At 60.5% G+C, this 115343-nt stretch carries 98 protein-coding genes, 1 tRNA gene and 1 pseudogene (2 of these 100 cut by a window edge); 55 read left to right on the plus strand and 45 right to left on the minus strand.

Annotated elements, in window-relative coordinates:
- The 5 genes from AB4O16_RS13830 to AB4O16_RS13850 form a co-directional block, all read left to right on the plus strand.
- On the plus strand, positions 1 to 1382 hold the 3' portion of the coding sequence (locus AB4O16_RS13830) for an EAL domain-containing protein (RefSeq protein WP_460157922.1). Its footprint begins 2365 nt before the window's first position; 1382 of the gene's 3747 nt are visible here — the last part of the coding sequence; the start codon falls outside the window, past its left edge; its stop codon occupies positions 1380 to 1382.
- A 15-nt stretch (positions 1383 to 1397) separates the two neighbouring features.
- Positions 1398 to 1474, plus strand: a tRNA-Ile gene (locus AB4O16_RS13835).
- A gap of 397 nt (positions 1475 to 1871) precedes the next feature.
- Positions 1872 to 2186, plus strand: a complete 315-nt coding sequence (locus tag AB4O16_RS13840; RefSeq protein ID WP_160388412.1) for a DUF3077 domain-containing protein — start codon at positions 1872 to 1874, stop codon at positions 2184 to 2186.
- A 68-nt stretch (positions 2187 to 2254) separates the two neighbouring features.
- Positions 2255 to 2857: a nucleotidyltransferase domain-containing protein gene (locus AB4O16_RS13845; protein WP_160388413.1), complete on the plus strand. Its 603-nt coding sequence runs from the start codon at positions 2255 to 2257 to the stop codon at positions 2855 to 2857.
- On the plus strand, positions 2847 to 3275 hold the full coding sequence (locus AB4O16_RS13850) for a hypothetical protein (RefSeq protein ID WP_460157923.1): 429 nt from the start codon (positions 2847 to 2849) through the stop codon (positions 3273 to 3275). The genes AB4O16_RS13845 and AB4O16_RS13850 overlap by 11 nt, the downstream gene beginning before the upstream one ends.
- 15 nt (positions 3276 to 3290) lie before the next feature.
- On the opposite strand, the gene AB4O16_RS13855 is transcribed toward AB4O16_RS13850, so the two are convergent.
- Both AB4O16_RS13855 and AB4O16_RS13860 read right to left on the minus strand, forming a co-directional pair.
- The gene (locus tag AB4O16_RS13855) at positions 3291 to 3971 is read right to left on the minus strand and encodes a zinc metalloprotease (RefSeq protein WP_460157924.1); all 681 of its coding nucleotides are present in this window, start codon (positions 3969 to 3971) and stop codon (positions 3291 to 3293) included.
- A 112-nt stretch (positions 3972 to 4083) separates the two neighbouring features.
- The gene (locus AB4O16_RS13860) at positions 4084 to 6438 is read right to left on the minus strand and encodes a glucose/quinate/shikimate family membrane-bound PQQ-dependent dehydrogenase (protein ID WP_160388416.1); all 2355 of its coding nucleotides are present in this window, start codon (positions 6436 to 6438) and stop codon (positions 4084 to 4086) included.
- Between the two features lie 186 nt (positions 6439 to 6624).
- Between AB4O16_RS13860 and AB4O16_RS13865 the strand changes: the two genes are divergently transcribed.
- From AB4O16_RS13865 to AB4O16_RS13910, 10 genes are all read left to right on the plus strand, one after another.
- Positions 6625 to 7086, plus strand: a complete 462-nt coding sequence (locus AB4O16_RS13865) for an Lrp/AsnC family transcriptional regulator (RefSeq protein ID WP_160388417.1) — start codon at positions 6625 to 6627, stop codon at positions 7084 to 7086.
- Positions 7087 to 7308: 222 nt separating this feature from the next.
- Positions 7309 to 8991, plus strand: a complete 1683-nt coding sequence (locus tag AB4O16_RS13870) for a flavin monoamine oxidase family protein (RefSeq protein ID WP_160388418.1) — start codon at positions 7309 to 7311, stop codon at positions 8989 to 8991.
- Positions 8992 to 9003: 12 nt separating this feature from the next.
- Positions 9004 to 9798 carry a carbon-nitrogen hydrolase family protein gene (locus tag AB4O16_RS13875; RefSeq protein WP_160388419.1) on the plus strand — a complete coding sequence of 265 codons (795 nt, stop codon included), beginning with the start codon at positions 9004 to 9006 and terminating at the stop codon, positions 9796 to 9798.
- A 48-nt stretch (positions 9799 to 9846) separates the two neighbouring features.
- Entirely contained in the window at positions 9847 to 12276 is a 2430-nt protein-coding gene (gene pqqF, locus AB4O16_RS13880; protein ID WP_160388420.1) for a pyrroloquinoline quinone biosynthesis protein PqqF, read from the plus strand.
- 159 nt (positions 12277 to 12435) lie between these two features.
- The gene (gene pqqA / locus AB4O16_RS13885; RefSeq protein ID WP_003444522.1) at positions 12436 to 12510 is read left to right on the plus strand and encodes a pyrroloquinoline quinone precursor peptide PqqA; all 75 of its coding nucleotides are present in this window, start codon (positions 12436 to 12438) and stop codon (positions 12508 to 12510) included.
- Between the two features lie 81 nt (positions 12511 to 12591).
- On the plus strand, positions 12592 to 13503 hold the full coding sequence (gene pqqB / locus AB4O16_RS13890; protein ID WP_160388421.1) for a pyrroloquinoline quinone biosynthesis protein PqqB: 912 nt from the start codon (positions 12592 to 12594) through the stop codon (positions 13501 to 13503).
- A 127-nt stretch (positions 13504 to 13630) separates the two neighbouring features.
- On the plus strand, positions 13631 to 14383 hold the full coding sequence (gene pqqC / locus AB4O16_RS13895) for a pyrroloquinoline-quinone synthase PqqC (RefSeq protein ID WP_160388422.1): 753 nt from the start codon (positions 13631 to 13633) through the stop codon (positions 14381 to 14383).
- Entirely contained in the window at positions 14380 to 14655 is a 276-nt protein-coding gene (pqqD, locus tag AB4O16_RS13900) for a pyrroloquinoline quinone biosynthesis peptide chaperone PqqD (protein WP_020796019.1), read from the plus strand. Before pqqC ends, pqqD begins: the two co-directional genes overlap by 4 nt.
- 7 nt (positions 14656 to 14662) lie before the next feature.
- On the plus strand, positions 14663 to 15799 hold the full coding sequence (gene pqqE / locus AB4O16_RS13905; protein ID WP_460158060.1) for a pyrroloquinoline quinone biosynthesis protein PqqE: 1137 nt from the start codon (positions 14663 to 14665) through the stop codon (positions 15797 to 15799).
- Positions 15765 to 17591: a S9 family peptidase gene (locus AB4O16_RS13910; protein ID WP_460157925.1), complete on the plus strand. Its 1827-nt coding sequence runs from the start codon at positions 15765 to 15767 to the stop codon at positions 17589 to 17591. The genes pqqE and AB4O16_RS13910 overlap by 35 nt, the downstream gene beginning before the upstream one ends.
- Positions 17592 to 17721: 130 nt before the next feature.
- Here the strand turns inward: AB4O16_RS13910 and AB4O16_RS13915 are convergent, their stop codons facing one another.
- Both AB4O16_RS13915 and AB4O16_RS13920 read right to left on the minus strand, forming a co-directional pair.
- Complete coding sequence (locus AB4O16_RS13915; protein ID WP_003228885.1) at positions 17722 to 17880, minus strand: YqaE/Pmp3 family membrane protein; 159 nt, start codon at positions 17878 to 17880, stop codon at positions 17722 to 17724.
- Between the two features lie 180 nt (positions 17881 to 18060).
- A complete protein-coding gene (locus tag AB4O16_RS13920) occupies positions 18061 to 19332 on the minus strand; it encodes an aspartate aminotransferase family protein (RefSeq protein ID WP_460157926.1) in 1272 nt (423 codons plus the stop codon).
- A gap of 169 nt (positions 19333 to 19501) precedes the next feature.
- On the opposite strand from AB4O16_RS13920, the gene AB4O16_RS13925 reads away from it, so the two are divergent.
- The gene (locus AB4O16_RS13925; protein ID WP_460157927.1) at positions 19502 to 20431 is read left to right on the plus strand and encodes a LysR family transcriptional regulator; all 930 of its coding nucleotides are present in this window, start codon (positions 19502 to 19504) and stop codon (positions 20429 to 20431) included.
- Between the two features lie 227 nt (positions 20432 to 20658).
- On the opposite strand, the gene AB4O16_RS13930 is transcribed toward AB4O16_RS13925, so the two are convergent.
- From AB4O16_RS13930 to AB4O16_RS13945, 4 genes are all read right to left on the minus strand, one after another.
- On the minus strand, positions 20659 to 22437 hold the full coding sequence (locus tag AB4O16_RS13930; protein ID WP_460157928.1) for an acyl-CoA dehydrogenase C-terminal domain-containing protein: 1779 nt from the start codon (positions 22435 to 22437) through the stop codon (positions 20659 to 20661).
- A gap of 242 nt (positions 22438 to 22679) precedes the next feature.
- Positions 22680 to 24476 carry an acyl-CoA dehydrogenase C-terminal domain-containing protein gene (locus tag AB4O16_RS13935; RefSeq protein WP_460157929.1) on the minus strand — a complete coding sequence of 599 codons (1797 nt, stop codon included), beginning with the start codon at positions 24474 to 24476 and terminating at the stop codon, positions 22680 to 22682.
- Between the two features lie 85 nt (positions 24477 to 24561).
- Positions 24562 to 25854 (minus strand): GGDEF domain-containing protein, encoded by a 1293-nt coding sequence (locus AB4O16_RS13940; RefSeq protein WP_160388429.1) that lies wholly within the window; start codon positions 25852 to 25854, stop codon positions 24562 to 24564.
- Positions 25855 to 26005: 151 nt separating this feature from the next.
- A complete protein-coding gene (locus AB4O16_RS13945; protein ID WP_460158061.1) occupies positions 26006 to 28147 on the minus strand; it encodes a cytochrome-c peroxidase in 2142 nt (713 codons plus the stop codon).
- A gap of 1146 nt (positions 28148 to 29293) precedes the next feature.
- On the opposite strand from AB4O16_RS13945, the gene AB4O16_RS13950 reads away from it, so the two are divergent.
- Positions 29294 to 31081, plus strand: coding sequence for a hypothetical protein (locus AB4O16_RS13950; RefSeq protein ID WP_460157930.1), 1788 nt, complete (start codon positions 29294 to 29296; stop codon positions 31079 to 31081).
- 78 nt (positions 31082 to 31159) lie between these two features.
- Here the strand turns inward: AB4O16_RS13950 and AB4O16_RS13955 are convergent, their stop codons facing one another.
- The 7 genes from AB4O16_RS13955 to bioB all read right to left on the minus strand — a co-directional run bounded on the left by AB4O16_RS13955 (position 31160) and on the right by bioB (position 38205).
- A complete protein-coding gene (locus tag AB4O16_RS13955; protein WP_160388431.1) occupies positions 31160 to 32965 on the minus strand; it encodes a phenylacyl-CoA dehydrogenase in 1806 nt (601 codons plus the stop codon).
- Between the two features lie 275 nt (positions 32966 to 33240).
- Positions 33241 to 33537 carry a pyrroloquinoline quinone biosynthesis protein PqqE gene (locus tag AB4O16_RS13960; protein WP_160388432.1) on the minus strand — a complete coding sequence of 99 codons (297 nt, stop codon included), beginning with the start codon at positions 33535 to 33537 and terminating at the stop codon, positions 33241 to 33243.
- A 107-nt stretch (positions 33538 to 33644) separates the two neighbouring features.
- The gene (gene bioD / locus AB4O16_RS13965; RefSeq protein ID WP_160388433.1) at positions 33645 to 34325 is read right to left on the minus strand and encodes a dethiobiotin synthase; all 681 of its coding nucleotides are present in this window, start codon (positions 34323 to 34325) and stop codon (positions 33645 to 33647) included.
- Positions 34322 to 35134 (minus strand): malonyl-ACP O-methyltransferase BioC, encoded by an 813-nt coding sequence (gene bioC, locus AB4O16_RS13970; RefSeq protein WP_460157931.1) that lies wholly within the window; start codon positions 35132 to 35134, stop codon positions 34322 to 34324. The genes bioD and bioC overlap by 4 nt, the downstream gene beginning before the upstream one ends.
- Positions 35127 to 35858, minus strand: a complete 732-nt coding sequence (locus tag AB4O16_RS13975) for an alpha/beta fold hydrolase (protein ID WP_160388435.1) — start codon at positions 35856 to 35858, stop codon at positions 35127 to 35129. The genes bioC and AB4O16_RS13975 overlap by 8 nt, the downstream gene beginning before the upstream one ends.
- Positions 35851 to 37029, minus strand: a complete 1179-nt coding sequence (bioF, locus tag AB4O16_RS13980) for an 8-amino-7-oxononanoate synthase (protein WP_460157932.1) — start codon at positions 37027 to 37029, stop codon at positions 35851 to 35853. Before bioF ends, AB4O16_RS13975 begins: the two co-directional genes overlap by 8 nt.
- Positions 37030 to 37149: 120 nt before the next feature.
- Positions 37150 to 38205 (minus strand): biotin synthase BioB, encoded by a 1056-nt coding sequence (gene bioB, locus AB4O16_RS13985; protein ID WP_160388437.1) that lies wholly within the window; start codon positions 38203 to 38205, stop codon positions 37150 to 37152.
- Between the two features lie 93 nt (positions 38206 to 38298).
- Here bioB and AB4O16_RS13990 point away from each other — a divergent pair, with 93 nt between their 5' ends.
- The 5 genes from AB4O16_RS13990 (at position 38299) to rarD (ending at position 44107) form a co-directional block, all read left to right on the plus strand.
- Positions 38299 to 39039, plus strand: a complete 741-nt coding sequence (locus AB4O16_RS13990; protein ID WP_460157933.1) for a double zinc ribbon domain-containing protein — start codon at positions 38299 to 38301, stop codon at positions 39037 to 39039.
- Positions 39040 to 39102: 63 nt separating this feature from the next.
- A complete protein-coding gene (locus AB4O16_RS13995; RefSeq protein ID WP_460157934.1) occupies positions 39103 to 39867 on the plus strand; it encodes a TOBE domain-containing protein in 765 nt (254 codons plus the stop codon).
- 65 nt (positions 39868 to 39932) lie between these two features.
- Positions 39933 to 41834: a PhoX family protein gene (locus tag AB4O16_RS14000; protein ID WP_460157935.1), complete on the plus strand. Its 1902-nt coding sequence runs from the start codon at positions 39933 to 39935 to the stop codon at positions 41832 to 41834.
- 196 nt (positions 41835 to 42030) lie between these two features.
- On the plus strand, positions 42031 to 43005 hold the full coding sequence (locus AB4O16_RS14005; RefSeq protein WP_460157936.1) for a serine/threonine protein kinase: 975 nt from the start codon (positions 42031 to 42033) through the stop codon (positions 43003 to 43005).
- Between the two features lie 214 nt (positions 43006 to 43219).
- Positions 43220 to 44107 (plus strand): EamA family transporter RarD, encoded by an 888-nt coding sequence (gene rarD, locus AB4O16_RS14010; RefSeq protein WP_160388442.1) that lies wholly within the window; start codon positions 43220 to 43222, stop codon positions 44105 to 44107.
- Between the two features lie 215 nt (positions 44108 to 44322).
- Here the strand turns inward: rarD and AB4O16_RS14015 are convergent, their stop codons facing one another.
- Positions 44323 to 44841 carry a glycine cleavage system transcriptional repressor gene (locus AB4O16_RS14015; RefSeq protein WP_110661080.1) on the minus strand — a complete coding sequence of 173 codons (519 nt, stop codon included), beginning with the start codon at positions 44839 to 44841 and terminating at the stop codon, positions 44323 to 44325.
- Positions 44842 to 45387: 546 nt separating this feature from the next.
- Between AB4O16_RS14015 and AB4O16_RS14020 the strand changes: the two genes are divergently transcribed.
- Positions 45388 to 47565: a malate synthase G gene (locus AB4O16_RS14020; protein WP_460157937.1), complete on the plus strand. Its 2178-nt coding sequence runs from the start codon at positions 45388 to 45390 to the stop codon at positions 47563 to 47565.
- 74 nt (positions 47566 to 47639) lie between these two features.
- Here the strand turns inward: AB4O16_RS14020 and AB4O16_RS14025 are convergent, their stop codons facing one another.
- On the minus strand, positions 47640 to 48608 hold the full coding sequence (locus AB4O16_RS14025) for an EamA family transporter (protein WP_460157938.1): 969 nt from the start codon (positions 48606 to 48608) through the stop codon (positions 47640 to 47642).
- Positions 48609 to 48916: 308 nt separating this feature from the next.
- Positions 48917 to 49375, minus strand: coding sequence for a response regulator (locus AB4O16_RS14030; protein WP_460157939.1), 459 nt, complete (start codon positions 49373 to 49375; stop codon positions 48917 to 48919).
- A 253-nt stretch (positions 49376 to 49628) separates the two neighbouring features.
- Between AB4O16_RS14030 and AB4O16_RS14035 the strand changes: the two genes are divergently transcribed.
- From AB4O16_RS14035 to AB4O16_RS14075, 9 genes are all read left to right on the plus strand, one after another.
- Complete coding sequence (locus AB4O16_RS14035; protein WP_460157940.1) at positions 49629 to 51569, plus strand: putative nucleotidyltransferase substrate binding domain-containing protein; 1941 nt, start codon at positions 49629 to 49631, stop codon at positions 51567 to 51569.
- The gene (locus AB4O16_RS14040) at positions 51566 to 52273 is read left to right on the plus strand and encodes a 3'-5' exonuclease (protein WP_160388446.1); all 708 of its coding nucleotides are present in this window, start codon (positions 51566 to 51568) and stop codon (positions 52271 to 52273) included. The genes AB4O16_RS14035 and AB4O16_RS14040 overlap by 4 nt, the downstream gene beginning before the upstream one ends.
- Positions 52274 to 52501: 228 nt before the next feature.
- Positions 52502 to 53020, plus strand: a complete 519-nt coding sequence (locus AB4O16_RS14045; protein WP_160388447.1) for an RNA polymerase sigma factor — start codon at positions 52502 to 52504, stop codon at positions 53018 to 53020.
- On the plus strand, positions 53017 to 53991 hold the full coding sequence (locus AB4O16_RS14050; protein ID WP_460157941.1) for a FecR domain-containing protein: 975 nt from the start codon (positions 53017 to 53019) through the stop codon (positions 53989 to 53991). The genes AB4O16_RS14045 and AB4O16_RS14050 overlap by 4 nt, the downstream gene beginning before the upstream one ends.
- 258 nt (positions 53992 to 54249) lie before the next feature.
- Positions 54250 to 56685, plus strand: a complete 2436-nt coding sequence (locus tag AB4O16_RS14055; protein WP_160388449.1) for a TonB-dependent siderophore receptor — start codon at positions 54250 to 54252, stop codon at positions 56683 to 56685.
- Positions 56686 to 56757: 72 nt separating this feature from the next.
- Positions 56758 to 57888 carry a PepSY-associated TM helix domain-containing protein gene (locus AB4O16_RS14060; RefSeq protein WP_460157942.1) on the plus strand — a complete coding sequence of 377 codons (1131 nt, stop codon included), beginning with the start codon at positions 56758 to 56760 and terminating at the stop codon, positions 57886 to 57888.
- Complete coding sequence (locus tag AB4O16_RS14065; RefSeq protein WP_460157943.1) at positions 57885 to 58064, plus strand: hypothetical protein; 180 nt, start codon at positions 57885 to 57887, stop codon at positions 58062 to 58064. The genes AB4O16_RS14060 and AB4O16_RS14065 overlap by 4 nt, the downstream gene beginning before the upstream one ends.
- Positions 58065 to 58351: 287 nt before the next feature.
- On the plus strand, positions 58352 to 59650 hold the full coding sequence (locus tag AB4O16_RS14070) for an MFS transporter (RefSeq protein WP_160388452.1): 1299 nt from the start codon (positions 58352 to 58354) through the stop codon (positions 59648 to 59650).
- 183 nt (positions 59651 to 59833) lie between these two features.
- Positions 59834 to 60463 carry a glutathione S-transferase family protein gene (locus tag AB4O16_RS14075; RefSeq protein WP_460157944.1) on the plus strand — a complete coding sequence of 210 codons (630 nt, stop codon included), beginning with the start codon at positions 59834 to 59836 and terminating at the stop codon, positions 60461 to 60463.
- Positions 60464 to 60661: 198 nt separating this feature from the next.
- Here the strand turns inward: AB4O16_RS14075 and creD are convergent, their stop codons facing one another.
- The 4 genes from creD to rloA2 all read right to left on the minus strand — a co-directional run bounded on the left by creD (position 60662) and on the right by rloA2 (position 64898).
- Entirely contained in the window at positions 60662 to 62032 is a 1371-nt protein-coding gene (gene creD, locus AB4O16_RS14080) for a cell envelope integrity protein CreD (protein ID WP_460157945.1), read from the minus strand.
- Positions 62033 to 62236: 204 nt separating this feature from the next.
- A complete protein-coding gene (gene creC / locus AB4O16_RS14085; RefSeq protein WP_460157946.1) occupies positions 62237 to 63655 on the minus strand; it encodes a two-component system sensor histidine kinase CreC in 1419 nt (472 codons plus the stop codon).
- A complete protein-coding gene (gene creB / locus AB4O16_RS14090) occupies positions 63655 to 64335 on the minus strand; it encodes a two-component system response regulator CreB (RefSeq protein WP_460157947.1) in 681 nt (226 codons plus the stop codon). Before creB ends, creC begins: the two co-directional genes overlap by 1 nt.
- Before the next feature lie 59 nt (positions 64336 to 64394).
- Positions 64395 to 64898, minus strand: coding sequence for a retropepsin-like aspartic peptidase RloA2 (gene rloA2, locus AB4O16_RS14095; RefSeq protein ID WP_160388457.1), 504 nt, complete (start codon positions 64896 to 64898; stop codon positions 64395 to 64397).
- A gap of 164 nt (positions 64899 to 65062) precedes the next feature.
- Here rloA2 and AB4O16_RS14100 point away from each other — a divergent pair, with 164 nt between their 5' ends.
- Positions 65063 to 65950 (plus strand): acyltransferase, encoded by an 888-nt coding sequence (locus AB4O16_RS14100; protein ID WP_460157948.1) that lies wholly within the window; start codon positions 65063 to 65065, stop codon positions 65948 to 65950.
- A gap of 1 nt (position 65951) precedes the next feature.
- Here the strand turns inward: AB4O16_RS14100 and AB4O16_RS14105 are convergent, their stop codons facing one another.
- On the minus strand, positions 65952 to 66506 hold the full coding sequence (locus AB4O16_RS14105; protein ID WP_460157949.1) for a DUF2780 domain-containing protein: 555 nt from the start codon (positions 66504 to 66506) through the stop codon (positions 65952 to 65954).
- A 286-nt stretch (positions 66507 to 66792) separates the two neighbouring features.
- Here AB4O16_RS14105 and AB4O16_RS14110 point away from each other — a divergent pair, with 286 nt between their 5' ends.
- From AB4O16_RS14110 to AB4O16_RS14120, 3 genes are read left to right on the plus strand one after another with little or no spacing between them, the layout of a single operon-like run.
- Positions 66793 to 67386 (plus strand): fasciclin domain-containing protein, encoded by a 594-nt coding sequence (locus AB4O16_RS14110; RefSeq protein ID WP_160388460.1) that lies wholly within the window; start codon positions 66793 to 66795, stop codon positions 67384 to 67386.
- A 54-nt stretch (positions 67387 to 67440) separates the two neighbouring features.
- Positions 67441 to 68067: an RNA polymerase sigma factor gene (locus tag AB4O16_RS14115; RefSeq protein ID WP_160388461.1), complete on the plus strand. Its 627-nt coding sequence runs from the start codon at positions 67441 to 67443 to the stop codon at positions 68065 to 68067.
- The gene (locus AB4O16_RS14120) at positions 68064 to 68738 is read left to right on the plus strand and encodes an anti-sigma factor (RefSeq protein ID WP_160388462.1); all 675 of its coding nucleotides are present in this window, start codon (positions 68064 to 68066) and stop codon (positions 68736 to 68738) included. The genes AB4O16_RS14115 and AB4O16_RS14120 overlap by 4 nt, the downstream gene beginning before the upstream one ends.
- A 121-nt stretch (positions 68739 to 68859) precedes the next feature.
- Here AB4O16_RS14120 and fdhA read toward each other — a convergent pair whose 3' ends face one another.
- The 8 genes from fdhA to AB4O16_RS14160 all read right to left on the minus strand — a co-directional run bounded on the left by fdhA (position 68860) and on the right by AB4O16_RS14160 (position 78949).
- The gene (gene fdhA / locus AB4O16_RS14125; RefSeq protein ID WP_103396677.1) at positions 68860 to 70059 is read right to left on the minus strand and encodes a formaldehyde dehydrogenase, glutathione-independent; all 1200 of its coding nucleotides are present in this window, start codon (positions 70057 to 70059) and stop codon (positions 68860 to 68862) included.
- A gap of 192 nt (positions 70060 to 70251) precedes the next feature.
- Positions 70252 to 71109, minus strand: coding sequence for a formyltetrahydrofolate deformylase (gene purU, locus AB4O16_RS14130; protein WP_160388463.1), 858 nt, complete (start codon positions 71107 to 71109; stop codon positions 70252 to 70254).
- A 159-nt stretch (positions 71110 to 71268) separates the two neighbouring features.
- Positions 71269 to 71901, minus strand: coding sequence for a sarcosine oxidase subunit gamma (locus AB4O16_RS14135; protein ID WP_460157950.1), 633 nt, complete (start codon positions 71899 to 71901; stop codon positions 71269 to 71271).
- Positions 71902 to 72051: 150 nt separating this feature from the next.
- Complete coding sequence (locus AB4O16_RS14140; protein ID WP_460157951.1) at positions 72052 to 75069, minus strand: sarcosine oxidase subunit alpha; 3018 nt, start codon at positions 75067 to 75069, stop codon at positions 72052 to 72054.
- Positions 75066 to 75395, minus strand: coding sequence for a sarcosine oxidase subunit delta (locus AB4O16_RS14145; protein WP_046039383.1), 330 nt, complete (start codon positions 75393 to 75395; stop codon positions 75066 to 75068). The genes AB4O16_RS14140 and AB4O16_RS14145 overlap by 4 nt, the downstream gene beginning before the upstream one ends.
- A gap of 14 nt (positions 75396 to 75409) precedes the next feature.
- Entirely contained in the window at positions 75410 to 76660 is a 1251-nt protein-coding gene (locus tag AB4O16_RS14150) for a sarcosine oxidase subunit beta (RefSeq protein WP_038981138.1), read from the minus strand.
- 23 nt (positions 76661 to 76683) lie between these two features.
- The gene (glyA, locus tag AB4O16_RS14155) at positions 76684 to 77937 is read right to left on the minus strand and encodes a serine hydroxymethyltransferase (RefSeq protein ID WP_150719124.1); all 1254 of its coding nucleotides are present in this window, start codon (positions 77935 to 77937) and stop codon (positions 76684 to 76686) included.
- Positions 77938 to 78220: 283 nt separating this feature from the next.
- A complete protein-coding gene (locus AB4O16_RS14160) occupies positions 78221 to 78949 on the minus strand; it encodes a TraX family protein (RefSeq protein WP_460158062.1) in 729 nt (242 codons plus the stop codon).
- Between the two features lie 131 nt (positions 78950 to 79080).
- Between AB4O16_RS14160 and AB4O16_RS14165 the strand changes: the two genes are divergently transcribed.
- Entirely contained in the window at positions 79081 to 80121 is a 1041-nt protein-coding gene (locus AB4O16_RS14165; RefSeq protein WP_460157952.1) for a threonine aldolase family protein, read from the plus strand.
- Between the two features lie 43 nt (positions 80122 to 80164).
- Here AB4O16_RS14165 and AB4O16_RS14170 read toward each other — a convergent pair whose 3' ends face one another.
- Positions 80165 to 81112 (minus strand): IS110 family RNA-guided transposase, encoded by a 948-nt coding sequence (locus tag AB4O16_RS14170; protein ID WP_460155370.1) that lies wholly within the window; start codon positions 81110 to 81112, stop codon positions 80165 to 80167.
- Positions 81113 to 81493: 381 nt separating this feature from the next.
- Here AB4O16_RS14170 and AB4O16_RS14175 point away from each other — a divergent pair, with 381 nt between their 5' ends.
- Entirely contained in the window at positions 81494 to 82318 is an 825-nt protein-coding gene (locus AB4O16_RS14175) for an SDR family oxidoreductase (RefSeq protein WP_460157953.1), read from the plus strand.
- Positions 82319 to 82447: 129 nt separating this feature from the next.
- On the opposite strand, the gene gbcB is transcribed toward AB4O16_RS14175, so the two are convergent.
- Positions 82448 to 83548 (minus strand): glycine-betaine demethylase subunit GbcB, encoded by a 1101-nt coding sequence (gbcB, locus tag AB4O16_RS14180; RefSeq protein WP_160388469.1) that lies wholly within the window; start codon positions 83546 to 83548, stop codon positions 82448 to 82450.
- 282 nt (positions 83549 to 83830) lie between these two features.
- Here gbcB and gbcA point away from each other — a divergent pair, with 282 nt between their 5' ends.
- A complete protein-coding gene (gene gbcA, locus AB4O16_RS14185) occupies positions 83831 to 85126 on the plus strand; it encodes a glycine-betaine demethylase subunit GbcA (RefSeq protein ID WP_110662073.1) in 1296 nt (431 codons plus the stop codon).
- Positions 85127 to 85254: 128 nt separating this feature from the next.
- Positions 85255 to 85584, plus strand: a complete 330-nt coding sequence (locus AB4O16_RS14190) for a hypothetical protein (protein WP_460157954.1) — start codon at positions 85255 to 85257, stop codon at positions 85582 to 85584.
- A gap of 300 nt (positions 85585 to 85884) precedes the next feature.
- On the opposite strand, the gene AB4O16_RS14195 is transcribed toward AB4O16_RS14190, so the two are convergent.
- The 8 genes from AB4O16_RS14195 to AB4O16_RS14230 form a co-directional block, all read right to left on the minus strand.
- A complete protein-coding gene (locus tag AB4O16_RS14195) occupies positions 85885 to 87105 on the minus strand; it encodes a retroviral-like aspartic protease family protein (RefSeq protein WP_460157955.1) in 1221 nt (406 codons plus the stop codon).
- A gap of 169 nt (positions 87106 to 87274) precedes the next feature.
- Positions 87275 to 87511 (minus strand): hypothetical protein, encoded by a 237-nt coding sequence (locus tag AB4O16_RS14200; RefSeq protein ID WP_160388472.1) that lies wholly within the window; start codon positions 87509 to 87511, stop codon positions 87275 to 87277.
- Between the two features lie 159 nt (positions 87512 to 87670).
- Positions 87671 to 88441: an electron transfer flavoprotein subunit beta gene (gene etfB / locus AB4O16_RS14205; RefSeq protein ID WP_150719116.1), complete on the minus strand. Its 771-nt coding sequence runs from the start codon at positions 88439 to 88441 to the stop codon at positions 87671 to 87673.
- Between the two features lie 15 nt (positions 88442 to 88456).
- On the minus strand, positions 88457 to 89677 hold the full coding sequence (gene etfA, locus AB4O16_RS14210) for an electron transfer flavoprotein subunit alpha (protein ID WP_160388473.1): 1221 nt from the start codon (positions 89675 to 89677) through the stop codon (positions 88457 to 88459).
- Positions 89677 to 91626 carry a dimethylglycine demethylation protein DgcB gene (gene dgcB / locus AB4O16_RS14215; protein WP_460157956.1) on the minus strand — a complete coding sequence of 650 codons (1950 nt, stop codon included), beginning with the start codon at positions 91624 to 91626 and terminating at the stop codon, positions 89677 to 89679. The genes etfA and dgcB overlap by 1 nt, the downstream gene beginning before the upstream one ends.
- A 161-nt stretch (positions 91627 to 91787) precedes the next feature.
- Positions 91788 to 93848 carry a dimethylglycine demethylation protein DgcA gene (dgcA, locus tag AB4O16_RS14220; RefSeq protein WP_150705234.1) on the minus strand — a complete coding sequence of 687 codons (2061 nt, stop codon included), beginning with the start codon at positions 93846 to 93848 and terminating at the stop codon, positions 91788 to 91790.
- A 15-nt stretch (positions 93849 to 93863) separates the two neighbouring features.
- The gene (locus AB4O16_RS14225) at positions 93864 to 94394 is read right to left on the minus strand and encodes a DUF5943 domain-containing protein (protein ID WP_007975505.1); all 531 of its coding nucleotides are present in this window, start codon (positions 94392 to 94394) and stop codon (positions 93864 to 93866) included.
- Between the two features lie 213 nt (positions 94395 to 94607).
- Positions 94608 to 95585 carry a dipeptidase gene (locus tag AB4O16_RS14230; RefSeq protein ID WP_160388475.1) on the minus strand — a complete coding sequence of 326 codons (978 nt, stop codon included), beginning with the start codon at positions 95583 to 95585 and terminating at the stop codon, positions 94608 to 94610.
- Positions 95586 to 95809: 224 nt separating this feature from the next.
- Here AB4O16_RS14230 and AB4O16_RS14235 point away from each other — a divergent pair, with 224 nt between their 5' ends.
- From AB4O16_RS14235 to AB4O16_RS14255, 5 genes are all read left to right on the plus strand, one after another.
- Positions 95810 to 96211 (plus strand): lysozyme inhibitor LprI family protein, encoded by a 402-nt coding sequence (locus AB4O16_RS14235; protein WP_160388476.1) that lies wholly within the window; start codon positions 95810 to 95812, stop codon positions 96209 to 96211.
- Between the two features lie 212 nt (positions 96212 to 96423).
- Positions 96424 to 96678 (plus strand): type II toxin-antitoxin system RelE family toxin, encoded by a 255-nt coding sequence (locus AB4O16_RS14240; protein ID WP_150717626.1) that lies wholly within the window; start codon positions 96424 to 96426, stop codon positions 96676 to 96678.
- Entirely contained in the window at positions 96662 to 96985 is a 324-nt protein-coding gene (locus AB4O16_RS14245; protein ID WP_007975501.1) for a helix-turn-helix domain-containing protein, read from the plus strand. Before AB4O16_RS14240 ends, AB4O16_RS14245 begins: the two co-directional genes overlap by 17 nt.
- A gap of 32 nt (positions 96986 to 97017) precedes the next feature.
- A complete protein-coding gene (locus AB4O16_RS14250) occupies positions 97018 to 97434 on the plus strand; it encodes a DUF3010 family protein (RefSeq protein ID WP_160388477.1) in 417 nt (138 codons plus the stop codon).
- A 160-nt stretch (positions 97435 to 97594) separates the two neighbouring features.
- The gene (locus AB4O16_RS14255; RefSeq protein WP_460157957.1) at positions 97595 to 100339 is read left to right on the plus strand and encodes an RHS repeat domain-containing protein; all 2745 of its coding nucleotides are present in this window, start codon (positions 97595 to 97597) and stop codon (positions 100337 to 100339) included.
- Here the strand turns inward: AB4O16_RS14255 and AB4O16_RS14260 are convergent.
- Entirely contained in the window at positions 100336 to 101331 is a 996-nt protein-coding gene (locus AB4O16_RS14260; protein WP_460157958.1) for a GlxA family transcriptional regulator, read from the minus strand. The two genes, AB4O16_RS14255 and AB4O16_RS14260, sit on opposite strands and share 4 nt — an antisense overlap.
- A gap of 209 nt (positions 101332 to 101540) precedes the next feature.
- Here AB4O16_RS14260 and AB4O16_RS14265 point away from each other — a divergent pair, with 209 nt between their 5' ends.
- The 7 genes and pseudogenes from AB4O16_RS14265 (at position 101541) to aac(6') (ending at position 107531) form a co-directional block, all read left to right on the plus strand.
- On the plus strand, positions 101541 to 102485 hold the full coding sequence (locus AB4O16_RS14265; RefSeq protein WP_460157959.1) for a choline ABC transporter substrate-binding protein: 945 nt from the start codon (positions 101541 to 101543) through the stop codon (positions 102483 to 102485).
- A gap of 96 nt (positions 102486 to 102581) precedes the next feature.
- Positions 102582 to 103469, plus strand: a complete 888-nt coding sequence (locus tag AB4O16_RS14270) for a beta-keto acid cleavage family enzyme (protein WP_160388481.1) — start codon at positions 102582 to 102584, stop codon at positions 103467 to 103469.
- A 138-nt stretch (positions 103470 to 103607) separates the two neighbouring features.
- The gene (locus AB4O16_RS14275) at positions 103608 to 104573 is read left to right on the plus strand and encodes an L-carnitine dehydrogenase (protein WP_460157960.1); all 966 of its coding nucleotides are present in this window, start codon (positions 103608 to 103610) and stop codon (positions 104571 to 104573) included.
- Between the two features lie 131 nt (positions 104574 to 104704).
- Positions 104705 to 105181, plus strand: a complete 477-nt coding sequence (locus AB4O16_RS14280; RefSeq protein WP_460157961.1) for a thioesterase family protein — start codon at positions 104705 to 104707, stop codon at positions 105179 to 105181.
- A gap of 13 nt (positions 105182 to 105194) precedes the next feature.
- Positions 105195 to 106357, plus strand: a pseudogene (locus AB4O16_RS14285) (gamma-butyrobetaine dioxygenase).
- 408 nt (positions 106358 to 106765) lie between these two features.
- Positions 106766 to 107029, plus strand: a complete 264-nt coding sequence (locus AB4O16_RS14290; RefSeq protein WP_160388484.1) for a hypothetical protein — start codon at positions 106766 to 106768, stop codon at positions 107027 to 107029.
- A 55-nt stretch (positions 107030 to 107084) separates the two neighbouring features.
- Positions 107085 to 107531 (plus strand): aminoglycoside 6'-N-acetyltransferase, encoded by a 447-nt coding sequence (gene aac(6'), locus AB4O16_RS14295; RefSeq protein ID WP_160388485.1) that lies wholly within the window; start codon positions 107085 to 107087, stop codon positions 107529 to 107531.
- Here aac(6') and gbdR read toward each other — a convergent pair whose 3' ends face one another.
- Positions 107532 to 108635: a choline metabolism transcriptional regulator GbdR gene (gbdR, locus tag AB4O16_RS14300; protein ID WP_007975492.1), complete on the minus strand. Its 1104-nt coding sequence runs from the start codon at positions 108633 to 108635 to the stop codon at positions 107532 to 107534.
- A 537-nt stretch (positions 108636 to 109172) separates the two neighbouring features.
- Entirely contained in the window at positions 109173 to 110549 is a 1377-nt protein-coding gene (locus tag AB4O16_RS14305; RefSeq protein WP_460157962.1) for an L-serine ammonia-lyase, read from the minus strand.
- Positions 110550 to 110984: 435 nt separating this feature from the next.
- Here AB4O16_RS14305 and AB4O16_RS14310 point away from each other — a divergent pair, with 435 nt between their 5' ends.
- The 3 genes from AB4O16_RS14310 to choV all read left to right on the plus strand — a co-directional run bounded on the left by AB4O16_RS14310 (position 110985) and on the right by choV (position 114016).
- The gene (locus AB4O16_RS14310; protein WP_160388487.1) at positions 110985 to 111929 is read left to right on the plus strand and encodes a choline ABC transporter substrate-binding protein; all 945 of its coding nucleotides are present in this window, start codon (positions 110985 to 110987) and stop codon (positions 111927 to 111929) included.
- A gap of 66 nt (positions 111930 to 111995) precedes the next feature.
- Positions 111996 to 112841, plus strand: coding sequence for a choline ABC transporter permease subunit (gene choW, locus AB4O16_RS14315; RefSeq protein ID WP_160388488.1), 846 nt, complete (start codon positions 111996 to 111998; stop codon positions 112839 to 112841).
- The gene (gene choV, locus AB4O16_RS14320) at positions 112838 to 114016 is read left to right on the plus strand and encodes a choline ABC transporter ATP-binding protein (RefSeq protein WP_460157963.1); all 1179 of its coding nucleotides are present in this window, start codon (positions 112838 to 112840) and stop codon (positions 114014 to 114016) included. Before choW ends, choV begins: the two co-directional genes overlap by 4 nt.
- A gap of 237 nt (positions 114017 to 114253) precedes the next feature.
- On the opposite strand, the gene AB4O16_RS14325 is transcribed toward choV, so the two are convergent.
- A protein-coding gene (locus AB4O16_RS14325) for a BCCT family transporter (protein ID WP_224791561.1) crosses the window boundary here: on the minus strand, positions 114254 to 115343 show its 3' portion. It continues 851 nt past the right edge of the window; the window shows 1090 of its 1941 coding nt (coding positions 852-1941); its start codon lies beyond the right edge, outside the window — the gene reads right to left on this strand; the stop codon is at positions 114254 to 114256.

The raw sequence follows: 115343 nt of genomic DNA on the forward strand, positions 1-115343 counted from the left end.
CGGTGTTCGCCGACATTTCCAGCCTCAAGCACGCCCAGGCCAAACTCGATTACCAGGCGCACCACGACCCGCTGACCGGCCTGCCGAACCGCACGCTGTTCGAAAGCCGCTTGCTCACTGCGCTCAACAACCAGCAGGAGAACGGCGGCCAGGGCGCGGTGCTGTTCCTCGACCTGGACCGCTTCAAGCACATCAACGACAGCCTCGGCCATCCGGTCGGCGACCTGCTGCTCAAGGGCATTGCCGTACGCCTCAAGGAGCAGTTGCGTGACATCGACACCGTGGCGCGCCTGGGGGGTGACGAATTCATCATCCTGCTTCCTGGCCTGCAACAGTCCAGCGATGCCGACAACATCGCCACCAAGTTGCTCAACTGCTTCGCCGCGCCGTTCCAGGCCGGTGAGCACGAGTTCTTCATCAGCGCCAGCATCGGCACCAGCCTCTATCCCAAGGATGGCTGCGACGTTGCCACACTGATCAAGAACGCCGACGCCGCGATGTACCGCTCCAAGGCCAAGGGCCGCAACCGTGTTGAAAGCTACACCCGCGACCTCACTGCCCAGGCCAGCGAACGCGTGGCACTGGAACACGAACTGCGTCGCGCCATCGAGCGCAACGAATTGCACCTGTGCTACCAGCCGAAAATCAGCCTCGAAGACTACCGCCTGGTCGGCGCCGAGGCCCTGATCCGCTGGCATCATCCGACCTTTGGCGATGTGCCGCGGGAACACTTCATCCCGCTGGCTGAAGAAAACGGCATGATCCTGCAAATCGGCGACTGGGTCCTGGAAACCGCCTGCCGGCAGATGGCCGAATGGCACCGGCTGTACGAAAGCCCCGGCCCGCTGTCGGTCAACCTGGCCGGCGCCCAATTGCGCCAACCCAACCTGCTGAGCCGTATCGAACAGTTGCTCAAGGACAACGGCCTCAACCCCGGCTTCCTGCAACTGGAAATCACCGAAAACTTCATCATGAGCCAGGCCGAAGAAGCGCTGGCGGTGCTGCATCAACTCAAAAAGCTGGGCGTGCAACTGGCCATCGATGACTTCGGCACCGGTTACTCGTCACTGAGCTACCTCAAGCGCCTGCCGCTGGACATCCTCAAGATCGACCAGTCCTTCGTTCGCGGCCTGCCGGACGATCCCCACGATGCGGCGATCGTACGCGCCATCATCGCCCTCGGCCGCAGCATGCAATTCACCGTGATTGCCGAAGGCGTCGAGACCCAGGCACAGCAACAATTCCTGGCCTATGAGGGCTGCGAGCAAATCCAGGGGTACATCGTCAGCCTGCCCCTGCCCGCCGAAGAATTTGCCGCGACGTTTCTTCGTACAACGGTAATGGCTTTTTCGGATAGCACAGCCGCGAAACCGTCGCTATAATCCGCGACCTACTGAGGGCCTATAGCTCAGTTGGTTAGAGCAGAGGACTCATAATCCTTTGGTCCACGGTTCAAGTCCGTGTGGGCCCACCAAACAAGAAAGCCGCGTTTTTACGCGGCTTTTTCGTGTCTGACGTTTAGTTTTGTTTACTTAAGGTCTCGCTTTATCGGATGACGCCTTAGGACCTTGTAGGCAAACTCCGAATCTTGCTTTTGGGCACTTTGCCGCCTTGTTGCACTTTTCTTTGACGGAGTAGTCTCCGGACGTCGCTGACCTTTCAGCGGTCGGGCTTGGAAACCCGTTGAACTCTAGCCGCAACAGCGCCCTCATCATGATTGCTTGTATTTTGTGATCCTGAGTTATGACGGCTGTGCGTGGGACGCCTTCGGGCGTGCCGGTTCCTAGGTTCCCGGTTTTCCAACCTGCGTACGGCCGTCACCCATTCGCTTGGAAACGAATTTGGCGGCTCCTAGAACCCAGGAGCAATGCATGACTAAAGCAAATTCACCCTCAGACCTAAAAACTATCGGCTTCACCCCTTTCCTCTATCTCTCAGATCAACCGCTATTCCACGTCTGCCGCGATATCCCCATCGCCGACGCCCTGGCGCAAGCCTCAGACCTGCTGTACCTCGCCAAGTCCCTGACCGCGGACGCCGCTTTCACCCAAGACTCCGACCGCCACGCCTGGGCGGCGCATTACCTGACGACGATGAGCAAAGCAGTGATCGATGATGTGGTAAAGGTATTGAAGCGGCGACCTGCTCAAACAAGAAAGGAAGCAAGCCCATCGAAAACTACATAATCACGGCAGAGTTGAAAATTCCCAAAAAGGGACCTATCGTTCCCTTTTTGGGACTTATAGAGTCAGCCATGCCTGCCATCCCGCTCAGCGATGCCCTATTTACCGCCACTCAGCAAAAAGTGCTGGGCATGCTGTATGGCAAACCGGATCAGAGCTTCTATGCCAATGAAATATCCCGCTGGGCGCAAGTCGGCAAGGGCAGCCTGATGCGTGAGCTGGAACGTCTGCATGGCGCAGGCATTCTCACCATGAGTCGGCGGGGTAATCAGACGCACTACCAAGCCAACCCTGAGTGCCCCATCTATGCAGAACTGCTTGGGATAGTGCGCAAGACCTTTGGTATTGCAGAGCAGTTGCGTACAGCCTTGTCTCCGCTGTCTGATCAGTTGGTATGGGCATTTATTTACGGCTCCATTGCCAAGGGAAACGAGCATGCAGGCAGTGACATTGACCTGATGTTGATTGGCGAAAATCTCAGTTACAGCAATTTGATGGAACGGGTACTGCCCGTTGAGGAACAGCTTGGCCGCACCATTAACCCAACGCTCTACACCCTGGCCGACTGGCAAGCCAAGAAGGCGGGCGGCAACAGCTTTGTAGTGCGGGTTGAGCAACAAGAAAAAATTGATTTGATTGGCCGCAATCCAGCAGAGGTAGCCGATGGGCAGTAACGAAAATCTGGAAAACCTGGTGCGTAGCGGCGGCCTCAAAGCTGAACCGCCTGATCGCAAGGAATGTGAGGGGCTGCTGAAATCAGCCTCGGACCGTTTGAAGGATGCTCACAGTTCGGCCCTGTCCTTCGCCAGTCGCTTCGACCTCGCCTACAACGCCGCCCATGCTCTGGCTCTGACTGCCATGCGTTTACAGGGGTTTCGCTCCGACCGTCGCTATCTGGTATTTCAGTGCCTGGTACATACCCTCGGCCTGAACAAAGTCCATGTACGCCTATTCGCGCTCTGTCACGAGCGCCGCAATCTGGCTGAGTACGAAGGTTACATGGATGTAGACGAAACCCTATTGGCTGAACTGTTAGCGGCGACTGATGCACTGTTGACACTGGTGCAAGACGCTATGCTCGCGAGCAAATAACGCTTCGACCCTTCGTTACTTCCAGTGCTGAACGACATCACTGCAACGGTCAGTCCAAACACTTAACGAGGGGATCGCCTGCACCGCCCGCAACCGTTCCAGAATCTGCCCCGTCAACACAACCTCATACGTATCCGCAGCCCGCCCCCATTGCTCCACAAGAACCATGCCGTCCACCAGCGCCATAGCCAATTCGGCAATCGTCCCGGCCTGATCTTCGATGATTGTTTGAGTCCGACCCCACACCCGATCAGTCATCGCTTTAAGCTCCGCCGAAATGCGCTCGCTCGACGCTGGATCGGTATCCGGGCAGGCAATATTTCGCAGCAGATGCTGAAGCTCCCTGAGCTTTGCGTAATCCTGCTCCGCTCCCTGCTCGCCTTTGAGGATGGCGGTGGCTTTGCGCTTGTCGACGCGTTTGGCGGCTGAGGGTTTTGACGGCAGGGTTTGTGCCATTGCGCCAGCCAGGAGCACCATCATTCGGGCTTCCAGGTGTTCCTTCATGGCTTCCATCGACGAAAGGGGTCGCACCAAGGTAATGGAGGCCCCTCCGTGGTGCCGCAAATCCTTGGTCACTGTCAGGGTCACGCCGCCCGTTTCAAACCCCAAGGCGCGGGCCACCACGTAGTGCCCCATTTCGTGATGGGCGATCTGCAATGCACGGTCCCGTACAACAGCAGGTAGCTTTGTTGTCATACCCTTCACCTCGCACCCTCGACTGCCTCAATCCTAGCCGATTTCCACCCCCTCTCTTTCGCCCAACAAAAAGCCGCGCAATGGCGCGGCTTTTTGACCCAGACTTCAGCCCTTATTTGGGCAAAGCGTAAGCAATCACATAATCCCCACGATCCGTCGACTGACGCGCACCGCCCACCGTCAGCAGGATGTACTGCTTGCCGGTTTTCGGCGACACGTAGGTCATCGGCCCGGACTGGCTGCCTACCGGTAAACGCGATTTCCAGATTTCGTTGCCGTTACCGGTGTCGAAGGCGCGCAGGTAGAAGTCCTGGGTGCCGGCGAAGAACAGCAGGCCGGACTGGGTGGCCAGCGATGCGCCGAGGGTCGGCATGCCGATCGGGATCGGCAGGTGCATGCGGATGCCCATCGGGCCGGTGTCTTGTACGGTGCCGACCGGGACTTGCCACATCAGTTTGTGGGTCTTGAGGTCGATGGCCGACATGGTGCCGAACGGTGGTTTCTGGCACGGGATGCCGACCGCCGAGAGGAAGCGTTCGCGCATGGCGCCGAACGGTGTGCCTTCCTGCGGCACCACGCCCATTTCGATACCGCTGGCCCCGGCTTTGATCTTGTCGCGCGGGATCATGTAGTTGGCGAGGCCCAGGCGCATGTCGTTGACGAACATGTAGTTAGTGTTCGGATCAACCGAGACGCTGCCCCAGTTCATGCCGCCCAACGAGCCCGGGAATTGCAGGGCGCGGTCCATGCCCGGCGGGGTGTAGACGCCTTCGTGGCGCATGCCTTTGAACTGGATGCGGCACATCAACTGGTCGAACGGTGTGGCGCCCCACATGTCGGACTCGGTCAGGGTCTTGTTGCCGATTGACGGCATGTCCACCGAGAACGGCTGGGTTGGCGAGTAGTGTTCGCCAGGCACATGACCCTGCGGCACCGGGCGCTCTTCGACGCGAGCAATCGGCACGCCGGTTTCGCGGTTGAGCAGGAAGATCTCGCCCTGTTTGGTCACTTGCGCGAGCGCGGGCTGGGTGCCGCCCTTGTCGTCCGGCACGTCGTACAGCAGCGGTTGCGCCGGCAGGTCGAAGTCCCAGAGGTCGTTGTGGGTGGTCTGGAAATGCCAGCGCACTTGGCCGCTTTTCACGTCGATGGCAACGACGGACGAGTTCCACTTGTTGTCCATCTCGGTGCGCTGACCGCCGAAGAAGTCCGGCGTGGCGTTACCGGTCGGCAGGTAGACCAGACCGAGCTTGGCGTCGTAGGACATGGCCGACCACACGTTCGGCGTACCACGCGTATAAGTCTCACCAGCCGGTGGGCGTTTGGTGGTGTTCGGATTGCCCGGATCCCACGCCCACACCAGCTCACCGCTGCGCACGTCGTAGGCACGCACCACGCCCGGCGGTTCGCCGGTGGAGTAGTTATCGGCCACGCGACCGCCGACGATCACCACGTCCCCTGCGACCAATGGAGTCGAGGTTTGCTGGTAGTAACCGGGCTTCACTTCGCCCATGTCGGTGGTCAGGTCGACGGTGCCCTTGTTGCCGAATTCTTCACACGGCTTACCGGTGTCGGCATTGATGGCGATCAGGCGCGCATCGCCGGTCGGCAGAAACAGACGTTTCGTACAGGCGCCTGGCTGATTGTCCGAAGACGCCGGGGTTTCGGAATAACCCAGGCCACGGCAGCGCTGCCAGTTGGGCGCGGTGCCCTGCGGGTCGAACTTCCAGCGCTGGGCGCCGGTGTCGGCATCCAGGGCGAAGACTTTGCCGTAGGCGGTGCAGGTGTAGACCGTGTCACCGATCTGCAGCGGGGTGTTCTGGTCCTCGGCACCGGCACCGGTGCTTTGCGGGATGTCGCCGGTGCGGAAGGTCCAGGCCACCTGCAACTTGTCGATGTTGCCCTTGTTGATCTGGTCCAGCGCGGCAAAGCGGTTGCCGGCGGTGGTGTTGCCCCAGTGCGCCCAGTCTTTCTGCTCGGTACCCGGCGTGACCGGCGTTACCGCAGGTTCAACGGTGGCCTTGACCACGTGGGTCGGCACGAACATGTAGGCCATCGTCGCTACGACGCCTACACCCAGAATGCCAGCTAGGCCGTAAGCGCCTCGTCCGCCGGTCGCGCCCGAAGCACGGACCAGGGTCGGATAGACCAGCGCGACCACCAGACCGATCACGGCGAAGGTCAGCACCCGCGAGACCAGCGGCCAGTATTCGAGGCCGGCGTCCCATACCGCCCAGATCGCCGTGAGGACCAACGCCACACCATACAGCCAGGCGCCGAGCGGCTTGCGCCGGGCAATCATCAAGCCGGACGCCAGCATCGCCAGGCCCATCAGCAGGAAATACCAACTGCCGCCCAGTGCGATCAAGTAACCACCGCCACCGGCCAGGCCGAGCCCGATCAGTGCAATCAGCACACCCAGCCCCGCCAGCACCCATTTGCTGCCGGCGGCAGCCCCAGAATTGTTCATATCGGAAAATTTCCCCATTTGTGACAAGGGCGGAATAATGTACTAACCAGTTACTTATGGCAATTTGTCGCAGGCAGAAATGTCACGAACGGTACTGAGGCTAGATCAAATATCCGCCACGAGCGCGGCGCCGGATGTGCCTGTAACATGCTTGGCCATTGATCAGTACCGTTGGAGACAGCCCCTTTGCCTGACATTCGCCCACCCGTTCTCGACGAAATCGACCGCCAGTTGATTGCCGCCCTGCAGATCAACGCCCGCGAGAGCGTGGCCATGCTGGCCCGGCAACTGGGCATCGCCCGCACCACCGTCACCTCGCGCCTGGCGCGACTGGAAAAGGCCAGGGTGATCACCGGTTACGGCGTGCGTCTCGGGCAGCGGGTGGTGGATGGCGGGTTGCAGGCGTATGTGGGGATCACCGTGCAACCGCGCTCTGGCAAAGAGGTCTTGCGACGGTTAAGCGCGATGGCGCAGGTGCAGCAGTTGTGTGCGGTGAGTGGTGAATTTGATTATGTAGCGTGGTTGCGCACCGACTCGCCGGAGCAGCTGGATCAGTTGCTGGATCAGATCGGCAGTGTGGATGGGGTGGAGAAGACCACTACCTCGATCATCTTGAGTAGCAAGATTGATCGGGGGCAGCCGGTTTGACATTCCAGTTCAGGTTTCATGGGTGTCTGAGCTGACGCCTTCGCGAGCAGGCTCGCTCCCACAGGGGACAGTGTGCATTACCAGATCGTCATATTGACCAATAAAATGGCAAAACGACGACACTTTGCGTCTTATTAACGTGTTCTGTGCTCTCTAGAATGGCTGGCATCTTTTCCTATACTCAGATGCGCATTCCGCGTCGGGTCGCCAGCAAGGTCAGCCATGAACAAGAACAATCGCCATCCTGCAGACGGTAAGAAACCAGTCACCATTTTCGGCCCGGACTTTCCTTTCGCCTTCGACGACTGGATCGAACACCCGGCCGGCCTGGGCAGCATTCCCGAGCACAATCACGGTGCCGAAGTGGCGATTGTCGGCGGCGGCATTGCTGGCCTGGTGGCAGCGTATGAGCTGATGAAACTGGGCCTGAAACCGGTCGTCTACGAAGCCTCGAAAATGGGTGGCCGCCTGCGTTCCCAGGCGTTCAATGGCGCCGAAGGCATCGTTGCCGAACTGGGCGGAATGCGTTTTCCGGTGTCGTCCACCGCGTTCTATCACTACGTCGACAAGCTCGGCCTGGAAACCAAACCCTTCCCCAACCCGCTGACGCCCGCGTCGGGCAGCACGGTGATCGACCTCGAAGGCCAGACCCATTACGCACAGAAGTTGTCGGATCTTCCTGCACTGTTCCAGGAAGTGGCTGACGCCTGGGCCGATGCCCTGGAAGCCGGTTCGCAGTTCTCCGACATCCAGCAAGCCATTCGCGACCGCGACGTGCCACGTCTGAAAGAGCTGTGGAACACCCTGGTTCCGTTGTGGGACGACCGCACCTTCTACGATTTCGTCGCCACCTCCAAGGCCTTCGCCAAGCTCTCGTTCCATCACCGCGAAGTGTTCGGCCAGGTCGGTTTCGGCACCGGCGGCTGGGACTCGGACTTCCCCAACTCGATGCTGGAAATCTTCCGCGTGGTCATGACCAACTGCGACGATCACCAGCACCTGGTGGTCGGCGGCGTGGAGCAGGTGCCACAAGGCATCTGGCGCCATGTGCCGGAGCGTTGCGCGCATTGGCCGGCGGGCACCAGCCTCAGCTCCTTGCACAACGGCGCACCGCGCACCGGTGTGAAGAAAATTTCCCACGCACCGGACGGCCGTTTCGCCGTTACCGACAACTGGGGCGACACCCGCGAATACGCTGCCGTATTGACCACCTGCCAGAGCTGGCTGCTGACCACCCAGATCGAATGCGACGAAACCCTGTTCTCGCAAAAGATGTGGATGGCCCTGGACCGCACCCGCTACATGCAGTCGTCGAAAACCTTCGTGATGGTCGATCGCCCGTTCTGGAAAGACAAAGACCCGGAAACCGGTCGCGACCTGATGAGCATGACCCTCACCGATCGCCTGACACGTGGCACTTACCTGTTCGACAACGGCGACGACAAACCAGGAGTGATTTGCCTGTCGTACTCGTGGATGAGCGACGCGCTGAAAATGCTCCCGCAACCGGTGGAAAAACGCGTGAAACTGGCATTGGATGCGTTGAAGAAGATCTACCCGAAAGTCGATATCGCCGCGCGCATCATCGGTGACCCGATCACCGTTTCGTGGGAGGCCGACCCGCATTTCCTCGGCGCGTTCAAAGGCGCCCTGCCCGGCCACTACCGCTACAACCAGCGCATGTACGCACACTTCATGCAGGACGACATGCCGGCCGAACAGCGCGGGATCTTCATCGCCGGTGACGACGTTTCGTGGACGCCGGCCTGGGTCGAAGGCGCGGTGCAGACCTCGCTCAACGCGGTGTGGGGCATCATGAAACACTTCGGCGGTGCAACTCACGCCGAGAATCCGGGTCCAGGAGATGTATTCAACGAGATCGGTCCGATCGCCCTGCCCGAGTAAGAGGAATCCGAAATGCGCGTAGCCCTTTACCAATGTCCACCGTTGCCCCTGGATGTCGCTGGCAACCTGCATCGCTTGCAGCAGCTTGCACTGGAGGCAAAAGGCGCCGATCTGCTGGTGCTGCCGGAGATGTTCCTGACCGGCTACAACATCGGCGTCGATGCCGTCAGCGTGTTGGCGGAGGTGTACAACGGTGAGTCGGCGCAGCAGATTGCGCGCATAGCCAAGGCGACCGGGATCGCCATTTTGTATGGCTATCCCGAGCGCACCGAGGACGGGCAGATCTACAACGCCGTGCAGTTGATCGACGCCAATGGCGAGCGCCTTTGCAACTACCGCAAGACTCACTTGTTCGGCGATCTGGATCACTCGATGTTCAGCGCAGGTCCCGACGATTTCCCTATCGTTGAGCTCAACGGCTGGAAGCTCGGTTTCCTGATCTGCTACGACCTGGAATTTCCGGAAAACGCCCGACGCCTGGCCCTGGCCGGCGCAGAGCTGATTCTGGTGCCGACCGCCAACATGATTCCCTACGACTTTATCGCCGACGTCACCGTCCGCGCCCGCGCCTTCGAAAACCAGTGCTATGTGGCCTACGCCAACTATTGCGGGCAAGAAGGCGACATCCACTACTGCGGCCAAAGCAGCATCGCCGCGCCGGATGGCAACCGTATCGCCCAGGCGGGTCTGGATGAAGCCCTGATCGTCGGTGAGCTGGATCGACAGTTGATGCTCGACTCCCGCGCCGCCAATCGCTACTTCCTCGATCGCCGCCCCGAGCTTTACGGCGACCTGAACAAGCGCTGATCCACCGTTATCCGCTAGCATTGGCACTTCACTGTTCTGGAAGTGCCCATGCCCGCGCTGAATCACCCTCGCCCCCACACTGAAACCCTGGCCAATGGCTTGCGGGTGACGTTGCGTCATGCCCCGAATCTGAAGCGCTGCGCAGCCGCGTTGCGGGTCGCTGCGGGCAGCCATGATGTGCCGCTGGCATGGCCTGGGCTGGCGCACTTCCTTGAGCACCTGCTGTTTCTGGGAACCGAGCGTTTTCCCACGGGGCAAGGGTTGATGGCCTACGTGCAGAGTCATGGCGGTCAGGTCAACGCCCGCACTAGCGAACGCACCACGGATTACTTTTTCGAGCTGCCGCCCCAGGCATTTGCCGGTGGGCTGCAGCGTCTGTCAGACATGCTCGCCCATCCGCGTATGAATCCCGACGATCAACAGCGGGAACGGGAAGTGTTGCACGCTGAATTTATCGCGTGGTCGCAGGATCCGGCAGCGCAACAACAGCAGGCATTGTTCGATGGGCTTTGCGAAGCTCATCCGCTGCGAGGTTTCCATGCCGGCAATCGGGACAGCCTGCCGGTGCCGCAAGCCGAATTTCAGCAGGCATTGCAGGATTTTCATCAGCGGTTCTACCAGACGGGGCAGATGACCTTGAGCCTGGCCGGTCCGCAAAGTGTCGATGATTTGAGAGTGATGGCCGAGGCATTTGGCCAAGCCCTTGCCCAGGGTGAAACAGCCCCACAACAATCCCCCGCGCCGCTGATGACGACCTCGGACTCAAGTTTTCAACAGGCTGGCGAACGACGACTGGATCTGCTGTTTGCCCTCGAGGCCCTGCCCGAATCCTGCGCCGAAGCACTGCTGTTCCTGTGTCATTGGCTGAACTCCGAGAAGCCGGGCGGTTTGCTGGCGGATTTGCGTGAGCGTGGATTGGCGGAAACACTCAAGGCCGAGTCGCTGTATCAATTCGTCGGGCAAGCCTTGCTGCACGTCGAGTTCACCTTGCCCGCCCACTCTGCGGCAACCGGGATTCGCGAACGCCTGATGGATTGGCTGGGTTTCTTCGCCCGGCAAGACTGGAGCCGATTGCGCGAAGAATACGCCGCCCTGCTCCAGCGCCAGCAGCAAGTCGGCAGTGCCTTGCAACTGGCCCGACAGGACAGTGAGCAACGCGAAGTCGGGTTATCCGGGCAAGGCGTTACAGCCCTCGAGCAAGTGCTCAAACAAATCGGCGCTGTGGATAACTTCAGCGGCCCATGGCAGTTGCCCACACCCAACCCGTTCCTGCGCGCCGAAGCAGCAGCGCCCAATGCGGGATTGATTCGCGGCCAGACCAGCGCCCACCGCGGCCTGCGCACCTTTGCCCAGGATCGCTCGCGCAGCCGCCGCGAACGCTCGCCGATGCAATTCAGCCAGGCATGGCCGGACAACAGCCCAGAAGGCGCGATTTATCTGCGCTGGCGCCTGGACTCGACTCCCGGGAGCAGCCTCCAGTCAAAACTGGAAAAAACCCTGCAACCGCTGCGCGAAGACGCGCGTCAGGCCGGTGTGGATTTTTCCTTCAGCGCTTCGGGCAACGAATGGCTGCTGAAACTGAACGGGCTACAGGAGCCGATGCCCGGCGTCCTCGAGCAGGCGCTGAAAGAACTGACAAATCCTGATGCCGCTGTCGCACAAGCCGAATCGACCAGCGTTGCGTTGATACCGATTCGACAACTGCTCAAGGCATTGCCCGATCACTGTCTCGGGCACACCACGAACTCCAATAACCTGCAGCAACTCTGGTCGAGTGCACGGTGGGACGGGCTGGCCATCGGGTTGTCGGCACAGACTCAAGCGGCCATGGGACTGGCCTTGAGCCGCATCCCCGGCACGCCGGACAGTCAGTTGTCCCCGCCTCGCGCGATCCCGTCACAACGGCTGTGGAACACTGTCGATAGCGGCTCCAGTGAGCACGCGCTGCTGCTGTTTTGCCCTGCAGCCAGCGCAGATATCGCCGACGAAGCCGCGTCGCGTTTGCTGGCACACCTCTGTCAGACGCCCTTCTACCAGCGCCTGCGGGTGGAGCTGCAACTGGGCTATGCCGTGTTCAGCGCCCTGCGCCAGATTCATGGGCAAACCGGGTTGCTGTTCGGCGTGCAATCGCCGAACGTGGCCCCGGTGGAACTGTTGCAACACATCGAGCAATTCCTCAGCGATCTGCCGGCACTGATCAATGCCATCGACGACAACTCTTTGATCGCCCAGCGCCTGACCTTGGCCGAGCAGTTTTCCCACGCTGCATTGCCCACCGCCCAAGCGGCGGAATTGCTCTGGCAGGGCAAGCTGGCCGGCCGTTCGTCGGATTACCTGACGCAATTACCCGAGGCAATCCTGCTGATCGAACGCGCCGAACTGCTGGCCGCCGCACAGCGATTGAAACAGGCCGAGGGCGGCTGGCGCTGCCTGGCCAACAGCCCTGCACCGGGCGCACCATGGCAAGCGGCAAAATGATCATTACCGGGTTTGTAAGGAGCTTTCTCAAAGTTTCACGGGCAATCTCTTTGAAATTTTGAGTAACATAGCAACCTAACTATCTGGAACATCTCTGACTTTAGGTGGACTATACCTATAGATAGCGCTGTCCCACCCTTACCTGAAGGAGTTCGATTTATGGCCTGGACCAAACCTGCTTACACCGACCTGCGTATCGGCTTTGAAGTCACCATGTACTTCGCCAGCCGCTAATCTCTGCCTTGGCAGATGTGCAGCACAACGCCTCGGTTATCCGAGGCGTTTTATTTTCAGCGTTGAAATGATGGAGCACCCATGTTTGTCCAGATTCTAGGTTCCGCTGCCGGCGGCGGTTTTCCCCAGTGGAACTGCAACTGCGTGAACTGCGCAGGCTTTCGCGACGGCAGCCTGCGGGCCACGGCGCGGACGCAATCGTCCATCGCAATTTCCGATGACGGCGTGAACTGGGTGCTGTGCAACACCTCCCCGGACATCCGCGCCCAACTCCAGAGCTTCGCCCCGATGCAACCGGGCCGTGCCCTGCGCGACACCGGGATCGGCGCAATCATCCTGATGGACAGCCAGATCGACCACACCACCGGCCTGCTCATGCTGCGTGAAGGGTGCCCGCATCAAGTCTGGTGCACCGACATGGTCCACGAAGACCTGAGCAGCGGCTTCCCTCTGTTCAACATGCTGACCCACTGGAACGGCGGGCTGAACTGGAACCGCATCGAGCTCGATCAAAGCTTCACCATCCCCGCCTGCCCGAACCTGCGCTTCACCCCGCTGCCTTTGCGCAGCGCCGCGCCGCCGTACTCGCCGCACCGTTTCGACCCGCACCCGGGCGACAACATCGGCCTGATCGTCGAAGACCTCAATACCGGCGGCAAGCTGTTCTATGCGCCGGGGCTGGGCAAGGTGGATGCAGCGCTCCTGGAAATCATGGCCGGCAGCGATTGCCTGCTGGTCGACGGCACGCTGTGGGACGACGATGAAATGCAACGCCGTGGCGTCGGCACCCGCACCGGTCGGGAGATGGGCCACCTGGCGCAGAACGGCCCCGGCGGCATGCTCGAAGTACTCGAACAGTTGCCCGAGCAGCGCAAGGTGCTTATCCACATCAACAACACCAACCCGATTCTCGATGAGGATTCGCCGCAGCGGGCGGAGCTGGATCGGCGCCAGGTTGAAGTGGCGTATGACGGCATGAGTATTGTGCTGTAGCTGAGGGCCCTATCGCTGGCAAGCCAGCTCCCACAGTTGAACGCATTCCCTTGTGGGAGCGAGCTTGCTCGCGATGGCGTCCGAACAAGCACCAAAGCATCCACCGGATGTACACCGGAGAACCGCAATGACCGACACCCCGATGTCCCCCGCCGAATTCGAAGCGGCCCTGCGCGCCAAGGGCGCCTATTACCACATCCATCACCCCTACCATGTGGCGATGTACGAAGGCCGGGCCAGCCGCGAACAGATCCAGGGCTGGGTCGCCAACCGCTTTTATTATCAAGTGAACATCCCGCTCAAAGACGCGGCGATCCTCGCTAACTGCCCTGACCGCGAGATCCGCCGCGAGTGGATTCAACGCCTGCTCGATCATGACGGCGCACCCGGTGAAGACGGCGGCATCGAAGCCTGGCTGCGTCTGGGCCAGGCCGTGGGCCTCGACCCGGACCAACTGCGTTCCCAGGAATTGGTCCTGCCCGGTGTGCGCTTCGCCGTGGACGCGTACGTCAACTTCGCCCGTCGCGCCAGCTGGCAGGAAGCCGCCAGCAGCTCGCTGACCGAACTGTTCGCCCCGCAAATCCATCAGTCGCGCCTGGACAGCTGGCCCCAGCATTACCCATGGATCGACCCTGCCGGCTACGAGTATTTCCGCACCCGCCTGGGCCAGGCACGGCGCGATGTCGAGCACGGTCTGGCAATCACGTTGCAGCACTACACCACCCGCGACGGCCAGGAGCGCATGCTGGAAATTCTCCAGTTCAAACTGGACATTCTTTGGAGCATGCTCGATGCCATGAGCATGGCCTACGAACTGAAACGCCCGCCGTATCACAGCGTGACCGGGGAACGGGTCTGGCACAAAGGAATCACCTTATGAGTTTCGATCGCAGCAAGACCCCGACCTGGCGTCCTGGCTACCGTTTCCAGTACGAGCCGGCGCAAAAAGGCCATGTGCTGCTGTACCCGGAGGGCATGATCAAGCTCAACGAAAGCGCCGCCCTGATCGGCGGCTTGATTGACGGTGAACGGAATGTCGCGGCGATCATCAATGAGCTCGACCAGCAGTTCCCCGGCGTGCCCGAGCTCGGTGACGACATCGAGCAATTCATGGAGGTTGCCCGTGCGCAGCACTGGATCGAACTTGCCTGATTCATCGGTGCAAGTACCGCCCAAACCGGAAATCGGCCTGCCGCTGTGGCTGCTCGCCGAGCTGACCTATCGTTGCCCGCTGCAATGCCCGTACTGCTCCAATCCGCTGGATTTCGCCGAACAAGGCAAAGAGCTGAGCACCGAACAATGGCTCAAGGTGTTCCGCGAGGCGCGGGAAATGGGCGCCGCGCAACTGGGCTTTTCCGGTGGCGAACCGCTGGTGCGCCAGGACCTCGCCGAGTTGATTGCCGAGGCCCGCAAGCTGGGTTTCTACACCAACCTGATCACCTCCGGCATCGGCCTCACCGAGCAGAAAATCAGCGACTTCAAGAAGGCCGGTCTCGATCACATCCAGATCAGTTTCCAGGCCAGCGACGAGCAGGTGAACAATCTGCTGGCCGGATCGAAAAAGGCCTTTGCGCAGAAACTGGAAATGGCCCGGGCGGTGAAAGCCCACGGTTATCCGATGGTGCTGAATTTCGTGACCCACCGGCACAACATCGACCAGATCGACCGCATCATCGAGCTGTGTATCGCCCTGGAGGCGGACTTCGTCGAACTCGCCACGTGCCAGTTCTACGGCTGGGCGCAACTCAATCGCGTCGGGCTTTTGCCGACCAAAGAGCAACTGGTGCGCGCCGAACGCATCACCAACGAATACCGCGCCAAACTGGAAGCCGAAGGGCATCCGTGCAAGCTGATTTTCGTCACCCCGGATTATTACGAAGAACGTCCGAAAGCCTGCATGAATGGCTGGGGCAGTATTTTTCTGACGGTCACGCCAGACGGAACCGCCCTGCCCTGTCACGGTGCCCGACAGTTGCCGGTGCAGTTTCCCAACGTGCGTGACCACAGCATGCAGCACATCTGGTACGACTCGTTCGGCTTCAACCGCTTTCGCGGTTATGACTGGATGCCCGAGCCGTGCCGCTCCTGCGACGAGAAAGAAAAAGACTTCGGCGGCTGCCGCTGCCAGGCGTTCATGCTCACGGGTGACGCCAGCAACGCCGACCCGGTGTGCAGCAAATCGCCACAACACGGCGTGATCCTCAAGGCTCGCGAAGAAGCCGAACACGCGACCCAGACCATCGACCAACTGGCCTTTCGCAATGAACGAAACTCACGCCTCATCGCCAAAAGCTGAACCTTTCAGCGCGGCCAAAGCCGTGGCCGCCGGGATCGACTTTGCCGAACTGCAGGTCGGTCGCCATGGCCTGTTCTGGAACGAGTACCGACCCGAAGACGCCGCGTGCCGGATCTGGCGCTGGCATGAAGGCGCAGCGAAATGCCTGACGCCACCGGGCTTCAGCGTGCGCAGTCGGGTGTACGAATATGGCGGCGGAGCGTTTTGCCTGACGGACGACGGTATCGTTTTCGTCAGCGAGGCCGATCAGCAACTGTATCGGCAATCACTGCAAGGCGAAGCGCCGGAAAAGCTGACATCCGGTGCGTGCCGTTATGGCGATCTACAGTTCGCCAATGGGCAGGTACTGGCGGTCGAGGAACATCACAATCAACACCGGCTGGTGGCAATCGACCTGATCGATGGCGCACGTCACCTGCTGGCCGAAGGGGCTGATTTCTATGCCGCGCCGACGCTGAGCCCTGACGCCCGGCGCCTGGCCTGGATCGAATGGAGTCGTCCGGATCAACCGTGGACGGCGACCCGCTTGATGGTTGCCGAACGCCTGGCCAATGGCGGGTTTGCCGAAGCTCGCTGCGTGGCGGGTGACAGCGTTCAAGAGTCTGTGCAACAACCACGGTTTGATGCCGGCGGTCGCCTGTATTGCCTGACGGACCGCGCCGGTTACTGGCAGCCATGGAAGGAATCCGCAGATGGCCTGAGTCCATTGCCAAGTGCCGCCGCCGACCATGGCCCCGCGCCCTGGCAACTCGGCGGCAGCACCTGGTTACCGCTGGGCGATGACAGTTACCTGGCCAGCTGGACCGAAGGCGGGTTCGGCCAGTTGGGCATACGCGGCGACTCCAGCGCTGACTTCACCGGCGACTACAGCCGCTTCCGCCACCTCGCGGTGGATGAGCGGTTCATCTATTGCATCGCGGCGTCGCCTGTCAGCTCAACTGCCGTCATCGCCATCGAGCGCCAGAGCCGGCACGTGCAAGTGCTGGCCGGCGGCATCGCACCGCTTGCTGCCGAACAGATCAGCCGCCCGCAAACCTTGCGCTACCCCAGTGGCTCAGGCGAAGCACATGGTTTCTTCTACCCGGCGATGACCGGCGCGGCGAAACCGCCACTGGTGGTGTTCATCCATGGCGGACCGACGTCGGCGTGCTACCCGATGCTCGATCCGCGCATCCAGTACTGGGCACAGCGGGGCTTTGCCGTGGCTGACCTCAACTATCGCGGCAGCAGCGGTTATGGCCGGGCCTATCGTCAGGCGCTGCATTTGAGCTGGGGTGATGTGGATGTCGAAGACGCTTGCGCGGTGGTCAGCCATCTCGCCGGGCGTGGCTTGATCGATGGCACTAAAGCGTTCATCCGCGGCGGCAGCGCCGGCGGCTATACCACTCTTTGCGCCCTGGCCTTCCACAACGTATTCCGCGCCGGCGCCAGTCTGTACGGGGTCAGCGACCCGGTGGCGCTGGGGCGCGCGACCCACAAATTCGAAAGCGACTATCTGGACTGGCTGATTGGCGATCCGCTGCTTGATGCCGAACGCTATGCGGCCCGCACGCCGCTGCTGCATGCCGGCAACATCCGCGTGCCGATGATCTTCTTCCAGGGAGAACTGGATGCCGTGGTCGTCCCGCAACAGACCCGCGACATGGTTTCTGCGCTGCAGGACAACGGCATACTCGTCGAAGCGCACTACTACGCGGACGAACGCCATGGCTTTCGCAAGGCCGGCAATCAGGCCCATGCACTGGAGCAGGAGTGGTTGTTTTATCGGAGGGTGATGGATTCAGTGGACTGAAGACAGCGCTCATTGCCGAAATGATGGCGCCCCCATCGCGGGCAAGCCCGCTCCCACAGGGTTGTGCACGCCACAAAACCTGTGGGAGCGGGCTTGCCCGCGAAAGCAATTTATCTAGCGCCACAAAAACTCAGCGCTTGGCGATGATGTACACCGCATGCACGATCCCCGGAATGTAACCGCACAACGTCAGCAGAATATTCAGCCAGAACGCGCCGCCGAATCCGACTTGCAGGAACACGCCCAGTGGCGGCAGCAGGATGGCGATGATGATGCGAATAAAGTCCATGGGGGCAGCTCCTGATTGGGGTGGGCTCGTTCAAGCCCTACAGCTAATCGACCCGCGCCGTTTGTCAGGGTTCAGTCCCTCTTCTGCCGAACCAAAAAAACGCCCCACGCCAAAATTGTCGGGCGTGGGGCGTGCGTATGACCGCGAGACGGTTCTGGAAACTGTGTGAGGCGCGTCGGATCAGACGGCAATCCCTTTGCGGCACTGCAATTGCGCGGTGCGTACTCGGGAGAAGGCGCGCGCCAGGCGCAGGAGCATTTCATCGATGTTGGCGTTGCTGACATTCAACGCCGGGGTAAAGCGCAGGCAGTCGGGTTGCGGGGCATTGAGCAGCAAGCCTTCGTACAACGCCGCCTTGACTACCGCGTCAGCGCAATCGTCCGACAGCGTCAGCCCCCAGAGCAGCCCTTGACCGCGCAACTCGCCGTGACCGTAACGATGGGCCAGGCGTCCAAGGCCTTCGCGCAGGTGCTGACCGGTTTCGGCGACGTGCTTGAGCAAAGCCTTGTCCTGCACCGCGCCGAGCACCGCAAGCCCAGCTGCGGTCATCAGCGCATTGCCGTGATGCGTACCTGTCACCTCGCCAATGTCGAAACAGCAGGCCTTGCCGCGCGCCAGCAGTGCGGCCAATGGCACGCCGCCGCCCAGGCCTTTGCCGAGCACGACGATGTCCGCCGTTACGCCGCAGGACTGTTCTGCGAGCAAGCTGCCGCAACGGCCGATGCCGGTTTGCACTTCGTCGAAGATCAACAGAATGCCGAGTTCACGGCACAGGCGTTCAACGCCCTTGAGATAGTGCGCAGTGGCCGGGATCACGCCCGCTTCACTCTGGATCGGTTCGAGCATGATCGCGACGGTCTGTTCATCCACGGCCGCATGCAATGCCGGCAAGTCATTGAACGGGACATGGCTGAAGCCGGGCAGTTGCGGCTCGAACCGGTTGGTCAACGTCGAACTGTCCGACGCCGAAATCGTCGCCAGGCTACGGCCATGGCAACCCTTGTTGGCCACAATGATTCGCGAAGCACCACCGCGATGCTGCTGACCCCATTTGCGCGCCAGTTTGATCGCTGCCTCACAGGCTTCGCTGCCGGTATTGAGCAGGCTGGCCTGATCACTGCCGGTGCTGATGCACAGTTGTTCGGCGAGGCCGAGCATGCCGCGGTTTTGCAGGCCGAAACCCGGATTGATCAGCGATTGAGCCTGGGCCGCGATTGCATTGACCACTACCGAAGGACTGTGACCGAGGCTGTTGGCCCCGCCACCCTGGGAAAAATCCAGGTAGGCGCGGTCATCGCTGTCCCATAACCACGAACCCTGGCCACGCACAAACACCTGTTTCGGCCGCTCGACACTGGGCATCAAGTACTCGCTGGACGGGGATGGGAGGAAAGCCTCCAGCACCAGATCATCAAGACTGGGAGGACTGCGACGCAGACTGAACAGATTCATCTGGAAAAACCTCTTTTGAGGTTTTTTGCCTTACCTATGTAAATACCATCGAAGCAAAGGGTATTCATCGCGCTCTGTGGCCCTGTAAGCCCTGTGAATGCGGTTAGACTAAGCTCGGACGGGGCATTCAGCCATTTCGATTTCCCAGCATTTTCGATAAGCAATACTTATGGATTTCAAGCAACTGCGTTATTTCGTCGCGGTCTATGAAGAAGGCCACGTGGGCCGGGCCGCCGAGCGCCTGTCGATCTCCCAGCCGGCGCTGTCCCAGCAGATCCGCCAACTCGAACAAAATCTCGACGTGAGCCTGTTCGAGCGCAGCAGCAAACGCCTGCTGCCGACCCTCGCGGCCCATACGCTGTACAACCACGCGCTGCCTTTGCTCGATGGCCTGCAACGGGCACGGGAAGCGCTCGGCAACTTCAAGGGGCAAGCGCTACGCACCCTGGCCATCGGTGTCTTGCAGACCGTGCATACCAGCCTCGTTCCGCAGATGCTCGAGCGGGTGCGCAAGGCGCAGCCGCACCTTGTAGTGCAGATCTATGAGCTGACCGGCCTGGAAATCGAGCGACGACTGCTCAACGGCTCACTGGACATCGGCATCAGCTACCTGCCGCCGCGCCAACCTGGCTTGCATGGCGTGATGCTGTACGAAGATGAACTGACCCTGGTCATCCCGGCGGAGCACCCGCTGCGTGAATTCAAGAAAGTCTCCATGAGTCAGGCCGCCGAGCTGCCGATGTTGCTGCTGGGTGAGGAATTTCAGATACGGCAGATCTGGCAGGCCCAACTGGCAAGCCTCGGGCGCCGCCCACAGGTGCAGGCCGAACTGAACAACATGGCCGGCATCCTCGACAGCCTGCCGCACACGCGCCTGGCGACGGTATTGCCCGGACGTTCGCAAAAGACCCATGGCAACCACGAACTGTTGTGGAAACCCCTGAGCGAACCACGAGTGCCGCTGAAAGTCGGTTTGGTCTGTCGGGATGTGCAACGCCAGCAGGCCTCGCTGGCCTTGCTGCGGACATTGCTGGAAGAGGTGATAAATGGCCCGGGGCAGCGCATGAGCAGCGCGCAGGCTCTGGACGGGTTGAGCTAGAAACTTTTCTTCGGGCAAAAGAAAACCCCGCCGAAGCGGGGCTTTGCAGACTGTTTCCCTGACATCCATTTCACTCCGCCATCCTGGCAGAATCCTACGTGTCCCTGTTGTTGCTTTGCGCTTCCTGCGCTACGTCCATGTGAAGTAGATTAGCTGTGGATCCAATTTGCTTCTATGGGAGAACAGCAGCACGTTATGTAAGAGAATGCTTACAAAGCATTACTTCATCAAAATTGTCCTGCATCCAGCAGGAACAACGACTCGCTACCGGCCTTCACCGATGCGCTCAACGAGTGAATCCGCGGCAGCAGACGGGCGAAATAGAAGCGCGCCGTGCCCAGTTTGCTCGCGTAGAAATCGTCTTGCGCTTCCTTGCCGAAAGCCGCCTTGGCCATCAGGGCCCACATGTAGGCGTAAGCCACATAGCCGAAGACCTGCAGATACTCGACCGACGCCGCGCCGATTTCGTTCGGATTGGTCTTGACCCGATCCAGCAACCACGCGGTCAGCTCATCGAGAGTGGTCACTGCGTCGTTCAGCGGTTTGGTGAATTCGCCGAGGTCCGCGCTGGCGGTTGCCGTGAAGTGGCGAATCTCGTCGGCGAACAGGTTGTAGAACGCCCCGCCGCTGCCGACGATCTTGCGCCCGACCAGGTCCAGCGCCTGAATGCCGTTGGTGCCTTCGTAGATCTGGGTGATGCGCACGTCACGCACCAGTTGCTCCTGGCCCCATTCACGGATGTAACCGTGGCCGCCGAAGACCTGTTGGCCGTGTACGGTGGTTTCCAGGCCGAGGTCGGTCAGGAACGCCTTGGCCACCGGGGTCAGCAATGCCACCAGGTCTTCCGCACGCTTGCGGGTGACGGCGTCTTCGCTGAACTTGGCGGTGTCCAGTTGCATCGCCACGTAGGTGGAGAACGCACGGCCACCTTCGTTCGAGGCTTTCATGGTCAGCAGCATGCGACGCACGTCCGGGTGGACGATGATCGGGTCAGCCACTTTGTCCTTGTTCTGCGCGCCGGTGGGCGAACGGCTTTGCAGACGGTCACGGGCGTATTCCACGGCGTTCTGGTACGAGCGCTCGCCCGTGGCCAGGCCCTGGATACCGACGCCCAGTCGCTCGTAGTTCATCATGGTGAACATCGCCGCCAGGCCTTTGTTCGGCTCGCCGACCAGGTAACCCACGGCTTCGTCGAAGTTCATCACGCAGGTCGCGGACGCCTGGATGCCCATCTTGTGTTCGATCGAGCCGCAGTTGGCCGGGTTGCGCGCGCCCAGGCTGCCATCGGCATTGACCATGAACTTCGGCACCAGGAACAGCGAAATGCCTTTCGGACCCGCCGGTGCATCCGGCAGCTTGGCCAGCACCAGGTGGATGATGTTTTCGGTGAGGTCGTGTTCGCCACCGGTGATGAAGATCTTGGTGCCGCTGACCTTGTAGGATCCGTCGGCCTGAGGCTCGGCCTTGGTGCGAATGATGCCCAGGTCCGTACCGGCGTGTGGCTCGGTCAGGCACATGGAACCGGCCCAGATGCCGGCATACATGTTCGGCAGGTACGCGGCTTTCAGCTCTTCGCTGGCGTGGGCATTGATCGACAGGCAGGCGCCGGCGGTCAGCATCGGATACAGACCGAACGACAGGCTGGCAGAGTTGACCATTTCTTCGACCTGGGCCGAAACGGCTTTGGGCATGCCCATGCCGCCGTAGGCCGGATCGCCACCGACACCGACCCAGCCGCCTTCAGCGTAGGTCTGATAGGCCTGTGGGAAACCTGCCGGCGTGGTGACGGCACCGTCCGCCCAATGGCAACCTTCTTCGTCGGCGGCACGGCTCAGCGGTGCGATGCTTTTGCTGGTGACTTTACCGGCTTCTTCCAGGATGGCTTCGACCGTTTCTGCGTCGACGGTTTCAGCCAGTGCAGGCAGTTCGGCCCAGAGTTTGGCGACCTCGAAAACTTCATTGAGGACGAAGCGCATATCGCGCAGGGGCGCTTTGTAGTCAGCCATGGCAAACCTCGCAAGATCTATACAGGTGATTCACAGGAAGAGTGTTTTCGTTGGGTCGGAGTGTACCTCAACAACTTTTGCGACACATAGGGTCAGCTCATGACCGTTTTGTTATTTTTAGTCATTTGAATGTGTAGGAGCGAGCTTGCTCGCGAAAAACCCAAAGACGCCACGGGCATCTGGATTTACGCGTTTTCGTTGACGACCATCGCGAGCAGAGTTCGCTCCTACAGAGGGCGATGTCAGAGCGCAAACATCTGCGCCGGCAACTGCATCAGGCAATCGCTGCCCGCTTCGATGGCTGCCCGATGAGCGGCAGTGCGAGGCAACAGACGCTTGAAGTAAAACTCGCTGGTCGCCAGTTTGGCCCTGCAGAAGTCGCCATCGCCGCTGCCCGCATCGAGCTGCGCCTGTGCCACCAGCGCCATGCGCAACCACAGGTACCCGAGAACGATGTAACCGCTGTACATCAGGTAATCCACCGAGGCGGCACCCACCTCGTCCGGGTTTTTCATCGCCGCCATACCAATCTTGGTGGTCAACTCACCCCACTGTTGATTCAGTTGATTGAGCTGCGCCACATACCCGGCCAGTTGCGGATGTTCGGCGTTCGCCGCGCAGAACTTGTGGACGATTTTGGTAAACCCGCGCAGCAGCTTGCCCTGGCTGCCGAGTACCTTGCGCCCCAGCAAGTCCAGCGCCTGGATGCCGTTGGTGCCCTCATAGATCGGTGCGATCCGGCAGTCGCGCACCAGTTGCTCCATGCCCCATTCGCGAATGAACCCATGGCCGCCAAACACCTGCATGCCGTGGTTGGTCACCTCCAGCCCGGTGTCGGTCATGAAGGCTTTGCAAATCGGTGTGAGAAACGCCAGCAAGTCTTCGGCATCCTGACGCGCCGTTTCATCCGGGCTCGAGTGTGCAACGTCGAGTAACTGCGCGGTGAAGTAGGTCAGCGCGCGGTTGCCTTCGTTGAAGGCTTTCATGGTCAGCAACATCCGTCGCACATCAGGGTGCACGATGATCGGGTCGGCGGCTTTTTCCGGCGCTTTCGGGCCGGTCAGCGAACGCATCTGCAAACGGTCGTTGGCGTATTTGATCGCGCCCTGGAAGCTCGCCTCGCCCAGACACAAACCTTGCATGCCGGTGCCCAGCCGCGCGTGGTTCATCATGGTGAACATGCAGTTCAGGCCCTTGTTCGGCTCACCGATCAAAAAGCCCTTGGCCTCGTCGAAGTTCAGCACGCAGGTGGCCGAAGCCTTGATGCCCATCTTGTGTTCGATCGAACCGCAGGACACGCCATTGCGCTCGCCCGCTTCGCCCGCCGCATCGGGCAGGTACTTGGGCACGATGAACAGCGAAATGCCCTTGGTCCCGGCTGGTGCGTCCGGCAATTTGGCCAGCACCAGGTGAATGATGTTGGCGCTCATGTCGTGCTCGCCGGCGGAGATGAAGATCTTGCTGCCGGAAATCGCATAGCTGCCATCGGCCGCAGGCACGGCGCGGGTCTTGATGATGCCCAGGTCGGTGCCGCAATGGGCTTCGGTCAGGCACATGGTGCCCGTCCATTGGCCAGCGGTGAGCTTCTTCAAATAGGTCCGCTTTTGCTCCTCGGTGCCATGGGCGTGGATCGCCGACATCGCACCGTGGGTCAGGCCGGGGTACATGCCCCATGAGGTGTTGCTGGAACCGACCATCTCGCTGATGACCAGACCAAGAGAGATCGGCAAGCCTTGACCGCCGTAAGCCGGATCCGCCGCCAGGCCATGCCAGCCGCCCTCGACATACTGGGCGAAGGCCTGCTTGAAGCCCGCCGGCGTGGTGACCACGCCATTGTCGAAATGGCAGCCTTCTTCATCGCCACTGCGGTTGAGCGGCGACAGCACGTTTTCGCAGAACTTCGCCCCTTCCTCGAGGATCGCGTTGACCATGTCCGGGCTGGCATCGGTGGCCCCCAGCGCGGCGTAGTTGCTGTGAAAGTCGAAGACGTGGTCGATCAGAAAGCGCATGTCGCGCAAGGGAGCTTTGTATTCGGGCATGGTCATTCTCCGTCGGCAGATTTCTCCAACCTACTGCTGCCGACCACGCCTCACAATCACTTTGCGCTCGCTGAATGCGCCATCATCACTCAACCGTAGCGGCGTCCATGCGCACCGCGCCACGGCGGTTCTGCCCGAACGCCATCACGCAGTTGCGCCCCGCGCCCTTGGCGCTGTAGAGCGCCTGGTCAGCGGACTTGAGCACCTCTTCCGGGGTGCGTTGGTCGATCCGTTCGGCCACGCCGATACTGACTGTCACCGACACGCTCGACGCCCCGGAACCGGCACGCCGCTGGCGCCCCTGGCTGTCGTCCTGCGGGCGGTTTTCCTGATTGCGCAGCTGAATGTTGTACGTGGCGATGGACTCGCGGATGACCTCCAGGTGCGGCATGCATTCCTCGAGGGTCTTGCCTGCAAACACCAGGGCGAATTCCTCGCCGCCATAGCGATACGCCTTACCGCCCCCGCCGATTTTCGACAGTTTGCTGGCCACCAGCCGCAGCACCTGGTCGCCGACGTCGTGGCCATGGGTGTCGTTGAATTTCTTGAAGTGGTCGACGTCGCTCATCGCCAACACATAGTTGCGCCCCAACCGTTGCATGCGTTCATTCAGCGCACGACGCCCCGGCAGCCCGGTCAGTTCGTCACGGAAGGCCATTTGATAGGCTTCGTGGGCAACGGCGGCGGCGATCATCAGCATCACCTGGCTGCACATGATGTTCAGCGTGAACGGCAGGATGAAGGTTTTCGGCAACATCCAGAACAACCCGAGCAGCCCCACCAGTTGCGCGGCATGCAGCGGTCGCGGGTTGCGCCAGTACTGCCAGGCCAGCAGCAAGAACGCGGCGATGAACACCGGATAGGACAACTGGATCAGGCTCATCCAGGCGCCATGCAAAGCGGGCCAGCGGATCTCCGACAACCAGATCAGCAGCGCATGTGGATAACTTTGCTCAAGCCCCAGCGCCACGCTGCCGACTGCCAGCAATACGGCGAAACGCGCCACCATGTCCTGGAACAGATGGGTGCGCTCCTGCCAGGCCGCGAACACACCAAACAACAAGGGCAGCAGCAGGCAACACAGGTGAAAGACCACGGCGGCATCGTCACGCACCTTGCCGTTGTCGCGGTAATAGTCGGTCTGGGTGTCGAGCAGGAAGTAGCCGATGTACACCGTGACCATCAGAAACAGTTCGCGCTGGCGTCGGTACACCGCGCAATAGGCGCCACCGAGCAGCAACACCAGGGTCGGCAGCACGTTGAACAGCGAGGTGAAAAAGACGTTCAGATCCTTGATGTATGCAGCCGCAAGCCCCGCCAGCAACAGCAGTAAAGACGGCAGGAAATGACTGAAACGCACAGCGGAAGAACGCAACAAGGGTAAAGCTCCGACCCGTCAGACCAATAGATGGCAATGTGCCCACTACTGTAACGGCAGAAACCTCGATTTGCTGAGTGAAATACTGAGGTATTTGAAAAAGGGCGCCACTGGCGGCCATCAGTCGCCAGTGGCGCAAGGGGAAAACCTCTTACAGATCGTTGTTGAACGGTTGCAGCGGACCCTCCAGACGTGTGCGACCTTCCGCACCGACCGGTCTGAGCTGGATGTCGGCGTCCTGTGCCTGCCGGGTAGTGATCTTCGGACTGGCCGGTTTTTGCCCGACCGAGTTTTCATCACCCTTTTCGCCCTGTGGCAGTACCAGCGAAGGATGATCAAACGGCGCCCGCTCCCACGCCACTCGCGGATCGGTGAGCCCGACCTCCATGAACTTGACCAGCGCATCCACCTCATCCGGGGTCAGGTTCAGCCGGGTCATGTCCGGATCAAGATTGGAGCCGTTGTGCTGATTGACCGCAGGGTGCTCGAAGCCACTGGTATTGCTGGCATCTTCGCCACGCCGGTCGCCGCCGCGGTTGTAGAACTCCATCACCTGCTGCAGCGTTGCGCGACTACCGTTGTGGAAGTACGGCCCGGTCAACGCGATGTTGCGCAAGGTCGGCGTCTTGAAGGCGCCATCGACCGAGTCGCGGAAACCGACTTTGGGCTTGAGCGTCGCATCACAAGGTATGGCCGGACTCAAGGGCGCTTCGAAGGTGCACACATCAACTTCCAGCGGGTCAGGGATCTGGCCGCCCTGGAGCAAGGTGTTGTACTCGCGAGTGAAAGACAGCGGATTGCCCCAGGCATCCGTCCCGCCGAGTGCCAGGTCTTCCGAGGTCGGACGCACCCCTGTGTTGTAGAAGCCGTTGTCATAGAGCGTGGTCAGGTTGTCGGCCATGACCATCCGCTCGATACGCTCACGCGGGTGGAAGAGCAAGCGGCTTCCGGCGTTGGTCAACTCCGCGCCACCGTGGCAACTGACGCATTTGCCTTTGCCCAGGAACAGCTTCATGCCCTGGACCTGCTGCTCATTCATTGCGGTGTGATCACCCTGTAAGTAGGCATCCAGCGGCGCCTGGTCCGAGATCAGCGTGGACTCATACAACTGAATCGCCAACCCGAAGAACAGCGGGAAGTTCGCCTCCATCTGGGTGTATGGCGCGCCGCCCAGCGAGACCTGCTGCGTGGCATTCCACAGGCGCGGCTGGAACGCGTTTTTGATCAGTTCACGGTAAGTCGGCCGACGGGCACCGGAAACCGGCCCGAGTACCGAATCGCTGGACGAGATCCGTTGCTGCTTGAGCATCAAGGTGTCGAGCATGCGTCGGCCGATATCAGCGAAGGTACGCCCGCCGCAGGACATTTCCACCGGGCTGCCGGGAGGCCCTACCGCTTGCGAGGCGGCGGAGGCATCCTTGAGCGCCAGCCTGACCTTGGTCGCCACGCCACCGCGATCGCCGGTCACGAAAATCCCGGCGTCAGGGTCGCGATTGCCGAACGGTGAGAAACCGTTGAAGACGTTATTGGCCCGGCCATCCCAGAAGTTGCGCACGTTGAACGCGGCGTTGATCACCGTGGGTGCGTTGCGCCCGGTGCTGCGGCGAACGTTGATGCCGCCCACCTGGAAGATGCCGTCCGGTTGCTGGACGCACTTGTCGAAACGCGCCTGATGGGGCTTGACGAAGTTGGCGTCGAACACGCCTTGCGAACCGATCACATCGTCAGTCGAGAAGAGAATCGCCGAATTGCGATCCAGCGGATTGGCCAGCACATGGGTCGGGAAGTCGCTTTTCTTCAGCAGATAGTTCGGACCACCCTTGCCACCGGATTTGGTGGTGTAGGTCGGTACATCGCCCGGAATGTCGGAGGCGGTGAACGGTTTGTTGAAGATTGAGGAGACGTTCGCGTTGGTGTTCGCCTGGCCCGGGTTGATCTGGTTGGTGGTGCGGTGATCGACACCCGCGTGGAAGTGGCAGGACGCACAAGCGGTAGAGCCGTCACTGCCGATCTCCATGTCCCAGAACAGTGCCTTGCCCAGCAGCACTGCCGCCGGGCGATTGAGCACGTAGTCGGTCATCAGGTCGACTTTGCGCCCGCCTTCGGTTCCAGAAGGGTCGGGCGGCAGCAGCCCACGCAGCGATTGCAGAGTGGGCACGTCCGGTACGGGCGGATCGACCGCGACCGGGTCAGCAGCCTTGGCACTCACGACCGGTAGACCGATGGCCAATAGAGCGCCCGCCATCGCACAGGCAAAACGGGTAATTCGAAAGAGGCTCAAGTACTTGACCATCATGACACTCTCGATTCAGTAGGGAGTCGCCAGAATCCGTAATTATCCTGTTGGAAGATGAACTCATCGCCGAAACTTTGCTGCTTGCACGAATAGTTACCCCTACTCGAAATCGCTCGGGCAAGGCGAAGCTTGGCTGAAAAAGTACTCTCTTGGCTCAGGCTTGATTAAGACATTGCTCTGTCGCACCGACGGGTGCACTTAACTACACTCTAGCTGTAACAAAACATTTCAACAGAAAAAAACAATAATTTTTTATCCAGGCCTGCACAATAAAAACTGTGTTTGCAAAAACACCTGACAACACAAAAAAACTAAGACTAAAGACTGACCTCACATTTGGTTAACTTTCCCCCAATACTGGGTAACGCCCCCAGAGCCTTGCATAAAACGGCTCACACAAGAATCTTAAGCCAATGTTTTCAAAGCTAAATATATGTTCAGATTAATGCTTGAGAATTTGGCAGAGCAATTGCTTACTCATACTTCGCCGGGGCTAACGGCACTTACAATAATCGCCTGCAAGCCCAGACAATCAATAGGAGCCAACCATCACAAAACACAACTATTCCGCGCGTGCGCAAGTTGCACAGCGCGAGCTATGGGTTTTATTTAATATCAACACAAAACCACACGACCCATACTTCGATAAATTTTCTTGCGATTCCTTTTCGCCCAGAGTAGATATAGACAACATTTCTCATTCAGCACTTAGGACAGAACGCACCGCGCAAGTATCTAAACTTCACTTCGCACACTCCCTAACTTGGGCATGTATCCCCCCCTATGTTGGTGGATATTAATCCCGCAGTGTTGAGCGCAGTTCCATCCTTGGCCGCGCAGTCCGCATTCCAAGTGCATTGGCGGCTACTTGTATCAAATTGCTTCATAGCAGGCACGACAACTGCTTTGTACACCTCAGGCTCAAGGAATGTCTCTCGCGATTGCGCCCGTAACCGGCCGACGCAACGCAGGTTGAAAGCATCCAGAGGGAAAGTGTCGGGCCATACGCAGGCACTTGTCCGGTGGATCGAGCCCCAATTCGACACCCACGGCTTTGCGCTTTTCTTGCGCAGGATTCAGCGCATCAGCAGAGCTGCGAGTCGACTGGCCGGCCACTGGTCCTGCAATATTCTGGAGAGATCCATGAACCTATCCTTGTACGAAAAAACGCCCGCCATACCGCTGCTCCACAAACGATCCAACAGCATCTTCGGTCGTCATGCCCTGCTCGCCACTGCCGTTGCCGTCGCACTGGCCATTGGTGGTGGCGCAGATGCATTTGCCAAAAACGGAGCTGGCGGTGGTGGTGGCGGTGGTGGCGGCGGCGGGACTGCCAAGCCCCCAGCAGGGGCGACCTCGCCGTTCACGACACCCACACTGCCCGATCCGGTTTTTACAGACCCGACTGCGATTCATGGGTTCGACGTTACAGGCTTTATCCAGAACATGACGCTCGATCCCACCAATGTGAATTGCCCTGGCACCACTGACCCTGGCCGATATGGAGGTACCGTCCAACTGAACGGCGTAACGATTACCGTCCCTTGCAATACGGTCCTGCAAATGCCAGCCAATACCCTGACCTGGGCCGAGTTCGTCAGGGGCGGTACGCTGGCGCTCAACAAGGGACCGACTTCCTATCCGTCGTTCGAGATCCACGTGGTAGGTAACTCTGTGTCCAACAAACAAATAGCCGGGCTGATTTTTGTCTCCCAGCAAGCCGCGAATGCTGGTAGTGGGATCATTACCCGCATCGACTACACCAACGGCAACATCGAAGTTGACAGCGGTAATCCTCTGCTGCCCACGATCCTACAGATCAACGACCCGAATGGACGTTTTGGCCGCGCTCAAAGCCCCGACCCACGTTTCTCCGTCGATGATGCAAACCCGACTATCCACGCCGCAACCGGGTACCCGATGTGCGTGCCGCGCACGATTTCCGGGGACGATGCACTCTGCCCACAAAAAAACCGGCCAAAAGCGGTAACTCCGACCACGACCAACAACTGCCGCAACTTCGCCCAGGCGGGCGTAACGCCTCCGGCCAGCGGAGACCTTTCTCCTCCGGTGACGGGACAGACCTATTGCAGCCAATACGTCATGAAGAGACTCAGCGATGCTTCGCGTACGGCGACGGACCCCGACCCGTCTCAACAGGCCCCCTTCGAAGTCGGCGACTTCATCAGTTGGGCCGGCACCTTGTTCAAGTCCGCGACAACGGGGGCCCCGGACTTCATCTCTGCGCACACGATTGAGGCCAACGTGGGGATCTACACTCAGCCCGGTTCCCAACCGAGCTATCTATCTATCGGGGAATTTGGTGTCGGTACTGCCGACCCAGCGGTAACAGCAATCGGCGGTGGCGCCCAGGAAACCCAGGACCGGATTTTCCTTGAAGCTTCAACCACCGACATCAAGACCCCGGTCGACATTTATCTGATCGATGTCAACCCAACGACTGGCGCACAAACCAACCGCTGGGTTACACCCTATGAGATGACGGGTGAGTGCAATCCTGCGCTGGCCCTTGCGACCAGTTGCCTGGGCGCCACGGGTGGCATTACCACACAGAACACGGGCCCTCAGCCACAACGCGCCAGAGTTCGGGCGACCAAGGCACCCGCCGGGCTCTTGAGCCAGCCAACGCGTACCCTGCGGGTCGTTGCACGCTCAATGTGCGTTCCACAGCAAACGCTCTCGCAAGCGGGCGTGGACAGCTGCATCCAGAACGCTAGCAGGCTGACCGTAGCCAACGGGCTGGTCGCTGGGCAGTATGTGGCGCCGGTGTTTGAGTTCATCTTTCCGGAAGGCGTCAAGCCTGGTGATCCTGTTGTCCCGAACGACTTCTGGCATCTACCATTCATACGTAACGGAGAAGGCGCCAATACACCCGGAGGTGTCGGTCCTCTGGCTCCAACGCCATGGTGATCCGGGTCTGGTGACTGAGCAAAAAAAACCGCCGCTTCCGAAAAGGAGCGGCGGTTTTTTGAAGTACTTCGTTAAGGCTTAGTAGCCCAGGTCGAAGTTCTCTTCTTTCATGTCCATCAGGTTGTTGGCGCCCGACAGCATGGTTACAACGTGAGTGCGGGTACGCGGCAGGATGCGCTGGAAGTAGAAGCGCGCAGTTTGCAGCTTGGCGGTGTAGAACGCCTCTTCGGAAGTGCCGGCAGCCAGTTTCTCGGCAGCCAGGCGCGCCATGTCAGCCCAGAAGTAGGCCAGGCAGGCGTAACCGGAGTACATCAGGTAGTCCACGGAGGCCGCGCCGACTTCTTCGCGATCTTTCATGGCGGCCATACCGACCTTCATGGTCAGCTCGCCCCATTCCTTGTTCAGTGCAGCCAGCGGAGCGACGAACTCTTGAACCGCTTCGTTGCCTTCGTTGGTCTGGCAGAACTTGTGGACGATCTTGGTGAAGCCTTTCAGGGCCTCGCCTTGGGTCATCAATACTTTACGGCCCAGCAGGTCGAGTGCCTGGATACCGGTGGTGCCTTCGTACAGCATCGAAATGCGGCTGTCGCGAACGTTCTGCTCCATGCCCCACTCGGCGATGAAGCCGTGGCCGCCATAGATCTGCACGCCGTGGTTGGCCGATTCGAAACCGACTTCGGTCATGAAGGCTTTGGCGATAGGAGTCATGAAGGCCAGCAGTGCGTCGGCTTTTTTCTTCTCTTCTTCGTCGACGCCGTATTTGACGATGTCGACCTGTTTGGCGGTGAAGTAAACCATTGCACGGTTGCCTTCGGCGAATGCCTTCATGGTCAACAGCATGCGGCGTACGTCAGGGTGCACGATGATCGGGTCAGCGGCTTTGTCCGGCGCTTTCGGGCCAGTCAGCGAGCGCATTTGCAGACGGTCGCGAGCGTATTTCAGGCCGCCCTGGAAACCCACTTCAGCGTGGGCCAGGCCTTGCAGCGCGGTACCCAGGCGTGCGGTGTTCATGAAGGTGAACATGCAGTTCAGGCCTTTGTTCGCCGGGCCGATCAGGAAACCGGTAGCGCCGTCGAAGTTCATCACGCAGGTGGCGTTGCCGTGGATGCCCATCTTGTGTTCCAGGGAACCGCAAGACACGGCGTTACGCGCGCCCACCGAACCATCGGCGTTCGGCATGAACTTCGGCACGATGAACAGGGAGATGCCTTTGGTGCCGGCCGGTGCATCCGGCAGGCGGGCCAGGACGATGTGGACGATGTTGTCGGCCATGTCGTGTTCACCGGCCGAGATGAAGATCTTGGTGCCGGAGACTTTGTAGGAACCGTCGGCCTGAGGTTCGGCCTTGGTGCGCAGCATGCCCAGGTCGGTGCCGCAGTGCGGTTCGGTCAGGCACATGGTGCCGGTCCATTCGCCAGTCACCAGCTTGGTCAGGTAAGTGTGCTGCTGATCAGGGGTGCCGTGCTCGGAGATGGTGTTCATCGCACCGTGCGACAGGCCCGGGTACATGCCCCACGACCAGTTGGACTCGCCGACCATTTCGCTGATCGCCAGACCCAGGGACTCCGGCAGGCCTTGGCCGCCGTGCTCTACGTCGTGAGCCAGGCTTGGCCAGCCGCCTTCGACGAATTGCTTGTAGGCCTCTTTGAAGCCAGTCGGGGTCTTAACGCCGGACTCGCTCCAGGTGCAACCTTCGAGGTCGCCCACACGGTTCAGCGGAGCCAATACCTGCTCACAAAACTTGGCGCCTTCCTCGAGAATGGCGTCAACCATGTCCGGGGTTGCGTCGGCGCAAGCCGGAAGGCTCTGATAGTGCGCTTCGTAGCCGAGCAGTTCGTCACGAACGAAGCGAATATCACGCAAGGGGGCCTTGTAGTCAGGCATAGCGATAAACCTCTGCTGATGTAACCGGGAATGAACGACCGCATGGATTTGTTGTTGCGATCAAACAGTTGTTTGAAACATACGTTTACGCCGAAATCTTGTCAAGCGTCGATCTTTTGCCGTTCGTCCCCACCTGTCCAGGTATCAGGCACGTGACCACGCAGTCGTTTTTTCAACGCATCCGGCCATGCAAAAAAGATTAGTTGAGGAAGAAGGGCTTACGCAGAAAAACGCCGCGAACAAGCGCGGCGTTTGAGAGGTGGTCCAGCGAGCAATCAGGCGTAGGTATCGATCAGGGTTCCGAGCACTTCGTCGGCTGCCTTGGCGACTTTCACGCCCAGCTCCGCCTGAATCTTGCCTTGGGACATCTCGACCACGCTACTGGCCAGGTCCGATTGCTGGCTACGGTCGACCGAACGCAAACGATCGACCTGCGCCTCGGAGGACTGGCTGGTGACCGAACGCTCGATGGTGGTGTTGGCGATCTGCCCGGCGGCTTGATCGATACGGTTCTGCCCAGTCTGAAGGGTGCTCAGACCGGCATAAAAAGCGGTGTTTCCTGAGATTTCCATGGGAGAACTCGTCCTTTCAAAGGATCAACGATGCCCATTGAAGCAGAGTGATCGGCAAAACACCCGACAAAAACACTAATGGCACAGTGCCCTGTCATAGGCAAAGCCTAGTCGAGCAGATCCAGCTGGAGATGTTCGGCCACGGCTTCAGCCGTGACTGATTTGAGTTTCGGCACACGCCCCAGGCATGGAGCCGGCAGGCGCTCGGCGAGCGTCGCGAGGTTTTCTTCAAGCCGCGAGGTTTTCGGGTCGATGATGTTTGCCACCCACCCGGCCAATTGCAGGCCGTCCCGCGCAATCGCTTCGGCCGTCAACAACGCATGGCTGATGCAACCCAGGCGCACGCCGACCACCAGTATGACCGGCAGCTTCAAGGCGATTGCCAGGTCGGACAGATTGTCCTGATCCGCCAAGGGTACGCGCCAGCCGCCGGCGCCTTCGATCAGCGTGAAATCCGCCTGCAGCCCCAGAATCTGCCGCATCGGCGCCAGCAACGACTGCACCGTCAGCGCCACGCCCGCCTCTCGCGCCGCCAGGTGCGGGGCGATGGCCGGCTCGAACGCCACCGGGTTGACCTGTGCATAGGTCAGCGGCAGCGAACACTGCGCCAGCAAGGCCAGCGCATCGGCGTTGCGCAGGCCTTTGGGCGTCACATCGCAACCGGAAGCGACCGGTTTGCCCGCCGCTGTGCTCAACCCCGCCGAACGCGCCGCATGCAGCAGCCCGGCGGCGACTGTGGTTTTACCGACATCCGTATCCGTGCCGGTGATGAAATAGGCTGCGCTCATAAGGGTTTCTCCAAAACGGCGTACACCACTTGATAAGTCGCCGGCAGCCCCCGGGCCTGACGAAACTGCTCATAAGCCTCGATCAACCCCATGATCCGCGCGCGGCCGGTCAAGCCGCCCGGCCGACCGGGGTTGAGGTTGTGCGCGCCCAGCGCCTTGAGCTCATGGGTCAGGCTGCGCACGTCCGGGTAATGCAGCACATGCGCAACGTTTTGCAGGCTGACCGTCCTCAAGCCGCTGGCCGCACACAACTGCTGATAAACACCAAACTCCCGGAAGCGATTGACGTGCACCATGCCATCGACTTCGCGCCAGCTGTCGCGCAATTCAAACAAGGTCCCTACACACAGACTAGCAAACGCGAAAACGCCACCCGGTTTCAGCACTCGAAAGGCTTCACTGAGCACCGCTTCGAAGTCCGCGCACCACTGCACCGCCAGGCTGGAGAAGATCAGGTCGCAGGTCGAATCCTGCAGCGGCAAACGTTCGGCATCGCCGGCCACGAAGTGCGTGGCACCGCCCAATGGCCGGGCGTGGTTGAGCATGCCTTCGGCGATGTCCAGCGCCACGCCGTGACTGCCCGCAAATTGCTCACCCAGGGCACGACTGAAATACCCGGTGCCACAGCCAAGATCCAGCCAGCGCTGCGGGACGAAGTCCTGCGCCAGGCGCCCGAGCAATTGGCTGCCGACATCGCGCTGCAGCTCGGCCACGCTGTCGTAGCTGGCCGCCGCGCGGGAGAAAGACGCGGCTACCTGACGCTTGTCGGGCAAGCCGCCGGGCAGTTTGGGGAAGGAAAGATCAGTCATCGCCGCACTCATGCAAGAAGGCCTGGATCGCCCCCGCCACACCGTGGGGGTCTTCCAGGAGAAACGCGTGGCTGGCCTGCTCAATCAGACCGATTTCGACATCCGGCAGCAATGCCAGCAACTCGCCCGCCGCTTCCGCCGGCACCAGCCCATCGAGGCCGGCGAACAAATGCAGTTGCGGGCCGCGGAAAGATTGCATTGCCTGGCGGGTATCCAGTTGCGCCAGCACCTGCAGGCCACTGAGCAACACCGGCGCGGCAGTGTTCGGAGCGCCACCGAGCAACAATCTCGACAATCCGCGCGGGTCTTCGGCGCCCTGGGCGCAAAGCAGTGAAAAGCGTTTCAAGGTCGCTCGCGGGTCGGCTGCACATCCGCTCAGAAACGCATCGAAGGTTTCCCCGGACATGGCGGCTGCCCATTGTTCATGAGCGACAAAAGAAGCGTTGCTGGCCAGCGTAAACACGCCACAGCAGCGATCGCCCCGCCGGGCCGCCAGTTCGCAGGCGAGCATGCCGCCCAGTGACCAGCCACCCAACCAGGCGTCCTGCGGCAATGTCGAATCGAGCTCATCGAGCCATTCTTCAAGATCGCTCGACTCCAGGTCGGGCAATGGCTCGATCTCGACGCGCAGGCGCTCATCCAGGCCGCTCAACGCCGCCGCCAGAGGCTCCAGCGGTGAAACGCCAAGGCCCCAACCGGGCAGCAGAATCAGACGATCACGCATGGCTTGGCTCCGGCTGCAGTTGTTGAAAACAATCGGCCAGTGCGTTTAACAATAGCTGTACCTGAGCTTCGCTGTGTGCAGCCGTCAGCGTGACCCGCAGTCGGGCGCTGCCGGCGGGCACGGTCGGCGGGCGAATCGCGGTCACCATCAACCCGCGTTCACGCAGCATTTGCGAAAGACGCACCGCGCGCCCGGCGTCGCCGATCATGATCGGCTGGATCGGCGTGGAGCTGTCCATGAGCTCCAGGCCAATCTGTTCGGCACCGTCACGGAACTGGCGGATCAGCGTCTGCAAATGCTCGCGCCGCCAGTGTTCGCTGCGCAGCAGCTCCAGGCTCTTCAGGGTAGCGCAGGCCAGCGCCGGTGGCTGGCTGGTGGTGTAGATGTAGGGGCGGGCGAACTGGATCAGGCTCTCGATCAACTCTTCGCTACCGGCGACAAAAGCGCCTGCCGTACCGAAGGCCTTGCCGAGGGTGCCGACCAGCACCGGAACGTCATCCTGGCTCAAACCGAAATGTTCGACGACGCCGCCACCGTTGGCACCCAGCGGGCCGAATCCATGGGCATCGTCGACCATCAGCCAGGCACCTTTGGCCCTGGCCTCGCGGGCCAGCGCCGGCAAGTCGGCGATATCGCCGTCCATGCTGAACACACCGTCGGTGACGACCAGCGTATTGCCGGTGGCTTTTTCCAGGCGTTTGGCCAGGCTCGCCGCGTCGTTGTGCAGATAACGGTTGAACCGCGCGCCGGACAACAGCCCCGCGTCGAGTAGCGACGCATGATTGAGCCGGTCTTCGAGCACCGTATCGCCCTGCCCCACCAGCGCCGTGACCGCGCCGAGGTTGGCCATGTAGCCGGTGGTGAACAGCAGCGCACGCGCACGACCGGTCAGCTCGGCCAGGGCTTCTTCCAGTGCGTGGTGCGGGCTGCTGTGGCCGATGACCAGATGCGATGCCCCGCCACCCACGCCCCACTTCGAAGCACCGGCACGCCAGGCTTCGATCACTTGCGGATGATTGGCCAGGCCCAGGTAGTCGTTGTTACAGAACGCCAGCAGCGGCTGGCCATCGACCACCACTTGCGGCCCCTGCGGGCTTTCGAGCAGCGGACGCTGGCGGTAGAGGTTTTCGGCACGACGGGCAGCAAGGCGTGCGGCGAGATCGAAAGACATGCAGGCCTCGAAAGTCAGATCGTAGGAGCCGGCTTGCTGGCGATGGCTTCGCCTCGGTCTATCTGGATAGCCGTGGTGACGCCATCGCCAGCAAGCCGGCTCCTACAGGTTCAGCGTTGATTAGACGGCAGCGTTATAGAACTGCTCGCTGCTCTTCTGCTCCACCAGCGCCTGTTCGATCGCGGCCTGATGCACCTCGTCGGCGTGCTCTTCGCGGGCTTCCGGCAAAATGCCCAGGCGCGAGAACAGTTGCATGTCCTTGTCGGCCTGCGGGTTGGCGGTGGTCAGCAGTTTGTCGCCGTAGAAAATCGAGTTGGCGCCGGCGAAGAAGGCCAGGGCCTGCATCTGTTCGTTCATCGCTTCGCGGCCGGCGGACAGGCGCACGTGGGATTGCGGCATCAGGATGCGCGCGACGGCGAGCATGCGGATGAAGTCGAAAGGGTCGACGTCGTCGGCATTTTCCAGCGGCGTACCGGCAACTTTCACCAGCATGTTGATCGGCACCGACTCCGGATGCTCCGGCAGGTTGGCCAGCTGGATCAGCAGGTTGGCGCGGTCGTCCAGCGACTCGCCCATGCCGAGGATGCCGCCGGAACAGATCTTCATCCCGGAATCACGCACGTAGGCCAGGGTTTGCAGGCGTTCGCCGTAGGTGCGGGTGGTGATGATGCTGCCGTAGAACTCCGGCGAGGTGTCGAGGTTGTGGTTGTAGTAGTCGAGGCCGGCCTTGGCCAGCGCTTCGGTCTGATCCTGATCCAGGCGACCGAGGGTCATGCAGGTTTCCAGACCCAGGGCTTTCACGCCTTCGACCATCTTCAGAACGTAAGGCATGTCCTTGGCCGACGGATGCTTCCACGCCGCGCCCATGCAGAAGCGGGTCGAACCGATGGCCTTGGCGCGAGCGGCCTCTTCGAGGACCTTCTGCACTTCCATCAGTTTTTCTTTTTCCAGCCCGGTGTTGTAGTGACCGGACTGCGGACAATATTTGCAATCTTCCGGGCAGGCGCCGGTTTTGATCGACAGCAAGGTGGAAACCTGGACGCGGTTGGCGTCGAAATGCGCGCGGTGCACCGTCTGCGCCTGGAACAGCAGGTCGTTGAATGGCTGAACGAAGAGTGCTTTGACTTCGGCCAAAGTCCAGTCATGACGCAGGGTTGCAGTGGTGCTGGCGCTCATGGGCGTTTCCTTTGAATTATGCTTTGGCTTGCGGCTGGGTAATGGAATGTCACAGTCGCCTCACAGATGTTTCGGCATATTTAAGGAAGAGCGATGCGCTGTCAACCGCGATACGAAGGACCGGTTTACATCTGGTCAAGAAACAAACAATCATGTCTTTTGTGCGATGAACCGGCCGACGGCATCCAGCCTGTCTGCACGGCCTGCGAAACCGAGTTGCCCTGGCTCGGTGATCACTGCCAGACCTGCGCCCTGCCGCTCCCGGCCGCGGGCCTGACTTGCGGCCATTGCCTGAGGCTGCCGCCCGCCTTCGAACAGGTGATTGCACCCTGGACCTACAGCTTTCCGGTAGACAGCCTGATCACCCGCTTCAAACACAACGCGAAGTGGCCGTTTGGCCGCCTGCTCGCCGAACTTCTCGCTCAATTCCTGCAACATCGCTTCGAAGAAGATCTGCAGCGACCCGAGCTGCTGATGCCGGTACCGCTGGCCAACCGGCGCCTGCGCCAGCGCGGGTTCAATCAGGCGGCGATGCTGGCCCACTGGTTGAGTGATGCCCTGGAGATTCCTTGCGACGAACGGTTGCTGCTGCGAACCCAGGACACCGATGCCCAACAGGCCTTGAACGCCGAAGCCCGCCTGAAGAACCTGCGCAACGCTTTCGCCTTGGCACCCGGCGCCGTCGTCAAAGGCCGGCACCTGGCCCTGGTCGACGACGTACTCACCACCGGTGCCACGGCCCAGGCTCTGGCTCGCCTGCTGATGGACGCCGGGGCGGCGAGGGTCGACGTCTATTGCCTGGCCCGCACACCCAAACCCGGCGAAACTCCCTGACTTGACTCGCAGGGCCCAAGCGGCCAACGTCCCCACCATCGTCACAGCCCAAAGCGACTTGCCATGTCCTTGCCTACCTTGTTGTCCCAGCACATTGTCCGCCGCCCGCAGCGCATCGCCCTGCTGCAGCACATCGCCGAACAGGGCTCGATCACCCGCGCGGCAAAGAGCGCGGGCCTGAGCTACAAGGCTGCCTGGGATGCGATCGATGAACTGAACAACCTGGCGCAGAAGCCGCTGGTGGAGCGGATAGTCGGTGGCAAGGGCGGTGGGGGCGCGCGCCTGTCCATCGAAGGCGAACGAGTGTTGCGGCTGTACCAGAAGCTGCAAGCCTTGCAGGCTCAAGTGCTGGAAGCCGCCGAAGACGCGAGCGACCTCGACCTGCTGGGGCGCCTGATGCTGCGCACCAGCGCGCGCAATCAGTTGCACGGCAAGGTGATGGCGATCGAGCCTCAGGGGCGCAACGACCTGATTCGCCTCGAAGTCGCCGAGGGCCTGATCGTTGATGCGCAAATCACCCACGACAGCACCGAGCGCCTGGAGCTGCAAATCGGCACCGAAGTCGTGGCACTGATCAAGGCCGGCTGGCTCGATGTGCTGGAAATCGATTCCGCCGAAACGCAGGGAAACAACTGTCTGAAAGGCACCATCGAGAAAATCCTCGACGCCGACGATGGCCCCAGCGAAGTGCGCATCATCCTGCCCAACGGTCTGACACTCTGCGCCCTGGACGAGCCGGAGCATTTACAGGCATTGGGGCTGACGTGCGGCAAACCGGTGCGCGTGGAGTTCTCGCCATCCAGGGTTCTGCTGGGTACGCCGCTTTAAGCAAACTGCAACAAAAGGTTCATTACTCATCATTAAGGTGTCTGCAAAACCGCAGGGAGCCTGAAATGAGCCTATTAGAAGAAAACCAGTCCACAGACCTCGAAACCATGGTCGGTCTCAGCCGTCGCGGCTTCATCAGCGCAGGTGCCCTGTGCGGCGCCGCGATGTTCCTCGGCGGCAGTCTGCTGAGCCGCAGCGTGATGGCCGCCAGCGTCAGCGCCGGTAACAGCCAGTTGCTGGGCTTTGACAGCATTGCCGCCGCCACCAGCGACGCCATCACCCTGCCAGCGGGCTACAAGTCCTCGGTGCTGATCAGCTGGGGCCAGCCTCTGCACAAGGACGGCCCGGCGTTCGATCCGAGCGGCAACGGCAGCGCCGAACATCAGGAAGCCCAGTTCGGCGACAACAACGACGGCATGAGCCTGTTCGAATTCCCGGGCGAAAAAGACCGGGCGCTGATGGCGATCAACAACGAATACACCAACTACCGCTACCTCTACGCCCACGGCGGCATGCCGCAATCGGCGCAGGAAGTGCGCAAGGCGCTGGCCTGCGAAGGTGTGTCGGTGATTGAAGTGCAGCGCAAGAACGGCCAATGGCAATTCGTCCAGGGCTCGCGCTACAACCGCCGCATTCACGGCAATGCGCCGATCACCATGAGCGGTCCGGCTTCCGGTCACGCACTGCTGAAAACCAGCGCCGACCCGCACGGCAAGAACGTTCTCGGCACCTTCCAGAACTGCGCCAACGGCAAGACGCCGTGGGGCACCTACCTGACCTGTGAAGAGAACTTCACCGACTGCTTCGGCAGCAGCAACGCCGAGCAGAAATTCGACCCGGCGCAGAAACGCTACGGCGTGGTGGCCACCAGCAAAGAGATCAACTGGCACCCGCACGACGAGCGCTTCGACATGGCGAAGAACCCCAACGAACTCAACCGTCACGGCTGGGTGGTGGAGATCGATCCGTTCGATCCGAAATCGACGCCGGTCAAACGCACGGCCCTGGGACGCTTCAAGCACGAAAACGCCGCCCTGGCCGAAACAGCAGACGGCCATGCCGTGGTGTACATGGGCGACGACGAGCGTGGTGAGTTCATCTACAAATTCGTCAGCCGCGACAAGATCGACCACAAGAACCCCAAGGCCAACCGTGACATTCTCGATCACGGCACCCTGTACGTTGCGCGTTTCGATGCCGGCGACGGCAACGCCGATCACCCCAAAGGCCAGGGCGAATGGATTGAACTGACCCACGGCAAAAACGGCATCGACGCCAGCAGCGGTTTTGCCGATCAGGGCGAAGTGCTGATCCACGCGCGTCTCGCCGCCAGTGTGGTGAAAGCCACGCGCATGGACCGCCCGGAATGGATCGTGGTCAGCCCCAAGGATGGCCAGGTTTACTGCACGCTGACCAACAACGCCAAGCGCGGCGAAGACGGACAACCGGTGGGCGGGCCGAACCCGCGCGAGAAAAACGTCTACGGGCAGATTCTGCGCTGGCGCACCGAACGCGACGATCACGCCTCGCACACCTTTGCCTGGGACCTGTTTGTGGTGGCCGGCAACCCGACCGCGCATGCCGGCACGCCAAAGGCCGGCTCGTCGAACATCACACCGCAGAACATGTTCAACAGCCCGGACGGCCTGGGTTTCGACAAGGCCGGACGCTTGTGGATTCTCACCGATGGTGATGTGAGCAACGCCGGCGACTTTGCCGGCATGGGCAACAACCAGATGCTCTGTGCCGATCCGGTCACCGGCGAGATTCGCCGCTTCATGGTTGGCCCCGTAGGTTGTGAAGTGACGGGGATCAGCTTCTCGCCGGACCAGAAAACCCTGTTTGTCGGGATTCAGCATCCGGGTGAAAACGGCGGCTCGACCTTCCCCGAGCACCTGCCCAATGGCAAGCCGCGGTCTTCGGTGATGGCCATTTCGCGGGAAGATGGCGGGATCGTCGGCGCCTGACAGGCCCTCATCGCGAGCAAGCTCGCTCCCACAGGATTGGCGCGATTTCAAATCTGGCGCATGACCTGTGGGAGCGAGCTTGCTCGCGATGGCGTCAGCACAAACAACGCACATCTCAAGCCCACCCCCTAAAGCCCCGCCGTCTGCGCTACCATGCCTGGCCGGACGCAGCAGCCTGCTGCGCGCAGGAGTCAGCATGGCCCACCCGTTTGAAACCCTTACGCCAGACCTCGTGCTCGATGCCGTCGAAAGCATCGGCTTTCTCAGCGACGCGCGCATCCTGGCGCTCAACAGCTACGAGAACCGCGTCTATCAGGTCGGTATCGAAGACGCCGAGCCACTGATCGCCAAGTTCTACCGGCCGCAACGCTGGACCAACGAAGCGATCCTGGAAGAGCACCAGTTCACCGCCGAACTCGCCGACTGCGAGGTGCCGGTCGTGGCGCCGTTGATTCACAACGGTGAAACCCTGCACGAACACAACGGATTCCGTTTCACCCTGTTCCCCCGCCGCGGCGGCCGCGCACCGGAGCCGGGCAACCTCGATCAACTGTATCGCCTGGGCCAGTTGCTCGGGCGCTTGCACGCGGTGGGCTCGACCCGGCCGTTCGAGCACCGTGAAGCGCTGGCGGTGAAAAATTTCGGCCACGATTCACTCAAGACCCTGCTCGACGGCAACTTCATCCCCCGCAGCCTGCTGCCGGCCTACGAGTCGGTGGCCCGTGATCTGCTCAAGCGTGTGGAAGATGCCTACAGCAACACGCCCCACCAGAACATCCGCATGCACGGTGACTGTCACCCCGGCAACATGATGTGCCGCGACGAGATGTTCCATATCGTCGACCTCGACGACTGCCGCATGGGCCCGGCGGTCCAGGACATCTGGATGATGCTCGCCGGCGATCGTCAGGATTGCCTGAGCCAGTTGTCGGAACTGATGGACGGATATAACGAATTCCACGACTTCGATCCCCGTGAACTGGCGCTGATCGAACCACTGCGCGCCCTGCGCCTGATGCACTACAGCGCCTGGCTCGCCCGCCGCTGGGAAGATCCGGCGTTCCCCCGCAGCTTTCCGTGGTTCGGCACCGAGCGTTATTGGGGGGACCAAGTGTTGGCGTTGCGCGAGCAACTGGCCGCGCTCCAGGAAGAACCACTGAAACTCTTCTGACCCACCCGCCCCCTGTAGGAGCGAGCCTGCTCGCGATGGACGCAAGGGCAACGCGTTTATCCAGACAGCACGCGTTATCGTTGACGTTCATCGCGAGCAGGCTCGCTCCTACAGGTATCGATGTTCACAAATGACCTACCTATTCAGTCAGGACATTCGCAGACAAATCTCCTTACAATCCCCTCTTTGTTAGCTGCCTAAGCAAGGATTCTGCATGCAAGCCGCCAACCCGCGTCGCGGGTACATTCTGGGCCTGAGTGCCTACATCATCTGGGGACTTTTCCCGCTCTATTTCAAAGCCATCGCCAACGTGCCCGCCGTGGAAATCATCATCCACCGGGTGCTGTGGTCTGCCCTGTTCGGCGCCTTGTTGCTGATGGTCTGGAAGCACCCCGGCTGGTGGCGCGAGTTGCGGGAGAATCCGCGACGGCTGGCGATCCTGGCCCTGAGCGGTACGCTGATTGCGGCCAACTGGCTGACTTACGTCTGGTCGGTGAACAATGGCCGCATGCTCGAGGCCAGTCTCGGTTACTACATCAACCCGCTGGTGAACGTGTTGCTGGGCATGCTGATCCTCGGCGAACGGCTGCGGCGCATGCAGTGGATTGCCGTCGGCCTGGCGGCGGTGGGGGTGGCGCAACAGGTCTGGCAAGTCGGCAGCCTGCCGTGGGTGTCGCTGGTGCTGGCGCTGACCTTTGGTTTCTACGGGCTGATTCGCAAGCAGGCACCGGTCAAGGCACTGCCGGGGTTGGTGGTGGAAACCTGGATGCTGGTGCCGATCGCCATTGCCTGGTTGCTGTTCAATCCGACCGCCCATAGCGCTCAGGCCGAATTCTGGACCACGTCAGAAGCCTGGTGGCTGGTGGCGGCCGGACCGGTCACGCTGGTGCCGCTGGTCTGCTTCAACGCTGCTGCACGGCATTTGCCCTACACGACACTGGGCTTTCTCCAGTACCTGGCGCCGACACTGGTGCTGCTGCAAGCGGTGCTGCTGTTCGGTGAACACTTGTCGTCCAGCACATTGGTGGCCTTCATCTTTATCTGGGCCGGCCTGGCGGTTTACAGCGTCGATGCGTGGATAAGTTTGCGCCGCCGCAGCTGATCAAAAAACATACAAACCTCCGCAGGCCACATATCTCGTGGCCTGCACCATTCCTTCCCAAGGTTATCCACAGCGTGATCCCCGCCAAATGTGTGCAAGTGGCTGAAACTGCTGGTTTTTTGATCAGATCCTGAAGAACCCCGGCCGGCGTGGGCTGGCGGGGAGTCTCTACAGGTTATCCACAGGCGGGTGCACGTTTAACTTGGATAACCTTTTCAGGGGTCGCTGCGCAGCACCAACTCGACCATCAGATCGTCGGCCAGAGTTTCCAGGCGCGATTGCAGCACGTCCAGCGACAGCGTCAACGGGACGGCAAGAATCGCTTCGGCATGGAACAACGGCTCGCTGCTCATCGGTGCCGGGCGCACTTCGGTGACCAGCCGCTCCAGGTTCACCCCCTGCTCGCTCAACAAGCGGGTGATGTCACGCACGATCCCCGGACGATCATTGCCCACCAGTTCCATGGCAATCGGCTTCCAGGTGCAGGATTGTTCGATACCGCTTTCGGCGATCAACACGCGGATGCCATGGGCGGACAAGCTTTGCAGGGCATCGACCAATTCATCGTAAGCCTCGGCCGGCACGCCCACTCGAAGAATCCCGGCGAATTGCCCGGCCATGCGCGACATGCGGCTTTCCAGCCAGTTGCCGCCATGCTCGGCAATGCATTGGGCAATGCGCTCGACTTGCCCGGGCTTGTCCGGTGCGAAAACGGTGAGTACGAGGTGGTCCATGGCGCGGCCCTCTGGTCATGACTTTTGTTATAGAGAACCAAGTATAGGCAAGGGTTGTTTCTGCGCTGAATCGACTGACGCCATCGCTGGCAAGCCAGCTCCTACAAAATAGCCAAACCCCCTGTAGGAGCCGGCTTGCTGGCGATCCGACACACCGCCGAGCTAAAGCCAGCCAACAAATCGTGTACAACTTTTGATATTTAACTGGAACAATCAACCAGTTTTTTGAGAACATCCTGTTCCGCGCCGTGACCGCAATGCGTCACGGGGTCGCAGAACGACGTGATTAGTCTAATTTTCACAACCGCAATTCATCATGTAGTATGCCGCAGCGCGCACTACATAACGTTGGATCGATGTCTGCCGCAGGCACGTTCGCAACCCTGAAAGCCCTGTCAGCAAGGCCCCAAGCCGTTGATTGGTCCCAACCCAGCCGCCCGTCATGGGCATGTACTGGTAGAGGGGTTTGTGGTTTAAATGGCCAAAGGCTTCATTGTTAAATTGAAGAGCTGAAAAGCGAAATAGCTGAGCAGAGTGAGGCAAGCAATGACTGAACACGTTCAAGTCGGTGGCCTGCAGGTCGCCAAAGTCCTGTTCGACTTCGTGAACAACGAAGCCATTCCCGGTACCGGCCTCACCGCCGACAAGTTCTGGGCCGGTGCCGACAAGGTCATCCATGACCTGGCGCCGAAGAACAAAGCCCTACTCGCCAAACGCGATGATTTCCAGGCTCGTATCGATGGCTGGCACCAACAGCGTGCCGGCCAGGCGCACGACGCCGTGGCTTATAAAGCCTTCCTGCAAGACATCGGTTATCTGCTGCCAGAAGCGGCCGATTTCCAGGCCACGACGCAAAACGTCGATGACGAAATCGCCCGCATGGCCGGTCCACAACTCGTGGTGCCGGTGATGAACGCCCGCTTCGCGCTCAACGCCTCGAACGCCCGCTGGGGTTCGCTGTACGACGCGCTCTACGGCACCGACGCCATCAGCGAAGCCGACGGCGCGGAAAAAGGCAAAGGCTACAACAAGGTGCGCGGTGACAAGGTCATCGCTTTCGCCCGTGCCTTCCTCGACGAAGCGGCGCCATTGGCCGCCGGCTCCCACGTCGACTCCACCGGCTACAAGATCGTCGACGGCAAACTGGTGGTCGCCCTTAAAGGCGGCAGCAACACCGGCCTGCGCAACGACGCGCAACTGATCGGTTTCCAGGGCGATGCTTCGGCACCGACCGCGATCCTGCTGAAAAACAACGGCCTGCATTTCGAAATCCAGGTCGACGCCAGCACCCCGGTCGGCCAGACCGACGCGGCCGGCGTCAAAGACATCCTGATGGAAGCCGCGCTGACCACCATCATGGACTGCGAAGACTCGGTTGCCGCCGTCGACGCCGATGACAAAGTGGTGATCTACCGCAACTGGCTCGGCCTGATGAAGGGCGACCTGTCGGAAGAAGTCGCCAAGGGTGGCAAGACGTTTACCCGCACCATGAACGCCGATCGCACCTATACCGGTGTCGACGGTAACGCGGTAAACCTGCACGGCCGTTCGCTATTGTTCGTGCGCAACGTCGGTCACCTGATGACCATCGATGCGATCCTCGACAAAGACGGTAACGAAGTACCGGAAGGTATTCTCGATGGCCTGGTGACTTGCCTCGCATCGATGCACAACCTGAACGGCAACACCACGCGCAAAAACACCCGCACCGGCTCCATCTACATCGTGAAGCCGAAGATGCACGGTCCTGAAGAAGCGGCGTTCACCAACGAGCTGTTCGGCCGCATCGAAGACGTGCTGGGCCTGCCACGCAACACGCTCAAAGTCGGGATCATGGACGAGGAGCGTCGCACCACGATCAACCTCAAGGCCTGCATCAAGGCGGCGAGCGAGCGTGTGGTGTTCATCAACACCGGTTTCCTCGACCGCACGGGCGACGAAATCCATACCTCCATGGAAGCCGGCCCGATGGTGCGCAAGGCGGACATGAAGGCGGAAAAATGGATCGGCGCCTACGAGAATTCCAACGTCGATATCGGTCTGAGCACCGGCCTGCAAGGTCGCGCGCAGATCGGTAAAGGCATGTGGGCCATGCCGGACCTGATGGCGGCGATGCTCGAGCAGAAAATCGCTCACCCATTGGCCGGCGCCAACACCGCGTGGGTACCTTCGCCAACTGCCGCTGCGCTGCACGCACTGCACTACCACAAGGTTGACGTGTTTGCCCGTCAGGCCGAACTGGCCAAACGTGCGCATGCATCGGTAGACGACATCCTGACCATCCCGCTGGCGGTGAACCCGCAGTGGACCGCTGAACAGATCAAGAACGAACTGGACAACAATTCCCAGGGCATTCTCGGTTATGTAGTGCGCTGGATCGACCAGGGCGTCGGCTGTTCGAAAGTGCCGGACATCAACGACGTCGGCCTGATGGAAGACCGTGCAACGCTGCGTATTTCCAGCCAGCACATCGCCAACTGGCTGCGCCATGGCATCGTCACCGAAGAGCAGGTCATGGAAAGCCTCAAGCGCATGGCGCCAGTGGTTGACCGCCAGAATGCCGGCGACGCACTGTACCGTCCGCTGGCCCCGAACTTCGACAGCAACATCGCCTTCCAGGCGGCGGTCGAACTGGTGGTCGAAGGCACCAAACAGCCGAACGGTTATACCGAGCCGGTCCTGCACCGTCGTCGTCGCGAGTTCAAGGCGAAGAACGGGTTGTAAACCAGCTCTCTGCACAGCAATCCCCCGGTTGAAAAACCGGGGGATTTTTGTTTCTGCTTACTGCAAATGCAGAGCTATCTCCTGAAACGCAACGAGTTTGCAGCGATGTGGCGGCCTATTCTCGATGCATTCATAAACAAGGCAATCCCAAGGACCGTGATGATGAGAGCAAACAGCTTTTCGCCACCAATGGGTTCGTCGAGTACATACCACGAGGTCAAGATACCCGATATCGGAACAATCACTGACAACGGTGCAACCTGGCTCGCCGGATACTTCTCAATCATCCGGTTCCACACCCAATACCCGAATACCGTCGCCACATAGGCCTGGAACAGGACAGATGTCAGCACTGGAACTGTCATGTCCGTCAGCAACGACTGGAAAGGAGCTGCTCCCTTGACCCAGTAAGTCATTAGATATAGAGGCGGTGTTGCATACAGACTCGACCAAACGACAAAGGAAAATATATCAACCACTTTGCTTCTCTTGACCAGTACATTGCAAAGACTCCAGAACAATGCACCGAGCAGTACCAGAAAGAGCCCAAAGCTTTCGGCATCACCTTGCGTTACATGAGCAATAAACATCAGCCCCACCAACGCCATGAGAATTCCGGCCACTTGTATTGCCGTCATTTTTTCACCAAACAGCAGCACTCCCCAAATGACCGTAAAAAAAGCACTGAATTGCAAGAGCAAGGATGTCACGCCGGCACTGACACCAAGAAACATGCCATAGTTCATCAGCCAGCACATTCCGATACCAAACAGCAACCCGTAGACAATAGTTACAAAAGTGCTGACACCCTTCGGTTTCGGGATAAAGAACACCAATGGAAATGCGCAAAAAGTAAAGCGCAATGCTGTCAATAAGAACGGATCGATACCGTCAAGACTGATATCAATTACCGTATAGTTGCTGCCCCACATGACTGTCACACCGACAATAAGCACAAGATCGCGAAATTCCATTTTTTTTATCATACCGTCCTCATTGCGATACAGATCCACACAACCCAGGAAGAGTAATGGCTTGACCATTAACAGTGTCTTATCTGCAGGAACCGGCCGTAGTTTGAATACACGACAACCGCCGACATACTCAAGCCACTAAAACTGGAGAGCCGAAGTGACAACCTGGATAGTGCTACGACAGATTTTATCGAACCAGTTACGACATAAAATAAATGCCCATACTGGCCTTCAAGAACTGAAAGATATCTGAATAATCGAGAGGAAAAATAAGCTATTTGTGAGTAGCTTTTTCGCAGCGCAGACACTCAAACTTAATTACAAGTTAAACTCGCCAAAACAATTTCAACATGCAACCAACAACTGCAAGAGATCCGTTATTTAATACCCAACTCGTGTTTTACCAGGGCCAGCAATTGACCGGCATCTATCGGCTTGAGCAGAAAATCCACCACGCTCAAATGCATCGCGGCGATCGCATCCTTCACGTCGGCGTCACCCGAGACAATGATGATCGGCAATGCTGCCCGTACCGACTCGCGTACCTGGCGGATCAGTTCCAGTCCGTCTACATGGCCCATCCGCAGGTCGGTGATCAGCAAGCCGATCGTCGGCTTTTTGATCTCTGCCTCTGCCACCAGGATTTTGAGCGCCGCTTCGCCACTGGCTGCCGTCCTGCAGTGGATACCGTGCACTGCCAGAATCTCCGAGAGCAGCTCCCGGGCGTCTTTGTCGTCGTCGACAATCAGCACCCGTTGCAGCGGCAGGTCAGGCTCCAGCATGACGGCACTCAGCGCTTCACGCTCGGCGTCGCTCAAAATATCGTGGTCGGACATGGCTTTCTCTACATGTTCAGTTCAATTCCCTAGCACAGTGGTGAGACATCGCTAAGCAGATCACCAATGTGCACCTCGTCGGAAAATTTTCCAATAGGCCAGCAGAGAGGTTTTTCGCACGCTCGCGTAGGATTCTTCCGACATTTGAGGACGCTGACCGCCTACCTAGACTTACGTCCAATGGGCACCTCGGGCGCAGGGGTCGACCATGTCCGGGTCATCCGACTACAACAATTCAAAAAAGACTGCGGTAATGGTTATGAGTAAAGCGGACGCCTTCACACAGGCAGGGAAAACCGCGGTGTTGCAGAACATCCAGGGAACGTTGCAATTCCTTCAGCGCTTCCCGCCTTTCAACCAGATGGAACACGCTCACCTGGCGTATCTGGTCGAGCAATGTCAGCTGCGTTTTTACGCCCCCGGCGAAAGCATCATCAAACCCGCCGACGGCCCGGTCGAGCACTTCTATATCGTCAAGCAAGGCCGGGTCGTGGGCGAGCGTCCGCATACGGCAAAAGGCGGCAACGAAACGGTCTTCGAGATCACCACTGGCGAATGTTTCCCCCTGGCGGCGTTGCTCGGTGAACGGGCGACCCGTACCGAGCACCTGGCCGGCGAGGACACCTTCTGCCTGCAACTGAACAAGCCGGCGTTCATCCGCCTGTTTTCGCTGTCGGACACCTTCCGCAACTTCGCCCTGCGCTGCGTCAGCAGCCTGCTGGATCAGGTCAACCAGCAAGTGCAGCAAAAAGCCGTGGAAACCCTTGGCACCCAATATTCGCTGAACACCCGTCTGGGTGAACTGGCCATGCGTCACCCGGTGTCATGCGCCCCCCAGACACCGCTACGCGAAGCCGTGACGTTGATGCACGAACAACAGGTCGGCAGCATCGTGGTAGTCGACGAACACAAGGTGCCACTGGGGATTTTTACCCTGCGTGACCTGCGCCAGACCGTGGCCGACGGCAGCAGCGACTTCAACGAAGCCATCGAAAGGCACATGACCCGGGCGCCGTTCTTCCTGTCGCCGGATCACAGCGCATTCGACGCGGCGATTGCCATGACCGAGCGGCACATCGCCCATGTCTGCCTGGTCAAGGACCAACGCTTGTGCGGTGTGGTTTCCGAGCGCGATCTGTTTTCCCTGCAACGGGTCGACCTGGTGCACCTGGCACGCACTATCCGTAACGCGCAGAAGGTAGAAAACCTGGTGGCGTTGCGCGGCGAAATCGGTCAGTTGGTCGAGCGCATGCTGGCCCACGGCGCGTCTTCGACGCAGATCACCCACATCATCACCCTGCTCAACGACCACACCGTGTGCCGGGTGATCGAGCTGACCCTCGCCGAAAAAGGTGATCCCGGCGTGCCGTTCAGTTGGCTGTGCTTCGGCAGCGAAGGCCGTCGCGAACAGACCCTGCACACCGATCAGGACAACGGCATTCTGTTCGAAGCCAGGGACGCGGCCCATGCCGCCGAGATTCGCGGCAAGCTGCTGCCCATCGCCCAGCAGATCAACCAGAGCCTGGCACTGTGCGGCTTCACCCTGTGCAAGGGCAATATCATGGCCGGCAACCCCGAGCTGTGCCTGTCCCGGGCCGAGTGGGCGCGACGCTTTGCGGCGTTTATCCGCGAGGCAACCCCGGAAAACCTGCTGGGTTCGAGCATCTATTTCGATCTACGCGTCGTCTGGGGCAGCGAGCAAGGCTGTGAGCAATTGCGTCGAGGCATCCTCGATCAAGTCGGCGACAACCGTTTGTTCCAGCGCATGATGGCCGAGAATGCGCTGCGCAATCGCCCGCCCGTAGGGCGTTTCCGCGAGTTCGTGCTGGCGCGCAAAAATGGCGAAAAAGCCACCCTGGACTTGAAGATCCAGGGCCTGGCACCCTTTGTAGACGGTGCCCGGTTGCTGGCCCTGGCTCACGGTATCGAAGCGAACAACACGCTGGAGCGTTTTCGCCAGCTGGTCGCCAGGGAGGTCATCGACCCACTGGACGGCGCCGCGTACGAAGAGGCCTATCATTTCATCCAGCAAACCCGCATGCAGCAACATCAATTACAGACCCGGGAGAATTTCCCCTACTCCAACCGGGTCGACCCTGACAGCCTCAATCATCTGGACCGGCGCATCCTGCGTGAATCCCTGCGCCAGGCCCAACGCCTGCAAAGCAGCCTGACGTTGCGGTATCAGCTATGAGCCTGTTTTCATGGCTGCGTCCGCCAGGCCCCAGCCTGTCCGCCGACCTACAACAACGCCTGGAACGCTTGCCGACTGCCGGGGCCCCGGGCGAGTGCAGCCTGCGCGAGCAGCGCTGGGTGGTGCTCGATCTGGAAACCACCGGGCTGAACATGAACAAGGACCGCGTGCTGTCCATCGGCGCCGTGGTGATCGAGGACGGGGCCATCGACTTTCGCCAGCAGTTCGAACGCACCTTGCAATATCCGCAGGTAAAACTCGGCCCCAGTGTGCTGATCCACGGCCTTGGTCCCAGCGCCATTGCGGCGGGCTGCGACCCGGCCCAAGCGCTGCTCGACCTGATGGAGTTCATCGGCAACAGTCCGGTGCTGGCCTTTCACGCGCCGTTTGACCAGCACATGCTCGGACGTGCATTGAAGGACCATCTGGGACTCAAGCTGCAGCATCCTTTCCTGGACGTGGCGGATATTGCACCGCTGCTGTGCCCCCAAGCGCATATTCGCGAGGCCGGGTTGGACGATTGGATCGACTGGTTCAAGCTCGAAGTCTTCGAACGCCACCACGCCAGCGCCGACGCCCTGGCCACCGCCGAACTGGCGCTGATCCTGTTCAGCCGCGCGCGGCAACAGCAGATTCATAGTCCGTTGAACCTGCAACAGCGCTTGAGCCAGTGGAAACGCCGACAGCAGGCACCCTCCTTCTGACCTATACGCACCCCCTCTGTAGGAGCGAGCCTGCTCGCGATGAACGCCAGGACACCGCTGGGTGTCAGGCAGCCAACGTTATCGTTGACGTCCATCGCGAGCAGGCTCGCTCCTACAGGGGCCGTCACCAAAATCCCGCCCGACCAACGCCAATTGCTTACCTCCCTCGCCTCTGACAGAATCGCGAACAATTCTCGTTAGTTAACATTTCCCAATCGGTGATACGGCGTGTCGTCAGTCCCAAGCCCTCAAAGTGAGCTCGTCGGTGCGCTATATCGCGACCACCGCAGCTGGCTATTGGCCTGGCTTCGCCGCAACGTCGCCTGCCCACAGCGGGCCGAAGACCTGAGCCAGGACACTTTCGTGCGCTTGCTCGGCCGAGAGGAACTGAAGGAACCGCGCGAGCCGCGGGCATTCCTGGTGGCGATCGCCAAGGGCCTGCTGTTCGATTATTTCCGGCGCGCCGCGCTGGAACAGGCCTATCTCACCGAGCTGATGCTGATTCCCGAAGCCGAGCAACCGTCGGTGGAAGAACAGCAAATGATCCTCGAAGACCTGAAGAACATTGACCGTTTGCTCGGCAAGCTTTCCAGCAAGGCCCGGGCGGCGTTCCTCTACAACCGTCTCGACGGCCTCGGCCACGCAGAAATCGCCGAGCGCCTGGGGGTGTCGGTGCCGCGGGTGCGCCAGTACCTGGCCCAAGGCATTCGCCAGTGCTACATCGCGCTGTACGGTGAGCCGACATGAGCCCGGTCAGTTCCAAACCGGTATCGGCCAACGTGCTGGACGCGGCGATTGCCTGGCAGTTGTCCATGGATGGCGCCAACCCGGTAGAACGCGAAGAATTCGCCAAGTGGCACGCCGCCCACGAAGAGCACGCCCGCGCCTGGCGCCAGTTGGGCATGCTCGACCAGCGTTTCAGCGCGGCCAGCGGCCCGGCCCGCACCGCCCTGCTGCAATCGCGCGAAGGCATCCGTCGCCGGGTGCGCAAGCTCGGCACTGGCGTGGCGAGCTTCGTGGCGGTGATCGGACTGGCGCTGTTTGCCGGGCCACGTTACCTGCCGATCGATTATTGGCTGGCCGACCAGCGTACCGCCGTTGGCGAACAGCGCACTCTGCGCCTGGCTGATGGCACGCTGATCAATCTCAACACCCACAGTGCGCTGGATATCCGCTTCGATGAGAAGCAGCGGCGCATCGTGCTGCAGGAAGGCGAGATCCTGGTTGAAACCGGTCATGGCGATCCCCGGCCGTTCATTGTCGAAACCCGTGAAGGCAGCATGCGTGCGCTGGGTACGCGGTTTCTGGTCAAGCGTGAAGAACAAGGTACGCGCCTGAGCGTATTGCAGTCGGCGGTGGCGGCTCACCCTGAGTCCAGCCCTGACGAACAGATCCTGCACGAAGGCCAGCAGGTGCTGATCCGCAACAACGGCATGGGTCCGGTTCTGGCCGTCAACCTCGGCGCGGACGCCTGGACCCGCGGCATGCTGGTGGTGGACAACACGCGGCTGGAAGATCTGGTGAATGAGATCGGCCGCTATCGCACCGGTCATGTAGGCGTCGCGCCGGAAGTGGCCGACCTGCGCATCACCGGCAGCTTCCCGCTGCGCGACACCGACCTGGCGCTCAATGCCCTGCTGCCGACCCTGCCGGTGCAGATCGAACAGCACACGCAATGGTGGGTGACGGTGGTGGCAAAGGCCGACACCAAGCCCTGAATCCCCACACAGAACCCTGTGGCGAGGGGGCTTGCCCCCGTTCGGCTGCGAAGCAGTCGCAAAATCAGCCGATGCGGTTTAGCTGGAAAATGTGTAGGGGTCGCTTCGCGACCCAACGGGGGCAAGCCCCCTCGCCACAAAAGCGCATGGTCTCAAATGGATAACTGAATCGAAATTATTTTCATCCAGCCCTATCACTTTCTGATTTTCGTTCGGCACACAGGCAATTGAGAAATATTTCCATTCAGGAGCCGCTGTATGTCCCGTTCGCTAGACACCTTGTTGCGCCCCAGTTTGCTGGCGGTCGCCATTGCCCTTTGCACCCCTTTGGCCAGCAGCCAACTGATCGCCGCTGAACAAGCGTCCAGCGTTCGCGCCTACAACCTGCCAGCCGCACCGCTGGCCAGCACCCTGAACCAGATCGCCAGCCAGGCCGGCCTGGCCCTGTCGCTGAATCCGTCACTGGCGGCGGGCAAGACGTCGGCACCGGTCCAAGGCCAGTTCGACGCGGCCGGCGCCCTGCGCGAAGCCCTGCGTGGCACCGGGTTGCAACTGGAACAGAGCAGTGCGGGCACCTACAGCCTGGTGGCTGTGCCCGAGGGTGTGTTGGCCCTGCCGGCGACCAGCGTGATCGGCGTGGAAGACACTGAAAGCGCTTGGGGCCCGGTGCAGGGCTACCTGGCCAAGCGCACCGCCGCCGGCACCAAGACCGATACCGCGCTGGTCGAGGCGCCGCGCTCGATTTCGGTCGTCACTCGCGAGCAGATGGACGACCGCAACGCACATACCCTCGATGACGCCGTGCGCTATCTGCCGGGTATCACCGCCAGCAGCTACGGCAGCGACACCCGCGCCGACTGGTTGCGCGTGCGCGGTTTCGAGCCGACTCAATTCCTCGACGGCCTGCCGCTGCCAAAAGGCGTGTACGCCAACCCGAAACAGGAAACCTGGAACCTCGACCGCCTGGCACTGCTGCGCGGCCCGGCCTCGTCCGTGTACGGCCAGACCCCGCCGGGCGGCCTGCTGGACATGGTCAGCCGGCGCCCGAGCGCCGAAGCCAGCAGCGAGGTCCAACTGCAATACGGCAGCGACAACCATCGCCAGATCAACTTCGCCAGCACCGGCAAGATCGACGACGAAGGCCGCTTTCTCTACGGTGTGAGCGGCGTGGTGCGTGACGGTGGCACCCAGATCGATCATATCGATGACAAGCGCTACAACATTGCACCAAGCCTGACGTGGAACATCGACGAAGACACAAAATTCACCCTGCTGACGCAGTTCACCCGTGACGATACCGGCGTGACCAGCCAGTTCTACCCGATTCAGGGCACCAAGATCGACATGCCGTTCGGCAAGATCTCGCACCACAAGAACCTGGGTGATCCGGACTACGACTTCTACGACCGCACCTATTACGCACTGGGCTATGCCTTCGAACATCGCCTGAACGATGTATGGCAGTTCCGCCAGAACCTGCGCTACACCAAGTCGGATCTGTCGTTCCAGACGGTTACCGTCAACAGCTACTTTCCGTCCATCGGGTTTGTCGTAGACGACGAAGGCAACACCGGGCGCGGCACCACCAATGTCGACGAGGACATCAGCCAGTTCGCCGTGGACAACAACTTCCAGGGCGACTTCGCCACCGGTGACATCCAACACACGCTGTTGATCGGCCTGGACCACCAGCGCAGCAACACCAACTACACCTCGATCTTCGGTGGCGCACCGGCCATCAACGTCAACAACCCGGTCTATGGCTTGCCGATCACTCGTCCACCACGCTCCTCGGCGTTTTACGACTATGACCAGAAGACCCACCAGACCGGTCTGTACGTCCAGGATCAAATGGCCCTCGATCAATGGCGCCTGACCCTCGGCGGTCGTGAAGACTGGGTCCATACCGGGACCAAGTTCTTCAACAAGGGTGATGCCACCAACACCGAGCGCGACAAGAACTTCAGCGGCAACGCAGCGATCAGCTACGTGTTCGATTCGGGTTTCGTGCCTTATCTGTCCTACGCCGAATCGTTCCAGCCGGCCAGCAATGCCGTCGCCTCGCCGACCGATTCGTTCAAGCCGACCGAAGGCAAGCAATGGGAACTGGGTATCAAGTACCAGCCACCGGGCAGCAACACGCTGTTGACCGCAGCCGTGTATGACCTGACCCAGAAAAACGTTTCCGTCACCAACAACGTGGGTAACGTGACGATCACCAGCCAGACCGGCGAAGTGAGAGTCAAAGGCCTGGAACTGGAAGCTGTTTCCGACGTGACCGAGAACCTCAAGGTCACCGCCGCCTATACCCTGGCCAAGTCCGAAGTGCAGGACGGCGCGTTCAAGGGCAATCGCCTGCAGCTGATGCCTAACCAGCAAGCATCGGTATGGGGTGACTACACCTGGCACAACGGCGTGCTCGACGGCTTCGGCATCGGCGCCGGCGCGCGCTACACCGGCAATACGTATGGCGACGAGGCCAACACCTGGCTGGGCAAGGCCGACGCCTACACGGTGTTCGACGCCGCGGTACACTATGACCTCGGCCGCCTGGACAACAGCCTCAAGGGCGCTTCGCTGGCCGTTAACGCAACCAACCTGTTCGACAAGGACTACATCTCGACTTGCGACAGCTTCTACTGCTACTACGGCGACCAGCGCAGTGTCGTCGCCAGTGCAACCTACAAGTGGTAACGCGTTGAGCTGACACGCCCAATGATCAGGCCGTCCTTCGTGGACGGCTTTGGTTTTTCTGAAGGCCATGAAATGAAAAGTAAAACAATTCGCCGCTGGTCCGCTGTCCATACCTGGACCAGCCTGATTTGTACGGTATTTCTGCTGATGCTGGCACTGACCGGCCTGCCGTTGATCTTTCACCACGAGATCGACCACTTGCTGGGCGATGCGCCGCAAGTGAAGGAAATGCCGGCGGACACCCCACGCCTGAATTTGCAGCAGCTGGTAGAGGCGGCCCAAAAACATCGTCCCGGTGAAGCCATGCAGTACTTCGGCTTCGAGGACGATGAACCCAACGCGGTGCTGACGATCATGGCCGCGACCGCCGGCACCGAACCGAACTCGTCCCACACGTTCATGCTCGACGCCCGCACCGGCGAAGCGCTGGAAACGCCATCGGCCAATGGCGGTTTCATGCTGACCATGCTGCGCCTGCATGTGGACATGTTCGCCGGCTTGCCGGGCAAATTGCTGCTGGCGTTCATGGGCATTCTGTTCGTCGTGGCGATCGTTTCCGGCACGGTGCTGTACCTGCCGTTCATGCGCCGCTTGAAATTCGCCACCGTGCGCCAGGACAAATCCACGCGCCTGCGCTGGCTCGACCTGCATAACCTGATCGGTGTGGTGACCTTGACCTGGGCTCTGGTGGTCGGCGTGACCGGCGTAATCAGTGCCTGCGCCGACCTGATCATCGCTGCGTGGCGCAACGACAGCCTGAGCGCCATGGTCGCACCGTACCGTGATGCGCCGCCGCTGACGCACCTGGCGCCGGCCACCCGCTTGCTCGACATCGCCAGGGACGTCGCGCCGGGCATGCAGGCGGACTTCATCGCCTTCCCCGGCACGCGCTTTTCCAGTGAGCACCATTACGCGGTGTTCATGAAAGGCAGCACGCACCTGACCTCGCACCTGCTGACGCCGGTGCTGATCGACGCCAGCACCCTGCAAGTCACTGCCGTGGCCGAACGCCCCTGGTACATGGACGCCATGGGCATGTCGCAGCCGCTGCACTTCGGTGACTACGGCGGCATGCCGATGCAAATACTCTGGGCGACCCTCGATGTGCTGACCATCATCGTGCTCGGCAGCGGCGTTTATCTGTGGGTGGTGCGGCGCAAGGCGGTAAAACCCGTGGCGGAAAAAGCGGAGAGCGTGGCATGAAGCCCCGGCAGTCGAACTTCTGGAAGGTCTTTGCCATTCCAACCGTCATCGCGCTGCTCAGTGCGGCGGGGCTGTTTGCCGCGTTGCTCGGGGATGGTGTGTGGGACTCGCTGAGTTGGCTGGGCTTGGGCATCCCCGCAGCCCTGGCCCTGCGCGGCCTCTTCCAACGCCGTTAACCCCCTGTGGGAGCGAGCCTGCTCGCGAAAGCGGTGTCTCAGTCGCCATTGATGTTGGTTGACACACCGCTTTCGCGAGCAGGCTCGCTCCCACAGGTACAGCGGCAAGTCTCAACTATTCGCCAGTCATACGATAACCACACTCCCCGCCCGTCGCCTCCCCCTGCAAATTCCCTGACATATTTGTTGACAGTTTTACCCTTGCACTCCTATAAAGGCGCATGTTGTACGACAACCTACAACAAATGCGGCACCAAAAATAAATCCAAGAAAATGATGGTGAAGTGATGAAAGTCAAAGGCATCCGCTGGTGGATGGTCGGCCTGGTGACGGCCGGCCTGATGGTCAACTACCTGGCTCGCAATACCCTGTCAGTGGCCGCTCCGACCCTGATGAGCGAAATGAACATCTCCACCGAGCAGTACTCGCACATCGTCGTCGCCTGGCAGGTGTGCTATGCACTGATGCAACCGGTGGCCGGCTACATCATCGATGCCATCGGCACCAAAATGGGCTTCGCCATTTTCGCCTTTGCCTGGTCGATTGCCTGCGCGCTGGCGGCCCTGGCGACCGGTTGGCAGGGCCTGGCCTTTGTCCGCGGCCTGCTTGGCCTGACCGAAGCGGCGGGATTGCCGGCGGCGGTCAAGACCTCCACTGAATGGTTCCCGGCCAAAGAGCGCTCGGTGGCCATCGGCTGGTTCAACATCGGCTCTTCGATTGGTGCGGTACTGGCGCCGCCGCTGGTGGTCTGGGCGATCCTGCACAGCGGCTGGGAACTGGCGTTCCTGATCGTGGGCGGCCTGGGCGTGGCCTGGACCTTTTTGTGGATGGTGCTCTACAAACATCCGCGGGATCAAAAGCGCCTGAGCGATGAAGAACGCGACTACATCCTCAGCGGCCAGGAAGATCACTTCAAAGACCCGACCACGAAAAAAGGCAGCTGGAAAAAGATCATCGGCAGCCGCAACTTCTACGCCATCGCCAGTGCACGCATGCTTTCGGAACCGGCCTGGCAGACCTTCAACGCATGGATTCCGCTGTACCTGATGACCGAACGGCACATGAACATCAAAGAGATCGCGATGTTCGCCTGGCTGCCGTTCCTCGCCGCCGACCTCGGCTGCGTACTCGGCGGCTACCTGAGCCCGTTCTTCCACAAGTACTGCAATGTGTCGTTGTTCACCTCGCGCAAGATGGTCCTGCTGTTCGGCGCCTCGTGCATGATCGGCCCGGCCTGCATCGGCCTGGTGGCCAGCCCGTACACCGCGATTGCGCTGCTGTGCATCGGCGGCTTCGCTCACCAGACCTTGTCCGGCGCGTTGTATGCGATCACCTCTGACTCGTTCGGCAAAAACGAAGTGGCCACCGCCACCGGCATGGGCGGCATGTTCGGCTACCTGGGCGCCGCCGCGTTCACGCTGGTGTTTGGCGTGATGGTGACCAAGATCGGCTATAGCCCGCTGTTCGTGGTGCTGGCGATTTTCGACATCATTGCCGCGTTCATCGTCTGGACGGTTGCCCGTGAGATCAAGCCCCGGGCCGCTACAGGCCCTGAAGCCGGGCAGACGCTGCAACCCGCCAGCTAAAACGCAACCCCTGTAGGAGCGAGCCTGCTCGCGAAGGTCGTTAACGATGACGCAGGGCACCTGACACCACGCGGCGCCCTCAGGTTTTTCGCGAGCAGGCTCGCTCCTACAGGTGACGGTGATCTTGAGCTATCGCATCAACGCGCTATGCTGCCCGACACTGCCACCGATCGAGACGCTGCCATGTCCGCCCCGAGCATGACCCTGTACCACAACCCGCTCTCTCCCTTCGTTCGTAAAGTCATGGTGCTGTTGCACGAAACCGGTCAACAGAACCGCGTGGCGTTGCAGACCAGCGTGCTCACCCCGGTCAACCCGGACTTGACCCTGATCGAAGATAACCCGCTGAGCAAAATCCCGGCCCTGCGCCTGGCCGACGGCAACATCATCCACGACAGCCGGGTCATCCTAGACTACCTCGACCACCAGCACGTCGGCAACCCGCTGATCCCCCGCGAAGGCTCGGCGCGCTGGCGGCGCCTGACCCTCGCTTCGCTGGCCGACGGGATCATGGACGCGGCCGTGCTGGTGCGCTACGAAGTCGCTCTGCGCGCCCCGGAAAAGCACTGGGACGAATGGCTCGACGGCCAGCGCGACAAGATCCGCCGTGCCCTGGCATTGCTGGAAAAGGACGCGATCGCCGAGCTGACCTGCCACTTCGACGTCGCCGCGATCAGCGTGGCGTGTGCGTTGGGTTACCTGGATCTGCGCCATCCGGATCTGGATTGGCGTGCAACCAATCCGCAACTGGCGGCGTGGTATTTCGAGGTGAGTCAGCGGCCTTCGATGATTGCGACGATGCCCAAGGTTTAAATCTTCGCTGACGGTACCGGCCTCATCGCGAGCAGGCTCGCTCCCACATTGGATCGTGTTTTGTATTCACTGCAGAACCCTTGTGGGAGCGAGCCTGCTCACGACAATTCCAACGCGGTTCATCCGGCAACCACTGCAAAATCCGCGTCACCAACACCTCGCTCCAACGCTGATCCTCGCGCAACCCCAACGACCGGCTCATTGCACTTCCCCCACATCGAACGCCAACGGTTTGGCCGTTTTCTGCCCGATCCCGTACCAGTCCAGCTTGCGGGTCAGCACCATGAACACACCCAACAAAGCGAACAGCAGCAACGAGCCCATCAGCAGTGCGTAATCCTCGGCGCTCAACACGCCATAAAGCAGGCCGTACAACGCCGCCAGCCCTGCGGAGAAACTCAACCCGTTCACGACGCTGCGCAGGACATGGCACACGTAAAAACCGATCAACACCACGCAACCAGCCGCCGACAGCAGATACGCCAGGCCAAAACCGATGTGTTCGGACAACGACAGCAACAGCAGATAGAAGAACGCCAGGGCCACCCCCACCAAAGCGTATTGCACCGGGTGCACGGCCAGGCTTTTCAGCACTTCGAAGAGGAAGAAACCGGCGAACGTCAGGACGATGAACAGCAGGGCGTATTTGATCGCCCGGTCGCTTTTCAGATACTGGTCCACCGGGTCGATGAAACTCACGCCAAAGCTGCGGCCACTGAAGGCTGTGCAGTCACCACCGGTGACGCAAGTGCTCAAGGCCTCCTGCAGATTGGTGGAGAAAAACGATGCCTGCCAGTTGGCGGTAAATCCCTGATCGGTCACTTCACGCTGGGCCGGCAGGTAGTTGCCGATGAAGCTTGGGTGAGGCCAGTCGGCACTCAGCGAAACCGTGCTGGTCTTACCCACCGGCAATACCTGCAACACGCCCGTGCCTTGCAGGCGCAAATCAAAACCGAAGTCCAGCTCCGCAGCCTGTTCTGTCTTCAGCGCCGGCAGCGTCACGTGCACACCCTCACCCAGCCAGCCGACCTGGCTTCCGGGAATGAAGTCCAGGCGCTGGCCGTCAAGTTCGAGTTTCAAGGCATTTTCGATGCCACGGATGTCGCTGATGCCGACGGCAAGAAACGGTTGGTCGAACTGGTAATCGGCAAAGTCTTCCTTGATACCGAGCCGCGCCGGCAACGAAAAATGCCCACTGATGCGATTGTCGGCATGAAACAGCCGCGCCTGGTAAATCCCCCGGGAGCGCAACTCGGTCTGCACCTGGCCGTCGAGTTCGAAACGTTCCGGCAGGAAATACAGACGACCACGCTCTTCGCCGATGTCTTGATAGCGCTCGTTGGTTTTTTCACGGGTCTTCCAGGTGCGCACCACCTTGCGATACGGCACCACCATCAACGGACCGCTCACCTGCTGGCTGAAGCTGGAACTGCGGGCGATGTCGTCGAGCACGCCGTCACGCAGTTGCTGACGGTCGCGTATCACGCCGTTGATCATCAGGAGTGGAATCAGCAACAACACAATCAACAGGGCAATTGCCCCGAGTTTTAGGGTCAGGCTACGGTTCATGGGACTCTCCCTGTTTTGGATGGGGAAAGTCTGGATTCAGTGTGTGATGGGGTTATGGGGGGAATATGGAGATTGTGTGGAGATTCGGCCGCCCCCATCGCGAGCAAGCTCGCTCCCACACTGGATCTTCTGTGAACACAAGTTCTGCGCACAATATAAATCAACTGTGGGAGCGAGCTTGCTCGCGATGGCCGCGACTCGGTGTCAAGGCAAGCGCAACTTGACTTCCACCCCGCCGTCGACATTGCCGATGCTCAGGGTACCGCCATGCAGCTTGACCACTTCCTCGACGAAGTTCAGGCCAAGCCCGGTGCTTTTGCGTCCGCTGTCCGGTCTCGGCAGCGAGTAGAAACGCTCGCTCAACCGTGGCAACGCATAGTCGGGAATGGCCTCGGCCTGATTGAACAGCTTGAACTCGACCTGCTCGCCCACCCTCTGCGCACTGAATCCCATCATGCCTTGGACCGGGGTGAAATCCAGGGCGTTTTCCAACAGGTTGCCCAACGCCTGCCGCAACAAAAACGGCTCGCCACAGAGCGTCAGGTCCGCGGCAATTGTCTGCTCCACCTGCAACCGACGGGTTTCGATTCGCGCCGCCTGAGCACTCAGCAATTGATCCAACAATGCACCCAGCGGCACCTCGACGCGTTCTTCCAGACCCTGGCGCTGCTCGACTTGCGCCAGATTCAGCAACCGCTCGATCAGCTGCTGCATGCGTGCACTTTCGCTGTCGATGTTGCCGACGAAGCGTTGTCGCTGCGCCAGAGGCATATCGCCTTGCAACAGCTCCGCTGCGCCACGAATGGCTGCCAGCGGACTCTTCAGTTCATGGGTCAATGTGTGCACGTAACGCTCGACATAGGCCTTGCCTTCAAGCTGTGTGCGCATCTGCTCAACCGCAGTGGCCAACTGTTCCAGTTCTCCGCCGCGATAGTGTGGCACTTCGACCCGCCGGCCTTCACTGACGCCCTGGGCGTACGCCGTCAATCTGCGCAACGCGCGGCTCAGCCACCAGGACAACAACGCGCCGAACAACAGACCGAGACCGATCAAGCCGGCGCCATAAGCCAGCAGCCGGCGCTCCGTGCGGTCCACATAAGGCTGCAGCGAACTGTTGGGCTTGGCCACGCTGACCACGCCGATGATCTGGCCATTGTCGCGAATCGGCGCACCGACGTGCATCACCGAAGACCCCGGATCGTCGGGATCATTGCGCGTGGAGCGGGCACCGTATTCGCCGCGCAGCGTCAGGTAGACATCGTTCCAGCGCGAGTAATCCTGCCCCACCGCCGTCCCGCTGGAGTCCAGCACGACGATGCCCCTGGCGTCGGTGACGTAGATACGGTGGTTGACCTGATTCTTCGGCAAACCCCAGATTTTCGCCGCCGGCTGCCGCTCACCATAGGCCTTGAGCAGTTCCGGCCAGCGGTTCTGGTTGAGGCTGCCGGCCTTGAAGTCGTCACGCAGGATCTCGGCCATCAGGTTGGCGGTATCGACCAGGGTTTCTTCGGTGGACTGGCGAACGCCGGGGCGGATTTCCTGCATGACCGTGTTGAGCACAAAGTAGCCCGTCAGGCCGATGAACAGTGCGTAGACCAGGAAAATCCGGATTCCCAGCGGCATCAGCTTTGTCCCGGGCTGTAGCTGTAGCCGAGGCCGCGGTGGGTCTGGATCGGTTCGGCGTCAGCCTTCACCAGGCGCAGTTTGGCGCGCACGCTCTTGATGTGGCTGTCGATGCTGCGCTCGTAACCGGCGTCGGCGGCCACGCCCACCGCATCGAGCAACTGTTCGCGACTGAAGACCCGCTCGGGTTGCTCCAGCAGGCATTGCAGCAGGCGGAATTCATGGCGGGTCAGGGTCAGCGATTGACCGCGATAGCTGATTTGCACACGTTCGCTGTCGATGCGAAACAGCGCCGCTGAAGGTTCGCTCGCCGTACGCGGTGCCATACGCTTGAGAATCGCCCGGACGCGCGCCGCCACCTCCCGGGGACTGAACGGCTTGACCACATAATCGTCGGCGCCGATTTCCAGGCCCACGACGCGATCGATCTCGCCATCGCGGGCACTGAGGAACATCACCGGCACTTCGCTGAAGCGCCGCAGTTGCTTGCAGGTTTCGAAGCCGCTGATGTCCGGCAGGCCGATATCGAGAATGATCAGATCCGCCGGAGTCTGGCGCTGATGCTCCAGCGCGGCCGCGCCGAGGCTCAGCCATGTGGTGGTGAACCCCTCGCTTTGCAGGGCGAAAACCAGGGTATCGGCAATGGCCGCTTCGTCTTCGACAATCAGGATATGAGGCATGGCGTCCGAGCCCGGCAGGGATGTGGGCGAACGGTGCCCCAAGCCTCACACCTCGTCAATCAGCAATCGGGCTTGTTCGCGGTAAACCGCCGCGCCGGGTTCACCGCCGCGCCGAACTCGCGCAACGCCTTGGCGCCAATCAGCAACGGGTAGTTGAAGCTGCTGCGGTCGGTGAGGTTGACCTCCACGGTGCGCTTGACGTTGCCCAGGCACAGCTCCAGATCGACCACCGGACGCTTGGTCGGCGCGGCGGTGTCTTCATCTTCGTCCTCTTCGGAACGGGTCTTGATCTTGCTGATGCGCGCGACCTTGTGTTCATAGACCTTATTGCTCGCGTCCTTGGTGGCGAGACGGAAACGCACCCAGTCTTCGCCGTCGCGGGTGAAGGTTTCGATGTCCTTGGCCGACAGCGACGCCGTTAGTGCGCCAGTATCCATCTTGGCCTTGAGCACTTCACCGCCGATTTCCGGCAGCGCGATGTATTCGTAACGCCCATAGAGGGTGGGCTCGGCGGCCATGACCGGCAGGGCGACAAGGGTAAGCACTGCAAGGAGGGATTTCACGTAATGGGCTTCCATGAGAGTGAACAGCCGGATTTTAGACCGTTGTCAGCTTGATCGTTCCCACAAGGTTAGCGACCCGCAAGTGAAACATTCGTCACCACCGATTTGGCCTGTTGCCCGAAGCTGCTTATCATGGCGCGCCCAACCGCTTCCACGAGTGACTTATGCGCCGCCTGCTCACCGGCTGTTTCGTGACCCTGCTGCTTCTGCTCAACACCCTGGTCCTGATCGGACCGCTGATGGTGTTTGCCCTGCTCAAACTGGTCCTGCCCGGCCGTTTACGCGACTACGCGTCCTGGGCGGTGATGTGGATCGCCGAAACCTGGTCGGAAATCGACAAACTGATTTTCCGCGTCTGCATCCCCACCCAATGGGATATCCGTGGCGGTGATGACCTGCGTCGCGACACCTCTTACCTGGTGATCAGCAACCACCAATCCTGGGTCGACATCCCGGCGCTGATCCAGACGCTGAACCGGCGCACGCCGTTCTTCAAATTCTTCCTCAAGAAAGAGCTGATCTGGGTGCCTTTCCTGGGCCTGGCATGGTGGGCGCTGGACTACCCGTTCATGAAGCGCTACAGCAAGGCGTTCCTGGCGAAGCACCCGGAACTGGCGGGCGAGGATCTGCAGATCACCAAACAAGCCTGCGAGCTGTTCAAGCGCCAGCCGGTGACGGTGGTCAACTATCTGGAAGGTACGCGTTTCACCGCAGCGAAAAGCGCTCAACAGCAGTCGCCATTCACTCACCTGCTCAAACCCAAGGCTGGCGGTGTGGCGTTCGTGCTGGCGGCGATGGGTGAACAGCTGGACGCCATTCTCGATGTGACAGTGGTCTACCCGCAGCAAAAGATCCCGGGGTTCTGGGATCTGATCAGCGGCAATCTGCCCAGGGTCATCATCGACATCAAGACCCGCGAACTCGACCCGGCGCTATGGCAGGGCAATTACGAAAATGATCCGCTGTTTCGCGAGAAGGTCCAGAACTGGGTCAACCAGCTCTGGATCGAGAAGGACCGGCGCATCGACGCCTTGCGCGCCGGGCGCCACTGAATCAGCTACCGGCGCCAGCGCCCCAGATGCTGCCCAGGCTGCTCAGCAACGAACCGCCGACGCCCTGCTGACCGAAGTATTGCAGGAGCACCGGGGCAAACTGGCCGATCATGCCGCTGTCCATGCCCAGGGCGCTGAAGGCGTTGTTCAGGTCGTTGGTGTCCTTGACGTTGCCAAGGGCGTTATCCAACCCTGCAGCTTTGCCGCTGGAACCGAGCAGGCCGGCCAGCGCGCCCAACTCACCGCCGCCCGAGAGTATGTCGATGCCCGGCACGCTTTTGGCCAGTTCCGAGTAATCGGTCGAACTCAACTGATTCTTCGCCAACCCCAGCATCGCCCCGGCGCCGCCGACGGCTTGCTGTGGGGTGATGTTCAGTTCACTGAGGGTGCTCAGCAGATCGGCTGTCTGCGGCGTCGGTGCGGCAGTCGCAGCCGCGTCACCGCCCTTCATGCCCGCAATCGCGCTGGCCGCATCGCTCAGGTTGAACTGTGCAAAAGCCGGGCTGACCACCAGGCTCAAGAGCGATGCCAGGGCAAAACCGCGTAAATCCTTCATTCAGACATCCTCTATGAACACCGCCCGGCAATGGGCGGCGAAAAACTGTGTATTGGACCGGATTCCCCGGACATTGTTCCCGCCCCCTCTATGGGAGCGAGCCCGCTCGCGATGAACTCCAGGGCAACGCGTTGATTCAGGAAGTATGCGTTAGCGTTGACGTCCATCGCGAGCAGGCTCGCTCCTACAGGGAAAATCCCCTGCCCTGCATCCAGTCTGGCTTCTCCCGCGTATATCAAGCACGGACAGACACTCCTGGCCGATTCTCATCACAAGGATCATCACCATGAAACGCACTTCGATCAAAACGCCATTGATTGCCAGCCTGCTGACCCTGGCCCTTGGTGGCGGACTCGTCCTCAACACCGTGCAAGCAGCGGACATGGGCCACGACACCGTCACGGTCGGCGGCCAGGCCATGTTGCCGAGCAAGGACATCGTCGATAACGCGGTGAACTCCGCCGATCACACCACCCTGGTCGCCGCGGTAAAAGCTGCTGGCCTGGTCGACACCCTCAAGGGCAAAGGCCCGTTCACCGTGTTCGCCCCGGTCAATTCGGCCTTCACCGCCCTGCCCGCAGGCACCGTCGACACCCTGCTCAAACCGGCCAACAAGGCCACGCTGACGCACATTCTCACCTACCACGTGGTCGCCGGAAAACTCGATATGAAGACCCTGGTCGAGAAAATCAGGGCCGGTGGCGGCAAGGCCGAACTGACCACTGTGGCCGGCGGCAAACTGTGGGCAATGATGAACGGCCCGCACAACATCACCATCAAGGATGAAAAGGGCGACATCGCCGACATCACCACTTATGACGTGTATCAGTCCAACGGGGTGATTCAGGTCATCGACAAAGTGCTGATGCCCAAAGGCTGAGCCGTATCGCCGTCCCTGTGCATCGGGGGCGGCGATCCTTTCGAGCGGTTCGCCGTGAATGGAACAACCGGGCACTGTGAACTAACCTCTGCCTGCCACCGCCCCCTTGCCCAGCCCTGCGGGAGAACTGCTATTCCCACCGTCGACGCCGATCAGCTCAGGCAACTGCTGGCCCAGTGTTCATTGGGCGACCGCCGCGCGTTCGAGACGCTGTACCGCAGTGTCGGCCCCCGCCTGCACGGGGTAGCGCTGCGCTTCATGGGCCGTCCGGACCTGGCCGAAGAGGTGCTGCAGGAGAGCTTCGTGCGCATCTGGAACAATGCATCGCGCTACGAAGCGCATCTATCAGCGCCTCTGACCTGGATGATCAACATCACCCGTCACCAGGCCATCGACCAGTTGCGCAAACACCGTGACCGGCCATTGAGCGATGTCGAAGAACAGATGCTCATGGATGAAAGCCCGTCGGCCCATGAGCAACTGGACAGTGCCCGTGAAGCCCGCGCCCTGAACCGCTGCCTGGACACCCTCGAAGGCATGCAGCGCCAGTCGATTACCGTCGCCTACTTCCAGGGGCTGTCGTGTGCGGAACTCGCCGAACACCTGGCCGCGCCGTTGGGCTCGGTGAAGTCCTGGATCCGTCGCGGCATGGAACGCCTGCGCAGGTGCCTTGAATCATGAACTATCAAACCCCGACCCTGCGTCGCGCCCTCGCCGCCGACTACGCCATTGGCTTGATGCCCGCCACCGCGCGTCGGCGTTTCGAACAGCTGTTGCTGGAAGACGCCACCTTGCGCGCGGAATTGGCCCAGTGGCAGGAAAGCCTGGCCAGCCTGACCGAAACCCTGCCGGAGCAACCGGTGCCGGATCGCGTCTGGCAAGGCATCACCGCGCGGATCGAACCACAAGAATTGCACGTGCCGCACAAGCGGCCGTTCTGGAATTGGCTGCGAGTGACGGCTGCGGTGTGCTCGCTGCTGATCGCCGTAACCCTTGGTGTGATCTACACCCGCGACGATGCCCACTACAGTGCGACCCTGGCCGGCGCCGACGCCCAGCCGGCATTGCGTGTTCTGGCCCATGCCGATTACCTGCAATTCGAACCGCTGACACTGGCAGCGATAGAACCGGGGCAAAGCCTGGAGTTGTGGGCGATTCCGGCGGACGGCAAACCAATTTCCCTCGGCGTGATCCCGGCGGGCGGCAAAGGCAAAGTTGAGCTGAGCGACGCGCAAAAAACGCTGATCGGCAAGCCGATTGCGCTGGCGGTCAGCCTTGAACCGAAGGGCGGTTCGCCGACCGGACAGCCAACAGGACCGGTGCTATACCAAGGGGCGTTGGCGACGTTGTGATTGTCCTTGTGGCGAGGGGGCTTGCCCCCTCGCCACAGGGTGTGGTGTACCCCCCCCAACGTAAAACAACCCAAACAAAAACGGCGACCCGAAGGTCGCCGTTTTTATATTGCCTGAAGGCTTACGCCGCACTGAACATCTTGTGCGGATCGATCACAAACTTCTTCGGCACGCCGGCATCGAACTCGCCATAACCCTGCGGTGCCTGATCCAGGCTGATCACCTGGACACCCACCACTTCGGCGATGTTGATGCGGTCCCACATGATCGCTTGCATCAGCGCACGGTTGTACTTCATCACCGGGGTCTGGCCGGTGTGGAAGCTGTGGGACTTGGCCCAGCCCAGACCGAAGCGGATGCTCAGGCTGCCCATTTTCGCGGCAGCGTCGACAGCGCCCGGGTCTTCGGTCACGTAGAGGCCGGGGATACCGATCTTGCCTGCCACCCGCACCACGCCCATCAACGAGTTGAGCACGGTGGCCGGGGCCTCGTGTTTCACGCCGTCATGGCCGTGGCCACGGGCTTCGAAGCCGACGGCGTCGATGGCGCAATCCACTTCCGGCTCGCCCAGCAGCGCGGCGATCTGTTCGTGCAGCGGCGTGTCCAGGGACAGGTCGGCGATCTCGAAGCCCTGGGCCTTGGCGTGAGCCAGGCGCACGGTGTTGACGTCACCGACGATCACCACTGCCGCGCCGAGCAGGCGAGCGGATGCGGCCGCCGCCAGACCGACCGGACCGGCACCGGCGATGTACACCGTGCTGCCTGGGCCAACGCCGGCGGTCACGGCACCGTGATAGCCGGTTGGCAGGATGTCGGAGAGGCAAGTCAGGTCACGGATTTTTTCCATGGCCCGATCGCGATCCGGCAGTTTCAGCAGGTTGAAGTCGGCATACGGCACCATGGCGTATTCGGCCTGGCCGCCGGTCCAGTCGCCCATGTCGACATAACCGTAGGCACCTCCCGGACGCGCCGGGTTGACGCTCAGGCACACGCCGGTGTGCATCTCTTTGCACGAACGGCAGCGCCCGCAAGCGACGTTGAACGGTACGGACACCAGGTCGCCGATTTGCAGGTTCTCGACGTCGCTGCCCTTCTCGATCACTTCCCCGGTGATTTCGTGGCCCAGTACCAGGCCGGTTTGAGCGGTGGTACGACCGCGCACCATGTGCTGGTCGGAACCACAGATGTTGGTGGAAACCACACGCAGGATGACGGCGTGGTTAATCTTCCTGCCACGCGGGTCCTGCATTTTCGGATAGTCGATTTTCTGTACTTCGACCTTGCCAGCGCCGAGATACACCACACCACGATTGCCAGACATGCTTTCACCTCGCTGTTGTTGTTATGGAACCGCGTTGCCCAGGCAGGCAGCGCGTTAAGTGCTCGGGTTATTGCCTGTGTTGTCTGTTAGGGCCTCATCGCTGGCAAGCCAGCTCCCACAGTGGTCGGGTTGTACACAAACTCTGCGAACGACATAAAACCCTGTGGGAGCTGGCTTGCCAGCGATGGCGATCTAGAGAACGACTGTTCTGTTCGCGTTAAGGAACACACGGCGTTCAATGTGATAACCAACAGCCCGCGCCAAAGTCAGCCCTTCGATATCCCGCCCCTTGGCAATCAGATCCTCGGGGTAATGACTGTGATCCACCGCCTCGACGCCCTGGGCAATGATCGGCCCTTCATCGAGGTCGTTGTTGATGTAGTGCGCCGTGGCGCCCACCAGTTTCACGCCCTTGTTGTAGGCCTGGTGATAGGGCTTGGCGCCCTTGAACCCGGGCAGCAGGGAGTGGTGGATATTGATCGCCTTGCCATCGAGCTTGCGGCACAGTTCCGGCGACAGCACTTGCATGTAGCGCGCAAGGATCACCAGCTCCGCACCGGACTCTTCAATGACCTGCCAGACCTGACGCTCTTGCGACGGCTTGTCGTTCGGGTCCAGCGGGAAGTGGTAGTACGGAATCTGGTGCCAGTCAGCCAGTGGCTTGAGGTCCGGGTGGTTGGAGACCACGGCGGCCACGTCCATCGACAACTGGCCGATGCGCTGGCGATAAAGCAAGTCGTTGAGGCAGTGATCGGCCTTGGAGACCATGATCACCACTTTCGGCCGATAGTTCGGCGCGGTCAGTTCGAAATTCATGCCAAAGGCGTCGCCACGTTCAGCCAGCCCCGCACGAAACGACTGCTCGTCGAAATCATCGGGTTGGCGGAATTCCACTCGAATGAAGAAACGGCCCGAAAGCCGGTCATCGAAGGAATGGTGCTCGGTGACGTAGCAGCCCTGCTCGAACAGAAAGCGGGTCACCGCATCCACCGTGCCGAGTACGCTGGGGCAGTCGGCGGTCAGAATCCATGTGTCTGGGGCGCGGCTCATAGTGCGGTGACTCCTGTGAAATCGGTGGATGCCTACTGTAGGAGCGAGCCCTGCTCGCGATGGACGTCAACGATGACGCGTGCTTCCTGATTTAGCGCGTCGCTCTCAAGTCCATCGTCGGAGCGCCGCCCGGAGCAGGCTCGCTCCTACAGGTTCTCATCAGGCCTGAACGCTGAGGCCGTACTCGGCAGAAGCATCCTGCAGCCACAGCCACCAGTAATCCGAGAAGCTGCGACGAATCAGCAGTTCCCAGGTGTCTTCGGCGGTGTGACGGATCATCAGTTGCGACTTGGCGAACACCGTGCCGACGGCTTTACCCACCGGGAAGTTGTTCGGGTGCACGTCGTAGCTGGTGGACTTCATCAGCACCTGGCGCACGTTCGGGCCGCTCAGTTCGAGGAGTTGCTGGCCGCCGCTGACGTTGACGATTGCAATGTGCAGATCGCCCAGCGCTTCGCGCAGTTTCTGCTCGGCGGCAAGCTCTTCACCGGTCGGCACGATCAGCAGCCACTCATCCGGCCCCATCCATTGCAGGCTGGTTTCGCCTTTGACGATGACGGTCAGCGCACCCGGCAATTCGATGCCGAGGGCTTTGTGCACACCGGCGGCAAACGCGGCATCGTGGCCATCGCCACGAATCGTCAGGTGGCCGAGGAGTTTCTTCTCACGCACGTTCACGCCGGCGTTCTTGCGGCCCTTGCCCACCAGGCTGGCGAGGTCGGCGTGATGCAGCGACGACTCGGCCTTGGCCCCGGAGGTTGGGCGTTGTTGGTAAACATTGGCTGCGGTCATAAAGCACCTTTCCTGAATTCTGTTGATGGTGCGGTTGCCTCCTGTAGGAGCCGGCTTGCTGGCGATCCAAACGACGCGGTGTATCAGATGCACCGCGTTATCGTTCATCGCCAGCAAGCTGGCTCCCACAGTCAAAACCACATCCGGCAATCACACGTTCTGGCGTTCGCCCTTCGGATCGAAGAACACCGAGGAAACGATTTCCGCCTCGATCACGCTGCCGTCGGCCAGCGGTGCGAACACGCGCTCGCCCATGCGCTGCAACCCGCCCTTGACCACGCCCATGGCAAACGAATAGCCCAGGGAGTTGTGCAGGTAGCTGGAGGTCACGTGACCGACCATGGTCATCGGGATCGCCTGCTTGGTGTTGAACACCAGTTGCGCGCCTTCCGGCAGCCATTTGTTCGGATCGATCGGCTTCAGGCCAACCAGTTGCTTGCGCTGATCACGCACGCAGTCTTCACGGTTCATGCCGCGCCAGCCGATCCACGAGAACGGTTTGGTGCGACCGACACACCAACCCATGTTCAGGTCGTCCGGGGTCATCGAGCTGTCAGTGTCCTGACCGACGATGATGAAGCCCTTCTCGGCCCGCAGCACGTGCATGGTTTCGGTGCCGTACGGGGTGAGGTTGTACTTCTTGCCAGCGTCGACGATTTTTTCCAGGACGCCCATCGCATAGTCGGCTTGCACGTTGACTTCGTACGACAGCTCACCGGTAAACGAAATCCGGAATACCCGCGCTGGCACACCACCCACCAAACCTTCTTTCCAGGTCATGAACGGGAAGGCTTCGTTGGCGAGGTCGATGTCGGTGACTTCAGCGAGCAGCTTGCGGCTGTTCGGCCCGGACAGGGTCATGGTCGCCCAGTGGTCGGTCACGGAGGTGAAGTACACCTTCATGTCCGGCCATTCGGTCTGGTGGTACAGCTCCAGCCACTGCAGCACGCGAGCGGCGCCGCCGGTGGTGGTGGTCATGACGAAATGGTTGTCGGCCAGGCAAGCCGTCACACCGTCGTCGAAGACCATGCCGTCTTCTTTGCACATCAGGCCGTAACGCGCCTTGCCCACATCGAGCTTGGTCCAGGCGTTGGTGTAGACGCGGTTGAGGAACTCGCGCGCATCCGGGCCCTGGATGTCGATCTTGCCCAGGGTCGAAGCATCGAGCAGGCCGACGCTGTCGCGCACGGCTTTGCATTCGCGCTTCACTGCCGCATGCAGGTCTTCACCGGATTTCGGGAAGTACCAAGGACGTTTCCACTGGCCGACGTCTTCGAACTCGGCGCCGCTTTTCAGGTGCCATTGATGCAGTGCGGTGTAGCGCACCGGCTCGAAGATGTGCCCACAGTGACGACCGGCCACGGCGCCGAAAGTCACCGGCGTGTAGTTCGGGCGGAACATGGTGGTGCCCATCTGCGGGATGGTCACGTTCAGCGAGCGGGCAGCGATGGCCAGGCCGTTGACGTTGCCGAGCTTGCCCTGATCGGTGCCGAAACCCAGCGCGGTGTAGCGTTTGACGTGCTCGACCGACTCGAAACCTTCGCGGGTCGCCAGTTCAATGGCGGCGGCGGTGACGTCGTTTTGCAGGTCGACGAATTGCTTCGGCGCCCGTGCGGTGTTCTTTTCATGGGGCACCTGGAACAGCGCCAGGGTCGGCTCTTCGAGACGGCTCAGGGCTTTGGGCAGCACGCCTTCGACCGACTGGAAGCCAGCTTCGGCAGCAGCGCGAACGCCACCTTCAAAACCATCGGCCAGGGAATCGCCGAGGCCGTAGACTCCGTTGATGCCACCGACGCACACGCGTTTCTGCGGTGCTTCGCCCGGTACGAAACCGAGGATGTCTTCACGCCAGATCGGCTTGCCACCCAGGTGCGAAGCCAGGTGAACCACCGGGCTGTAGCCACCGGAGCTGCCGATCACGTCGCAGTCGAGCCATTCGCCCGGGCTGGTCACGGTGTGGGCTTTGACATCGATTGCGGCCACGCGGGCAGCGGTCACGTGCTTGCTGCCACGGGCCTCGATCACGGCGCTGCCGGTGAGGATGCGAATGCCTTTGGCGCGGGCTTCTTCCACCAGCGCACCACGCGGATTGCTGCGGGCGTCGGCGATGGCCACCACTTGCAGGCTGGCATCGAGCCAATCCAGGGCAACGCGGTAGGCGTGGTCGTTGTTGGTCGACAGCACCAGCTTCTTGCCCGGTGCCACGCCGTAACGACGCACATAAGTCGAGATGGCGCCGGCGAGCATGTTGCCCGGCACGTCGTTGTTGCCGTAGACCAGTGGACGCTCGTGAGCGCCGGTCGCCAGTACCACGCGAGTGGCGCGGACCCGGTGGATACGCTGACGCACCTGGCCAATCGGTGCGCGGTCGCCGAGGTGATCGGTCAGGCGCTCGTGAATGGTCAGGAAGTTGTGGTCGTGGTAGCCGTTGACGGTGGCGCGCGGCAACAGCAGCACGTCCGGGGTGTTCTTCAGTTCGTCGATGACGCTGGCCACCCACTCCATCGCAGGCTTGCCGTCGAGGCTTTCGCGGGAGTCGAGCAGGCTGCCGCCGAACTCTTCCTGTTCGTCAGCCAGGATCACCCGGGCACCGCTGCGCGCAGCCGCCAGTGCAGCGGCCAGACCCGCAGGGCCGGCACCGACGATCAGCACGTCGCAGTGCTGGTTCATGTAGTCGTAGGTGTCCGGATCGTTCTCGGTCGGCGAGCGACCCAGGCCGGCAGCCTTGCGGATGTACTTCTCGTAGGTCATCCAGAACGATTGCGGGTACATGAAGGTTTTGTAGTAGAAGCCCGGCGGCATCAGCTTGCCGCCGACCTTGCCGAGAATCCCCATCATGTCGTTGTTGACGCTCGGCCAGCCGTTGGTGCTGGTGGCGACCAGGCCTTGGTACAGCGCCTGTTGCGTGGCGCGCACGTTCGGGATCTGCGTGGCTTCGGTGGCGCCGATCTGCAGCACCGCGTTCGGCTCTTCTGCGCCAGCGGCGAAGATGCCGCGTGGACGGGAATACTTGAAGCTGCGACCGATGATGTCGACGCCGTTGGCCAGCAGTGCAGCGGCCAGGGAATCGCCTTCGAAGCCTTTGTAGTTCTGGCCGTTGAAGGTGAAGGTCAAGACTTTGTTGCGGTCGATCCGTCCGCCGTTGGACAGGCGATTGATCTGGCTCATACCTTCTCTCCCAGAGCCGTGCTGGCCGCTTTCGGGCTATCGGTCTTGTCGGTGAATTGTGGCTTGGTGCCGATCTTGTAGGTTTCGAGAATCTCGTAGGTCACGGTGTCGCGGGTGACGTTGAAGTACTGACGGCAACCGGCGACGTGATCCCACAGCTCGTGGTGCAGACCGCGCGGGTTGTCGCGGAAGAACATGTAGTCGCCCCACTCCTCGTCGGTGCAGGTGTTCGGATCCAGTGGACGCGGGATGTGCGCCTGGCCGGATGCGTGGAATTCCTCTTCGGAGCGCAACTCGCCGCAGTGAGGACAGAAGATATGCAACATGGGGATTTCTCCTGTTAGTGGGCAACCGCAGCAGCGCCGTGTTCATCGATCAACGCACCGTTGTGGAAACGGTCGATGGAGAAAGGTGCGGCCAACGGGTGCATTTCACCCTTGGCCAGGCTCGCGGCAAACACGTTGCCCGAACCAGGTGTGGCCTTGAAGCCGCCGGTGCCCCAACCGCAGTTGAAGAACATGTTCGGTACCGGGGTTTTCGAAATGATCGGGCAGGCATCCGGCGTGGTGTCGACGATGCCGCCCCACTGACGGTTCATGCGTACGCGCGAGAGCACCGGGAACATCTCGACGATGGCCTGGACGGTGTGCTCGATCACCGGGTACGAACCACGCTGACCGTAGCCGTTGTAGCCGTCGATACCGGCGCCGATCACCAGGTCGCCCTTGTCGGACTGGCTGATGTAGCCGTGTACGGCGTTGGACATGATCACGCTGTCGATAATCGGCTTGATCGGTTCGGACACCAGCGCTTGCAGCGGGTGGGATTCGATCGGCAGGCGGAAACCGGCGAGCTTGGCCATGTGCCCGGAGTTACCGGCGGTCACTACGCCGACGCGCTTGGCGCCGATGAAGCCCTTGTTGGTTTCAACGCCGATGCACACGCCGTTTTCCTTGCGGAAACCGATCACTTCGGTCTGCTGGATCAGGTCCACGCCGAGGGCGTCGGCGGCACGGGCAAAGCCCCAGGCCACGGCATCGTGACGGGCCACGCCGCCGCGACGCTGGACGGTGGCGCCCATCACCGGGTAGCGAGTGTTCTTGGAGCAGTCGAGGTACGGAATCTCGTCGGCAACCTGTTTGGCATCGAGCAGTTCACCGTCGACGCCGTTGAGGCGGTTGGCGCTGACCCGACGCTCGGAATCACGGATGTCCTGCAGGGTGTGGCACAGGTTGTAGACGCCGCGCTGGGAGAACATCACGTTGTAGTTGAGGTCCTGGGACAGGCCTTCCCACAGTTTCATCGCGTGTTCGTACAGGTGCGCCGACTCGTCCCACAGATAGTTGGAGCGAACGATGGTGGTGTTGCGCGCGGTGTTACCGCCGCCCAGCCAGCCTTTCTCGACCACGGCCACGTTGGTGATGCCGTGTTCCTTGGCCAGGTAGTAGGCCGTTGCGAGACCATGCCCGCCACCGCCGACGATGACCACGTCGTAGACCTTTTTAGGGGTCGGCGTGCGCCACATTTTCTGCCAGTTTTCATGATGGCTGAGAGAGTGTTTGAAGAGGCCGAAGCCCGAGTAGCGTTGCATAGTCATTTACTCCAAAACCGCACTCAGCGATAAACCGGGAAGTCCGCGCACAGGGCTGCCACTTGCTCGGCGACATTGGCCTCGACATCGGCGTCGCCGAGGTTGTCGAGGATGTCGCAGATCCAGCCGGCCAGCGTGACGCACTGGGCCACCTTGAAGCCGCGAGTGGTCACCGCCGGGGTGCCGATGCGCAGGCCGGAGGTCACGAACGGCGACTGTGGATCGTTCGGGACAGCGTTCTTGTTCACAGTGATGTGGGCGCGACCGAGGGCTGCATCCGCCTCTTTGCCGGTCAGGCCCTGACGGATCAGGCTGACCAGGAACAGGTGGTTGTCGGTACCGCCGGACACTACATCGTAGCCGCGTTTGATAAACACGCCGGCCATGGCCTGGGCGTTGTCGATCACTTGTTGCTGGTAAGCCTTGAAGCCTGGCTCCAGCGCTTCCTTGAAGCACACCGCCTTGCCAGCGATCACGTGCATCAGCGGGCCGCCCTGGGCACCCGGGAACACTGCCGCGTTGAGCTTCTTCTCGATTTCTTCGTTGGACTTGCACAGGATCAGGCCGCCACGCGGACCGCGCAGGGTCTTGTGGGTGGTGGTGGTGACCACGTCGGCGTAAGGCAGCGGGTTCGGGTACAGGCCGGCAGCGACCAGACCGGCGACGTGCGCCATGTCGACGAACAGCAGTGCACCGACCTTGTCAGCGATCTGACGGAAGCGTGGGAAGTCGAGGGTCTTGGAGTAGGCAGAGAAGCCGGCAACGATCATCTTCGGCTTGCACTCGACGGCCAGGCGCTCGACTTCGTCGTAATCGATCAGACCGGTTTTGGTGTCGATACCGTACTGCACGGCGTTGTACAGCTTGCCCGAGGACGACACTTTGGCGCCGTGGGTCAGGTGACCGCCGTGGGCCAGGCTCATGCCCAGGATGGTGTCGCCGGCTTGCAGCAGGGCCAGGTACACGGCGCTGTTGGCCGAGGAGCCGGAGTGCGGCTGGACGTTGGCGTAATCGGCGCCGAACAGTTGCTTGGCGCGCTCGATGGCCAGCGCCTCAACCTTGTCGACGTGCTCGCAACCGCCGTAGTAGCGCTTGCCCGGATAACCTTCGGCGTACTTGTTGGTCAGGCCGCTGCCTTGCGCTTCCATGACGCGTTTGCTGGTGTAGTTCTCCGACGCGATCAGCTCGATGTGATCTTCCTGACGTTGCTCTTCGGCATTCATCGCCGCCAGCAGTGCATCGTCGTAACCCTGGATCTGGTCTTGCTTGCTGAACATCGCGTCTCTCCCAGCGGCGGCGGTGCGCCATTCGTCTCGGTGAGGCACTGGTTTTTCGGCAGTGCCCTTTGATAGCGATGGTATGACTGGCTTCGAAGGGTCAAATGCCTACGGGCGCCACGCAAAGGTGCGTTTACGACATGGCGGGAAATGGCGAGTCAAACACGATCCTCAATTCATCGAGAAACCCTGTGGGAGCTGGCTTGCCAGCGATGGCGTCAGCACATCCAGCATTTATGGCGGCTGATCCACCGCTATCGCTGGCAAGCCAGCTCCCACAGGATCATGCAACGATCTGGCGGAGAAGTAACAACATGAGGAAATGCACGGGATACAGCGCATATGCCCATCGCCGCATCGGGGGTGGTTTTACGTCACGGGCGTGTCGCAATAAGAACAGCCCCAGCCATGGCGCAATCAGACAAGTGGCGATGGCCGCCATGGCCACGTGATTGCCCAATGGAACGGAGTAATACAGCACCTGCCATTGATTGGCGGCCAGACAAACCAACCCTGGCAACAGGGCGAAATACCACGGGCGATGGATCACCCAAAGCAGCACCAGCGGCAACAACACGCCAAAAAAACCGAACATCAATCGCTGTGAAAAGAACACCGCCAAAACCAGCGCGCCGACTGCCAGCAGCCGCGATTGCAGGGTCTGTTGCTGCCAACCCCGCGCCACCAGCAAGCCAAGCGCAAGCGTGGGCAGCACGTTCAGCGTGTCAGGGTTGGGTATGAACAGGCGGTAGGGAATTTCGCTGGCGGCACTAAACAGCAGCAACCATCCCAGATAACGCCACTGCCCACCGCTCGCCTGCGCCGGCTTGCGTGCCAGGTTCGCCGCCATCGCCAGACAAAACCACGGAAACGCCAGGCGTCCCGGCACATACAGCCAATCGGCGGAATAACCGACATATCGCAGGTGATCGAGCACCATGCTCAGAAGCGCCAGCCACTTGAGCAGATCCAGTGCACCGTCGCGCTGCCTTAAGTGCATAGTCGCGTGCATAATCGTCCTTCGATTGTGTATTTTCCCGACAGCGACATCCCGTGTGCGCCCCTGATGATCTTGGGTAAAGTGCGCACCCTCATTGACCACGGAACGCTTCACCATAGGCGTCCCGACCACGGAAGCAGGCCATGACCGACAAGAGCCAACAATTCGCCAGCGACAACTATTCCGGCATCTGCCCAGAAGCCTGGGCCGCCATGGAACAGGCCAACCACGGCCACCAGCGCGCATACGGTGACGACGAGTGGACCGCCCGCGCCTCCGACGATTTCCGCAAGCTGTTCGAAACCGACTGCGAAGTGTTTTTCGCCTTCAACGGCACCGCCGCCAACTCGCTGGCGCTGTCGTCGCTGTGCCAGAGTTACCACAGCGTGATCTGCTCGGAAACCGCCCACGTCGAAACCGACGAATGCGGCGCCCCGGAATTCTTCTCCAACGGCTCCAAACTGCTGATCGCCCGCACTGAAAACGGCAAGCTGACCCCGGACTCGATCCGCGAGGTCGCGCTCAAGCGCCAGGACATCCACTACCCGAAACCTCGCGTGGTGACCCTGACCCAGGCCACGGAAGTCGGCAGCGTCTACACCCCGGACGAAATCCGCGCCATCAGCGCCACCTGCAAGGAACTGGGCCTGAACCTGCACATGGACGGCGCGCGTTTCTCCAACGCCTGCGCCTTCCTCGGCTGCACCCCGGCTGACCTGACCTGGAAGGCCGGCGTGGATGTGCTGTGCTTTGGCGGCACGAAAAACGGCATGGCGGTGGGCGAAGCGATTCTGTTCTTCAACCACAAACTGGCTGAAGACTTCGATTACCGCTGCAAGCAGGCCGGGCAGCTGGCGTCGAAGATGCGCTTCCTGTCGGCGCCGTGGGTCGGGATCCTGGAAAACGACGCCTGGCTCAAATACGCCAACCACGCCAACCGTTGCGCGCAATTGCTCGCAGAGCTGGTCAGCGACATTCCCGGCGTGGAGCTGATGTTCCCGGTACAGGCCAACGGCGTGTTCCTGCAACTCTCGGAACCGGCCATCGCCGCGCTGACCGCCAAGGGCTGGCGTTTCTACACCTTCATCGGCAACGGCGGCGCACGTTTCATGTGCTCGTGGGATACCGAGGAAGAGCGTGTGCGTGAGTTGGCCCGCGACATCCGCGAAGTGATGTCTCACTAACGCCACAAACCCTGTGGGAGATTCTATGGTTGAGGGGAAGCCCTCAACTGGCTTTTGGTTGGTATTCGCTCTGCCCCTTCAGTAGGGCGAATACGATCCGAGCAAGCTTGCGAGCCAGTATCACCAGTGCCTGAGTGGTGCTGAAGCCTCGAGCTCTTTGCTCTTCGTAAAAGCCTTTCCAGGCTGACGTTCGGCTGGCCGACATCGCCGCGTTGTGCAAAAGCCGGCGGGCTTCCGGGTCACCTCGCTTAGTCAAACTCCGGCGACCGTCTTTTTGTCCTGACTTCGACACTCGTAAATCCATCCCCAGAAAGGCGATAAACGCATCCGCGCTTCTGAACTCGCCCCGCTGAAACGTCGTGAGCAAACGGGCTCCGGTCAGAAATCCAATGCCTTCAACTTTCAGGCAACGCTTCAACTGACCGAGCAAACCAGCTTCTTTGAGACGATCGTTAATCGTCTTTTCGACCAGCGTTTCAAGCTTTTGCATGGACTTCACTTGCTCGGCGAAAGCAGATTTCAGCAGCGGCTCATTCGCCCAGCTTTGCACCAGCCCGACCCGCGCCTGAACCAAGGCTGCGCGACGACGAAAAAGGCTCAAGAGCTGGCGGTACAGCGGTGATGGCGGGGTCCAAGGGTGAAGATCATCACCTTCGTTCTTCAGATAGCGAGCGAGCAGTCTGGCATCCAGCGCATCGGTTTTGGCGCGGATATTCACCCCTTTGCGGTAATGGCTGAGTTCATAGCCACCCACCATATAAATCACGCAGCCGGCCTCATAGGCCAGATCGGCAAACTCCAGGTGATAGATATTGGTCGACTCAATGGCTACAGCAACAGTCCCCGACAGGACCTTCAACCAATGCTTGATGGCTGTTTTGTTGTTGGGGATCTCTTCGAGCAGGTCAAGTTCGGCGTGATAGATCACCAGTTCGTTCTTGGCGACATCCACGCCTACGATCGGCTTTTTGACAGAAACCGGCATTGCCATTGGATTTCCTCCGGGATATGGTTTTGAGCACTTGAAGGGCTCACCCAGAGGCGCAGGCTTGTTCCTATCGTCGGTCTAGCCAGATGCATTCTTTATCGGCGCTTGGGTGAAAGGAGGAGGGGCGAAATCTCCCACGGATCTGTACTGCGTCAACAGTCAGAATCGGGCTTTGTCCCTCCTCCTCCCTTCAAGTCCTACCATACAAGCGGGCTTGCCCGCGATGAGGCCCGATCATTCACCAGATCTGTTGGATGAAGCTATCGCGAGAACGCTCACTCCTACAAAAGCCATCCGCATTCCCTGACAGTCCGCACCTGAAGACTTCGTCTACATTGTCTGTCGAGCCGATCCGCTCGCATAACAACAATCAGGAGCGTCAGCATGTCATTGCAAGGAAAAACCCTGTTCATCACCGGCGCCAGCCGCGGGATCGGTCGTGAGATCGCGCTGCGCGCCGCACGTGATGGCGCCAACATCGTGATCGCCGCCAAAAGCGCCGAACCCCACGCCAAGCTGCCGGGCACGATCTTCAGCGTGGCGCAGGAAGTGGAAGCGGCGGGTGGCAAGGCACTGGCCTTGCAGGTGGACGTGCGTGAGGAAGATGCGGTGCGTGAGGCCCTGGCCCGGGCCAACGAACATTTCGGCAGCATTGATGCTCTGGTCAACAACGCCGGGGCGATCAAGTTGACCGGTGTTCAGCACATCGAACTCAAGCGCTTCGACCTGATGCACCAGATCAACACCCGCGCTGTTTTGCTATGCAGCCAGGCGGCACTGCCGTATCTGAAAAAGTCTGGTGGACACATCCTCAACCTGTCCCCGCCACTGAACCTGGCCACCCAGTGGTTCGCCCAATACAGCCCCTACACAGTCACCAAGTACGGCATGAGCATGCTGACCTTGGGCATGAGCGAGGAATTCAGGAATTACGGGATCAGCGTCAACTCGCTGTGGCCACAGACGATGATCGCCACCGCCGCGATCGAGTTTCAGCTGGGGTCGAGGGAATCGTTCAAGCATGCGCGTACGCCAGCGATCATGGCGGATGCGGCGCATGTGATCCTGAGCAGCGCAAATCGCAGTTTGACCGGGCGTTTGCTGATTGATGAGGAAATACTGCGGGAGAGCGGCATTACCGAGTTCGAACACTACCGGTTCGCCCCCGACAGCGCCGACAAGCTGATGACGGACCTGTTTGTCGACTGAACACCCTCCCCTGTAGGAGCGAGCCTGCTCGCGATGGACGTCAACGATGACGCTGGCAACCTGGCACCCCGCGGCGCTCTCAGGTTCATCGCGAGCAGGCTCGCTCCTACAGGGATTATTGCGTGACCATCAAAACTCGATCCGCACGTCGCCTTTCGGCACGCTGCAGCACGACAGAATGAACCCTTCGGCTTCGTCTTCCTCGGTGATCCCGCCGTTGTGTTCCATCTCCACCTCGCCACCCAGCTTCAGCACCTTGCAGGTGCCGCAGATGCCCATGCCGCACGCTTTCGGAATCATCAGGCCGACCTTGGCCGCCGCTGCATGCACGGTCTCGCCCGGGGCCACGCGGATGCTCTTGCCGGAGGTAATGAACTCCACTTGATGCAAGTCTGCGGCGTCGACTTCCGGTGCCTCGGCCGCCTGTTCGGCGTGCTCCACTGCGTCCGCGCGCGCCTCTGGCGGGGTCGCACCGAAGGATTCTTCGTGATAACGCGACATGTCGAAGCCAGCGGCTTCCAGCAAGCGCTTGACCGCATTCATATAGGGTGTCGGCCCGCAGCAGAACACTTCGCGCTCAAGGAAGTCCGGCGCCATCAACTCAAGCATCCTGTGGTTCAGATAACCGCGATAACCGGCCCAGGGCTCACCCATGCCGTGCTTCTCGCAGATCAGGTGCAGGCTGAAGTTGTCGATCCGCGACGCCATGTGTTCCAGCTCGCGGTGGTAAATGATGTCCTTGGGCGAACGGGCGCTGTGGATAAACACCATGTCGACATTGCCGTTGGTGTCGTAGAACCAGCGCGCCATGGACATGACCGGTGTGATACCCACGCCGCCGCTCAGGTAGAGTACCTTCGGCGCGGTGAAGTCCATGGCATTGAACAGCCCGACCGGGCCGTGCACCGCCAGTTCCTGGCCTTCATGCAGGGTGTCGTGCAGCCAGTTGGACACCTTGCCGCCCGGCACGCGCTTGATGGTCACCGAAAAGCTGTACGGCACCGATGGCGAGCTGGAAATGGTGTACGACCGCATGATCGGCTGGCCTTCGATTTCCAGCTCCAGGGTGACGAATTGCCCCGGCTTGAAGAAGAACAGGATCGGCTGGTCGGCCATGAAGCAAAAGGTGCGCACATCCCAGGTTTCCTGGATGACTTTGACGCAACGGACGATGTGACGACCATTGGCCCAGGTCTGGGTGGTTACCGGGTTCAGGAAGCTGTTGGACATGCTGATCTCCACGGCCGACTGTCGGCCTTCATGTTGGCGATTCTGCGTATAGCGCGAACCACCCGTTTACCTATCTGCGACATTGACATGCTTATCGCGACCAGCCCGCAACGACCGGGGCTTGCGCGTCGGGAACAGATTGCACCATGTCGCCCATGGATAAGGTTCTGGCCAGCGCCGGCCCCACACTCGCTTCAACAGATAACCGCTGTTTTTTGTCTTGCGTCGCACAACCGTAGCCACATTTCGCCGGCCACACAGAATGGCCTTGAGGATTAAACGATGGACGTCACTACTACCCTGAGCCTGGGCGATCCGCTGGAACCCGCACGCAAGGCCACTGCGCAGATGCTGCAAGAGCGCGAGCGCACCTACTCGCTGCCGCAGCCGTTTTACTCTGACGAGCGCCTGTTTGATATCGACATGCAGGAAATCTTCCAGAAAGAGTGGCTGATCGCCGGCATGACCTGCGAAATCCCCACCAAGGGCAACTACCTGACCCTGCAGGTCGGCAAGAACCCGATCATCGTGATCCGTGGCGCCGAAGGCGTGGTGCACGCGTTCCATAACGTCTGCCGCCACCGTGGCTCGCGCCTGTGCACCAGCGAAAAAGGCAAGGTCGCCAAACTGGTTTGCCACTACCACCAGTGGACTTACGAGCTGGACGGTCGCCTGCTGTTCGCCGGCACCGAGATGGGCGCCGACTTCGACATGAAGCAGTACGGCCTCAAGCCGGTGAACGTGAAGACCGCCGGCGGCTACATCTTCATCAGCCTGTCGGAAAATCCACCAGCCATCGATGACTTCCTGTCGACGCTGAACCATTACATGGAACCGTACGACATGGAGAACACCAAGGTGGCGATCACCACCACCTTGATGGAAAAAGCCAACTGGAAGCTGGTGCTGGAAAACAACCGCGAGTGCTACCACTGCAACGCGTCGCACCCGGAACTGCTGAAAACCCTGCTGGAGTGGGACGACGTCACCGACCCGCGCGCCGACCAGGCGTTCAAGGACCACGTGGCTGCCTCTGCCGCTGCCTGGGAAGCCGAGAAGATCCCTTACGCCCACGCCAGCTTCGGCCTGCGCAACCGCATCGTGCGCATGCCGCTGCTCAAGGGCACCGTGTCGATGACCCTGGACGGCAAACAAGGCTGCGCCAAGCTCATGGGCCGCATCAAGAACCCGGACCTGGGCTCGATGCGCATTCTGCACCTGCCGCACTCCTGGAACCACTGCATGGGCGACCACATCATCGTGTTCACCGTGTGGCCGATCAGCGCCCAGGAAACCATGGTCACCACCAAGTGGATCGTGCACAAGGACGCGGTGGAAGGCGTGGACTACGACGTGGAGCGCATGCGCCAGGTCTGGGACGCCACCAACGACCAGGACCGTCGCCTGGCCGAAGAGAACCAGCGCGGCATCAACTCCACCGCCTACCAGCCTGGTCCGTACTCCAAGACCTATGAGTTCGGCGTGGTGAACTTCGTGGACTGGTACAGCGAGCGTCTGCTGAGCAACCTGGGGGCCGAGCCTGCGCCGTACCTCAAGGGTGTTCCGGTCCAAGGCTAAATCCCTGTAGGAGCGAGCCCGCTCGCGATGAACCTGAGAACACCGCTGGGTGTCAGGCTGCCAACGTTATCGTTGACGTCCATCGCGAGCAGGCTCGCTCCTACAACCAGCATAGAACTGTACGAAATATGATCTATCTCGTTCAGAGCTATGCCCGCCGCACCTCCCAGCCTTCCGCAAACAAGTTATCCACACCTCCACCCACAGCTATTGGGGACAACTGTGGAAAAGCTGCAAAACTTCTTCATTTAAATCAAAGAAAAATCGTGACTTATCCAGAAGCATGCTTCCATGGACGAGCTGATCATTTTTTAACCAACAACCTGAAAGCCACGGACTACGTGGCTCGCAGAGGATGGCAAACACCTTATCCACAGAAGCGCCAACAGACTTTGGGGTTAACTTCGAAGGCCCTGTGGAAAACCTCCGAAACCCGTACAAAACCGGCGCTGGCGTGAAGGCTTACGGCGCAAAACCGTATTTTGATCAATTTATAACCAAAAGCCTGCAGACCACGGTTTAAAAGGCCTGTAGGCGACAGCAAACATCTTATCCACAGAAGCGCCAACAGAGATTGGGGGCAACTCTGCATCCCCAACAGCACTTATCCCCTTGAAAAAGCTTGGAAAAACCACGAACCAGGCTGGTTGTTTTTTGAGCGACGGCTTGCAGGGCTTGATTTGTATGGGGTGCAGCGAGGGGCGAACATGTTATCCACAGAACCACCAACAGGGATTGTGGGTAAACAGCGGCGTTGTTCAGATTTTATTGAGGCATGAGCGACCTGAATCCAGGTCCAGGCTCAATTCAAAGTCTTTGAAGGCGCGCCATCCGAGCAATATCGACGGGACGTACTGCCCGTCGATCAGCGACGGCGGGATGGTAAAGCCCGGGTAGTATTTGTAGGTGACCGCCATGGTATTGCCTTGCAGGGCCAAAACGCCGTCGAAGCGTTGAAAGCGCTTGTGGCCGTTGGTGGCAACGCTCGAGCTTCCCGGTGTCAGCGCGTGAACATCGCTGAGTTGCCTGCCAGGTGACGAGGCCGTCAGGTAGTCGACATTTCCGGTATCGATGATGGCCTGCGTTTCCCGGCGATCCAATTGTGCGGCCACCACCAGCCGTTGATTGAGATCCAGGCGGCTAACGACAACCGACGCATCACAGCGTGTGACCGGCGGCGGATTCAGCTCCAGTGTTCTGCCGGTGATCTTCAGGCGCCCCAGCTTGCTGATCAGGTCCAACCCCAACAGATTGTCCCGGTCGCTGACAAAGACCAGGACGTTCCTGAACTCGCGGGTGCCGACTTTCAGCGACCTGAGAACTCCCAGCCTCGCGGCCAGGTCCTTTTCGCCATAAAACGTGCTGTAGCGATAAAAAGCATCGGGCAACCACTTGATGCCCATCTGTTTCGCCGTGTCGATGTTGACCCGGGTTTGCGGCGCGCCCGTGTCCAGCACAAAACGCGCCGTGACATCCTTGGCCGAGCCGACATCGATGAATGGCAGCACTTGTTCAGCTGTGGAAAAGTCGTTGGCATACGGATGCAGTTGCAGCACCTCATGCTGCGTCGAACCGTTGACCGTGAAATCGCCGGTCGTCGCCAGCAGAGCCAGTGATTTGCTGCCAAACGTGGAGAACAGAGGCTGCAGATCGGCGCTGGCGGCAATCGCCCGGGCATGCCTGGCCTTGATCGCAAGATAGTATTCGGGGAGTTGGTTGGCGGCCTTGGCTTCGAGCATTCTGGCCAGGACCGTCACCGAACAGCTGAGGTGTCTGTCGGCATCCAGGACCTTGTCGCACTGTTGCCGCAGCTGCGCGAGGGACGCGTTGCGCCCCTGCTCGGAGTCCATCCAGCGATAGAAATCCTGGTCAGCCACGGGGGGCTTTGCCTGGGCAGCAGCCATCAAGCCTGTGGATACCCACAGGGCCGATGCAAAGAGCGCCAGAAGAGCGAAAGTCTTCATATTCAGGCCAGTCATAAAAACCGGTTTCATGAGTCAGCGCTGAATGTCTGAAAGCTCCCGAAAGCGTGCCGCACCCTTGATCAGCGCATAGGAAACTTTAGCTCACCGCCCTCGTCGGCGTGGGATGAGAGCAAGGGTTCCTGGCGTTGTGGATAACCGTCACCGGGCGATCGCTCGAACAAGCTCAAGGCCTGTGCATAAGATAGGCTTTACCGGTGACGCGGATCATGGGATGAGGGGTGACCTGGCAGGTCTTGATGATCCCGAAACCGTGCCGCTCGTAAAAACGCCGGGCGCCAGTGTTGGCGGCGTAGTCGATCAGGCTCCAGATTTGGTCTGAAGCGCCCTCGGATGAAATCTGGAACAACCGCGCAATCTCACGCGCATCCGCGCGCACTGCCGAACGAAATTCAACTGCCATTGTTTCCCCGTGAATTTTGGTAACCGACGATCAAAACTGTAGGAGCGAGCCTGCTCGCGAAAAACCTGAGGCCCCCAAAGTCATTCAGGCATCCCGCGTCTTCGTTGACGACTATTGCGAGCAGGCTCGCTCCTACAGGGGATTTGTGCTGAAGCTGAGTTAGCGGACGACGCCTTCTTCAATCAGCAACTTGAGAATGGCTTCAGCCCCAGCTTGCGCCGTGACGCCTTTGAGCACCTGCCCGCCTCCACCACTGGCCTTGGCCGTCGCGGCTTTCATACGGTCGGCGCCGCTCTTGGCCTTGATCACCTTCAGGCGCTTGGGCCGTGGCTTGGCCGGTTGCAGGCTGGCGACCGCGAGTAATTCGTCGTCGATGATTTCAATGTCCTGCGCCTGCAGCACACCGCGCCGGGCCGGGCCATACGCACTCTGGCGCGGCTTGGGCGCTGCGTTATCCACAGTCGCCAGAAACGGCAGGCGCACTTTCAGCCGGCGACGTTGACCGCGCGGCAAGGCTTGCAGCACCAGCGCCGAACCGCCATCGATCGACTCGACCTGTGCCAGCCCCACCACCAGCGGCCAGCCCAGGCTTTCGGCCAGCAGGAAGGGCAACATGCCCGAACCTTCACCGGTTTCCGCCTGGCTGCCGGTCAACACCACCTGAGCCCCGGCATCGCGCAGATACTCGGTCAGCGCCGGGAGCGCATCGGCACCTTGCGGTTGCTCCAGCACATGCAGTTGTTCAAGCCCCATGCCCAGGTAGGCGCGCAGTGCAGGCTCGGCGATGTCGCCGGCGTGCAGCACTTGCAGGTTATCCCCAGCCAGTTGCAGGCCCAGTTCCACCGCCCGCGCATCCTGTTCCGCACGACGCGGCCGCCCGGAGGTCGGGTGGGCGCCGATGGACACCAGGCTGATGATTTTCGTGCTCATAACCCTTTCCTTCCCTTAAGCCGCATCGCGCTTGGCGTCGTTGCGGTAAGCCTCTACCGCCTCGATCAAGGCTTGAAGAATCTCCGCGCTCTCGCCGATCACCGAGAGGTCCGCACGCTTGATCATGTCGCAGCCAGGGTCGAGGTTGATCGCCACCACCTTGTCGCAGGCACCGATGCCTTGCAGGTGCTGGATCGCCCCGGAAATCCCCACCGCCACATAGACCCGCGCAGTGACCCAGGTGCCGGACGCGCCGACCTGACGGTCGCGGGCCATGAAGCCGTCGTCCACCGCCACCCGTGATGCACCTTCGGTCGCGCCGAGGGCTTCGGCGGTCCTGTGGAAAAGTCCCCAGTCCTTGACCCCGTTGCCGCCAGAGAAAATGAACTCGGCTTCGGCCATGGGGATTGCCGCCGGATCGACCGCCACCGCCCCCAGGTCTTCGATGCGCGACAGGCTGCGCGCCACAGTTGTGGATAACTCCACCGGCAACGCTTCATGACGGGTTTCACTGACCGGTTCGGCGCACTCGGCCGCCGCCAGAATCAAGCGCGCAACCGGACGCGCGAGGTCTTGCAGACCGGCACCGGCGCGGCCGATGCACTCCTGATCCTTGACCTGCCAGACCCGCGTCGCCGGGCGTTCGCCCAGCGCTGCGGCAAAGCGTCGGCCAAGCTCGCCACCGCCGCTGCGGCTGTCCGGCAGCAACCAGTGACGCGGGCTGAACTGGTTATCCACAGCCCGTAGGCCCTGGACCCGTTGTTCCGGTGCATAACCGCTGAACTCTTCACCTTCCAGCACCAACAGTCGATCAACGCCCGCCGTGGCAAACGCGCTTTCCTTGTGTTCGCCGAACACCACCGCCAGTACCGCGCCGTCGCTGCCGGCCAGTTGACGGGCCAGGCCAAGCAGGTCGCGGTCATGGCTGCTCAGACGGCCACCGACCATGTCGGGTACCACGCAGATGTAGTGCGCCGGGGCAGGCACTTGATGCAGCGGCAATTGCACTTCAACAGCGGCGGTACGCTTGGTCGCCCCGCCCTGCTGCGCGCCACTGCGGTCGATTCGCTTGATCCCGTTGGGGCCGATAAAGCCAATGCCATGGGGATTCTTGCGGATGACACCGTTGGGCCCCATCCAGCTGTGTTGCGCCGGCTGCATGGCCGCATGCAGCGGGTGCAGACGGTTGCGGGCGATCCATTCGGCCCGCGGGTCGCGGCGGATAATGTCGCTCATCAGTGCACCTCCGCAGGTTCACGTTGGGCCGGAGCCGCCGGTTTGCTTGGCGCTGCGTCTTCGAGCAATGCGTCGGCCACCAGTTCGGCGATGTCTTTGATCAGCGGCCGAGGTTCGACCACACCTTCGAGCATCGCAGTGCATTGCGGGCAACCCACGGCCACCAGTTCGGCGCCCGTCTCGCGGATGTCTTCCATGCGCATGTCGGGAATCCGTTGCTTGCCGGGAATGTCAGTGATCGGCGCGCCGCCACCGCCGCCGCAGCAGCGCGAGCGGAAACCGGAACGTTGCATCTCTTTGACTTCGATCCCGAGGGCGCGCAGCACCTGGCGCGGCGCCTCATACTCGCCGTTGTAGCGACCGAGGTAGCACGGGTCGTGATAGGTCACGCTGTCGCCTTTGTGCTGACCGAGATTGAGCGCCCCAGCGTCGATGATTTCCGCCATGTAGGTGCTGTGGTGCTGCACCAGGTAGTTGCCATCGAAGGCGCCGTATTCGTTTTTCAGCACGTGGAAGCTGTGTGGGTCGCAGGTGACGATGCGGTTGAAGCTGTACTTGGCCAGGGTCTGGATGTTGCGTTTGGCCAACAGCTGGAAGGTCGCTTCGTCGCCCAGGCGCCGGGCCACGTCACCGCTGTCACGCTCTTCGAGGCCGAGCACGGCGAAGTCGATTTTCGCCGCCTTGAGCACTTTGACGAAGGCGCGCAGGGTGCGCTGGTTGCGCATGTCGAAGGCACCGTCGCCCACCCAGAACAGCACGTCGGTGGATTTCTTTTCGCTGAGCAGGTTGAGGTTCAGGTCTGCCGCCCAGTTCATCCGCCCGCCCGGCGCGAAACCGCCCGGGTTATCGGTGGCGATCAGGTTTTCCAGGACTTCGGCGCCCTTGTTCGGGGTCGCGCCTTTTTCCAGGGTCAGGTGACGGCGCATGTCGACGATGGCGTCGACGTGCTCGATCATCATCGGGCATTCCTCGACGCAGGCGCGACAAGTCGTGCACGACCACAGGGTCTCGGCGTCCACCAGGCCGTTGACGATCGGCTGATGCGGATTGCCGCCGTGCTCGCCAACCGGTTTACCCGGATACGGGCTGCCGGCGAATTTCGCATCGGTGCCACCGGCCAGGCCGACGACCATGTCCTGAATCAGTTTTTTCGGGTTCAGCGGCTGGCCGGCGGCGAACGCCGGGCACGCCGCTTCGCATTTGCCGCACTGCACGCAGGCGTCGAAGCCGAGCAACTGGTTCCAGGTGAAATCCTTGGGTTTTTCCACGCCCAGTGGTGCGCTCGGGTCGTTCAGGTCCAGAGGCTTGAGGCCCGTGGAACGACCGCCGCCGAAGCGTTCGGCGCGACGGTGCCAGGCCAGGTGCAAGGCACCGGCGAAGGCGTGCTTCATCGGCCCGCCCCAGGTCATGCCGAAGAACAGTTCCGACACGCCCCACAACACGCCAACTCCGAGAATCGCCGCCACCAGCCAGCCACCGAAGTTTTCCGGGAGGATCCCGGCCACTGGCAGGGTCAACAGGAAGAACGAGGCCGAGAACGCCAGCAAGCTTTTCGGCAGGCGCATCCACGGGCCTTTCGACAGGCGTGAAGGCGGGTTGCGCCGACGCAGATAAACGAAGATCGCGCCAACGAACATGATCGCCGTCATCAGCAACAGCGCATAGCCGAGGAAGCGGTTATGCAGGCCGAAACCATGCACCAGAATCGCCAGCACGATGGACGCTACCGCACCGCCAGCCGTGGCGACGTGGGTATTGGCAATGTATTTGTCCCGCGCCACGACGTGGTGCAAATCGACCATGTAACGCTTGGGCATGGCGAACAGGCCGCCGATCAGGTCGACTTTCGAAGCCCGGCCCCGGCGCCACATGGCCACCCGCCGCAACGCGCCCAGGACACCAAGGCCCAGGGCGGCGAACAACAGGATTGGAAGAAGGGTGTTCAACATAGGTGTTGCTCCCAAGACCTCGGGTCTTGCAGGTCGAGATGCCTTACTCGGTTCCTGTGGGAGCGGGCTTGCCCGCGATTGCATTCTGTCAGTCACATTTGAATTGACTGACCCACCGCTATCGCGGGCAAGCCCGCTCCCACAGGGTCATGTGCAAGCCTTTAGAAATCCTTGCACAACCGCAGTGCGTCATAGATCGCCGCATGCACGTTCCGCTGGGCCACGCAGTCGCCGATGCGGAACAGCAGGTAGCCGTCGCCGCTCTGCTCCAGGCAAGGCTGCGGCTTGATCGCGAACAAGGCTTCGACGTCGATCTGGCCCTTGTTGCGCGAGCCTTCCTTCATCGCGTAGTAGATCTCCTCGTCCGGACGCACGCCGTTCTCGATCACCACCTGGTCCACCACCCGCTCCTCTTTGGCGCCGGTGTATTCGTTCTCCAGCACCGCCACCAGCTTGTCGCCTTCGCGGTAGACCTTCTCCAGCATCATGTCGCCGGTCATGATCACTTCTTTCGGGTACATGCTGCGGTAGTAAGTCGGGAACGAAGTACCACCGATGGCCACGCCCGGCTTGATGTCGTCGGTGACGATCTCGACCTGGCTGCCCTTGTCCGCAATGAAGTCGGCGGTCGACATGCCGGTGAATTCGCAAATGGTGTCGTAGACCAGCACGTTCTTGCCCGGCGCCACCTTGCCGTCGAGCACATCCCAGCTGCTGACCACCAGGCCTTCAGCCGCGCCCCAGTGTTCGTTCTGTTCGATGAACGGATGACCGCCGACGGCCAGCACTACCACGTCCGGACGCAGGTCCATGATGGTCGGCGCATCCGCCGCCGTGCCCAGGCGCAGGTCGACTTTCAACCGAGCCAGTTCCAGCTGATACCAGCGGGTGATACCGGCGATCTGGTCCCGTTGCGGTGCTTTCGAGGCCGTGGTGATTTGCCCGCCGATGAATTCCTTCTTCTCGAACAGGGTCACGTCGTGGCCACGTTCGGCGGCGACGCGAGCGGCTTCCATCCCGGCAGGACCGGCGCCGACCACCACAACCTTGCGTTTCACGCCGGTGGTCTTTTCGATGATGTGCGGCACACCCATGTACTCACGGGACGTCGCGGCGTTCTGGATGCACAGCACATCCAGGCCCTGATACTGACGGTCGATGCAGTAGTTGGCACCGACGCACTGCTTGATCTGGTCGATCTGGCCCATCTTGATCTTGGCGATCAGGTGCGGGTCGGCGATGTGCGCGCGAGTCATGCCGACCATGTCGACGTAACCGCCTTCCAGAATGCGCGTGGCCTGGTTCGGGTCCTTGATGTTCTGCGCGTGCAGCACCGGAACCTTGACCACTTCCTTGATGCCGGCAGCCAGATGCAGGAACGGCTCCGGTGGATAACTCATGTTCGGAATCACGTTGGCCAGGGTGTTGTGGGTGTCGCAACCCGAGCCGACGACGCCGAGGAAATCGAGCATGCCGGTGTCGTCGTAGTACTTGGCGATCTGCTTCATGTCTTCATGGGACAGACCGTCCGGGTGGAACTCGTCACCGCAGATGCGCATGCCCACGCAAAAGTCGTCACCGACCTCGGCGCGCACGGCTTTCAACACTTCCAGGCCGAATTTCATGCGGCCTTCGAAGGTGCCGCCCCATTCGTCGGTACGCTTGTTGACCCGCGGGCTCCAGAACTGGTCGATCATGTGCTGGTGCACCGCCGACAATTCGACACCGTCCAGGCCACCGGCCTTGGCGCGGCGTGCCGCTTGCGCGTAGTTGCCGATCACCCGCCAGATCTCTTCCGGCTCGATGGTCTTGCAGGTGGCACGGTGCACCGGCTCACGCACGCCCGATGGCGACATCAGGGTCGGCCAGTTGAAACCGTCCCAACGCGAGCGACGGCCCATGTGGGTAATCTGGATCATGATCTTGGCGCCGTGCTTGTGCATGGCGTCGGCCAGATTCTGGAAGTGCGGAATGATGCGGTCGGTCGACAGGTTGACCGAACTCCACCACTCCTGCGGGCTGTCGATGGCGACCACCGACGAACCGCCGCAAATCGCCAGGCCGATCCCGCCCTTGGCTTTCTCTTCGTAATACTTGACGTACCGGTCGGTGGTCATGCCGCCGTCGGTGGCATAGACCTCGGCGTGCGCGGTGCTGAGCACGCGGTTGCGGATGGTCAGTTTGCCGATCTGGATCGGCTGGAACATTGCTTCGAAAGCCATGGCGGGTTCCTCGACTTACAACGGCTTGACGATGAACAAGCCGTCTTCGTGGCCCTCTTCGGAGCCACCGTAGACTTGCTCGGCCACGGTGCGGATCTTGCTGCCGCGAGCGGCGAGGATCTGGTCCATCGCCCCGGCAAACCAACCGGTGAACATGTAGTCGACCTTGCGCCCGACCTTGCCGTACACGTAGACGAACGCCGAGTGTTCGAGCTTGACGCTGGCGGTGCCTTTGTCGAGGTCGATGTCCTGGATCTTGAACAGGCCCCAGCCGCGCTGCGACAGGCGCTTCATGTAGTGCTCGAACACCGCGACGCCTTCCAGGCCGTGGCATTCGGCTTCTTTTTCACACCAGTGCCAGGCGGACTTGTAGCCAGCCTTGTAGAGGATCTCGGCATAGGCTTCGGCGCCCAGCACTTCCTCGATGCCCATGTGGTTGTTGACGAAGAAATGGCGCGGTACATACAGCATCGGCAGGGCGTCGGAGGTCCAGACACCGGTTTCGCTGTCGACTTCGATAGGCAATTGCGGGGCGATCTTGGCCATGGAAACTTAACTCCAGAAAATTCGTGGTCAGTGCTTAGCAAAGCTTTTGCTTTGCTCTTATAAACAAGCGGTGTGAATGACTTTGGAGCCGTAGCGAGCACGTCGAGAGCAAGGAAGGACCGGAGCGACAAGCGAGACAGTACGGGACGTACGGCGAGCTTGGCGCGAGGACCTGACGCAGCTATCGGCGAGCGGAGTAGGCTCCAGAGTTATTCACTCGCCCCAGACGTCTTTCAGGACGGCCACCCAGTTCTCGCCCATGATCTTGCGCACCACGCGCTCGGAATGGCCGCGCTTGAGCAGGGTTTCGGTCAGGTTCGGGAACTCGCCGACGGTGCGGATGCCCAGCGGGTTGATGATCTTGCCGAAGCTGGTCAGGCGGCGGGCGTAGCCCTTGTCGTGGGTCAGGTACTCGAAGAAGTCCTGGCCATGGCCCTGGGTGAAGTCGGTGCCGATGCCGATGGCGTCTTCGCCCACCAGGTTCATGGTGTATTCGATCGCTTCGGCGTAGTCGTCGATGGTCGAATCAATGCCCTTGGCCAGGAACGGCGCGAACATGGTCACACCGACGAAACCGCCGTGGTCGGCGATGAACTTCAGCTCTTCATCGGACTTGTTGCGCGGGTGTTCCTTGAGCCCCGACGGCAGGCAGTGGGAGTAGCAGACCGGTTTCTTCGATTCGAGGATGACTTCTTCGGAAGTCTTGGAACCGACGTGGGACAGGTCGCACATGACGCCGACGCGGTTCATCTCGGCGACGATTTCGCGACCGAAGCCCGACAGGCCGCCATCACGCTCGTAGCAACCGGTGCCCACCAGGTTCTGGGTGTTGTAGCACATCTGCACGATGCCGACGCCGAGCTGCTTGAAGACTTCGACGTAGCCGATCTGGTCTTCAAAGGCATGGGCATTCTGGAAGCCGAAAAGGATGCCGGTCTTGCCCTGCTCCTTGGCCTTGCGGATGTCGGCGGTGGTACGCACCGGAATCACCAGGTCGCTGTTCTCGCGGATCAGCTTCTGGCTCGCGGCGATGTTGTTGACGGTGGCCTGGAAGCCCTCCCACACCGACACGGTGCAGTTGGCCGCGGTCAGACCGCCCTTGCGCATGTCTTCGAACAGTTCACGGTTCCACTTGGCAATAATCAGCCCGTCGATAACGATGCTGTCGGCGTGCAATTCGGCTGGGCTCATCAGGCTGTCCCCTTATTAGCGATTCATGCGCCGAATCGTCTGCCGGCGCTTTGGGGCCAGCATATGCCTGAGGGCCGGGATGACCGGGTGCAAAAACGACAGGGGGTTTGCCGAAAGCGTCAATCCGCGACAAAGGGTCGTCGCCAGGCACAATCGCCGACCTGTTCAAGGCCCTCGGCTTGGGCCAGAATTCGCCGCATCACTGGAATAGAGCGGCGACCCGAATGAAATCCATCCTTCTGGCTTTGGCACTGATTGCGACCGGCGTACACGCTGCAGAGGAGGCCGACGACAACCCGTGCGACAAAGTCGAAAACGACGTCCAGACCCTCGAATGCTCGGTCTTCAGCAAAACCAGCGCCGAAGACCTGCTCAAGGAAAACCTCCAGGGCCTGAACGACCGCATGCAGTCGCAATACGGCAAAAACCCGTCGCAACTGGCCGACATCACCGCCAAGCTCAAGGCCGCCCAACAGCAGTGGCTCAAGACCCGCGACGCCGACTGCGCCGTCGAAGCCTTCCCGGCCACCAGTGGCAGCAAGGCGTTCACCATTGCGCAGAATGATTGCGTGGCGCGGATGAGTGATGAACGGTCGGAGTTTTTGGAGTCGATTGGGCAGGAGTAATCCTGAATATTCCGATGAAAGCTGGAACTGCATCCAGCTTTCAACAGCACTTTCCCTTCTTCCTACAACACGTTCTGACCTCACCTACACGTATTGCCTGGAAGCCCCAATCTGTGGGCTTTTCACGCAACATGCTGACAACTGTTGTTGATTGTTCACCTGAAAAATATAAGCAAAGATTCGCAAATCTTATAAAAGACTTATATTCTTCCATGAATAGCATCCACTGGACTCGAAAGGCCGTTAAGCAACTCCTGAAATTGCATTGCGTTCATCAGGGCCAGGTGCGTGATGCCATCACGGCGCTTTCGGGCATGCCCGATGTGGGCAATGTCAAAGCCCTGGTCGGTCATGGCTATGCTTATCGGCTGCGTGTCGGTAATTACCGGGTCATGTTTGATTGGGATGGCGCGATCAAAGTGGTCAGTATTCAAGAGGTCAAAAAACGCGATGAACGCACCTACTGACATTCAAATCATCAACGACGCCGAAGGCAATCCAGCCTTCGTGGTCATTCCCTATGCACAATATGTGGCACAGAAAATCGAGCCCGACTTGATCCCCCATGAGGTGGTAAGCCGTATCGTCGATGGCGCTACCCCTATCCGTGCCTGGCGCGAACACCTGAACCTTACTCAGGATGAAGTGGCCAAACGCATGGGTATATCCCAGCCGGCATTTGCCCAACAGGAAACAGTCGCCAAGCCTCGCAAGGCCACCCGCGAAAAGATCGCCGCGGCGTTTGGCATCACCGCCACTCAACTCGAGCTGTAAGCTGCATGCCTTCAGCCATTAAAGGATCCAACATGAAAGTCTGCGGCATCGAAATCAAAGGCAGCGAAGCGATCATCGCCGTGGCCACGCTGGACGGTCAGGCGTTGAGCCATTTCACGCTCGCCACCAAGAAAATCGCCCTGGACGATGACGACGAAGCCGCCAACGTCAAAGTGTTTGCCGCTCAGGTCGCTTCGTTCGTCCGTGAGAACTCCATCGACCGCATCGCGATCAAGAAACGCAGCAAGAAGGGCGAGTTCGCGGGCGGGCCGACCACGTTCAAGATCGAAGGGGTTTTCCAGTTGCTGGAGAATTGCGAGGTGACGCTGTTGTCGCCGCAGACCATCAACGCCCAGGCCAAGAAACATAATTTCGAGCTGCCGGGGACGCTGAACAAGTATCAGCATGAGGCATTCAAGGCAGCGTGCTCGGCCTTGATGAAGAAGTAAGCAAATTCAAAAAGATTCAACCGGCGCCAGATCCACACTGGCGCCCTCTTGCACTGTAGCCAGCCCCCCTTAAACAGACATAAACCTGTCATTTGTGAGAGTTAACAGGCTAAAAGCCGAGCGCATACATTGGACCTTTCCATTAGCGCTCAATGATCACATGGCCGACTTCCAGCAGACCAACATTCACGATGCCACCCCAACCCTGATGGCACAGGACCCGCGCGGCCAGTCGATTCGTAGCGTGGCCTATTACCGTGCCCACTTGGAACAAACGCCTGAACCGCGAATCAATCGCCAGATTTACAACCCGAACGGGCACTTGAGCGCTGGGTGGGACCCACGTCTATGGGCAATGCAAGGCCAGCCTAATCTGACCATGGTGTACGCCCTCTCCGGCGAGCCATTACTGAGCAGCAGTGTTGATGCCGGCTGGAAAGCAAGACTGCCGGGAGCCAGGGGCGAGCTTCGATTGGAGTGGGATGGTCGACAACATCAACGTCAGATCGAATACGACAACCTGTTACGCCCGATTGCCATCTCAGAGCAAGCTGTCAATGCGGCCTCTGTCGCGACCGAGCGAATGGTTTATGCCGATGGCCGCGCCGAGTACAGTTCACATAATCAGTGTGGACGCCTGATTCGCCACGATGACACGGCAGGCTGCCTGCATCTTGATGAATACAACCTTTCGGGCACCCGGTTAAGCGAATCCCGGCAGTTCATGAACGAGCTGTCAGTTGCCAATTGGCCAGAGCGCCTGACTGACCGCGACAGCAAACTCGAAGCCGAAAGTGAAACCTCCCACTGGCGCTTCAACGCCCTGGGTAGCCTGGTGACCCAGACCGACGCACGGGGAAACCAAAGACTATCGGGCTACGACGTCGCGGGCCAGCTCACACAACTAACTCTTAAACGTGAGCATCTGCCGGACAAAACGCTACTGCGTAACAGGTACTACAGCGTCAGTGGTCAGATAGAGCACGAAACGGCCGGTAATGGGGTTACGACAACTCGCCGTTATGACACCCAAAGCGATCACCTGGTGCAACTCACCTCGAGTCGCTGCGACCATATTCTCCAGAACCTTGCCTACACCTACGATCCTGTTGGCAATATCACCCGGATCCGGGACTTGGCCACCGCTACACGTTACTTCAGGAACCAGCGTACTGACCCCGCCAACCACTATCGATATGACACGCTTTCTCAATTGATCGAGGCAAGCGGTCGAGAGTCCGTAACCGCTGGCCTGGGCCCGGTGTTGCGTGCATCGCAATCGACCGTGACAAGTACCTACAAACAGACATTTTCATATGATCGAGCAGGGAATCTGCACACCCTCGTCCATGAAGGGCTTCGAGGCTACACCCGCAAGATGGTGACTGAGCTTTCAAGTAACCGAAGCCTGCCTGAACCGCAGGCAGGCGAGCCGGACTTCATCAACAGCTTCGACAGCAACGGCAACTTGCTGATCCTGTCCCCTGGCGCACAGGCCATGCGCTGGGACAGTCGCAACCAACTCAGCGAAGTCATTCACGTCATCAGGCACGATGAACACAATGATGATGAACTTTATCGCTACGACGGCCACGGTCAGCGACTACGCAAGGTACTCCGGTGCAAGACCAAATCTGCAAGATTGACCAGCGAAGTGCGTTATCTGCCAGGGCTTGAGGTCCATTACACCGGTAACGACGAAGTGCGCCACGTCATTACGGTTGATTCAGGCAACTGCAATGCGCGGGCATTGCATTGGCAAAAAACACCTCCCGATAACATTGCCAATGACCAGATCCGTTACAGCCTCGGCGATCACCTCGGTTCCTGCGCGCTGGAACTGGACGAGGATGCCGCGCTGATAAGCCAGGAGGGTTACTACGCCTTTGGCGGCACCGCCTGGTGGCTCGCTCGAAGTGACGCCGAGGCCAGTTACAAGTCCATCAGGTACTCCGGCAAGGAACGGGATGCCACCGGGCTTTATTATTACGGGCTTCGTTACTACGCACCCTGGCTACAGCGCTGGATCAACCCGGATCCGGCGGGAGACATTGACGGGTTTAACCGCTACCGGATGGTTCAGAACAATCCACTGCGCTTCAAGGACAGCCAGGGCCTTGCGCCTGTTGAGCCCGCCAATGAGTTCGAAAGGAAAATGCTCGCCGCCGGGCAGGCGATACTTTATCGGCGTGCCAACGAGTTGCCCGAGGACCAGCGACGCGAATTCCAGAACGACTTCTCAGCCATGATCGACTTTACAAAAAATGCGATTTCAGCGCTCACCGGCCCAGATCTGACACCTTCGACGCAAGAAAAATTAAAAAATATATTCGGCCCCAGCATGGATGGGGAACACCTGAACATCGCTGCAAACGCAGCCAGAAAAAAACTCAAGAAAGTCCTTCGTGGTGCGTTAAAGGATCAAGCTAAGGGTGATCGCTTTATCTTTACCGAGAACAACCCGTTAAAGCCGGGACAACGGGCGCATCGAGAAAAATCCACGTCTGAAGGCGTGAATGCCATCTACTTGAACCTCAAGGGTCGCCAACAATCACCGCCGCGTAATGCCGCGATAATGTTTCACGAACTCAGCCATGTTCACGCGAAGACAAAAGACTTCTGGTATTTGTTTGCCGACTCATCACAGGGTGATACAGCAGAGGAGATAGACGCCAATATCAATGCGGCACTTGGAAAATCTCTATTGATTGCTACAGCCGGGCCCGACATATCAAAAGTCAAAACAAAGAACAAACCCGCATTCAGAAAGCACATCGTCCGTGCACAAAAAGAACATGGTTCGCCAGTCAGTCAGGCGTGGAATGCGCAAATAGCAATTACCACACACAATGCTGACAGTTTAAGCGCTCTGGTCCTCCAGTTCCGGCCCCGAGCCGCTCACTAACTGACAGGTGCCTTTATGGGAGGCGGTTGCGGTAGATCGATGCGCTCTTGAGCGCCACCACCGCGCCGATCCTCCCGCGGACACCGCTCATACTTCGCCCGATAACTGCGGGTGAAGTACGACGGCGATTCAAACCCGCAGGCAATGCTCACTTCCAGCACGCTCATGTCTGTTTGCCGCAGTAACTGCCGGGCCTTTTCCAGCCTTAGGCGCAGGTAGAAATTGCTCGGCGTGTCGTTCAGGTGCAACCGAAACAACCGCTCCAGCTGCCGCCGCGTCACTTTGATCGATTCCGCCAGCTCCAGCGTGCTCAGAGGCGGTTCGCTGTGCTGCTCCATCTCGCCAATCACATGCACCAGCTTCTTGTTGCTGATGCCATAACGCGTAGCGACCTCCATGCGTTGGTGGTCTTTGCGCGGACGGATGCGGCCGAGTACGAACTGTTCGCTGACCTGGATCGCCAGTTCCGGGCCGTGGGCCTGGGCGATCAGATCCAGCATTAAATCGATGGAGGCAGTACCGCCGGCGGAGGTGATGCGCCGACGGTCGATCTCGAACAGCTCCTGGGTGACGCTGAGCTGTGGATAGGACTCCTTGAAGGCGTCGATGGCTTCCCAGTGCAGGGTCAGGCGATGGCCGTCGAGCAGACCCGCCTCGGCGAGGATGAAGCTGCCGGTGTCGATGGCACCGAGGGTGACGCCTTCGTTGTCCAGTCGGCGCAACCAGTGCTCCAGCGCCGGGGTGGCGAACTTCAGCGGCTCGAAGCCGGCGACCACCAGCAGCGTCGCGCCTTTTTTCAGTGGCTCAAGCGCCGCATCGGCGTTGACCGACATGCCGTTGCTGGCCAGTACCGCCCCGCCATCGGCGCTCAGCACATGCCAGCGATAGAGCTCGCCGCGAAAGCGATTGGCGACCCGCAATGGCTCGATGGCCGAGATAAATCCGATGGCCGAGAAACCCGGCATCAACAAGAAGTAGAAATCCTGGGACATGGAGCGCACTCGATGGCTGGTAGCGAGAGGGCGGGTAGCGTGAGCACGTTGATACGCCACTTGCGAGCGGCATTCAAGAGCACAGGTCGCTGCAGTGCAAGAGCTGGTCGCCGCAGTGCGCTTTCATCGGTACGTTGCTGCGTAACTTGGCATCACCGGCGCATCAGACACCGGAACTCACAATAAACGAACTGCCGAGGAAACCTGAGATGAAACGACTGATTAGCAGCTGTGTTCTTGCACTCAGCGGTACCGCTTTCCTGAGCGCCAGTGTCATGGCTGCCGAACCTGCGTCGTGCCAGAACGTGCGCATGGGTGTAGTGAACTGGACCGACGTGATCGCCACCAGCGCCATGACCCAGGTATTGCTCGACGGCCTCGGCTACAGCACCAAACAAACCAGCGCCTCCCAGCAAATCATCTTCGCCGGGATCCGCGACCAGCGTCTGGACCTGTTCCTCGGTTACTGGAACCCGCTGATGACCCAGACCATCACCCCCTTCGTCGATGCCAAACAGGTCAAGGTGCTTGACGCGCCAAGCCTGCAGGACGCCCGCGCGACTCTCGCCGTGCCGACCTACCTCGCCGACAAGGGCCTGAAAACCTTCGCCGACATCGCCAAATTCGAAAAAGAACTGGGCGGCAAGATCTACGGCATCGAGCCTGGCTCGGGCGCCAACACCCAGATCAAGGCGATGATCTCCAAGAACCAGTTCGGCCTCGGCAAGTTCCAGCTGGTCGAGTCCAGCGAAGCCGGCATGCTCGCCGCGGTGGATCGCGCCGTGCGTCGCAACGAAGCCGTGGTGTTCTTCGGCTGGGCGCCGCACCCGATGAACGTCAACGTGAAGATGACCTACCTCACCGGCAGTGAAAACGCCCTGGGGCCAGACGAAGGCAAGGCCACGGTATGGACCGTCACCTCGCCGACATACGCCCAGCAATGCCCGAACATCGGTCGCCTGCTGACCAACCTGACGTTCACCGCCGAAGACGAGAGCCGGATGATGCAGCCGCTGCTGGATCACAAGGACGCTTTCGAGTCGGCCAAACAATGGATCAAGGATCACCCGCAGGACAAAAAGCGCTGGCTTGAAGGCGTCACCACCTTCGATGGCAAACCGGCCGCTGAAAACCTGCAACTGACCAGTAAATAAACCCGATTGCATCACCGATTCGCAGCCCGCACGGGCTGCGAACGGGACCACCACGCCTGGCCAAAACCAAAAACTCGCCTGTAAGGAACCGCCCAAATGAACCACGACGTCATCATCACCTGCGCACTCACCGGTGCTGGCGACACGACCGCCAGAAGCCCACACGTGCCGGTCACCCCGAAACAGATCGCGGCTGCCGCCGTTGAAGCTGCCAAGGCCGGCGCCACCGTGGTTCACTGCCATGTGCGCGACCCGCAAACCGGTAAGTTCAGCCGTGACGTGGCGCTGTACCGCGAAGTGATGGAGCGCATCCGCGAGGCGGACGTGGACATCATCGTCAACCTCACCGCCGGCATGGGCGGCGACCTGGAAATCGGCGCCGGCGAGAACCCGATGGAATTCGGCCCGAACACCGACCTGGTCGGTCCGCTGACCCGCCTGGCCCACGTCGAAGAATTGCTGCCGGAAATCTGCACCCTCGACTGCGGCACCCTGAACTTCGGTGACGGCGACACCATTTACGTCTCCACCCCGGCGCAGCTGCGCGCTGGCGCCAAACGCATCCAAGAGCTGGGCGTGAAAGCCGAGCTGGAAATCTTCGACACCGGTCACCTCTGGTTCGCCAAGCAGATGATCAAGGAAGGTCTGCTCGACAACCCGCTGTTCCAGCTGTGCCTGGGCATCCCGTGGGGCGCGCCGGCGGACACCACCACCATGAAAGCCATGGTCGACAACCTGCCGGCCGACGCGGTCTGGGCCGGGTTCGGTATCGGTCGCATGCAGATGCCGATGGCAGCGCAAGCGGTGTTGCTCGGCGGCAACGTGCGGGTCGGGCTGGAAGACAACCTGTGGCTGGACAAGGGCGTGCTGGCGACCAACGGCCAACTGGTCGAACGCGCCGGCGAAATCCTCAGCCGCCTCGGTGCCCGCGTCCTGACCCCGGCTGAAGGCCGGGCAAAAATGGGCCTGACCAAGCGCGGTTAATCCTCCCAAAACAACCCTGTAGGAGCCGGCTTGCTGGCGATGAGGCCGGTACATCCGCCACATTTTCTGTGACCGGAATATCGCCTTCGCCAGCAAGCCGGCTCCTACAACGATCACCGAACTCTTCAGGAAGTGACCATGAGCTTTATCACCGAAATCAAAACCTTCGCAGCGTTGGGCAGCGGTGTCATCGGCAGTGGCTGGGTGTCCCGCGCCCTCGCCCATGGCCTGGATGTAGTGGCCTGGGACCCGGCGCCCGGCGCCGAAGCCGCCCTGCGCAAGCGCGTCGCCAATGCCTGGGGCGCACTGGAGAAACAAGGCCTGGCACCCGGCGCATCGCAGGATCGCCTGCGTTTTGTCGCGACCATCGAGGAGTGCGTGCGCGACGCCGATTTCATCCAGGAAAGCGCCCCGGAGCGCCTGGAGCTGAAGCTGGACCTGCACAGCAAAATCAGCGCGGCGGCCAAACCCGATGCCTTGATTGGCTCCAGTACCTCCGGCCTGTTGCCAAGCGAGTTCTACGAGAGTGCCACGCACCCGGAACGCTGCGTGGTCGGTCACCCGTTCAACCCGGTTTACCTGCTGCCGCTGGTGGAAGTGGTCGGTGGCAAGAACACCGCCCCTGAAGCCGTGCAAGCGGCGATGAAAGTCTACGAATCCCTCGGCATGCGCCCGCTGCACGTACGCAAGGAAGTACCGGGTTTCATCGCCGACCGTCTGCTCGAAGCGCTGTGGCGCGAGGCGCTGCACCTGGTCAACGACGGCGTGGCGACCACCGGTGAAATCGACGATGCGATCCGCTTTGGCGCGGGCTTGCGCTGGTCGTTCATGGGTACGTTCCTGACCTACACCCTGGCGGGTGGTGATGCCGGTATGCGTCACTTCATGGCACAGTTTGGTCCGGCGCTGCAATTGCCGTGGACCTACCTGCCGGCGCCGGAGTTGACCGACAAGCTGATCGACGACGTGGTCGACGGCACCAGCGATCAACTGGGCAAACACAGCATTTCGGCGCTGGAGCGCTATCGTGATGACTGCCTGCTGGCGGTGCTGGAGGCGGTGAAGACCACCAAAGAGAAACACGGGATGGCTTTCGCCGAATAACTCATACCCCTTGCAGGAGCTGGCTTGCCAGCGATGAGGCCGGTACATCCACCGCCTCTGCGGCGCTGCAAACATCGCAATCGCCAGCAAGCCGGCTCCTACAGGTATTCATGACTTCAGGATTTGATGACATGCCCACCCTCACCACCTACCAAACCACCATCATCCCCGACTGGGTCGACTACAACGGCCACCTGCGCGACGCCTTCTACCTGCTCATTTTCAGCTACGCCACCGACGCGCTGATGGATCGCCTGGGCCTGGACAGCAACAGCCGCGAAGCCAGCGGCAACTCGCTGTTCACCCTCGAACTGCACCTGAACTACCTGCACGAAGTGAAGCTCGACGCCCAGGTCGAGGTGCACACCCAGATCATTGCCCACGACAACAAGCGCGTGCACCTCTATCACAGCCTGCATCTGGTCGGTGATGACAAGGAGCTCGCCGGCAATGAGCAGATGCTGCTACACGTGGACCTCGCCGGGCCGCGTTCGGCGCCGTTCAGCGAACTGTCCCTGACCCGGCTGCAAACCATCGTCGCCGACCAGGCAGACCTGCCAAGCCCCGAGTACATTGGCCGAGTGATCGCATTACCGACAAAAAAATAACAAGGAGATCGCCATGAACACTGCCGCTGCTTTTGCCGACTTTCGTACCTATCCGTTAATCAGCGCGCTGACTGGCGTGCAGACTCTGGCGGACCGTGTTCTGGTGAAGTGGGCCGACGATCGCGTCAGCCCTTTCCACCATCAATGGCTGCGGGACAATTGCCCGTGCCCGCAGTGCGTCTACACCGTGACCCGCGAACAAGTCCTGGAAATCGTCGATGTGGCTCAGGATCTGATGCCTCACGCCGTACACATCGACACTGAAGGCTGCCTGTCGGTGGATTGGCAGGATGGCCACGCCAGCCGCTTCGATCCCGGCTGGCTGCGCGCCCATGCGTATGACGACGAATCCCGTGCCGAACGTCAGGCACGCAAGCCAAAAGCCAGGCTTTGGCACAGTGACTTGCCGTTGCCGGTGTTCGAGTATCAGGCGCTGATGTCGGATAACGACGCGCTGTTGCAATGGCTGCTGGCGGTACGCGATGTCGGGCTGACCCAGGTCCGCGGCGTGCCCACCGAGCCTGGCTCGCTGAAGCTGATCGCGCAGCGTATTTCCTTCATCCGCGAGAGCAATTTCGGCGTGCTGTTCAACGTGCAATCCAAGGCAGACGCCGACAGCAACGCCTACACCGCTTTCAACCTGCCGCTGCACAGCGATTTGCCGACCCGGGAATTGCAACCGGGGCTGCAATTCCTGCATTGCCTGGTCAATGACGCCGAAGGAGGCGAGAGCATTTTTGTCGACGGTTTTGCCATTGCCGACGCCTTGCGCCGGGAAGACCCCGAGTCCTTCAAAGCCTCTGCGAAATTCCCGTGGAATTTCGCAACAAGGACCGTCACAGCGACTACCGCTGTCTCGCGCCCATCATTGCCCTGGATGCGTTGGGGCAGGTATCGGAAATCCGCATGGCGAACTTTTTGCGCGGGCCGTTCGATGCCTCGGTGGAGCAGATGCCCAGGCTGTACCAGGCCTACCGGCGCCTTATCGCGATGACCCGCGAACCTCGCTTCAGGTTGATGCAGCGGCTCAATCCCGGTGAGCTGTGGTGCTTCGACAACCGCCGCACCCTGCACGCCCGCAACGCGTTCGATCCTGCCACCGGCGCCCGTCATTTCCAGGGCTGCTATGTCGACCGGGATGAGTTGCTGTCGCGCATTCTCGTGCTGCAACGCTAGACCGCGTCATCGTTCATCGCAGGCAAGTCGGATCGCCGCACCGCAGCTCCCACAGGTTTGGCGTCGTTCGCCAAATCTGTGGTAACCCCCGATCCTGTGGGAGCGTGGCTTGCCCGCGATGGCGCCAGTCCAGACACCTCAAATATCCCTGACTCACAGACAAAAAAAGCCCCGATCAAGCCGTGACAGGATCGAGGCAGAGGGTACTGCTGAGGAGCTGCCATGCGAGGGTGACCAAACCTTCGTGAAGCGAGCTGAGTCCAGTGTGCTCCCTCCTCTGGCCGGCAAGATGCCCGAAAACGACCTGTTCATAGCCAATGCTGCCATTGCGACAAATCGCCCTTGCCGACACTCGGCACCCCTACCAGAATCGAACCACGACTCCGTTCCCTGAAGAAGGATTGCGTCATGATGCACGCCGATTTGATAGACCAGGAAGACCTGTTGGGCCATCTAAAGTCGTTGGGGTTTCAAGTGCCGAGCGGCGCCACGGCCGAGCAGGCTTGCGAGTGCGCGGTCCGAGGCTTGAACAATGAACGGGCGATAGTGCTGCGCACCATGGTCAAGCAGATGTACACCAGCAGCGCGACCATCCTGCCGGCAGTGCGCCAGGCGATCGACAAGCAGTTGTTGCCGGCTCTGGCGGAGTATCAGCAAAGCCACCGCACCTGAGGACTTGAGGGTTTGCTAGAGTGCCAGTCTTCCTGACCACCATGAGCAAACCCTGATGTTGCGAATCCAACGCTGCCAGTCCAGCGAACAAGCGGGCTGGCTGCCTTTGCGCCAGGCACTCTGGCCGCATGCTTCGGAACAGGAGCATCGGGACGAAATCGGCCAACAGCTGAGCGAACCACAACGCTATATTAACTTCGTTGCTTACGACAGTCGGCAGCAACCAGTTGGATTGGCCGAAGCCTCATTGCGCCGTGACTATGTAAATGGTACCGACAACTCTCCTGTAGTGTTTCTGGAGGGTATCTACGTGGTGCCAGAGCAGCGCCGCCAAGGCGTGGCCGCACAATTGATAGAGTTTGTAGCGCAATGGGGGCGAGAACAGGGCTGTGTGCAAATGGCCTCCGACACCGCCCTCGACAATCTGGTGAGCCAGGAGACACACACAGCGCTCGGCTTCGAAGAAACCGAGCGCGTCGTGTTTTTCAAGCGCCAGCTCTGACTAGAGCCTTACGCTGGCAAACGTCGACTCATTACGCGCCTGGCTCAACGCCGACAACGGCCCGGACAACGGCGACAGCACCAGCGCTTGCGGCAGCGGCATCATCGCTACCTGCTGGGTAGTGTTGGAACCTACGCGCTCGTCACGTGGCGGAATGCCGAAGTACTCGCGGTAGCACTTGGAGAAGTGCGGTGTGGACACGAAACCGCACACCGACGCCACTTCGATGATCGACATCGGCGTTTGCTTGAGCAGCTGACGCGCGCGGATCAGGCGCAGCTTGAGGTAGTAACGCGACGGCGAACAGTGCAGGTACTTCTGGAACAGGCGCTCGAGCTGACGACGGGACACCGCGACATACACCGCCAGTTCGTCCAGGTCGATCGGCTCTTCGAGGTTGGCTTCCATCAACGCGACGATTTCCTGCAACTTCGGCTGGTTGGTGCCGAGCATGTGCTTGAGCGGCACACGCTGGTGATCCTGCTCGTTGCGGATGCGCTCGTAGACGAACATTTCCGAAATGGCTGCCGACAGCTCACGGCCGTGATCGCGGCTGATCAGGTGCAGCATCATGTCCAGTGGCGCGGTGCCGCCGGAGCTGGTGAAACGGTTACGGTCGAGGGTGAACAGGCGGGTGCTCATCGCTACACGCGGGAAAGCTTCCTGCATCGCCGCCAGGCATTCCCAGTGCACGCTGCAATCAAATCCGTCGAGCAGGCCGGCGCAGGCCAGGGCCCAGCTGCCGGTGCACACCGCGCCGAGGCGACGGGACTGGCGGGCCTGGCTTTGCAGCCAGGACACGTGTTCGCGGGTAACCGTGCGCTGGATGCCGATGCCGCCGCAGACGATGACGGTGTCCATTGGCGGGGCTTTGTGCATGGAGGCGTCGGGGGTGATCTGCAGGCCGTCACTGGCCCAGACCTGGCCGCCGTCGACGGTGAGGGTGGTCCAGCGATACAGCTCGCGACCGGACAACTGGTTGGCCATGCGCAGGGGTTCCACTGCGGAGGCCAGAGAAATCAGCGTGAAATTGTCCAGCAGCAGAAAGCCGATGGATTGAGGCGCACGGTTCTGGGGTTGGGCCCCGGAGTTGAACGTCGTCATCGCGGTATCTCCTCACACAAAGCGGGTGATGGCCTCAGGCGGAGGCTCTTTTTATTGCCATCGTTCTCGCGTGGGAGACGGGCTTTGTAATGACAGAGCAATTGCCATGCCTATTTTTGAATGTGCGTTCAATAACTCCTGAAAACGACGTCGGAATGTGTCTATATATGACACGCAGCGAGTGGGGATTTAAATGGCCATCAGGGCTGGCAAGCGCCTCGTCCCACATGCTGTGAGCAATTCGGTAGCACTTGTGGGAACAGGGCTGCGAGCCGCTGTGAAAGAGTGTCACCGCAGGCACGGGTGACGGGCGGTCGAGGGCTTGAAAGTCGCCGACGACTGGCAAGACGATTTATCTGAGAGCGACGCGCCAAAAGGTGGCGCGTTTTCGAACTGGTGTTCACTTAGCGCGCAGTTTTGATTGGTCTGGCGCTATCGCGAGCAAGCTCGCTCCCACAGGGATCGAGGCGAACACAATTTTGTGACCGACGCAAAACCTGTGGGAGCGAGCTTGCTCGCGATGGAGTCGACGCGGTCTCAGCACTCCACCGCGCTGACCGCCAACCCACCCCGCGATGTCTCCTTGTATTTGTCATGCATATCGGCACCGGTATCGCGCATGGTGCGGATCACCCGATCCAGCGAAATGAAGTGCTGACCATCACCGCGCAAAGCCATCTGCGCCGCATTGATCGCCTTCACCGCAGCAATCGCGTTGCGCTCGATGCACGGCACCTGGACCAGTCCACCCACCGGGTCGCAAGTCAGGCCGAGGTTATGCTCCAGGCCGATTTCCGCCGCGTTGCACAACTGCTCTGGTGTGGCGCCAAGGATTTCCGCCAGTCCGGCTGCCGCCATGGCGCAGGCCGAACCGACTTCGCCCTGGCAACCGACTTCGGCACCGGAGATCGAGGCGTTCTTCTTGCACAGGATTCCTACTGCTGCCGCACTGAGGAAGTAGTCGACGACATTGGCGTCTGTCACCGCTTCGCTGAATTTCATGAAGTAATGCAACACCGCCGGAATGATCCCTGCCGCACCGTTGGTCGGTGCCGTGACCATGCGCCCGCCGGCCGCGTTTTCCTCGTTGACCGCCAGGGCGAACAGATTTACCCATTCCATGGCGCTCAAGGTCGAGCCGATCACGTTGGGTTTGTTCAGTTCCTGCAAGCTGCGGTGCAGCTTGGCCGCACGCCGGCGCACGTTCAGGCCGCCGGGCAGGATGCCTTCGTGCTTGAGGCCTTGTTCAACGCAATCCTGCATGGCGCGCCAGAGCTTCATCAGGCCGCTGCGAATTTCATCCTCGCTGCGCCAGACTTTCTCGTTGGCCATCATTAATTCAGCAACGCGCAGGTTGTGCTTTTTACACAGTTCCAGCAGCTCGGCCGCACTGGAAAAGTCATAAGGCAACACAGTGCGGTCGAGGTCGACGACACCGCTGGAAGCCTGAGCCTCATCGACGACAAAACCGCCGCCGACCGAATAGTAGGTGTCGCGATACAACTCGCCATCATCACCTTCGACAATCAGGGTCATGGCGTTGGGATGGAATGGCAAGTTCTCGTCAATCAGGCGCATGTCCCGGACCCAGATGAAGGGCACCGGCAAGCGGCCGTCGAGCAGCAGCGTATCGGTCTCGCGCAGGGTGGCGATACGGATGCCGATTTGCGACGGATCGATCGCATCCGGCCACTCGCCCATCAGCCCCATGATCACCGCGTTGTCGCTGCCGTGACCGATGCCGGTGGCCGACAACGAGCCGAACAGCTGGACTTCGACACGCCGAACCTGCTCAAGCAACCCGCGCTCGCGCAGGCCCTGCACAAACAGCGCTGCCGCCCGCATGGGCCCCACGGTGTGCGAACTGGAAGGGCCGATGCCGATTTTGAACAGGTCGAAAACACTGATAGCCATTACTGCCGAACTCCTCGATGGGCCCACTGCGCACGCAAAAGCGCACGGTGACGGAGCTGCTACGCTCAAGCTGCAATCCGCCGGGATGACCGCATCATCAAGCTTTTATCCAGTTGTTCGACGTCTCTAACCGACGCACTCATGCCCACCAACGCCGCGTGTCTTTTACGCAGTGTTTTCGCCGTTTTTTTGCGGCTCAGAGAAGGAAAAGGGGCTGAAAAAATCTGTAAACGACGTCACCGACACTGGATGCGACCATCCCTGTACTGGATACGACGCACCCTGTAGGCGTCAGATTTTCACTGGTACATGATCATATCGACTCGATTGCAAGGCGCCGTGGTAGAGCTGTCTCCAGAACGCCATCCAACCGCAACCTATAAGTGCGGTGGTCCAGTCGGAACACTGCCAAAAAAAACACCAAGGAGTCCATCCATGAAAGGTTCCCCGTCGTTGTTGTTGGCCGCCATGCTTAGTCTGCCGGTTCTGGCGCAAGCCGCAGAACCGGCGCAGTGCAGTACCGTAAACTTCTCCGATGTTGGCTGGACCGACATCACCGCTACCACCGCGACAACCAGCGTCGTGCTCAACGCCCTCGGCTACAAGACCAAGACCACCATGATTTCCGTGCCCGTGACCTACAAGTCGCTGGCCGACGGCAAGAACATGGACGTGTTCCTGGGGAACTGGATGCCGACCATGGAAAACGACATCAAGGCTTACCGCGATGCCGGCACCGTGGAAACCGTGCGTACCAACCTCAAGGGCGCCAAGTACACCCTCGCCGTCCCTCAGGCGCTGTACGACAAGGGCCTGCATGACTTCGCCGACATCGCCAAATTCAAGAAAGAGCTCGATGGCAAGATCTACGGCATCGAGCCCGGCAACGACGGCAATCGCCTGATCCAGAGCATGATCGACAAGGATGCCTTCGGCCTGAAGACCGCCGGTTTCAAAGTCGTCGAATCCTCCGAAGCCGGCATGCTGTCGCAGGTCGACCGCGCGCAGAAACGCGACACCGCCGTGGTGTTCCTCGGCTGGGCGCCGCATCCGATGAACAAGCGTTTCAAGATTCAATACCTGACCGGTGGTGATGACTTCTTCGGCCCGGACTTCGGTGCCGCCACCGTGGCGACCAACACCCGCAAGGGTTACGCCCAGGAGTGCAGCAACGTTGGTCAGTTGCTGAAGAACCTGGAGTTCACCGTCGACATGGAAAGCGAACTGATGGGCAACATCCTGGACGACAAGATGAAGCCTGACGCGGCCGCCAAGGCCTGGCTGAAAAACAATCCACAGGTGCTCGATACCTGGCTCGCTGGCGTGACCACCATTGACGGTAAACCTGGCCTGGAGGCCGTGAAAGCCAAACTGCAGTAATCGCTTATGCCGGGCAGGCTCGCCTGCCCGGGCTGTTTATTTCCTTGCATGCGGACGTTCACTACCATGCTGATTGATCAGAAAATACCCCTAGGCCAGTACATCGCAGGCTTCGTTGAATGGTTGACGCAACACGGCGCCAACACCTTCGACGCCATCGCCGTGACACTGGAAACGATGATCCACGGCGTGACGTTTGCGCTGACCTGGTTCAACCCGCTGGCATTGATCGGCCTGATCGCACTACTGGCACACTTCATCCAACGCAAATGGGGCCTGACCGCCTTTGTCATTGCTTCCTTTCTGCTGATCCTCAATCTGGGGTACTGGCAGGAAACCATGGAAACCCTCGCCCAGGTGCTGTTCGCCACCCTGGTCTGCGTGGTCATCGGCGTGCCACTGGGCATCGTCGCGGCGCACAAGCCGATGTTCTACACTTTAATGCGTCCGGTACTCGATCTGATGCAGACCGTACCGACCTTCGTTTACCTCATTCCTACCCTGACCCTCTTCGGGCTGGGTGTGGTCCCGGGCCTGATCTCCACGGTGGTGTTCGCGATTGCCGCGCCCATCCGCCTGACCTACCTGGGTATCCGCGATGTTCCGGAAGAATTGATGGACGCCGGCAAGGCCTTTGGCTGCTCGCGCCGTCAGCTGCTCTCGCGAATCGAACTGCCCCACGCCATGCCAAGCATCGCGGCCGGCATCACCCAGTGCATCATGCTGTCTCTTTCGATGGTGGTGATCGCTGCACTGGTAGGCGCCGATGGCCTGGGCAAACCGGTGGTCAACGCACTGAACACTGCTGATATCGCCCTGGGCTTCGAAGCAGGCCTGGCGATCGTACTGCTGGCGATCATGCTCGACCGTATCTGCAAACAACCCGACGCCAAAGTAGGGGGTGATGCATGAGCATTATTCGCTTCGAAAACGTTGACGTTATTTTCTCCAAGGATCCACGCGAGGCGCTCAAGCTGCTGGATCAGGGAATGACGCGCAACGAAATCCTGAAAAAGACCGGGCAGATTGTCGGCGTTGAAAAAGCCAGCCTGGATGTTGAAAAAGGTGAGATCTGCGTACTGATGGGCCTGTCCGGCTCCGGCAAGTCCAGCCTGCTGCGTTGCATCAACGGCCTCAACACCGTCAGTCGCGGCAAGTTGTACGTCGAGCACGAAGGCAAGCAGATCGACATCGCGTCCTGCACTCCGGCAGAACTGAAAATGATGCGCACCAAGCGCATTGCGATGGTGTTCCAGAAGTTCGCCCTGATGCCCTGGCTGACCGTTCGCGAGAACATCAGCTTCGGCCTGGAGATGCAGGGTCGTCCCGAAAAGGAACGCCGCAAGCTGGTGGACGACAAGCTTGAGCTGGTGGGCCTGACCCAGTGGCGCAACAAGAAACCCAACGAGCTGTCCGGTGGCATGCAGCAACGTGTGGGCCTGGCCCGTGCGCTGGCGATGGACGCCGACATCCTGCTGATGGACGAACCGTTCTCGGCACTCGACCCGCTGATCCGCCAGGGTCTGCAAGACGAGCTGCTGGAACTGCAACGCAAGCTGAGCAAGACCATCGTGTTCGTCAGCCACGACCTCGACGAGGCCCTGAAACTGGGCAGCCGTATCGCGATCATGAAAGACGGCCGGATCATCCAGTACAGCAAGCCGGAAGAAATCGTCCTCAACCCTGCGGACGACTACGTGCGGACCTTCGTGGCCCACACCAACCCACTGAACGTACTGTGCGGCCGCAGCCTGATGCGCACCCTGGACAACTGCAAACGCATCAACGGTTCGGTGTGCCTCGATCCGGGCGGCGATTCGTGGCTGGACCTGGCTGAAGGCAACACCATCAAGGGCGCCCGTCAGAACGGTTCGACCCTGGACCTGCAGAACTGGGCACCGGGTCAGGCCGTTGAAGGGCTGGGTCGTCGACCAACACTGGTGGACTCGAACATCGGCATGCGCGACGCGCTGCAGATTCGTTATCAGACCGGCAACAAGCTGGTGCTGCACGACAACAACAAGGTGGTGGGGATTCTGGGCGACAGCGAGCTGTATCACGCACTGCTCGGCAAGAACCTGGGGTAAGGCAACAGACACAAAAACGCCGCGAGAGGATCGCGGCGTTTTTGTTTGAGCGCGTTATTTGTATCAACGCTATCTCTGTAGGAGCCGGCTTGCCGGCGATGGCGGTGTATCAGATACACCGCGGTGAAGTGCTCGCTAGCCCTGTAGGAGCCGGCTTGCTGGCGATGGCGGTGCATCAGATGCACCGCGGTGTCGCATTCGCTGGCAAGCCAGCTCCTACAAAGGCTGTGCGGTCACTCAGCTGTAAACCCGGCCAAGGAGCTGCCGATGGCTTTCAAACTGATCGAGCACGTCACGGGTGATCTGATCCTGGGTGAAGCCCATCAAGTCGTAGTCCTGGCTGCCGTTGTGCAGATACACCTCGGCACGGTAGTAGCGCTGACGCGCCTCATCGGACTGCGCCGACTCGGTTGGCGTGGCCAGATAGCCGTCCAGACTGACTTCGTAGACAAACGGGTTGCCCTCTTCCATCTCGACCCGCACGCCCATGCAACGCTTGGACTTGCCCAGCAGCGTCTGCACTTCCAGGCCTTGAGCACGCATCTGCGTCGTCGCGTCCTGCAGTGCCGGGCTCACATGCTTGTCCATGAAACGCTGAACCACCGACTGGCTCGGTTGCAGGTCCAGTTGGGTCAAACGCTCACTGAAACCACGACGACCGCGTGCCGCCAACTCCGCTTGCTCCTGTTCGATCTGCACGTCCTGGCGCATGGCCTTGTGCAAGCCGAACATGAAGAACACCAGCACCACCGAGAACGGCAGGCCGGCCAGCACCACCATGGTCTGCATGGCTTCGAAGTTACCGGCGAACAACAAACCGATGGTCACCAGGGTGATCACCGCCGACCAGAAGATCCGCAGCCAGTGCGGGGCGTCTTCGTCGACGTTACCGCCCTTGCACGACAGGTTGGCCATCATCACCGCGCCGGAGTCCGCCGGGGTCAGGAACAGCACGAAACCAACGAAAATCGATACGCCGATCACCACTTTCGACGCCGGGTAATGCTCCAGCAACTGGTAGATCGCCATGGACGGCTGTTCCAGCGCCGTCTTCCCGAGCTCCACCGCCCCGTGGTTCATCACCAGGTCCAGGGCCGAGTTACCGAAGATCGACAGCCACGCCAGGGTGAAACCCAGTGGAATCAGGAGCACGCCGGCGACCAGTTCACGCACGGTACGACCACGGGAAATACGCGCGATGAACATGCCCACGAATGGCGCCCAGGAAATCCACCAGGCCCAGTAGAACAGAGTCCACAGGCCCAACCAGCGGTCGGACTTCTCACTGTCGCCTTCGTACACATAGAGGTCGAAGGTCTTCAGCACC

This window comes from Pseudomonas sp. S2_H10 (genome assembly GCF_054668285.1).

What these genes read in the sequence shown, in the direction of transcription:
- AB4O16_RS13935 (WP_460157929.1), bottom strand. Translation starts at nt 24,476, where the DNA reads ATGCCCGAATACAAAGCTCCCTTGCGCGACATGCGCTTTCTGATCGAC.
- AB4O16_RS13840 (WP_160388412.1), top strand. Translation starts at nt 1,872, where the DNA reads ATGACTAAAGCAAATTCACCCTCAGACCTAAAAACTATCGGCTTCACC.
- AB4O16_RS14250 (WP_160388477.1), top strand. Translation starts at nt 97,018, where the DNA reads ATGAAAGTCTGCGGCATCGAAATCAAAGGCAGCGAAGCGATCATCGCC.
- AB4O16_RS14240 (WP_150717626.1), top strand. Translation starts at nt 96,424, where the DNA reads ATGAATAGCATCCACTGGACTCGAAAGGCCGTTAAGCAACTCCTGAAA.
- AB4O16_RS14230 (WP_160388475.1), bottom strand. Translation starts at nt 95,585, where the DNA reads ATGAGCCCAGCCGAATTGCACGCCGACAGCATCGTTATCGACGGGCTG.
- fdhA (WP_103396677.1), bottom strand. Translation starts at nt 70,059, where the DNA reads ATGTCTGGCAATCGTGGTGTGGTGTATCTCGGCGCTGGCAAGGTCGAA.
- glyA (WP_150719124.1), bottom strand. Translation starts at nt 77,937, where the DNA reads ATGTTCAGCAAGCAAGACCAGATCCAGGGTTACGACGATGCACTGCTG.
- AB4O16_RS14200 (WP_160388472.1), bottom strand. Translation starts at nt 87,511, where the DNA reads ATGGCAGTTGAATTTCGTTCGGCAGTGCGCGCGGATGCGCGTGAGATT.
- AB4O16_RS13945 (WP_460158061.1), bottom strand. Translation starts at nt 28,147, where the DNA reads ATGGTCAAGTACTTGAGCCTCTTTCGAATTACCCGTTTTGCCTGTGCG.
- choV (WP_460157963.1), top strand. Translation starts at nt 112,838, where the DNA reads ATGAGCATTATTCGCTTCGAAAACGTTGACGTTATTTTCTCCAAGGAT.
- pqqB (WP_160388421.1), top strand. Translation starts at nt 12,592, where the DNA reads ATGTTTGTCCAGATTCTAGGTTCCGCTGCCGGCGGCGGTTTTCCCCAG.
- AB4O16_RS13975 (WP_160388435.1), bottom strand. Translation starts at nt 35,858, where the DNA reads ATGCGTGATCGTCTGATTCTGCTGCCCGGTTGGGGCCTTGGCGTTTCA.
- AB4O16_RS14160 (WP_460158062.1), bottom strand. Translation starts at nt 78,949, where the DNA reads ATGCACGCGACTATGCACTTAAGGCAGCGCGACGGTGCACTGGATCTG.
- bioC (WP_460157931.1), bottom strand. Translation starts at nt 35,134, where the DNA reads ATGACTGATCTTTCCTTCCCCAAACTGCCCGGCGGCTTGCCCGACAAG.
- AB4O16_RS14265 (WP_460157959.1), top strand. Translation starts at nt 101,541, where the DNA reads ATGAAACGACTGATTAGCAGCTGTGTTCTTGCACTCAGCGGTACCGCT.
- AB4O16_RS14255 (WP_460157957.1), top strand. Translation starts at nt 97,595, where the DNA reads ATGGCCGACTTCCAGCAGACCAACATTCACGATGCCACCCCAACCCTG.
- AB4O16_RS14065 (WP_460157943.1), top strand. Translation starts at nt 57,885, where the DNA reads ATGAAGCCCCGGCAGTCGAACTTCTGGAAGGTCTTTGCCATTCCAACC.
- AB4O16_RS14075 (WP_460157944.1), top strand. Translation starts at nt 59,834, where the DNA reads ATGTCCGCCCCGAGCATGACCCTGTACCACAACCCGCTCTCTCCCTTC.
- AB4O16_RS14150 (WP_038981138.1), bottom strand. Translation starts at nt 76,660, where the DNA reads ATGCAACGCTACTCGGGCTTCGGCCTCTTCAAACACTCTCTCAGCCAT.
- AB4O16_RS14260 (WP_460157958.1), bottom strand. Translation starts at nt 101,331, where the DNA reads ATGTCCCAGGATTTCTACTTCTTGTTGATGCCGGGTTTCTCGGCCATC.
- gbcA (WP_110662073.1), top strand. Translation starts at nt 83,831, where the DNA reads ATGGACGTCACTACTACCCTGAGCCTGGGCGATCCGCTGGAACCCGCA.
- AB4O16_RS13870 (WP_160388418.1), top strand. Translation starts at nt 7,309, where the DNA reads ATGAACAAGAACAATCGCCATCCTGCAGACGGTAAGAAACCAGTCACC.
- AB4O16_RS13930 (WP_460157928.1), bottom strand. Translation starts at nt 22,437, where the DNA reads ATGGCTGACTACAAAGCGCCCCTGCGCGATATGCGCTTCGTCCTCAAT.
- AB4O16_RS14225 (WP_007975505.1), bottom strand. Translation starts at nt 94,394, where the DNA reads ATGGCCAAGATCGCCCCGCAATTGCCTATCGAAGTCGACAGCGAAACC.
- AB4O16_RS13990 (WP_460157933.1), top strand. Translation starts at nt 38,299, where the DNA reads ATGCGCTGTCAACCGCGATACGAAGGACCGGTTTACATCTGGTCAAGA.
- AB4O16_RS14040 (WP_160388446.1), top strand. Translation starts at nt 51,566, where the DNA reads ATGAGCCTGTTTTCATGGCTGCGTCCGCCAGGCCCCAGCCTGTCCGCC.
- AB4O16_RS14165 (WP_460157952.1), top strand. Translation starts at nt 79,081, where the DNA reads ATGACCGACAAGAGCCAACAATTCGCCAGCGACAACTATTCCGGCATC.
- AB4O16_RS14055 (WP_160388449.1), top strand. Translation starts at nt 54,250, where the DNA reads ATGTCCCGTTCGCTAGACACCTTGTTGCGCCCCAGTTTGCTGGCGGTC.
- bioF (WP_460157932.1), bottom strand. Translation starts at nt 37,029, where the DNA reads ATGTCTTTCGATCTCGCCGCACGCCTTGCTGCCCGTCGTGCCGAAAAC.
- AB4O16_RS13955 (WP_160388431.1), bottom strand. Translation starts at nt 32,965, where the DNA reads ATGCCTGACTACAAGGCCCCCTTGCGTGATATTCGCTTCGTTCGTGAC.
- AB4O16_RS13850 (WP_460157923.1), top strand. Translation starts at nt 2,847, where the DNA reads ATGGGCAGTAACGAAAATCTGGAAAACCTGGTGCGTAGCGGCGGCCTC.
- AB4O16_RS14305 (WP_460157962.1), bottom strand. Translation starts at nt 110,549, where the DNA reads ATGGCTATCAGTGTTTTCGACCTGTTCAAAATCGGCATCGGCCCTTCC.
- AB4O16_RS13860 (WP_160388416.1), bottom strand. Translation starts at nt 6,438, where the DNA reads ATGAACAATTCTGGGGCTGCCGCCGGCAGCAAATGGGTGCTGGCGGGG.
- dgcB (WP_460157956.1), bottom strand. Translation starts at nt 91,626, where the DNA reads ATGTTGAACACCCTTCTTCCAATCCTGTTGTTCGCCGCCCTGGGCCTT.
- AB4O16_RS14015 (WP_110661080.1), bottom strand. Translation starts at nt 44,841, where the DNA reads ATGGACCACCTCGTACTCACCGTTTTCGCACCGGACAAGCCCGGGCAA.
- purU (WP_160388463.1), bottom strand. Translation starts at nt 71,109, where the DNA reads ATGAGCCGCGCCCCAGACACATGGATTCTGACCGCCGACTGCCCCAGC.
- pqqF (WP_160388420.1), top strand. Translation starts at nt 9,847, where the DNA reads ATGCCCGCGCTGAATCACCCTCGCCCCCACACTGAAACCCTGGCCAAT.
- AB4O16_RS14000 (WP_460157935.1), top strand. Translation starts at nt 39,933, where the DNA reads ATGAGCCTATTAGAAGAAAACCAGTCCACAGACCTCGAAACCATGGTC.
- AB4O16_RS13920 (WP_460157926.1), bottom strand. Translation starts at nt 19,332, where the DNA reads ATGAATCTGTTCAGTCTGCGTCGCAGTCCTCCCAGTCTTGATGATCTG.
- AB4O16_RS13950 (WP_460157930.1), top strand. Translation starts at nt 29,294, where the DNA reads ATGAACCTATCCTTGTACGAAAAAACGCCCGCCATACCGCTGCTCCAC.
- AB4O16_RS14140 (WP_460157951.1), bottom strand. Translation starts at nt 75,069, where the DNA reads ATGAGCCAGATCAATCGCCTGTCCAACGGCGGACGGATCGACCGCAAC.
- AB4O16_RS14310 (WP_160388487.1), top strand. Translation starts at nt 110,985, where the DNA reads ATGAAAGGTTCCCCGTCGTTGTTGTTGGCCGCCATGCTTAGTCTGCCG.
- AB4O16_RS14105 (WP_460157949.1), bottom strand. Translation starts at nt 66,506, where the DNA reads ATGAAGGATTTACGCGGTTTTGCCCTGGCATCGCTCTTGAGCCTGGTG.
- AB4O16_RS14245 (WP_007975501.1), top strand. Translation starts at nt 96,662, where the DNA reads ATGAACGCACCTACTGACATTCAAATCATCAACGACGCCGAAGGCAAT.
- gbcB (WP_160388469.1), bottom strand. Translation starts at nt 83,548, where the DNA reads ATGTCCAACAGCTTCCTGAACCCGGTAACCACCCAGACCTGGGCCAAT.
- AB4O16_RS14070 (WP_160388452.1), top strand. Translation starts at nt 58,352, where the DNA reads ATGAAAGTCAAAGGCATCCGCTGGTGGATGGTCGGCCTGGTGACGGCC.
- creC (WP_460157946.1), bottom strand. Translation starts at nt 63,655, where the DNA reads ATGCCGCTGGGAATCCGGATTTTCCTGGTCTACGCACTGTTCATCGGC.
- AB4O16_RS14120 (WP_160388462.1), top strand. Translation starts at nt 68,064, where the DNA reads ATGAACTATCAAACCCCGACCCTGCGTCGCGCCCTCGCCGCCGACTAC.
- AB4O16_RS14270 (WP_160388481.1), top strand. Translation starts at nt 102,582, where the DNA reads ATGAACCACGACGTCATCATCACCTGCGCACTCACCGGTGCTGGCGAC.
- bioB (WP_160388437.1), bottom strand. Translation starts at nt 38,205, where the DNA reads ATGAGCGCCAGCACCACTGCAACCCTGCGTCATGACTGGACTTTGGCC.
- AB4O16_RS14100 (WP_460157948.1), top strand. Translation starts at nt 65,063, where the DNA reads ATGCGCCGCCTGCTCACCGGCTGTTTCGTGACCCTGCTGCTTCTGCTC.
- AB4O16_RS14175 (WP_460157953.1), top strand. Translation starts at nt 81,494, where the DNA reads ATGTCATTGCAAGGAAAAACCCTGTTCATCACCGGCGCCAGCCGCGGG.
- bioD (WP_160388433.1), bottom strand. Translation starts at nt 34,325, where the DNA reads ATGAGCGCAGCCTATTTCATCACCGGCACGGATACGGATGTCGGTAAA.
- creD (WP_460157945.1), bottom strand. Translation starts at nt 62,032, where the DNA reads ATGAACCGTAGCCTGACCCTAAAACTCGGGGCAATTGCCCTGTTGATT.
- AB4O16_RS14145 (WP_046039383.1), bottom strand. Translation starts at nt 75,395, where the DNA reads ATGTTGCATATCTTCTGTCCTCACTGCGGCGAGTTGCGCTCCGAAGAG.
- pqqC (WP_160388422.1), top strand. Translation starts at nt 13,631, where the DNA reads ATGACCGACACCCCGATGTCCCCCGCCGAATTCGAAGCGGCCCTGCGC.
- AB4O16_RS13855 (WP_460157924.1), bottom strand. Translation starts at nt 3,971, where the DNA reads ATGACAACAAAGCTACCTGCTGTTGTACGGGACCGTGCATTGCAGATC.
- AB4O16_RS14020 (WP_460157937.1), top strand. Translation starts at nt 45,388, where the DNA reads ATGACTGAACACGTTCAAGTCGGTGGCCTGCAGGTCGCCAAAGTCCTG.
- AB4O16_RS14060 (WP_460157942.1), top strand. Translation starts at nt 56,758, where the DNA reads ATGAAAAGTAAAACAATTCGCCGCTGGTCCGCTGTCCATACCTGGACC.
- AB4O16_RS14050 (WP_460157941.1), top strand. Translation starts at nt 53,017, where the DNA reads ATGAGCCCGGTCAGTTCCAAACCGGTATCGGCCAACGTGCTGGACGCG.
- AB4O16_RS13845 (WP_160388413.1), top strand. Translation starts at nt 2,255, where the DNA reads ATGCCTGCCATCCCGCTCAGCGATGCCCTATTTACCGCCACTCAGCAA.
- AB4O16_RS14135 (WP_460157950.1), bottom strand. Translation starts at nt 71,901, where the DNA reads ATGACCGCAGCCAATGTTTACCAACAACGCCCAACCTCCGGGGCCAAG.
- choW (WP_160388488.1), top strand. Translation starts at nt 111,996, where the DNA reads ATGCTGATTGATCAGAAAATACCCCTAGGCCAGTACATCGCAGGCTTC.
- rarD (WP_160388442.1), top strand. Translation starts at nt 43,220, where the DNA reads ATGCAAGCCGCCAACCCGCGTCGCGGGTACATTCTGGGCCTGAGTGCC.
- gbdR (WP_007975492.1), bottom strand. Translation starts at nt 108,635, where the DNA reads ATGACGACGTTCAACTCCGGGGCCCAACCCCAGAACCGTGCGCCTCAA.
- AB4O16_RS14190 (WP_460157954.1), top strand. Translation starts at nt 85,255, where the DNA reads ATGATCTATCTCGTTCAGAGCTATGCCCGCCGCACCTCCCAGCCTTCC.
- dgcA (WP_150705234.1), bottom strand. Translation starts at nt 93,848, where the DNA reads ATGGCTTTCGAAGCAATGTTCCAGCCGATCCAGATCGGCAAACTGACC.
- pqqD (WP_020796019.1), top strand. Translation starts at nt 14,380, where the DNA reads ATGAGTTTCGATCGCAGCAAGACCCCGACCTGGCGTCCTGGCTACCGT.
- AB4O16_RS13925 (WP_460157927.1), top strand. Translation starts at nt 19,502, where the DNA reads ATGGATTTCAAGCAACTGCGTTATTTCGTCGCGGTCTATGAAGAAGGC.
- AB4O16_RS14280 (WP_460157961.1), top strand. Translation starts at nt 104,705, where the DNA reads ATGCCCACCCTCACCACCTACCAAACCACCATCATCCCCGACTGGGTC.
- etfA (WP_160388473.1), bottom strand. Translation starts at nt 89,677, where the DNA reads ATGAGCGACATTATCCGCCGCGACCCGCGGGCCGAATGGATCGCCCGC.
- AB4O16_RS14005 (WP_460157936.1), top strand. Translation starts at nt 42,031, where the DNA reads ATGGCCCACCCGTTTGAAACCCTTACGCCAGACCTCGTGCTCGATGCC.
- AB4O16_RS13875 (WP_160388419.1), top strand. Translation starts at nt 9,004, where the DNA reads ATGCGCGTAGCCCTTTACCAATGTCCACCGTTGCCCCTGGATGTCGCT.
- AB4O16_RS14195 (WP_460157955.1), bottom strand. Translation starts at nt 87,105, where the DNA reads ATGACTGGCCTGAATATGAAGACTTTCGCTCTTCTGGCGCTCTTTGCA.
- AB4O16_RS14290 (WP_160388484.1), top strand. Translation starts at nt 106,766, where the DNA reads ATGATGCACGCCGATTTGATAGACCAGGAAGACCTGTTGGGCCATCTA.
- AB4O16_RS13915 (WP_003228885.1), bottom strand. Translation starts at nt 17,880, where the DNA reads ATGGACTTTATTCGCATCATCATCGCCATCCTGCTGCCGCCACTGGGC.
- AB4O16_RS14235 (WP_160388476.1), top strand. Translation starts at nt 95,810, where the DNA reads ATGAAATCCATCCTTCTGGCTTTGGCACTGATTGCGACCGGCGTACAC.
- AB4O16_RS14025 (WP_460157938.1), bottom strand. Translation starts at nt 48,608, where the DNA reads ATGGTCAAGCCATTACTCTTCCTGGGTTGTGTGGATCTGTATCGCAAT.
- AB4O16_RS13960 (WP_160388432.1), bottom strand. Translation starts at nt 33,537, where the DNA reads ATGGAAATCTCAGGAAACACCGCTTTTTATGCCGGTCTGAGCACCCTT.
- etfB (WP_150719116.1), bottom strand. Translation starts at nt 88,441, where the DNA reads ATGAGCACGAAAATCATCAGCCTGGTGTCCATCGGCGCCCACCCGACC.
- AB4O16_RS14030 (WP_460157939.1), bottom strand. Translation starts at nt 49,375, where the DNA reads ATGTCCGACCACGATATTTTGAGCGACGCCGAGCGTGAAGCGCTGAGT.
- AB4O16_RS14275 (WP_460157960.1), top strand. Translation starts at nt 103,608, where the DNA reads ATGAGCTTTATCACCGAAATCAAAACCTTCGCAGCGTTGGGCAGCGGT.
- AB4O16_RS14035 (WP_460157940.1), top strand. Translation starts at nt 49,629, where the DNA reads ATGGTTATGAGTAAAGCGGACGCCTTCACACAGGCAGGGAAAACCGCG.
- AB4O16_RS14110 (WP_160388460.1), top strand. Translation starts at nt 66,793, where the DNA reads ATGAAACGCACTTCGATCAAAACGCCATTGATTGCCAGCCTGCTGACC.
- AB4O16_RS14170 (WP_460155370.1), bottom strand. Translation starts at nt 81,112, where the DNA reads ATGGCAATGCCGGTTTCTGTCAAAAAGCCGATCGTAGGCGTGGATGTC.
- creB (WP_460157947.1), bottom strand. Translation starts at nt 64,335, where the DNA reads ATGCCTCATATCCTGATTGTCGAAGACGAAGCGGCCATTGCCGATACC.
- AB4O16_RS13910 (WP_460157925.1), top strand. Translation starts at nt 15,765, where the DNA reads ATGAACGAAACTCACGCCTCATCGCCAAAAGCTGAACCTTTCAGCGCG.
- AB4O16_RS13995 (WP_460157934.1), top strand. Translation starts at nt 39,103, where the DNA reads ATGTCCTTGCCTACCTTGTTGTCCCAGCACATTGTCCGCCGCCCGCAG.